This is a genomic window from Rhizobium sp. YS-1r (assembly GCF_000757525.1).
GTDB classification, from domain to species: Bacteria; Pseudomonadota; Alphaproteobacteria; order Rhizobiales; family Rhizobiaceae; genus Neorhizobium; species Neorhizobium petrolearium.
Window position 1 is genome coordinate 657,275 of sequence record NZ_JPYQ01000056.1, and the last position, 97,009, is coordinate 754,283.

Genomic DNA, 97,009 nt, shown 5'->3' on the forward strand with positions numbered 1-97,009 from the left:
TTATTGGAAAAACGGGAATGATGAAGGATACCCTCAATCGCTGCCGCTGCGCACCTGCTCCACCGCAAGCGAACCTTCAGGCAACGGCCGCAACAGTTCGCTTTCCGGCTTCGTCAGATGCAGCCAGTGGCGCCAGTTTTCCGGCCGCAGCACCACGATCTGCCGGTTGTGGATGGGTGCCACATCCGGACCCGGCGTGGTGGTCAGCATGGTGAAGGCGGGCGGCTGGTTGCCCTGCCCCTCCCTCCAGAGGCCGGCGATGGCCATGAACGACGCGTCGTTCAGCGTGAAGCGGTGCTTCGCCTTCGGATACTTCGTGCCGGTGAATTCGAAGAAGGCGGAGGCCGGGATGAGGCAGCGGCGGCTTTCCGCAAAGCTGCGGCCCTCGGAACGGAAATTGAAGACCGGCCCGCCCTTTCTCTTTCCCCCTTTGGCCTCCGGCGGCGGAAAACCGAAGGTCATCGGGAAAAGCTCGACCGCCTCGCCCTCCGCCACCCGCATCACCGGGCCGGTATCGCCGATGCGGATGTCGTCGGCCTGAAGCAGCGCGAGTTCGGTTTCATGCGGCGGGACGCGGAGATCGATCGCCTCCATGGCCTTGCGGTATTCTGCGTAAGTGACGCGTTGTTCGTAGTCGTTGCACATGGGGGGAAGGTAGGGCGGAGAGAGGCAAGGGCCACCTTCACCTACTCTCTGTATATCGGCAAGCTACGTAGCTCCTTGTAGGACGGCTTCTCAGTCTTCTGGTTGAACAACTCAACGCTTTGAGCGGCACGAATGCCAGTGTAAAGTCCGTAATCAAGTATAAGAGCCGTGAACTTCCTGCCCGCATCACCGGGGGTTATCCCCTCACTTATTACATGAAGCAAACGCATCTGAACAAGTTCAATTATATTCCCATATAGCTCAGACCCCGCAGATATTTCTACGAGGAACGCATTTTTCCTTTTCTCCGCGACACAGAAATCTCTTATTCTGTAAAGTAAATCTTTCAGCTCTGCTGCCTGATCAGAGGCATCAACTTCAAGATCTCTTAATTTCACCGTCAGTGTTTCAGATGAAGCCATGTTGACATTGGATACAGTCACTCTCTTTTTGCCTTCCGATGAAGCTCGCAAGATCGCCTGTGAGAACAGGTTCATCGCATCTCGCGGCACGCCGGCGGAGACCCAAGTCAATCTGGGGAGAACGTCGGCGCTACTGCAAAGACGCCGTATATTTGGGAGCCCCGCATATCTTGCATGAGAATCCAAGATCGCTTCCAGATGTTGCGCGGCCTTATCGGGCGAAGTCAGGTTATGATCCAGCCGGAGAACTTGCACGTCCTGCGGCACCTCAAGCCCTATCTTTCCGACAGAGTCATATGTCTTTGTGAGCGTCTCTATTGCTGAAATTTTGATGTATACTTGGTTGCCCCTGGAGAATGCATATATTAGATCCAACAAAATCGGCTGCATCTTCTTATCAATGACATGGAAGTCATCAAGGTAAAGATAAACGGGAACCTTAGTCGATATGCTCGCAACAACGCGCTTAATGCGAGGAAGCAGCCGCCTCACCTGTGCGACCGGCAAGTCGGTTTCGAGCTGTCTCAGAATGTCGGCAGACTCAGCGCTCTGCTCTGGTGGGAATGGTAGCATCCTTACGATCTCGGCTACAACGTCTGCGTATACGCCTTCGTCATTTCGGCCGTTGTATAACTGCATGTCCACCCATGCTGAGGCGACGCTAGATCTCGCCAGCCTATTCAGGCCGTATAAAAGGAGCATAGATTTTCCAGCTCCGCGGCGGCCGAAGACGATGTGATTCGCCTTGGACACGATCTGTTCTTCAGCTCCAGTGACCGACTTGGTATATCTCTCAAAAAAATCTTCGCTAAAGCTATGCCTGCTGACGTTTTGGCTCTCGCTTAGCGTCTTTACAAGAAGGCGCGCTTCAGGTCCGTCAACAAGGTTAGATTGGGGGAGCCGCTTGAGAGCAGCCACGGCACCCGACGACTGTTCATCGCCGATGATGTCTTTGATTGCATTCGTCAGAATGCTATAAAACCTGTCAGAGATGTAGGAGACATAAATTACAAGGACTGGGCCGTCGACTGTCTTCTTGATCTCCGACTGCAGCCCTCGGAGTTCGGAGAGTTCCTCAAACCTGCCCTTTATCTCTCTAAGTGTCTTTTCCTGCAGCATTAAACCTCTCCCAGAGTGAGACCTCTAGCGAGGCAATAGTCTCTCACGGCGGTCAAAAAATCTCGTGTGGTGGTAGCGATTTCCGGTGGGGTAGCCAGTAGGTCAGCCGCCACAGCTATGTGGTCATAATCGCTGGTATTGCGATCTGTTCGCATATTCTCCAGGTTCAGTTTAAATTTATCCTTATCGTTGAAATCATCCGGCAGCTCACCGATCTTTTTATGGTCCGCAACCTCTGCTGAGAAATGGCCCTCCGAGAAGAAACGTAGTGCTTTAGACGCGTTGTAGCAGGCATAGTAATAGCGCGATACTTGCTGGCGCCAGTCCGCAGCACGGAGGCGCTCTGCAAATGCGAAATGGGTTAGGGCAAGGGAGAATAACCCCGCAACATGCTCCCGCAACTCGCCCTCGATACTGTTTCGAGAATCGGAGCTCAGGACCGTTGCATACAAATTGACGATTTTTCTTGGATTACCTGCTTTTAAAAAATCGCGCTCCACGGTCACCCTTGCCCCTGATGTAATCCCCGTTCAAACTATAACCGCACGCTCCCTTCGCGCAAGTATCAGGAATGACGGCTATAGTTACCAAGCGGCAGCCCTCTGACCGAATCTTCTTGGGTACGACAGGAGCCGTATTATCTAAATGGAAAAGGCGGCTCACGCCGCTTCCCTCACCTTCCCATACGGATCAAACCTTCCGTAAAACGTCTCGCCCTTCGCCGCCATGTCCTTCAACAGCTCCGTCGGCTTGAAATGCGGGCCGTAGGTGGCGGCCAGCTTCTCGCAGAGCGCGACAAAAGTCTTCACGCCCATGCCGTCGATGTAGGAGAGCGTGCCGCCGGTATAGGGGGCGAAGCCGAAGCCGAGGATGGAGCCGACGTCCGCCTCGCGCGGGTCGGTGACGATGCCTTCTTCCATGGTGCGGGCGGCTTCCAGCGCGATCGTCACCAGCAGGCGCTGCTTGAGGGTGTCGACATCAACCTCTTCGGCCTTTTTCTGCGGGTAGAGCATCTTCAGCTCCGGCCAGAGATATTTCCTGGCGGGCTTGGCCGGGTATTCGTAGAAACCCTTGGCATTCTTGCGGCCGCGACGGTCGAAGACGTCGACCATCTGGTCGATGAGCGCCATATGCTCCGGCTTGACGGCGTTGGGGCCGAGATCGGCGATCGAGGCCTTCATGATCTTCTGGGAAAGATCGACGGCGACCTCGTCGTTGAGCGATAGCGGGCCGACCGGCATGCCGGCCATTTTCGCGGCGTTCTCGATCATCGCCGCCGGCACGCCCTCGATCAGCATGTCATAGGCTTCGTTGATGTAACGGAAGACGCAGCGGTTGACATAGAAGCCGCGGGTGTCGTTGACGACGATCGGCGTTTTCCTGATCGCCGCGACGTAATCCAGCGCCACGGCGAGCGCCCTGTCGCCCGACTGTTCGCCGAGGATCACCTCGGTCAGCATCATCTTTTCCACCGGCGAGAAGAAATGCACGCCGATGAACTGGTCGGGGCGCTTCGAATTTTCCGCCAGGCCGGTGATCGGCAGGGTCGAGGTGTTGGAGGCGAAAATGGTGGTCTCCGGTATCACCGCTTCCACCTGCTCGATGACCGCCTTCTTGACGGCGCGATCCTCGAAGACCGCCTCGACGACGAGCGAAGCATCGGAAAGTGCAGCATAATCCGGCGTGGGTGTGATCAGCGAGAGGAGCTTTTCACCCTCTTCCTTCGTCATCCTTCCCTTACCGATGCTGTCCGCCACCAGCTTTTCGGAGACGGCCTTGCCCTTGTCCGCTGCTTCCTGGTCGCGGTCGATCAGGGTGACGGGAATGCCGGCGGCGGCCGTGACATAGGCGATCGAGGCGCCCATGAAGCCCGCGCCGACGACGCCGATCTTCTTGAACTCCGTCTTCGGCTGGCCGGCCGGACGGCGGGCGCCCTTGCCGAGTTCCTGCATGGAGACGAAAAGCGAGCGGATCATCGAAAACGCTTCGGTGGTCTGCAGAATCTCGGTGAAATAACGCTGCTCGACCTTCAGGCCCAGATCGAAGGGAAGCTGCAGGCCCTCGTAGACGCATTTGAGGATCGCCAGCGCCGCCGGATAATTGCCGGCCGTCTCGCGGCGCAGGATGGCCGGGGCAGCCGGCCAGAGCTGGGCCGATGCCGGCGTCCAGATGCCGCCGCCCGGCACCTTGAAACCCTTCTCGTCCCACGGGGCGACGGGCTTCAGCCCGTCCCTGATCATCTGTTTTGCCGCTTTGATCAGCTCGCCCGGCTCGACCACCTGGTGGACGAGGCCCATGGCCTTGGCGCGCTGGGGGGTGAGCGTCTGGCCGGTCGTCATCATCTGCAGGGCATCCTGCGTGTTGGCGAGGCGGGAGACGCGCTGGGTGCCGCCCGCACCGGGGAAGATGCCGACCTTGACTTCCGGCAGCGCGAGCTTGACCGATTTCGAACTGGCGGCGACGCGGCCATGGCAGGACAGCGCAAGCTCGAAGGCGCCGCCCATGCAGGTGCCGTTGATGGCCGAGACCCAGGGCTTGCCGCAGGTCTCGACCTTGCGCCACAGCCAGGACATGCGGCCGGCGGCATCGAAGAGCTTTTGCGCGGCGGCTTGCGGGTCTCTCGCCTTTTCCTCGGCGAGCATCGAGAACATCGACTTGATCATGGTGAGATCGGCGCCGCCGGAGAAGGACGATTTTCCGGACGTGAAGACCACGCCCTTGACGGCGCTATCCGCGACCGTGGCGTCGACGATCTGTTCGATCTCGTCCATCACCTCCTGGGTGAAGACGTTCATCGACTTTTCCGGCATGTCCCAGGTGACGAGTGCAATGCCGTCGGCGTCGGTTTCGACGGTGAAGTTGTTGTAGGTGCTCATGGCGGGATTTCCTCTTCCCTTGAAATCTATCGGCCGTTCCGCTTCCTTCGTCATCCTCGGGCTTGTCCCGAGGATCTACCACCGTGGTTAGATGCTCGGGACAAGCCCGAGCATGACGGAGGGGCTGTTGCGGCTCAAACCCGTTCGATAATCGTCGCCGTGCCCATGCCGGCGCCGATGCAGAGTGTCACGAGCGCGGTGTTCAGGTCGCGCCGTTCCAGCTCGTCCAGCACTGTGCCCAATATCATCGCGCCGGTGGCGCCGAGCGGATGGCCCATGGCGATCGCGCCGCCGTTGACGTTGATCCGGTCATGGCTGATCCCGAAAGCCTGCATGTAGCGCAGCACGACGGCGGCGAAGGCTTCGTTGAGTTCGAAGAGGTCGATATCGGAAAGCTGCATGCCGGAACGCTTCAGAAGCTTTTCCGTGACATCGACCGGGCCGGTCAGCATCAGCGCCGGTTCGGAGCCGATATTGGCGAAGGCGCGGATGCGGGCACGGGGCTTGATGCCCATCGATTCGCCGCCGGCCCTGGAGCCGAGGAGGACCGCACCGGCGCCATCGACGATGCCCGACGAATTGCCGGCGTGGTGGACGTAATTGATGCGCTCGACTTCCGGATGGGCCTGGATGCCGACGGCTTCGAAACCGCCCATCTCACCCGGCATCTGGAAGGAGGGATTGAGGGAAGCCAACGCCTGCATGTCGGTTTCCGGGCGCATGTGCTCGTCGCGGTCGAGGATCGTGAGCCCGTTCTGGTCCTTCACCGGGATGACCGACCTGGAGAAATAGCCGCTCTTCCAGGCATTTGCGGCGCGCTTCTGGCTTTCGACCGCATAGGCATCCACATCGTCGCGGGTAAAGCCGTATTTCGTCGCGATCAGATCGGCCGAGACGCCTTGCGGCATGAAATAGGCGGGGAAGTTGACGGAAGGGTCCATGTACCAGGACCCGCCGGACATGCCCATGCCGACGCGCGACATGCTCTCCACCCCGCCGGCGATCACGATGTCGTCGGAACCGGCGATGATCTTCCCGGCGGCGAGGTTCACCGCATCGAGCGCTGAGGCGCAGAAGCGGGAGATCTGCATGCCGGGCGCCCTGAAGGAGTAGCCGGCCTCGAAGGCGGCGGCCTTGGGGATGACGGCGCCGGCATCCATGACCGGATCGACGCAGCCCATGATGATGTCGTCGACCTCAGTCGTGTCGAGGCCGTTACGGTCGCGCAGTGCTTCCAGCGTCTTGGCGGCGAGGCGGACGGAGGGCACTTCGTGAAGGCTGCCATCCTTCTTGCCACGCCCGCGCGGCGTGCGCACGTGGTCGTAGATAAAGGCTTCGGTCATGGTGTCATCTCCCTGGGTGGCAAGGTATTCAAACACTTGCCTTCATTTGAACCTTAGTGATCCCCTCACCAACAAAATCTAAGACTTAGCTGAAGCTAAGATCTTGATTTTGTAACCTCTCCCACAGAGGGGAGAGGTAGGGCGCCGCAGATGCCTCCCCGGCATCTCTCCCCTTGCAGGAGAGAAAGCAATTTCGAAATCTTAGCGTTAGCTAAGTTTCAGAAATTGCAAGTGAGGGGATCGTCCTTGCACCCTCAAAACGCTTCCGCCGCCAGTTCCATCAGGCTGTCGGCACCCGCCTCGATCCGGGCCTTGCGCAGCGCCGTTTCCGGCATGACTTTCTCCATGAAGAATTTCGCCGTGACCAGCTTGTTCTTCAGATAGTCGCCGCGGGCGTCGCCGGCGGCAAGCCTTTCCTGCGCGGTCTTCGCCATCTTCGCCCACATGTAGCCGAGCGTCACGAGGCCGAAAAGATGCATGTAATCGGTCGCGCCGGCGCCGGCATTGTCAGGTTTGGCCATGGCGTTCTGCATGAACCACATGGTCGCCGCCTGCAGGTCGTTCAGGCCCTTCTTGAGAGCCTTGGTGAACAGGACCATGTTCTCGTCGGCGCGGTTCTCCTCGCAGAAATCGCCGATTTCCTTGAACATCGCCATGGCGGCGCGGCCGCCGTTCAGCGCCAGCTTGCGGCCGACCAGATCGAGCGCCTGGATGCCGTTGGCCCCCTCATAGATCATGGTGATGCGGGCATCGCGCACATACTGGCTCATGCCGTGCTCTTCGATATAGCCGTGGCCGCCGAAGACCTGCTGGGCCATGACGGCGTGTTCGAAGCCCTTGTCGGTCAGGACGCCCTTGAGGATGGGGGTCGCGAGGCCGAGCAGGTCGTCGGCGTTCTGGCGTTCCTTCTCATCTTCCGAGCGGTGAGCGATGTCGGATTTCAGCGCGGTCCACAATAGGAAGGCGCGGCCGGCCTCGTTGAAGGCGCGGATGGTCATCAGCGAACGGCGGATATCGGCATGCACGATGATCGGGTCGGCCTTGCCGGCGGGGTTCTTCGGGCCTGAGAGCGAGCGGCCCTGAAGACGCTCGTTGGCATAGGCGACAGCGTTCTGGTAGGCCGTCTCGGCGACCGCCAACCCCTGCAGGCCGACACCGAGGCGCGCCTCGTTCATCATCACGAACATGGCGGCGAGGCCCTTGTTTTCCGCGCCGATCAGGTAGCCCACCGCATCGTCGTAGTTCATGACGCAGGTGGCATTGCCGTGAATGCCCATCTTGTGCTCGATCGCGCCGCAGGCAACCCCGTTGCGATCACCAAGAGAACCGTCCCCCTTGACCAGGAATTTCGGCACGATGAAGAGCGAAATGCCCTTGGTGCCCTCCGGCGCACCCTCGATGCGGGCAAGCACCAGATGCACGATATTGTCGGTCATGCCGTGCTCGCCGGCGGAGATGAAGATTTTCTGACCGGAGATCTTGTAAGTGCCATCACCTTGAGGCACCGCCCTGGTGCGCAGCAGGCCAAGATCGGTGCCGCAATGGGGCTCGGTCAGGTTCATGGTGCCGGACCAGGTACCTTCCACCATCTTCGGCAGATAAGTCTGCTTCTGCTCATCGGAACCGTGCACGAGGATCGCGGCGATGGCGCCCTGGGTCAGGCCCGGATACATCATCAGCGACATGTTGGCCGACGACATGTATTCGCCGACCGCGGCATGCAGCGTGTAGGGAAGTCCCTGTCCGCCGAATTCCGGCGGTACGGCAAGGCCGATCCAGCCGGACTGGCAATACTGGTCATAGGCTTCCTTGAAGCCCCCGGGCACGGAAACGGTGCCATCGTCGTGGCGGGTACAGCCCTCCTGATCTCCGGAGAGATTGAGCGGAAAAAGCACGTCTTCCGCGACCTTGGCGGCCTCTCCGACGATTGCTTCCAGCATGTCCGGCGAAGCATCGGCAAAGCCCGGCAGGTTGCCGTAGCGTTCCAGCCCCAGCACATCGTTCAAGATGAAAAGCGTGTCGTTTACCGGCGCCTTGTACACTGGCATGGTCGAGCTTCCTCCTATCCTCGTCTGAATCCTCGCTCCGGCGCCTTCGGCTCCGCGGCAAGATCCGTATCCTGCTCCCATGAATAATTGACGTTTGCGTAAACGTCAAATGTGCTGGAAACGAAATTTTCCATCCACCGGCCGCCTCTTCTTCCCCGTTCAAGCCGACGCATCAACACGCGGAACAGATCCAGGCTCAAGACAAGCGGGAAGACTGCGCTCGCCAATCGAACGTCATGCCACATAAGAGCCCGAACCTGCCGGAAAAGGTTAAAATTTTCACTCCGGTTAACGACTTGTTTACCACGTTTCGGGAAATAGTGGGGCCTGGAGCGACGCAGAGCATTTACTTCAGAAATGCCGCGCCCGCCGGAAATGGCAAGTCTTGTGTAGGGGTATCCCAATAAACGGCCGATTTTGCGGGAGAAGCAGGCTCTCTCAACCTGGCCTTGGACGAGAGCCTACCGGACCAACGTCGAAACGAGCGAGCAAATGAACGGATCACGATCGACCCCTTACCGTCATGGCGACCGCTCTTCCCTGGATGCGCTGAACCGCACCATCGAAGGTCTCGAGGCGCGGATCGAGGGACTGATGTCGGGCGCCAGCCGCGAAGCTCGTCCGAGCGATCAGCGTCACGAACGCCGCGCCGTGCCGGCGGCAGGCGCTCATCGCGTCACCGATTTCTCCAGCGATCCGCTTGCCGAGATTCGGGAGCGCCAACGCGTGCTGGACTCCGACCGCGACCGCAGCACGCGAACCGAACCTTCGCGCATATCCGAGATGCGTCGCGGAGAGCCGCGTTACGGGGAAGCCCGCCGCAACGACGTGCGCCCGCCGGAAGCCTTGAGGCCGGAGGAACGCCCGGCCCCGTCTCACCTTGAAATGCCCCGTTATGCAGAAGCCCGCCGCACGGCTCCGCCGCACCGCGAAGACCTTCGCCGTCCGGTGGTGCAGGCACCTCAGCCTCCGCAGCCCGACGGCGGTGTGCAGGACATAGCCATGGCGCTGGTAAACCTGCGCCAGGAGCTGAAGCAGGACATTTCCGAAGGTGTGGCGAGAGAAATGAACGCGCTGCGCGCGGAAATCCGTTCGATCAAGTCGATTGCCGAGGACCAGCGCTTCACCGACGACCTGCGCAGCGATCTTGCCCGCCTCGCCGAAGGCATCGACCAGCTCGGCCATCAATCGACGCCGGAAGCGGCCGGCCTGCGCGCCGACTTCGAGGAATTGCGCACCGCCATGGACGGCCTTGCGCGGGAAGATTCCGTGCAGCGCATGGAAAGCCGGTGGCAGGGCCTGGCAGAACGGATGGGTGACCTCGATTCGGCGGCGCTGCGCGAGGAACTCGTCTCGCTCGCCTACCGCATCGACGAGATCAAGAGCCAGCTCGGCGAGATGAGCGACAGCCCCGTCATCCGGGCGCTCGAACAGAAGCTGATCGCCGTCGCCAGCGCCATGGAACAGCTCGGTTCTCGCATGCAGCCGAACGACGCAGCGATCGCCGAGCAGTTTGCGACCCTCGACCACCGGCTGGATGAAATCAGCCGGGCGATCGCCGCCGGCAGCCGCGCCGCCGCCTCGGCCTCGCTCGACCAGTCGTTCCTGCAAAGGCTGGAAGGCCGGATCGGCGTGCTTGCCGACCAGATCGACGCCATGAGCCAGGCAGCCCATCGACAAATCGATCCGACAGAGGCGCTATCGGCCCGCATCGAAGCCCTGACAGGCCGTATCGAGGAGCTGACCGACGAACAGGCAGCCATGCGCCTGGAAGAGCGACTGGAACAGCTCTCGCTCATCCTCGAACAGGCTCAGAAGCCTGTTCCGCAATCCGACCTCTCCGACCATCTCGCCGACATTTCCCGCAAGATCGACGGGCTTGAACATGGTGCGGTCAATGACCTGCTCGCCGAGCGCCTCGACTATCTTGCCCGGCGGATCGACGAGATGGATTTCCAGCCGCCGATCCAGCCGGTCATCGACCAGAACGCCTTCGGCCGCATCGAGGACCGCCTGGGCGATATCGCCACCCGCCTGGACGAGGCAGCGGCAGCACCGCGCAGCGACGAAAGCGCATTGCGCAACCTGGAAGACCAGATCGCGCATCTTTCGACCCTGATCAGCCAGCCGCAGCCAGCGGCCAGCGCGCTTCCCGCCGAATTCGAAAGCCGCATGACGGCGATCGAGAACTATATGGCGACCAATGACGAATACATCATCGAGGCCGCCCGCCAGGCGGCTGAAGCAGTGGTCGAGGCCTATTCCCGCGACACAGCCGCCGGCACTCCGGTCGCCGCTGCCGACATGGCGGTACTTTCCGCGCTTGCCGACGATCTCCGTCATCTCGAAGACCTGACGCGCAGTTCCGAAGAACGGACGCACCAGACCTTCGAGGCCTTGCACGGCACGCTGGTGAAGATCGCCGATCGTCTCGACGGAATGGAGGGGCGGATCACCGCCTCCGCCCATATCGAGCGCCACTACAGCGAGCCGGAGCGGCAAGAGTTGCATCGTCCGGCCCCTGCCATGCCGGTTGCCGCGCAGCTTTCCGCCTCTTCGCTTGAAGAGGCAATGCATGAGGAGAGCGCTGCCCTGGAAGCACCGGTCGCGACGTTCGGCACCCGCAACGAGCCGGCCAATGCCATGCAGGATACCGGCGAACTGTTTTCGGCAGCCCCTGCCGACACCCAGGCCCTTTCCAGGGCGAAGGTCGCCAAACCCAGCCTTCTCACCGAGCTGTCGCGCCGCTTCCTGCCGGGCGGCAAGGGAGACACGACCGCCGGCCGCACAATCGTGGAGCCGGCGCCGTCGATCGACCCGTCCGACGTCCTGCCGCCCGACCATGAGAACGACCTTCTGGAGCCCGGTTCCGGTGCGCCCGATGTAAAGAAGATCCTGGAACGCGTCCGTGCCAGCCAGGCGGCCGGCGAATTCGATAGCGACCGGACAGCGGGAGCGACGAAAGCGGACTATATCGCAGCCGCACGCCGTGCCGCCAAGGCGGCCGCCCAGGAAACCGATCCGTCGCAGACCACCTCGTCGGCGAGGGGCATGCGGAAAGCCGCCGCCACCGGCAAGGGCCTCGGCGCCATGCTCTCGAGCCATCGCCGGCCGATCCTGATGGCCGTCGGCGCCGTGCTTCTGGCTCTGATGGCCATGCCGCTTGCCAAGACGCTCATCAGTGGCGACAAGGCTCCGTCTGTGCCCCCTGCCGCGATCGAAGCACCGGCCGAGCCTGCCGCCCCCCCGGCCGGTGAGACCGGCGAGCGCGAAACTCCGGCAATCGACAACCAGGCCGCGACCGACGGGGTCGACAGCAATGCGGACGTGGCAGGCACGCAGGCTGCTCCGCCCGCAGAGCCGCCGAGACAGATCAGCCCCGGCGATCACCTGACCGATCCGACACCGGGCGCCGGCGAGATTTCCGCCATGGAGCCGGCCGGAAGCGCCGCCCAGGCTCAGGACGATTTCGTGCCCGCGCAGCAGGTGGATGCCCCTGCCCAGATCACCGTTCCGGCCGGCATCGAGCCAAAATCGCTCGCCGATGCTGCCGCGGCCGGCGATCCAAACGCGCTTTTCGAGATCGGCGCCCGCTTCACCGAGGGGCGCGGTGTGGCACCGGACCTGTCGGAAGCCGCAAACTGGTACAAGCTTGCCGCCGATCGCGGCTTGCCCCCGGCGCAATACCGGCTCGCCAACCTCTTCGAGAAGGGTTCAGGCATCACGCGTGACCTCAGCAAGGCCATGACCTACTATAAACAGGCCGCCGAAGCGGGCAATGCGAGCGCCATGCACAATCTCGCCGTGCTCTACGCTTCGGGCGCCGCCGGCCAGCCGGATTACACCGCCGCCGTCGAATGGTTCGGAAAGGCCGCCGATTTCGGCGTTGCCGACAGCCAGTTCAACCTTGCGATCCTCTATGCCCGCGGCAATGGGGTGAAGCAGGATCTGGAGGAGTCCTACAAGTGGTTTGCGATCGCGGCCAAGAGCGGCGACAAGGACGCTGCGCAGAAACGGGACGAAGTGGCGAACGCCATGCGCAAGGAACAGCTCGAAAGCGCCCGCGCCAAGGTGGATCTCTGGAAAGTGAGGCCGCTCGACCCGAAGGCCAATTCCATTAACCTGCCGGACGAATGGGCTTCGGGCAAGCCGCTGACCACGGCCTCCGTCGACATGGAAAAGGCGATCCGCAACATCCAGGCGATCCTCAACAGGAACGGTTTCGACGCCGGCCAGCCGGACGGCAGGATGGGCGCCAAGACGGTCGGCGCGATCAAGGCCTTCCAGACTTCCGTCGGCCAGGAGCCGACCGGCAAGATCAACGATGCGCTGGTGAAAGAACTGCTCGCCCGCAACAAGTAAGTAAGGCGACTTACCCGACCGATATTAGGGAGAAGCGGCATATTAATCACGCCGTCACAAAAAGGGTAAAATCGTCGCTTTATCTGACACTTGCGATTTGACTCGGCAGATGCCCGGGCGCATGACGGTATAACCCTTCATGCCCTGTTCAGGCGGCATGTGAGAATCATTTCCCATCACCGCAGTGGGCGGATCAGAGACATCGCGAACCGCCCGCGACGGTGTCGCTTTTTGCCTTTTTCGGGGTTCGATCGTGACTGTCTACCTGCCGATCGCAGAGCTTTCGGTGAACATCTTCATCATTCTCGGCATGGGTGCGGCCGTCGGCTTCCTGTCCGGCATGTTCGGGGTGGGCGGCGGCTTCCTCATCACGCCTCTGCTGATCTTCTACAACATCCCTCCGGTCGTGGCGGTGGCGACCGGCGCCAACCAGGTCGTCGCCTCCTCGATTTCCGGCGCGATCACCCATTTCCGGCGTGGCACGCTGGATATGAAACTCGGCACCGTGCTGCTGGTCGGCGGTCTGGCGGGCGCCTCGGTCGGCATATGGATCTTCTCCTGGCTGCGCCGTCTCGGACAACTCGACCTCCTCATCTCGATCCTCTACGTCGTGCTGCTCAGCACCATCGGCGCCCTCATGCTGCAGGAAAGCCTGCGCGCCATGCGCCGTGCGAAACAGAACCAGCCGGTGGCGCTGAAGCGCCCGGGACAACACATCTGGGTGCACCGGCTGCCGCTGAAGATGCGGTTCAAGAAATCGAAGATCTACCTCTCCGCCATTCCTGTCGTGGCGCTCGGCTTCGCCATCGGCGTGCTCACCTCGATCATGGGTGTCGGCGGCGGCTTCATCATGGTGCCTGCGATGATCTATCTCCTGCGCATCCCGACGAATGTCGTTGTCGGGACCTCGCTCTTCCAGATCATCTTCGTGACCGCCTATACGACCATGGTGCAGGCGGCGACGAACTATTCCGTCGATATCGTGCTGGCAACGATCCTGATGGTGGCCGGCGTCATCGGCGCGCAATACGGGGTACGCGTCGGGCAGAAGCTGCGCGGCGAGCAGCTCCGCGCACTCCTGGCGCTCCTCGTGCTTGCGGTCGGCATCCGCCTCGCGATCGGGCTCGTGGTGACGCCCGACGACATCTATTCCGTTGCGGTGGGAGGCCTGTCCTACTGATGCGCCTGCTCCTCTACACCGCCTTCCTCGCTTTTCTCCTCGGCCTTTGCCAGCCGGCCCTGGCGCAGGTGCCGCTCGGGCAGGCATCGACGGTGAAGGAGGGGCTGGAAATCGGCGCCTCGACCAGTGAAATCGCCATCACCTCGGATTTCCGCGGTGCCGATCTGACGATCTTCGGGGCGCTCAACAACGCCGACGAGCTGTTCTTGGCGATCGGGCAATACGACGTGGTCGTCACGCTCGAAGGCCCGAAGGATTATGCGACGGTTCGCAAGAAGGAGCGGGTCCTCGGCATCTGGATGAACACACAGTCGATGACCTTCGAACAGGTGCCGGAAAGCTATTCGCTGGCCAGCACCCGCCAGATCGACAACATCGACCAGCCCACAAGCCTCAACAATATCGGCGTCGGCATCGATCACCTGGCGCTCAATCCGGTCGGCTACATTCCGAATTCCGGCCTGATCGGCGAATTCCGCGAGGCTTACCGGCGCCTCAAGCTGTCGAACGGGCTTTATCAGCGCGACACGGACGGCGTGCGCTTCGTCTCCACCAGCCTGTTCCGTGCCTCGCTGAGATTGCCCGCCAACATTCCGGACGGCATACACATGGTGCGCGCCTATCTCTTCAAGAGCGGCCAGCTCATCGTGCAGCGGGAGCTGCCGCTTCGGGTCGTCAAGACCGGCATCGAGCAGGCGATTACCGATGCGGCACATGAACGACCGATCGCTTACGGTTTCTTCTGCGTGCTGATCGCGGTCATCACCGGCTGGGGGGCCAGCCTGATCTTCCGCAAGGATTGATCACCGGAAACCGAGTATCAGGGCTGATCATTCGGCGGCTGCCTTTCGCGCTACCACTTCAAGGTAGGCGGCGTGCAGCCGATCGAAGACCGAAGGTTTCGAGGGATCGCGCGGGACGTGCAGATGCAGGACGCGCAGTTCCTGCATGAAATCCTCCCAGAGCGGCCGCCCGCCCTCCTCCAGCAGCTCGGCGCGGATCGAAAGCTCCTCCGAAACGGGAAGGAAACGGCGTCCCCAGGCCCCCATTTCCGCGAAGATCGGCACCAGCCTGATCGACATTTCCGTCAGGCTGTAGATCGCTTTCTGCTTGTGGCTCGGGTCGTCCTCACGGGTGAGCAGGCCCCTTTCCAGAAGCCGCTTCAGGCGGTCGGCAAGGATGTTGGAAGCAATGCCCTCCTCCGAATTCTGCAGGAGTTCGCGAAAGTGGCGGCGGTTGCCGAACATGATGTCGCGGATGACGATCAGGCTCCAGCGGTCACCCAGGACTTCCAGCGTGAGATTGATCGGGCAACCCGACCGATGCGCGTCTTCCATTTTTTTCTCCAAAAACCGCTTGCATTATAAAATCAGTTTCGCTAGCTTTCAACTGCTTGTTTATTGCAACTGGTTTCGACGTGATGGAGGATGACATGAGAAAGCTGGTAGCCTGGAACCTGATGACGCTGGACGGCTATTTCGAAGGCGAGAAGCCGTGGGACCTCGCCTTCCACAACTATGCCTGGGGACCGGAGCTCAAGAAGCTATCCGAGCAGTTCGGCGAGGAGAGTGATCTTCTCGTCTTCGGCCGCAAGACCTACGAGGGCATGGCCGCCTATTGGCCAACCGCCGAAGGAGAGGGCAAGGTCAAGGATTACATGAACAGCTTCGCCAAGATCGCCGTCTCGAAGACGATGAAGGAGGCAGCATGGAACAATACGCGCGTCGTCAGCGATCCGGTCGCGGAACTCAACAAGCTGAAGGCGGAGGATGGCAAGACGATCCTCGTCTTCGGCAGTGCCGAGCTGATAGCATCGCTGATGCAGGAAGGCCTGGTCGACGAATACCGAATCTGCATCGCTCCGGTGCTGCTCGGCTCCGGCAATCCGCTTTTCAAGAAGGCGGCGCAGCAGACGACGCTGAAGCTCGTAAATTCCACCATCGCTGCGAATGGTGCGGTGATCCTCACCTATGAGGTGGGCAAGGCGGTCTGAGACCGCTTGCCGAAGACCAGAAAAACACCGCTGACGGTTGGACTGACAGGACATTTGCGCTAGACACGCGCTACCCCTCATTTCCGCAAGATGTCCATGTTCCGCCGGTTGCTTTCCCATCTGCCCTCCGCCCGTATTCTCCTCGATCCGGGTGGGCTGCGGGTGCTCATCCGGCGCACGGAGTTCGGCCTCATCATCGCCGCCGCGATGGTCGGCATCCTGGCCGGCTTCGCCGTTGCGCTCATGAGCTGGATCTCCCAGCAACTGCACCGGTCCATTTTCCGGCTCGATGCCGGCGAAAGACTGAGTTCGGCCGCCGAGATCGACCGCATCCTGATTCTCACCGCACCGATTGCCGGCGGCATTCTCATGGGCGCGGTCTTCCTCATCCTGCGGAAATGGCGCAAGAAGCCGATGGTCGACCCGATCGAGGCCAATGCGCTGCACGGCGGCCGGCTTTCGCTGACCGACAGCATCATCGTCGCCATCCAGAACCTCATCTCCAACGGCTTCGGCGCCTCCGTCGGGCTGGAGGCCGGCTACACCCAGCTCTCCTCCGGTCTTGCCTCGAAAATCGGCCTCCTGCTGCAGTTACGCCGTTCCGATCTCAGGATCCTCGTCGGCTGCGGCGCAGCGGCGGCGATCGCCGCCGCCTTCAATGCTCCGCTGACCGGCGCGTTCTACGCATTCGAACTGATCATCGGCACCTACACGATCCTCAGCCTGGCGCCGGTCGTGGTCTCGGCATTGATCGCCACGATCATCACCCGCCTGTTCGGCGACGCGCCCATGATCGACGTCAGCCAGTTCGGCGCGGTCGTCCCGGCCGACTACGTGCCCGCGATCGTGCTCGGCATATTCTGCGCTTTCGCAGGCATACTTCTCATGCAGGGCGTAACCTTCGTGGAGGAACTGGCGCGCAGGAGTTCGATCTCGCCGGTCTTCAGGCCGGCACTCGGCGGCATCGTTGTCGGCCTGCTCGCGCTGGCGGATGCGCAGGTGCTGGGGGCCGGCCACGGCGCACTGCATCTCAATCTCGACCTCAACCTGACCATCCCGGCACTGCTGACGATCCTCGCCCTGAAATTCCTCGCCTGCGCGGTGTCGATCGGCTCCGGCTTTCGCGGCGGGCTCTTCTTCGCATCGCTGTTCATGGGCGCATTGCTCGGCAAGCTGTTTGCCTTCAGCACGCCCTATATTTTCGCCCACGCCACCGTAACACCCGTCATCTACGCCGTGGTCGGCATGAGCGCACTTGCGGTCGCCGTCATCGGCGGCCCGCTCACCATGACGTTCCTGGCGCTGGAAGTCACCGGCGACTTTCCCATCACCGTTCTTGCGCTGGCTGCCGTCATCACCTCGTCGGTGACGGTGCGCACCACCTTCGGCTATTCGTTTGCGACCTGGCGTTTTCATCTGCGCGGCGAAAGCATCCGCAGCGCCCACGATATCGGCTGGATCCGCAACCTCACCGTCGAGCGGATGATGCGCGCAGACGTGCGGACGGCATCCGCCAGCGTGAGCCTCAGCGAATTCCGTAAGGATTTCCCACTCGGCTCCACCCAGCGGGTCATCCTCACCGACGAGGCAGGAAGGTATGCCGGCATCATTCTTCTTCCGGATATCTATGCGGCGCCTCTGGAGGATTCCGCCGAGCCGCGTACCCTCGCCTCCTTCGCGAAATACCACAACGATGTTTTGCTCGGCACGATGAACGCCAAGCAGGCCGCAGCGATCTTCGACAAGCTGGAGGCGGAAGCACTCGCCGTCGTCAACAACCAGATCGAACGCAAGGTCGTCGGGCTCCTAACGGAGAGCCACACGCTCAGGCGCTACAGCGAGGAACTCGACCGGCGGCGGCGCGAAATGTCCGGTGAAATCTGAGCGTTTCATCTCGCAGTCTTGACGCATGTCAATGACCGCTTGCGCTACACGGCAAAGATGGTTGTCAGATATTGGAGGTACCCATGTACAAGCATATCCTGATCCCGACGGACGGATCGCCCATTTCCACCGAGGCGCTCAAGAAAGCCCTGGACTTTGCTCGTGAAATTGGCGCGAAAGCCACGATATTGGTGGTCATGGAGCCTCTGCAGGTCATGACGCTCAATCCGACCGGCATGGAAGTCGCCTACGCGGAATACGATCGTTTCAACAACGAAGCGGCCGACCGGATTCTTGCCGATGCCAAGGAAGCGGCAAAGCAGCGCATGGTCGCCTGCGAGGCGGTGAAACTCGACAGCGGCGACGTAGCGAAGACGATCGTCGAGACTGCAGAGAAGAACAATTGCGACCTGATCGCCATGGCCTCGCACGGCCGCTCCGGCTTCAAGGCCTTCATGCTCGGAAGCGTGACAATGAAGGCGCTGGCGAACTCCAAGACGCCGGTGCTGGTCTATCGCTGATCAGCCGATAAGATTGTTATAGCGAACGGAATAGATGCGGTCGCGGCCAAGCAGGTGCGCGACCAGCTTTTCATGGTCGAAGAGGCCGCGCATCGCCTTGTGGCGGAGATCGAGGCCACCTGCCAGCACACCGAAAGCCGGCATGAGAAGACGCGAGCCGTCACTCGCGAAGCACGGGCGGCGGACAGATTTCTCCCGCCGGCGGACGGTGGCTGCCGGATGCAGGTGCCCGGCGATCTCGCCCTTTCCGGAAATCAGGCTCGGCTCATGGCGGAAGGCAAGGCCTCCGTAAAACAGTTCATCGGCGCAGGTGCCCGGCAGATCGACGGTGCCATCCGGATCGTGGTTGCCGTTGATCCAGATCCAGTCGCGGCCACGCGCCATGGCGGTGATCAGCGAGCGTAGTTCTTCCGGCAGATGTTCCGAGCCCTTCCGGTCATGAAAATTGTCGCCGAGCGAGACGACGATCTTCGGATCGTAGCGGTTGACCACGGCAGCCAAGATATTGAGGGTGGCGATCGTGTCATAGGGCGGCAGCAGCATGCCGCGCCGGGCGAAAGCCGCCCCTTTCTCCAGATGCAGGTCGGAGACGACAAGCATGCCGGTTTCCGGCAGATAGAGGCTGCCGAGCGGATCGCAGACGGCGACGACGCCGTTCACGACGATTTCTTCCGCCCCGCTGGCGGCTCCGGTCATCGATGTCGAGCGGGCGGCAAGCCCGAGGCGGTGCATCAAGTTCGTTTCGTCTTTCCGTTCGGGCAAAAGCCCGGCATGATGTCTGTTGTATGTGGTCAGATCCTCGGGACAAGCCCGAGGATGACGACAGATGACGAAGAGCAGGTGCCCAAAAACGCTGCAGCAAGCCGCAACAGTTCTTTTGGCAGATCTTAAACCCCAGGTTCGTCATCCTCGGGCTTGTCCCGAGGATCTGACTACGCATCTGATAGTCCGGCCTCCGCGATCAGTTCCTCGGCGGCTTCCTTCAGCACCGCATCCTGCGCCTCGCCCGGCACCGGCTCCTTGCCGATCTCCAGCATGATCGGAATGGCAAGCGGCGAGACGCGGTCGAGATCGCGGTGGGTGATGTGCCCCCTGATTCGCTTCAGCATATCGCCTAACCGGCCGAGATCCAAAAGCCCCGATGCCGCATCCCGCCTCGTCGCCTCCAGAAGCACATGGTCCGGCTCGTGGGTTCTGAGAACATCGTAGATAAGGTCGGTCGAGACCGTCACCTGCCTTCCGGTCTTTTCCTTGCCCGGATGGCGGCGCTCGATCAAACCGGAAATCACGGCGCAATTGCGGAACGTGCGCTTCAGCATGTAACTTTCGTTCAGCCAGGCCTCCAGGTCATCGCCGAGCATGTCCTCGTCGAAAAGATCGGAAAGGCTCAGACGGCCGGAGCGGATCATCATGCCCATGTCATCGAGCCCCCAGACGGCAAGCGAATAATCCGTCGCGACGAAGCCGAGCGGATGAGCGCCGATGCGATCCAGCCTGCGGGTGAGCAGCATGCCGAGCGTCTGGTGCGCCAGCCTGCCCTCGAAGCAATAGGCGATCAGGAAAAAGCGCTTTCCCCTGGGGAATGTCTCGATCAGAAGTTCGTCCTGCTTCGGCACGATGGAGCGCTCCCGCTGGATGCTCAGCCAGTCGCGCACCTGATCCGGCAGGCCCCGCCAGCGGTCGGGATCGGCAAGCATGGAGCGGACCTGCGCGGCCAGATAGGTGGTCAGCGGAAACTTGCCGCCGGCATAGGCCGGGATCTTCGGATCGAGCGAAAAGGCGTTGGAGACCAGGCATTCGTTTTCCCGGATGCCCTCGAAGCGCAGCACCTTGCCGGCGAACAGGAACGTATCGCCCTGCACAAGCTGTTCGAGGAAATATTCCTCGACCTTGCCGAGCGACAGCCCTCCCCGGCCGAGCGAACCGTTGTTGTTGCGCCGGACGAGCCGGACGTTGAGCTCGGTCGCTTCGACGATCGTGCCGAGGTTCAGGCGGTATTGCTGGGCGACCTGCGGATTGGAGATACGCCAGCGGCCATCCTTGGTTTTCCTGATTTTCGCATAGCGCTCATAGGAGCGCAGCACATAGCCGCCGGTTGCGACGAAATCGACGATCCGCTCGAACATCTCCCAGGAGAGACCGGCATAGGGCGAAGCGGTGCGGATTTCCTCGTAGAGTTCGACCGGATCGAAGGGTTCGGCGCAGGCCATGCCGAGAACGTGCTGGGCGAGCACGTCGAGCGCGCCTTCGCCGACCGGCGGCGTATCCTGCGCGCCGAGATAGTTCGCGTCGAGGGCTGCCTGGCACTCCAGGACCTCGAAACGGTTGGCGGGCACGAGGATCGCCTTCGAAGGCTCGTCCATGCGGTGGTTCGACCGGCCGATGCGCTGGGCAAGCCTGGAGGCCCCTTTCGGCGCACCCACGTGAACCACCAGATCGACGTCTCCCCAGTCGATGCCCATGTCGAGCGTCGATGTGGCGACGACGGCGCGCAGTTTGTTGGCGGCCATGGCGGCCTCCACCTTGCGGCGCTGGCCGGCATCGAGCGAGCCGTGATGCAGCGCGATGGCCAAGTTGTCCTCGTTGATCGTCCAGAGCGTCTGGAACAGAAGCTCCGCCTGGAAGCGGGTGTTGACGAAGATCAGCGTCGTCCTGTGGCGCCTGATCTCATCGTAGACTTCCGGCATCGCATAGGTCGAAACGTGACCCGACCAGGGAATGCGGTCATCGGTCTTCATGATGGTGATGTTCGGCGCCGCACCGCCCGTGACATGCACGAGGCCGGCGGGCGGCGCCGGGTGCTCGCCTTGGGGCACCAGCCAGCGCTGCAGGTCCATCGGATCGGCGACGGTGGCCGACAGACCAATGGTCTGCACCCGTGGAGCGTGCCTTCGGATGCGGGCGAGATCGAGAGACAGAAGATGGCCGCGTTTCGAGGTCACCAGCGAATGCAATTCGTCGAAGACGACGTATTTCAGGTCCTTGAAGAAGCGCTCCGCCTCCTTGTTGGCGAGCAGCAGCGCTACCTGTTCCGGCGTCGTCAGCAGGATATCCGGCGGATTGAGCTTCTGGCGCTGGCGCTTGGCCTGCGGCGTGTCGCCGGTGCGATTCTCGACGGTGACGGACAGCCCCATTTCCGTCACCGGCTTCATCAGGTTGCGCTCGATATCGACCGTCAGCGCCTTCAACGGCGAGACGTAGAGCGTATGGATGCCCACAAAAGCCGAGCCCGGGGGGATCTTTCCGCGACGCGTGAGATCGGTGAGCGACGGCAGGAAGCCGGCAAGCGTCTTGCCGGCGCCGGTCGGCGCGATCAGGAGCATGTTCTCGCCGGCCGTGGCGCGGGAAAGCAGCTCCAGCTGATGGGCGCGCGGCTGCCAGCCCTTTTCGGCGAACCATTTCAGGAACGGCCGGGGCAGGAGCGCGGCATCTCGGCCGGAAGACTGGGTTTCGATCACATCCACGCCGCTCAAGATAAGCGGAAACAGCCGAAAAAGAAGAGCACTTGACGGCCGGATATAATCATGGATAAATATTATCCGCGATTAGGAGATGATTGATGAAACTCGGCGACGGCGTCGAACAGGCGATCCACTGTGTGACCATGCTTTCGCGCGTTTCGGAAGACGGCGTACTCTCGGCTGCGGCACTGGCGGAGTTTCACGGCGTCTCAACGAGCTATCTCCTGAAGCACCTGCAGGCGCTTTCGGGCGCCGGTCTGCTCGACACCGTGCCGGGGCCGAAGGGCGGCTATCGGCTGGCGAAGCAGCCGGAAGAGATCTCGCTGCTCGATATCGTGCTCGCCGTCGAAGGACCGGCTCCCGCCTTCCGCTGCGCGGAAATCCGCCAGCGCGGGCCGAACCCCTTGCCCGGACGCTATTTCGCAAAACCCTGCGGTATCAATGCCGCGATGCTGAAGGCCGAAAGGGCCTATCGCGCCGAACTCGCCAAGGTGTCGATCGCCGACATTCTGGCGGACCTGGAGGCCACCGACGACGGCGGGATTGCCGCCCGCGGCTGCGCCTTCCTCGACATCCATGAACGCAAGACGGCCCGCTGAAGGTTGAAAGCTCAACCTATAGGCCACACCCCAAGGAGAAGATCGATGCAGCCACGCCTGAATTTCTACAAGGCCTCGCAGGAAGCCTACAATGCCGTCAAGAATCTCGAAGACTACGTCCAGGGGTGCGGTCTCGAGCGCCGCCATATCCACCTCATCAAGCTGCGCGCCTCGATCATCAACCACTGCGCCTACTGCATCGACATGCATGCAAAGGAAAGCCGGCATGACGGTCTTTCCGAGCAGTGGATCAACCTGATGAGCGCGTGGGAAGAATCGCCGATCTATGATGACAAGGAACGCGCGCTCTTAACCTGGGTCGATGCGGTCACCCGCGTTGCCGATACCCATGTTCCCGATAGCGCATACGAGACGCTGAAAGCGCATTTCACCGAAGAGGACATGGTCAAGATTACGGTGGCGATCGGCGTGATCAACATCTGGAACCGGCTCTGCGTCGGCTTCCGCGCCATGCATCCGATCGATCAGCCGGCAAAGGCTGCGTGAAGAGGCCGACTGATCTTTTGTTTGGTGCAATTCCGGACGGAAAACCGCCACGCACTTTTCCTGGACCTGCTTACCGGACGATGTAGCGGTCCGTGCGGTGGTTGATGGCGAGCGTCAGGTTCAAGGTCACTGCCGCAAGGATCGAGCAGAGAATGACATAGGGGCTGGCGACGAAGAAGGAGAGCGCCAGCACCACGCCGTCGAGGCCGAGCTGGACGAAGCCGGCCCGCCAGCCGAACCGATCCTGCAGGTAGAGAGCCAATATGCCGAAGCCGCCGAGGCTTGCCCGGTGGCGGAAGAGGGCCAGCATGCCGGTGCCGATCAGCAGGCCGCCGAACAGGGCCGCCACGACCGGATGAATATGATCGAAGGCGATCAGGCCGGGCAGGAATTCCGTCAGTACCGAGGTGAATGCCACGGCCGCGAAGGTCTTGATCGTGAAGGCAAGGCCGAGCCGCTTGTAGGCAATCCAATAGAACGGCAGGTTGAGGGCGAAAAAGATAAGACCGAAGCTCAAGCCCGTCGAATAGCGGATCAGGAAGCCGAGGCCTGCCGTGCCGCCGATCAGGAGATGCGCCGACGAGAGCATGGTGACGCCGAGTGCCGCGAGCATGCTGCCGGCGGCGATCCCCTGCATGTCCTCCAGCGGGGAATGGCGGTCCGAACTGGAGGACCAGAAGCCGACCGGGCTTTTCTTCGCAGCAGCATCCGCCATCAGCGCACCACGATATAGCGGTCCGAGCGATGGTTGATCGCCAGGAACAGGTTGAGGACGAAAGCACCGACCACCGACCACGCCACCGTCACGGGACTGACCACCGCGAAGGCGCAGAGCATGACGCAGAGATCGAAGGCAAGCTGGATCAATCCGGCCTGGATGCCGAAACGGTCCTGGATATAGATCGCCAGGATGCCTACACCGCCGAGGCTCGCCCGGTGACGGTAGAGCGCCAGCAATCCGTAACCGAGCAAGAGGCCGCCGAGCAATGCTGCCCAGAATGGATGAAGATAATCGATCAGGAAAAAACGGCTCTCGATTTCCGAGATCACCGAAACGAGGCCGATGGCGATGAAGGTCTTCAGCGAGAAGGCCAGGCCGAGGCGGCGGAAGGAAAGATAATAGAACGGCAGGTTGACGATGAAGAACAGCAGGCCGAAGGAAATGCCGAAGGCGTAATGCAGCAGGAAGGCGACGCCCGCCGTGCCGCCGGTCAAAAGCCCGACCTTGTTCAGGAAGTAGAAGCCGAGAGCCGCAACCATCGCGCCGGTGACCAACCCCTGCGCGTCTTCAAGCAATGTGTGCTTCGACGGATCGATGCTGTAGAAGCCAAGGCTTCTTTTCTGAACCTGCTTCGGCTGTCCAGCCAACGTTTGCCCCTTTATTTTCGATAATATTGCACTGCAATAAAACCGTCATCAAGAGGGTTCAAGCCGCGATGAGCCGGCAAGGAAAAAAGCAAGAAATGGTCAATCAGGCGGGCTTGCGCGACAGAAACAGAATGCCGTGGACGGGTTTTCCAGCATCCAGACGAATGACGGTCTTCCGCATGTCCAGAAGCGCCAGGCCGTAACGGGCAAGCAGCGATCGGATATAGGCCTCGGAATGAGCGTAGCGGAGGGTTTCCCGCAAAAGGTAAGCTTCACCGTCGCCCGCGTCCTCGACGGAGAAAGCGAAGAAGCCGCCGGGCGCCAGAAGCTCCAGCACAAGCGGAAAGACGGTCTCCAGTGAGCCGAGATACATCAGCACGTCGGCGGCGGAAACGAGATCGGCGCGATGTTTGGGAAGAGCATCGGAGAAGAGACCGGTTTCTTCGGAGGGCCGGCTGAGATCGGATTGGCCGAGATGGTCGTAAAGACCTTTCGCCTCGGCTCTCGCCAGCATGTTCAGGGAAAGATCGAAGCCTTCCAGATAGCCTGCCTGCCCGCGGATTTCCGCGCCGAACAGGCCGGTGCCGCAGCCGAGATCGACCACGTTGCGGAACGGCGCATGAGGCGCAACCAAGGCGGCGAGCTTGCCGGGCACGGAATAATCCAGCTTTTCGACCAGCGCCGTATCGAACCGGTCGGCATAGTCGTCGAACAGGCCTTCGACATAACGGCTCGGAGGCTGATCCGGTATTGCCTCCACGCCGAGCAGCGCAAGCTTCAAACGAGCACCGAAGACGTCTTCCGGTTCGAGCGCCAGCGCCTGCCGGTAGGCTTCATCGGCGGTTTCGAGGCCTGCCTTTTCCCGGAACTCGCCGAGACGGAACCAGCCGGCCGCCCAAGCGGGCACCAGTTCGAGGGCCTGCTCCATCAGTTCGGCGGCTGCGCCGAAATCCTCCGCCTCCGACAGCATGCGGGCATAGTCGGCGCGGCGGTCGGCGATCACATCGCCGGAAGAAAACTGGCTGGGCAGCATTGGCGCATCTCCAGAGGGTGCGGGTTATTGGCCGAAGTCACAAAAAAACTCAAGTTCTATTTGAGGGAACCCAAAAGACTTGCGGCGGCTGCGGCTGCCGACTATCTCTCAGGGTGCAATTCGGAGAAGGAAAAGGATGGCGGACGGGGTCAACAGGTTCCTGGGCGACACACCAGGCCGCACGATCGTGAAGCTGATCGTCGTGTGCCTGATCGTGGGTTTTGTTCTCGCATTCTTCGGCTTCACGCCGGACAATATCGTGGACAGCATCCGCTATCACGTTCTCGACTTATGGTATAACGGCTTCAGGGCGCTCGGACGGGTGGGAAGCTACCTTCTGCTCGGCGCAATCGTCGTCATCCCGGTCTTCATCATCCTGCGCATCTTCAGTTACCGCCGCTGACATGACCGCCTTCCAGACTTCTTCGCGACGGGGTTTTCTCGTGCTTTCCGGAATGGGCCTGCTGCTCGCCGGCTGTTCCACCACGTCGGTTCTGACACCGACGGCAGGTGCGGAGGACGAGACGGAAGCCGCACTTCCAATGGTCAACACGCTGCGCCAAGGCCGCGGCCTGCCCACCCTGGCGCTCAATTCGCCTGCCCGCAAGGCAGCCGTCCAACAGGCGGTGCGCATGGCGAAAGCAAACGAGATGAAGCACCTGATCGGTTTCGGCGACGATTTCGGCGCGAGGATGAAGAAGAACGACGTGGTACTGCCGGCCGCTGAAAACATCGCCAGCGGCCAGAACACGGTCGAGGCCGCAGTCCGGGCCTGGATCGATTCCCCCAAACATCTTGAAAACATGCTCGGCTCCTACAGGGGTCTCGGCGTCGCCATGGCCCGCACATCAACCGGCGCCCCGCCCTATTGGGCCATGGTCCTGTCAGGCTGACCATGGATAGCCGGGGGCAGGAGGTTCGGCCTTTCGACGTGACGCACCGGCTGGTGCTCGGCATCGCGATCCCCATGACACTCGGGTTCCTGACGACGCCTCTCCTCGGCCTGACCGATACCGCCGTGGTCGGCCGGCTGGGGCAAGCGGAAGCACTGGCCGGGCTGGCGATCGGCGCCATCCTGTTCGACCTGATCTATGGCAGCCTCAGTTTCCTGCGCACCTCGACCACCGGCCTGGTCGCGCAGGCCTTCGGGCGCGGCGACCTTCGCGAGCAGCAGGCCGTGTTCTGGCGGGCGCTGCTCAGCGCGCTCTGTCTCGGGTTCGTCATGCTGGGGCTGTCGCCGCTTATCCTCGCCTTCGCGCCTGAATTGATGACCAACGACCCGGCCGTCGCCGAGGTGACGCGGCAATATTTCGGCATCCGGGTGCTGACGAGCCCGGCGACCTTCGCCAATTTCGCCATTCTCGGCTTCGTGCTCGGACGCGGCCAGGGCGTGCTGGGCCTGACCCTGCAGATCATCCTCAACGGCACCAACATCTGCCTGTCGATCTTTCTCGGCCTTGGTCTCGGCTGGGGGATCGTGGGGGTCGCCTGGGGAACGGCGCTTGCGGAAGTCACGGGCGCGGTGATCGGCTTTCTCGTCGTCAGCCGGCAGTTTTCAGCCGCATACCGGCCGAGCCGTGCGGATATTTTCGATACGGCCAAGCTGAAGCAGCTCTTCCATCTCAATGCGGACATCCTGATCCGCTCGCTCATCCTCAACGGCGCCTTTGCGCTCCTGACCCGCGTCGGATCAAGCTTCGGGGCCGTGACGCTTGCGGCCAATGCCGTGCTGATGAATGTCTTCATGCTGTCGGCCTTCTTTCTGGACGGACTGGCAGGGGCGGCCGAACAACTCGCCGGCAGGGCGGTGGGCGCGCAGTACCGGCCCTCCTTCGACCGGACGCTGAAGCTTACCGGCTTCTGGTCCTTTGCCATGGCCGCCTTGGTCGGACTGTTCTTCATCACCTTCGGCCAGCCGATCATCCATCTTCTCACGACCTCCGAAGAGGTTCGGCAGGAAGCCTATACCTATCTCGCCTGGGCCGCGCTGACGGGGCTTGCCGGGGCGCTCGCCTTCCAGATGGACGGCGTTTTCATCGGAGCCACCTGGTCACGCGAGATGCGCAACATGATGCTCAGGTCGTTCGCGTTCTATTGCGCAAGCCTTGCCGTGTTCGTGCCGATGATCGGCAACCACGGGCTCTGGCTGTCGCTCAATCTGTTCCTGATGATGCGCGGCTTCTTCCTGGCGGCCATGGTGCCGCGCAAGGCGCGTCAGAGCTTCGTGTCAACCCACTGATCAAGCCGCGTGTCACGCAACTCCCGGATCGAGGAGACCTTTTCCCGGTCGAGAAGCGAGGGCAAGCCCCTGACGATCGTCGCGGGCAGGCCCGGACCTTCATAGACCATGCAGGAATAGAGCTGCACGAGATCGGCGCCGGCGCGGATCTTTTCCAGCGCGTCCCCGGCGCTCGACACGCCGCCGACGCCGATGATCGGCAGGTCCGGGCCGACGCGACTGCGCATCTTCGCAAGAACCGCAGTGGAGCGCCTGAAGAGCGGCGCACCGGACAGGCCGCCGGCCTCCTTCGCCTGGACCTGATCCTTCAGCCCGTCGCGGGAAAGCGTGGTGTTGGACACGATCAATCCGTCGAGCGGGTGGGAGGTCGCTTCCGCCGCGATATCGTCGAGCCCCTCCTCCGTCAGGTCCGGCGCGATCTTCAGAAAGACCGGCACGGATTTCCCATGGCGCATCGCCTCCTCCATGCGCGCAGCGAGCACTGCATCGAGCAGCGCCTTCAGGCTGCCGCGCGCCTGGAGGTCCCTGAGGCCCGGGGTATTCGGCGAGGAAATGTTGACGGTGAAATAGGTGGCGAGGCCGTAGAACTTGCGGATGCCGAGGACATAATCGGCGACGCGATCGGCCGTGTCCTTGTTCGCACCGATATTGACGCCCACAATCCCCCGGGCATTGCGCCGCGCGGAAAGCCTGGCAAAGGCGGCCTCGTGACCCTCGTTGTTGAAACCGAGCCGGTTGATGACACCGCGGTCTTCCACCAGCCGGAAGATGCGGGGCTTGTCGTTGCCCGCCTGAGGCTTCGGCGTCACCGTGCCCACCTCGGTGAAACCGAAACCGAGCTTCAGGATCGCATCCGGCACCTCGGCGTTCTTGTCGTAACCGGCAGCCAGACCGATCGGATTCGGGAACGTGATGCCGGCGACCGTTTGCGCAAGCCGCGGGTCGGCAGGCACCCGGCAGGCAGGCACGACGCCGGTCTTCAGCGCGGCGATCGAAAGCCCGTGGGCGGTTTCCGGATCGAAAACGAAGAGGCTGCGGGAGGCAAGCCCGGCAAACGGGCCGATCATGGCATCTTCTCGGGAAAGGCGTGGAGGCCGTCGACACCGATCAAGAGCGGCATTTCCCAAAGGACGGCGGAGAAAGGCAGCGTCGCATAGAGATGCGGGAAGAGATCGCCGCCACGCGAAGGCTCGTATTTCAGCGCTTCGCCGAGCGTCAGTGCGTTGACCGCGACGAGCAGCAGGCCTGCGACGCCTGAAAAATGCAGCCGCGCCGTTTCGCGCGCCTGTGCACTGGTCGAGAAATGGATATAACCGTCCTTGAGGTCGATCTCGGCCCCTTCGAAAACGCCTTTTTCCTTGGCCCGACGCCAGAGCGTTTCCGGCACGATCTTGTACACTATATCCGTCATCATGGACTCTCGATGATCTGTTACTCTTCGAGCGTTTGCCGCAAAGCTCGCCACTTGTCCACCGTGGGAGGACGATAAGATGAAGGTTCTTGCATTAGCGACTTCGGCGCTTTTCCTCGCCGGCCCGGCTCTGGCGCAGCAGGCGCAACCCAATCGTTTCCAGCTCGAGCGCACTGAAAGCGGCATTGTCCGGCTCGATACCCAGACCGGCGCAATGACGCTCTGCCACGACGAGAATGGCACGCTCGCCTGCCGCATGCAGCCCGATGAAAGGGCAGCCTACGAACAGGAACTCGACCGGCTCGAGAAACGCGTGACAGCTCTGGAGGAAAGGCTGAGCCATACGCCGCCGAACGCGCTGCCCAGCGACGAGGAAGTGGACCGATCCCTCTCCATCATGGAGAGATTCATGCGGCGCTTCATGGCAATTGTCGGCGAATTCATAGACGAGCGGGAAGACAATAAGCCGCAACCCAATCGTACGTAAAATCCAGCACTTGTTTCCGCCTCTCGAGAGGTTTACAACTTTCAAAGATTTGAAAGGCACGACTATGCTCTTGGGAGGGAGCGTGGAAATGCAGACACTGACAATCATCATCGCAGACGATCATCCGCTCTTTCGCGGAGCTCTCAGCCAGGCGGTCAAAGGCATTGCGGAAGAGCTCGTCATCATCGAGGCGGGTGATTTCGAAGCCGCACGGCTTGCCGCCGAGAAGACCCCCGATGTCGACTTGATGCTGCTCGATCTTGCCATGCCGGGTGTCAGCGGCTTTTCCGGACTAATGTCGCTCCGCGCGGAGTTCCCCAGCCTGCCAATCGTCATCGTCTCAGCAAGCGACGACGGCGCCACGATCCGCCGGGCACTGGAACTCGGCGCTTCCGGTTTCATTTCAAAATCTTCTGGACTCGACGATATCCGCGCCGGCATCCAGGCGGTGCTGGATGGCGACATCTGGGTGCCTAAGGGCGACTTCACCGCGCCAGAGGAAGATCCGGGACTTGCGGAACTCATCGACCGGCTGAAGACGCTCACTCCGCAGCAGAGCCGGGTGCTGAGCATGCTCGGAGAGGGCCTGCTCAACAAACAGATCGCCTATGAGCTCGGCGTCTCCGAGGCGACCATAAAGGCACATGTCTCGGCGATCCTTTTGAAGCTCAATGTCGACAGCCGCACCCAGGCCGTGATCAAGCTCAGCAAGATCAACATGGCCCTGGTGGCCTGAACGCAGACCTAGAACAGGATTTTATTCCTCTCCTCTCTTTACGTGAGGTCGCGATTCCGTTAAAATTAGGGGGTGTCTGCGCGGGCTTGATGATGCTTGAAAGCTGCGCGAAAGGGGTTTCGATCGAAGGGTGCCGCCGAGCGCCGGGGCTGTCCGGCTTCCGTCTCGCGCGCCGGTCACGGGTACGGGCAAGATGCTGTCACATGAAACGATCTGGAACGCGATCGACACGCTCGCCGAACGCCATCAACTGACGCCCTCCGGGCTTGCGCGTCGCGCCGGTCTTGATCCCACCTCCTTCAACAAGTCGAAGCGGCTGGGGCCGGACGGGCGGCTGCGCTGGCCTTCGACGGAGTCCATCGCCAAGGTGCTGGAGGCGACAGGTGCCACGGTCGACCAGTTCATGAGCTATCTTCCCGCCTCCTCCAGTCGCTCGACGCTTCCGGAAGGCAATTTCCCGCCGCAGGGCGGAACCATCCCGTTGCTTGGTTTCGCACAGGCTGGTGCCGGAGGTTTTTTCGATGATGGAGGCTTTCCGGCCGGACAGGGCTGGGATGTGGTGGAATTTCCGGTCGACCCGTCCCGCAAAGCCGGGGTCTATGCACTGGAGGTCCAGGGCGATTCGATGCTACCGCTCTATCGCGACGGCGACGTGCTGATCGTCGAGCCCGGCGCGCAGGTGCGGCGCGGCGACCGTGTCGTGCTCAAGACCAAGGAGGGCGAGGTGATGGCCAAGGTGCTTGCCCGCCAGAGTGCCCGGACGGTGGAACTGACGTCGCTCAATCCCGACCACCCCAACCGGGCCTTCGACATCGCAGACGTCGAATGGATCGCGCGGATCATCTGGGCGAGCCAGTGAGCGGGAAATAGCGAATAGCGAATAGCGAATAGCGAATAGCGAATAGCGAATAGCGAATAGGAAAGAATTCGTAATCCACGAAGGTCAGTAAAGGCCGTTCGGGAAATAACGCAGGTAGATATCCTGCAGGCGGCCATTGCGTGACAAAGCGCTGAGCGCCTGGTCGAAAGCGGCAACGAGTATCGGATCGCCCTTGCGCAGCATGACGGACAGGCCCTCGCCCAGGAATTTTTCCGAAAGATAAGGGCCGTCGAAGAGCGCGCAGCATTTTGCGGCGTCCTCGCCCGCCACCCAGAAGGGAAGCCGCAATCCATCGGAAAAGACGGCTTCCACCTTGCCCGTCTTCAGCGCCTCCAGCATGGCGTCGTAGCTATCGAGGGGTGTGGCGGATACATTCGGAAAAAAGGCCTTCAGCATCAGCTCATGGGCTGTGCCCTTGACGACGCCAACCGGCCTGCCGGCAAGCGCTGCGGCCGTATCGCCATCGATCTTTGCGGTGAGATTGCGGGCAAAACGGGCCGGGACACCGAGATACGGCCTTGAAAAGGCAAAACGCTGGCGCCGTTCCTGTGTCACCGCAATGCCGGCCATCGCCGCCTCGCCGGCGCCGCTTTCCAACGCCTTTTCCAGTTCATCGAACGGAAGCGCCTGGATCTGGCACTTCGCCTCGATCTCCAGTTCGGCGCAGATCTCGCGGGCGAGGTCGACATTGAAGCCTGAAAGCCGGCCGGTCTGATCGGCAAAATTGAAGGGCGGAAAATCGACCGTCGTCAGAATCCGCACGCGTATGATCGCCGAGAGATCTGGCCGCGACAATCGCTCGCGGGCATCGAATGTCAAAGGGAACGCATTGTCGCTGCCGGCCGCCTGTCCCGGCACAGCGCCAGCAAGCAGCCCGCCTGTCACAAGGCAAAGCTGCAGAAGGTTGAAAAACCCCTTGATTCTCGGGGATGCAATCAGAAGACGCATCGCTATGATCCAAATCGGGACAGGTTGGGGACATCCGCTTGCGGGCGGTGTAGCAGAGTCATGCGTTTAGGGGAATATCCGCCGGCATCGCCGACGGCGCAAGATGATGCGTGGCAAACGCCGGCCCCACCCGGAACCGGGCCGCAAGAACATGTCCGCGATCCCGTCGATGATCCGGAACTGGCCGCCCTTGCCGCGCTTGGTTTCTCCAAACCGTTGCTGTCCATGCTCTCCGACAGGGCGCGGCGAAACGGCACCCGCGCCGAAAGCGAACTGTTGCATAGCGGTCAGGTCAGCGAGGCCGCCTACTACGGTGCAATCGCCCGCTTCCTGCGCCTGCCTTTCGTCGAGACGATCGATCCGACCCTTATCACCGACGCACCCCTACTCGACATGCAGTTGCAACGTCCGAACCAGATCCGCATCAACCACCGGCATCGGGCTCCGCAGGTGGCCGTGGTGCCGGAAGCCGCCAGGCTTGCCGATCTCGGGGCGGCCCTCTCCGCCATGCCGCAGCTTGGCCGGGATCTTGCGATCACGACACCTTCGGCAATCCGCCGGGCGGTCTGGCAGGCTGGAGCCGGACGGCGCGTGCGCGATACGGTCAACGAACTCTTCGACCGCTTCCCTTCCTTCTCGGCGCGCATCGTCCTTTCGGGTCACCAGGGTTTCTATGCCGGGCTCGGGCTCGCAGCGCTCCTCTCCGCACTGATCATCGTGCCTTCGACAACGCTGATTTTCCTTCATGTCCTGCTGTCGCTCATCTATCTGGCATCCCTGCTTCTCAGATTTGCAGCGTTCACCCGACAGCATTTCGGGCAGCCTATGCGGCCGGCCTTGCCGGCACCAGAGGGAACGCTTCCCTGTTATACGGTCATGGTGGCGCTTTACCGCGAGGCGGCGGTGGCCGAGCAACTGATCGCCAGCCTGAAGCGGCTCGACTGGCCGGACGCCCTGCTCGACATCAAGCTTGTCTGCGAAGCTGACGACCACGAGACCATCGCGGCGCTGAAGGCGCTCTCCCCCGGCGCTCATTTCGAAATCATCGAAGTGCCACCTTCGAGCCCGCGCACCAAGCCCAAGGCGCTCACCTATGCGCTCGGCGCTGCGCGCGGAGAATTCCTGGCGATCTACGACGCGGAGGACCGGCCGCATCCGCAACAATTGCGCGAGGCCTATGCACGCTTCAGGGCGATGCCCGCCGAACTCGCCTGCCTGCAGGCGCCGCTGATCATCACCAATGCGAAGGAGTCCTGGATCAGTGCGCTGTTCTCGCTGGAATATTCCGGCCTTTTCCGCGGATTGCTGCCGATGCTGGCAAGAATGCGAATGCCGCTGCCGCTCGGAGGAACTTCCAATCACTTCCGCACCCGATCCCTGCGAGAGGCCGGCGGCTGGGATCCCTTCAATGTCACCGAGGATGCAGACCTCGGGCTGCGCCTCTATCGCCTCGGTTACCGGTCCGATGTCATCGCAAGGCAGACACTGGAGGACGCGCCGACCACCATCCACATCTGGATGGGGCAGCGCAGCCGGTGGTTCAAGGGCTGGCTGCAGACCTGGCTGGTGTTGATGCGCGATCCGCGCCGGCTCATCCGCGAGATGGGCCTGCTGGCCTTCTGTACCTTCCAGCTCATGATCGGCGGCATGCTGATTTCCTCACTCCTGCACCCGCTGATCATCATCTTCATGGGAATCGGCGTCTATTCCATGCTGGAGGCGCCTGCCGATGACGTCCCCGCCGGCGTGCTCTCGCTATTCGTCATCGACAGCATCAACATCCTTGGCAGCTATCTGATCTTCCTGGGACTTGGGATGGGTTCGATGATCCATCACGAAAAGCGGCAGATCGGCTGGCGCTGGACCGGTGTCGCCCTCTACTGGCTGATGACCTCGGCTGCCGCATGGCGGGCGGTGCTGGAGCTGCGCTCGAAGCCCTTTTTCTGGAACAAGACGCCGCATGTCCCCGCCCGCAGAAGGACATGATCCCCTCCGCTCATGCGATTTGCCGCCGTCCGATGTTAGCCCTACGTTAAACTTTCTGCAATTTTATAGTATTGTATGACAAAGGTCGATTAAGACCGGCCACATGATGCGGGCTGTCGCACCTCTCAAGCATTTCCCCCTCTCACTTCCACAAGGCGGCGGTAGACCCGGCGCGGGCAGGACTCCATGTTGCAGAATATGAAAATCCGGACGAAGATCCTTTCGGTCGTCGTTCTTCTCGGGCTCGTTTCGGTGGCGGGCCTGATCTACATCGTGCAGGAATTCAAACACGCCGACGGGAGCTACAGCACGTTCATCGACCATGAAGCGTCGGCCGCCATGCAGGCTTCCCGCGCAAACGCATCTGTGCTGTCGTCGGTCCTTCAGGCGAGCTTCTCGCTGAACATGCCGGCCGGATCGAAGGAGGCGGAGACGGCCGCCAAGGCGGCATCGAAGTTCGGTCAGGCCCGGGAACGCCTGCAGCAGGCGGCCGAGCTCGTGCCGAGCCGGAAAGCGGCGGCGGATGAGCTCATCGCGGATGTCACCGCTCTCGAGCAGGTGACCAAGAAAGCGCTCGACCTGCACAGAGCCGGCGATGAAAAAGGTGCAGCGGACGCAATGGCGCAGATCAGTGCGGGTATCGCCGCCATTACGCCGAAGATGATCGCCAACAACGACGCATTGATGAAGCTTCTGGACGACGGCGGCGATGCGCTCTCCGATACGGTCAACCAGCGCATCAATCTCTGCTTCGCCATCATCGGCATTGCTACCCTCGCGCTGATCGGATTCGGCATCTACGTCGCCCAGGTCGGCCTTGCGGCACCGATCAATAAGCTGAGCGAGCGAATGAAGCTGCTGGCGGAGGGTGATACGGTCAGCGACATCATCGGCCTCGATCGCCGGGACGAAATCGGTTTCATGGCGCAAGCAGTACAGGTCTTCCGCAGCAACGAAATCGAACGCGTCAATCTAGAAGTGCGCGCCACCGCCGATCGCGACCTCAGCGACCGTGAACGCCAGGAGCGCGACGCACAGCGTGCGGCGGAAGCCGGCGAACTGGAACGTGCCATGCGCTCGCTCGGCGAAGGCCTGCGGCGCCTCGCCTCCGGCGACCTCATCTCGCGCCTGGAAACGCCTTTCGCTCCGCATCTCGATTCGCTGCGTGTCGACTTCAACAATTCGGTCGGCACGCTCAACGAGACGATGATCGCGGTCGGCGCGAACGCCACGGCGATCAATGCCGGCGCCAGCGAGATCCGCTCCTCCGCCGATGCGCTTTCCAAACGCACCGAGCAACAGGCCGCTTCGGTCGAGGAGACTGCAGCCGCGCTCGAGGAAATCACAACAACCGTGAAGGACGCGGCAAAGCGGGCCGCGGAAGTGAGCCAGCTTGTGACCCGCACCCGCACCGGCGCCGAGAAATCCAGCGACGTGGTGCGCAAGGCGGTCAATGCGATGCAGGAGATCGAAAAATCGTCCAGTGAGATCTCCAATATCATCGGCGTGATCGACGACATCGCCTTCCAGACCAATCTTCTGGCACTCAATGCCGGTGTGGAGGCGGCCCGCGCGGGTGACGCCGGCAAGGGTTTTGCGGTCGTGGCCCAGGAAGTGCGCGAACTCGCCCAACGTTCGGCCCATGCGGCGAAGGAGATCAAGGCGCTGATCACCACGTCCGGCACGCATGTCCAGACCGGTGTCGCGCTCGTCGATGAAACGGGCAAGGCGCTCGAAACCATCCTTCACGAAGTGCAGGAGATCAACGGTCACGTCCATGCCATCGCGGACGCCTCGCGGGAGCAGTCCATCGGCCTGCAGGAGATCAACACTTCGGTGAACGCGATGGACCAGGGCACGCAGCAGAACGCAGCCATGGTCGAGGAAACGACCGCAGCGAGCCATAGTCTGGCGACCGAAGCGACGGCACTCACCAAGCTGCTCGGCCAGTTCAAGCTGACCGGCACGGGCGGATATGCAACCGCAGCGGCGTCCTTGACCTCGCGGCCGGCTTCGCCGACCACCGCGGCGGCAGCCAAGCCGGCAGTCCGGGCTGCTTCCGATAGCGAGGCCCGTCCGGCTGCATCGCCGGCGCGGGCGCTTGCTCAAACGCTTGCCGGCGCCTTCGGCGGCGGTTCGACAGCAGCAAGCCAGAAAGCCGGATGGACGGAACTCTGAACCGAAGTACGGCAAAGCATCAGTCAGCACGATCAAGGGCGACCCAAGGGCCGCCCTTCCTCCAGAAATACAGGGAACATTTCACACTTCCGCAGGTCAGGTAGAGGTACTGACAATGGAGGGAAAAAATGCACACCTATTATCGTTACCGCAGCGGCGAACCGGCGCCTGGCGCCTTGATCATCAGGTTCTATCATTCCGGAGACCAGATCCGCGGCTATATCAGAAGAGTTGCCGATCCAGCCGAGAACGACACGATCTTCCCCGGCGAAGAGATGGAGCCGGATGACGCCTTTCGGATGGCGGAGAACAAGACCAGGGACCGGACAAGCAACCGATCTTCGTGGAACTTTCAGAGGGAGTAGAATGGAACCCTGCCTGGGGCAAGCTGATGTGATTGTCGGAAAACTGGAGCGGGTGAAGGGAATCGAACCCTCGTATTCAGCTTGGGAAGCTGCTGCTCTACCATTGAGCTACACCCGCTTGCGGGTTGAGACTTTCAACAGATGGGGCTGCGTGTCAAGCGTTCCCGCTTTCGATCATGTACGAAAATGTTTGGAGAGCTTCAGGCCTTGTGCCTGATAGTTCGAACCGACGCCCGTCCCGTAAAGCCCTTCCGGCTTTTCCTGCATATGCTCGTAGACGAGGCGTCCGACGATCTGGCCGTCCTCCAGGATGAAGGGCACTTCATGGCTGCGCACTTCGAGCACCGCCCGGCTGCCGCGGCCGCCTGCGGCTTCATGGCCGAAGCCCGGATCGAAGAAGCCGGCATAATGAACGCGGAATTCGCCGACCAGCGGGTCGAAGGGCGTCATTTCGGCTGCATAGAGAGGTGGAACGTGCACGGCCTCGCGCGAGACAAGGATATAGAATTCATCCGGATCGAGGATCAGTTCGGTGCGGCCGCGGCTATAGAGCGGCTCCCAGAAATCGAAGATGTCGTGCTGGGCTTTCTTGTCGACATCGACCACAGCCGTGTGGTGCTTGCCGCGATAACCGATCAACCCCTCCTCGTCGCCTGTGAGATCGATCGACAACGCGATGCCGCCACCCGAAACGTTCGGCCTGCTGGCGGCGACGAGAATCTGGTCATTGTGGAGTTGCAGTAGCTCCGGCTCGCCGAGCAGGGCATTCCCCACCCGGAAGCGGATCTGCGACAGACGCGAGCCGCGGCGCACGACGATCGGGAAGGTGCGCGGCGAGATTTCGAGATAGAGCGGGCCGGAATAGCCGGCCGGGATCTTGTCGAATTCCTGCGCGTAGTCGGTGATGACGCGGGTAAAAATGTCCAGCCGGCCGGTCGAGCTCTTCGGGTTAGCCGAGGCCGACATGCCGGCCGGCAGGTCGAGCCTTTCCATCAGCGGCACGATATAGACGCAGCCGGTTTCAAGCACCGCACCTTCCGAAAGATCGATCACATGCAGTTTCAGACGGTCGAGCTTGTCGGATACGAGGTGCGTGGGGCCAGGCATGAAGCTCGCGCGGACGCGGAAGGCTTTCGTGCCCAGGCGCAGGTCGAGACTTGCGGGCTGGATCTGATCGAGGTCAAGCTCCCGCTCGGAGGTGAGCCGTCCACTTTTGAAAAGCGCCGCAATCGCGCGGTCCGCCAGAATGCCTGTTTCGCGAGCCATCATGTCTCTTCCGTATTTCAGGTGACAAAACCAAATCGAGACCATTGACGCAAGAAGGCAGCGGGCGTATGGCAGCTTTATCCCGTGGTGATTTGGCCGGTCGGCTTGCAGCCACGTTAAATAAGTGGCTAAAAAGACCGGGTGCCAAACCGGTCTGCTTTTGCGGCCGGTTTTTTTGTTGTTGAAGGTGGGAACTAACATGACCAAGACATGGCGCCCGGCAACCCAGCTCGTTCACGGCGGCACGTTGCGCTCGCAATATGGCGAAACCTCGGAAGCGATCTTCCTGACCCAGGGCTTCGTCTACGATACGTCGGAAGCCGCCGAGGCCCGCTTCAAGGGCGAGACGGACGGCTTCATCTATGCACGCTACGGCAGCCCCACCAACGACATGTTCGAGAAGCGCATGTGCATGCTGGAAGGTGCGGAAGACGCGCGCGCCACCGCCTCCGGCATGGCTGCCGTCACCGCCGCAATCCTCTGCCAGCTGAAGGCCGGCGACCATATCGTCGCCGCACGCGCCCTCTTCGGCTCCTGCCGCTGGGTGGTCGAGACACTCGCTCCGAAATACGGGATCGACTGCACGCTGATCGACGGCCGCTATCTCGAAAACTGGGAAAAGGCGATCACTCCGAAGACCAAGGTCTTCTTCCTGGAAAGTCCGACCAACCCCACACTGGAAGTGGTCGATATCGCCGGCGTCGCCAGGCTTGCCAACCAGATCGGCGCGAAAGTGGTCGTCGACAACGTCTTTGCGACCCCGCTCTTCCAGAAGCCGCTGGAGCTCGGCGCGCATATCGTCGTCTATTCGGCGACCAAGCATATCGACGGCCAGGGCCGCTGCCTCGGCGGCGTGGTGCTGTCCGACAAGGCCTGGATCGACGAGAACCTGCACGACTATTTCCGCCATACCGGCCCGGCCATGTCGCCGTTCAACGCCTGGACGCTTTTGAAGGGGATCGAGACCCTGCCGCTGCGCGTCAAGCAGCAGACGGAGAGCGCCTCGAAGATCGCCGATTTCCTGGCCGAGCAGAGCCAGGTGGCGCAGGTCATCTATCCGGGCCGCAAGGACCATCCGCAGGCCGATATCATCGCCAGGCAGATGACGGGCGGCTCGACGCTCGTCGCCTTCGAGCTGAAGGGCGGCAAGGAAGCCGCCTTCAAACTTCAGAACGCGTTGGAGATCGTCAGAATTTCCAACAATCTGGGCGATTCCAAGAGCCTCATTACCCATCCGGCCACGACGACGCACAAGAACCTGACGGACGAGGCCCGTGCGGAGCTCGGCATTTCGCCCGGCACCGTACGCTTTTCGGCTGGCATCGAAGACACCGAGGACCTGCTCGAGGATTTCGCGAAGGCGCTTTCAGAAGTTACGGCCTAACGATCCGGCGTGGTGAGTCCGGTCTTACCGGATTCACCATATCAGTTATCCCTAATTTCAAGAAACGCTCACACTCCGTTGTTCAAACCGTGAGAATTCTTGACGTTTCAGCAGCCCTGTACAATATCGGCCAGTGTGGTGGATTGAAATTCGCAGTATTGTTCGCGGCAAGCGCTGCGGCGAACTTCCAATCCGAAACCACGCTGGAATTATAAAGCTGCTCATGTTCTTTGGATTCGGAAGTTCGCTCCAAAGTTGCTGCGAAGTATGACGAACTTCGAAATCAGAAACGCAAGTGAGCATTGTTGAGGTGCCGCATGTATCGCGCCCGGACACGAGATATCGAAGTCGCTGTCGAACCCTACTACCTGGAGGAGCAATCCAATCCGGAGGAAAGCCGCTACGTCTGGGGTTACCGCATCGTCATCGAGAATCATTCGCCGATTTCCGTCAGGCTGGTCCATCGCTACTGGCACATCACCGATCAGAACGGTGTGGTGGACGAGGTCGACGGTCCCGGCGTGGTGGGCGAACAGCCACGGCTGAAACCCGGCGATTCCTACGAATATTCCTCGGGCTGCCCGCTCGACACGCCGTCCGGCATGATGTTCGGCCACTACGACATGCAGACAGACGAGGGCGAAACCTTCGAAGTGACCATTCCCGCCTTCTCTCTGGATTCGCCCGGCCTCCTGCGCGTACTCAACTGAACCCGCCGCCCGCGGCGACAACCCCGAGGTTATGGGTTGTGCCGTTTTTTCTATTTGTTGCTCCTTTCCTCCTCCGGCATTCTCAGGCCGTCAAAACGGTCTTTGGGAGGAGCCTTGATGACACGTCCTCTTCTGCTGGCGTCCTGCGCCCTTCTGACGTTGGCGGCCTTCACACCCGCGCTGGCGCAGAACAAAAGCAGCTTCATCGACATGAAGGACAGGCCGGATTTTTCGGCCGCCACTGTCTCGCCGCAGATCGCCTGCGGGATGCTGAACGGCCAATCCCTCGCCGACGTAACCATGCTGAAGGCCACGCATGTGGCAGGCACCGGCACCCTGCCGGGCCATTGCCAGGTGACCGGATATATCCAGCCGCAGATCCGCTTCGAGATCACCCTGCCCGACAACTGGAACCGGCGGCTCTACATGTTCGGCAATGGCGGTTATGCAGGCGAGAAACTCGCCGCGCCATCACGCATCGCCACGCGCGATGCCGCACTTTCGCGAGGTTTCCTGACAGTCCAGCAGAATACCGGACATGACGCAGCCACCTACAAGCTCGGCGATTTCGCCCAGGACCTCGATCTCCTGATCGACTACGGTTCACGTGCCGTGCATGTGACGGTCGAGACGGCGAAGGCAATCGCCGCACGTTATTACGACCGGCACCCTTCCTTCTCCTATTGGGATGGCTGCTCGACAGGCGGGCGCCAGGGACTGATCTCTGCACAGCGTCATCCCGGCGATTTCGACGGCATCCTGGCCGGTGCGCCCGTCCTCGACCTCACCAACACGCAGATATGGGGTGTCTGGAACGCCCGGGCGCTGCTCAAGGCGCCGATCAGCAAGGCGCAGCTTCCCGTGCTGGCCAAGGCCGTGATGGACAAATGCGATGGGATCGACGGCGCCGAGGACGGGCTGATCGCCGACCCGCGTCAATGCAATTTCGATCCTGCCAAGGACCTGAAGACCTGCGAGGCCGGTGGTTCCGACTGCTTCACCAATGCGCAGGTGGAAACGCTGAAGACATTGGCCGGCGGCGTGAGGATCAAGGGCGAGACGATATTTCCCGGCGTGCAACACGGAACCGAGGGCGTCGATGCCTCCGGCACCAGCGGCTGGGACATGTGGATGGTCTCCGAAGAGGGCCCGAGCCGGCAGCTCGCCTATGGAGAAACCTTCGTAAAGAACATGGCCATGCTGCCCGCCTCCGGCAAGGCGATCGACTGGAAGACCTTCGACTTCGACACGGAATATCCGAAGATCGGCATGATCCGGGAGATCGTCGATGCGACCAATCCCGACCTCAGCGAATTCGAAAAGCGCGGCGGGCGGATGATCACCTATTTCGGCTGGTCCGACCCGGCGCTCAACCCGATGATGGGCGTCAATTACTACGAATCCGTCCGCAAGCAGATGGGCGCCGAGCTGACTGCGGAATTCTACCGCCTCTTCATGGTACCCGGCATGTACCACTGTAGCATGGGCTACGGCACGGACGTCTTTGACGCCTTTACGCCGCTGATGGATTGGGTGGAAAACGGCAAGCCGCCGGAGGTGATACAGGCCGCTCAGGTGAAGGACGGCAAGCCTGCCATGACACGGCCGCTCTGCCCCTATCCGCAGGTCGCAAAATATTCCGGCAGCGGCGACCTCAAGGACGGCACCAACTTCCAGTGCAAGATGCCATGAGACGAAAAAGGCGGGAGGAAACTCCCGCCTTCGACTTCAAGCCTCGGCGAATTCGGCCGCTTCGTAGCGATACGTGGTCGAGCAGAACTCGCAGGTGACGGCGATATGGCCATCTTCCTGGCTCGCCTCGATCTCCTCGGCGGTAAAGCCGTTCAGCACGCTCTTGATCTTCTCGCGCGAACAACTGCAGCGGTCATAGACGGTCTGCGGTTCGTAGACCCTCACCCCGCGCTCGTGGAACAGCCGGAACAGCAACCGCTCGATCGGGACCTGCGGGTCCGTCAGCTCGTCCGTGTCGATCGTCTCCACCAAGGTACGCGCTTCCGTCCAGGCATCGTCCTCCGTGAAATCGAGCTCGCGCTCGTCGCCGTCACCGCCATGCAGGTCCGGCTGGCGCATGCGTTCCGGCGCCTGCGGCAGGAACTGGGCGACCAATCCGCCAGCCCGCCAGTTGTGGCGCGGCCTGCCCTCGGCATCACGGTCGAAAAGCTCGGCAACACCCAGACGAACCCTGGTCGGAATCTGCTCCGACTGGCGGAAATAGACGTCGGCAATTTCCTCGAGCGAGGAACCGTCGAGCGGCACGATGCCCTGATAGGGCTGCATGCCCCTGCCCTGATCGATGGTGAAGGCAAGTACGCCGTTGCCCAGGAGATCGGGCGGAGAGGTCCGATCTTCCTCGATGGCCTCGGCAAGCGCCTCTTCGTCATAGCGGGCATAGGCGCGCAGAGCATCGGGCGTGGAAAAGTCAGCGACCAGCAAGTCGACCGGACCGTCGCCTTTGGTCTGGACGGTGAACTTGCCATCGAATTTCAACGAGGTGCCGAGCAGCGCGGTCAGCACGATCGCCTCGGCAAGCAAACGTGCAACCGGCGCCGGATATTCATGGCGGCCGAGAATGGCGTTGAGCAACGGCCCAAGCTGAACTGCCCGTCCACGTACGTCCAAGCCTTCCACCTGGAAGGGAACGACGCGGTCATCTCCGGCAAAATCGAGATCGTTCAGTACCACAGTCGCTTCCGCCATGACTTCACTCCTTCGCGCCAACAGTCTTACACAAGCGCCAGCCCGAGCGGAACCGCTGGCTGGAGGAAAAGACGTGACGATGTATGTTGAAACGCCGCTTCTTAAAAACGCGGCGCGATTGACAGCCGGTAGATGGGACCGGCTTCATTGAAAATCAAGACTGCGCGCAACGAGGCTCAGACAGCGCCAAAGCACCAGGCGAGAATGGACTTCTGGGCATGCAGGCGGTTTTCCGCCTCGTCGAAAACGACCGACTGCGGACCATCGATCACCTCGTCGGTGACTTCCTCGCCGCGATGAGCGGGCAGGCAATGCATGAAGAGTGCGTCCTTGTCCGCCCGTTTCATCAGCGCGCCGTTGACCTGGTAGGGCTGGAAGATGTTGTGGCCACGCGCCTTGTGCTCCTGGTTCATGGAAACCCAGGTGTCCGTGACGACGAGATCGGCGCCGGCGACCGCGCGTTCGGCATCGTGGCAGAGCATGATATCGCCGCCGTTGTCGCGCGCCCAGTTCAGGAACTTGTCATGCGGTTCGGAACCCATCGGCACCGCCATATTCATGCGATAGCCGAAACGAGCAGCGCCTTCCACGAAAGAATGCAGGACGTTGTTGCCGTCGCCCGTCCAGGCGAAGGTCTTGCCCTTCACCGGACCACGATGCTCCTCGAAGGTCATCAGGTCGGCCATGATCTGGCAGGGATGGGTGTCGTCCGTCAGGCCGTTGATGACCGGCACGGTCGCATGTTCGGCCATCTCCATAAGGCGCGAATGATCGGTGGTGCGGATCATGATCGCATCGACATAGCGGGAGAGGACTTTTGCCGTATCACCGATCGTCTCGGCGCGACCGAGCTGCATTTCAGTGCCGGAAAGAAAGAGCGTCTCGCCGCCGAGCTGGCGCATGCCGACATCGAAGGAAACGCGGGTGCGCGTCGAAGGCTTTTCGAAGATCATCGCCAGCATCTTGCCGGCAAGCGGCTTTTCCGCCGTGCCCGCCTTGGTCGCCTGCTTGCGGGTCTTGGCATCGTCGAGGATCGTCCTCAGATCCGCCGAGGACATGGCGGAAAGATCGAGAAAATGTTTCGGTGCGGCCATCTTACGGTTCCCTATAGAGAGGGAACCATCAAATGGCGCCCCCTTCTGCCCCTCAGGCTGATTTCTTCAGTTCGGCGGAGGAAAGCTTTTCCGCCGCCTTTTCAAGACGGGCAAGCCCCTCGCGGGCCTCCTCGACGGTAACGGTCAGCGGCGGCAGGAGGCGCACCACATTGTCGCCGGCCGGAACGCCCAGCATATGTTCGCCGCGCATCGCCGCAACGAGATCGCCCGCCGGCACCTTCGCCTTGATACCGAGGAGCAGACCTTCGCCGCGGATTTCCTCGATGACATCGGGGAAGCGATCCTTGAGGCCGGCAAGCCCCTGGCGGAAGATCAACGATACGTCGCGCACATTTTCCAGGAAACCGTCGGCAAGGATGACATCCAGCACGGCATTGCCGACCGCCATGGCGAGCGGGTTGCCGCCATAGGTCGTACCATGGGTACCAGCCGTCATCCCCGACGCCGCATCCGCGGTCGCGAGGCAGGCGCCGAGCGGGAAGCCGCCGCCGATGCCCTTGGCGAGTGCCATGATATCCGGCGTGACGCCCGACCACTCGTAGGCGAAGAGTTTGCCGGTGCGACCGACGCCCGTCTGCACTTCGTCGAAAACCAGGAGCAGGCCCTTGTCGTCGCAGATCTTGCGCAGCGCAGCCAAGAATTCCTTCGGAACCGGACGGATGCCGCCCTCGCCCTGGATGGGCTCGATCAGGATCGCAGCCGTCTTTTCCGTGATGACCGCGTTCAACGCGTCCAGATCGCCGAAAGGCACCTGGTCGAACCCTTCGACCTTGGGCCCGAAGCCTTCCAGATATTTCGCCTGACCACCTGCGGCGATGGTCGCAAGCGTGCGGCCGTGGAAGGCGCCTTCGAAGGTCACGATATGGAACCGCTCCGGATGACCCTTCACATACTGATAACGGCGGGCTGTCTTGATGGCGCATTCCAGCGCCTCCGCACCGGAATTCGTGAAGAACACCTTATCCGCGAAGGATTTCCCGACGAGGCGGCGCGACAGTGTCTCCTGCCCGGGCACTTCATAAAGATTGGAGGTATGCCAGACCTTCTCGGCCTGCGCCTTCAGCGCTTCGACGAGATGCGGATGGGCATGACCAAGCGAGTTGACCGCGACACCCGATCCGAAGTCGAGATATCGCTCCCCGCCTTCCGTCACGAGCCATACACCCTCGCCACGCTCGAAACGCAACGGGGCCCGGGCAAAGGTGTCGAAAAGCGCGGCTTCAGCCATGGCGACATCACTCCTCTAGGCAATCCAAAAAGCCGTGGAACCGGCCAAAAAATCAAAAATGCCGCCCACTGGGCGGCGGTCGCACTATCGATGTTTAGGCTATGAATGTCAACAAACCGCGGTATTTTGCGTGACCTTGGCTAAGAAACAGGCAGGCGCCTTCAGATGTGACAAAAATGACTCTCCCGAACAGCAAGTTGGGGAAAACCACGAAATCGATTCCTGCAGATTCCTCCGACTCTTGCCACGGAGTCAGCCTCACACTAGGTTAATCGTCAATTACTAGACTGCATGCGGCGGAACTAGTCACCTCAAGCATAGATGTAGTGGGTGCTGCGGAATGATGTCCTCAGCAAAGGTGGAAGGATTCTGCATGCCTGCAACGTTCAACGGCGGAGAACGGGCATGAACTGGACAGACGAGCGTGTCGAGAAACTCAAGAGATTGTGGTCGGAAGGCCTTAGCGCCAGCCAGATCGCTGCGCAATTGGGGGGCGTGAGCCGCAATGCCGTGATCGGCAAAGTGCATCGCCTCAGCCTGCCGGGCCGGGCGAAGGCCGGCGGCACCGTGGCAACCGGTCGCAGCACCACCAAGCGCACGACGTCTGCCCCAAGGGCTCCGAACTACGCCTCCCGGGTTACGACCCGGACCGTCGCCCGTGCTGTCGGCGCGACCGTCATGAAGGAGGAGATCGAGGTCGACTCCTTCCAGGAAATGGAATACGTGCCGGCCGGCAATGTCGTGGTGCCGATTTCCCGCCGCCTGGCACTGACGGAACTCACCGAGCGCACCTGCAAATGGCCCGTCGGCGATCCGCTCAAGGAAGACTTCCACTTCTGCGGCTGCGACTCCCCGGATTCCTCACCTTATTGCAATTACCATGCCCGGCTCGCCTATCAGCCGGTGCACGACCGCCGCAGAGCCGCCGCCCGAGCCTGAAGAACCGGCACGAAGATGAATTGAAAGCGGGCTTCGAGGCCCGCTTTTTTTGCGCATGACAGCCATGCCCTCCAACACTTGCCGATTGCTTCGAAAGCACCTATCTCAACGGAGCGAGGACGGCCTCCCCCATATTGGGCCAAGACTTCGGGACGACCCGGAACCAACCCATTCGGGGAGTATCATGCGCTCGACCAGCGACCGTATCCGCCACGCCATCAGCTTCGAAATTATCGCGCTGCTCATCGTCACGCCGCTCGGTGCGCTTGCCTTCGGCAAGCCGGTCTCCGACATCGGCGTTATCGCGATCGGCGGTGCGACGATCGCCACCGGCTGGAACTACCTCTACAATCTCGGTTTCGACCACCTGATGCGGCGGCTGACCGGAGGCACCCACAAGACGCCGGCAATTCGCGCAGGGCATGCCATCCTTTTCGAGGTGGGCCTGCTCGTCGTGCTTCTGCCGTTCGTTGCCTGGTATCTCGATATCAGCCTGTGGGAAGCGCTGATCATGGATCTCGCCTTTGCCGCCTTCTACGTCGTCTATGCCTTCGTCTTCAACTGGGCCTATGACCGGCTTTTCCCGCTGCCGGAATGGCAGAAGGCAGAGGCGCGTTAATGCGCGCCTCTTTTTCAGCCGTCAGGATTCCATAAGACAGGCTGTGAGTGCGAAAAGGACCATCCGCTGCCTTGCAGGCATCCGGTTTAGATCAGAACCTCACGGTGAATTCGCTTCCCTTGCCGACTTCCGACTTCACAATCAGGCGCGCCCGGTGACGAGTAAGGATATGCTTGACGATCGCAAGCCCGAGACCGGTGCCCTTCTTTGAGCGGCTGTCGGCAACGCTGACCCGGTAGAAACGCTCCGTCAGCCGCGGAACGTGCTCGGCGGGTATGCCTGGCCCCTGATCCACGACGCTCACCTCAACCGGCTTCGACGGTCCCTTCTTAAGATAAACATCGACGAACTTGCCTTCCTGACCATATTTGCAAGCATTCTCGATCAGGTTCTCGAAAACCTGGACGAGCTCGTCGCGATCACCCAGAACCTCGACCTTGCCCTCCGGCAGGTGCGTGCGGATTTCCACCCCGAGGTCTTCGGCAAGCGGCAGAAGCGCATCCCGCACGTGACCGATCAGGGGCCTCAGATCGACGGTCTGGTCAGGGGCGATATGGGATTTGAGCTCCAGGCGCGAAAGCGACATCAGGTCGTCGACGAGGCGGCTCATCCGCGTCGCCTGATCGAACATGATGGCAAGGAACCGCTCCTGGGCTGCCGGGTCGGACCGCGCCGGTCCTTGCAGCGTCTCGATGAAACCCCTCAGCGACGCAAGCGGCGTGCGTAATTCATGGCTTGCATTGGCGACGAAATCCGAACGCATCCGATCGATGCGGCGCAGTTCCGAAATGTCCTTGAACGACAGAAGGTAGAATTTCTGCACCTCGTCGTCCGGGGTCTCGGGCGCCCGCTGGCCGAGATCGATCGGCGCGACGCGCAGCATATAGACGCGTTCGGAAGGCAGGCGTTCGGAATGCTCGATCTGGTTCGGCTCGTCCGTGGCGATGGTCTCGCGCACCATGTCGAGAATGCCGGGCGAGCGTAACTTCGCGGAAAGATGCGAACCGGTGGGCAACGCACCGAAAGCCTTTTCCGCCGCCTTGTTCTGAAAAAGTACGGAGGCATCCTGCCCTAACACGAAAGCCGGAATATCCAGCGCTCCGAGGGTTGCAGCCACCTGCGGCAAAGGATCGAAAACCGGTTCCTCCTCTTCGACAACCTCCGGCTCCTCGACCGGCAAGACGGCCGGCTTGCGGGCCACCACGACGAGGATCAGGAGCAGCCAGCCGGCAAGCACACCCGGCCATGCCATACCGGCCAGAAGAGCGAGGGAGGCGACGAGCGTCAGGAGCAATAGCAAAGGCCGTTCCTGGCGAGCCCGGACAACCATCTCGCCCACACTCCGCCACCATTTTTCCAATACCGACTCCACGATCCGACTCGCCGTTCTCACAAGTTGAACACGCGCACATATATGCCTTGCGTGACAGATATACATCGCCTCCAATGGACCGATAAAAAAAACCGCGCTCACATGACAGTAGCCGGATTTCGAACCTGCGTTACATTTGAAAGTCGCTCTGTCTGCAACATTGAAGGAAGGGAATCATGGTGGATGTGACAGGAAGCCGGGCAGTCGACCTCAGGATCGGTGACAAGATCAGGCGGTTCGACATCGATGATCCGAAGCTGCCGGATTGGGTCGAAGACAATGCACTTGGCTCCGGCCGCTATCCCTATGACGACAAGATGGATGAGGACAAATACGAGAAGCAGCTCGAAAAGCTGCAGATCGAGCTCGTGAAGGTGCAGTTCTGGCTGAAGTCGACCGGCAAGCGGCTGATGGCGCTCTTCGAGGGCCGTGACGCCGCCGGCAAAGGCGGCACGATCTTCTCCATCCACGCCTATCTCAATCCGCGTTCAGCCCGGGTCGTGGCGCTCAGCAAACCGACCGAGACCGAAGCGGGGCAGTGGTATTTCCAGCGCTATATCGCGCATTTCCCGACTTCCGGCGAGATCGTGCTCTTCGACCGCTCCTGGTATAACCGCGCCGGCGTCGAACCGGTCATGGGTTTTTGCACGCCGGAACAATATAAAGACTTCATGAAGGCGGTACCGCGCTTCGAAGACACCATCTTCGATGAAGGCATCATCTTCTTCAAATTCTATCTGGATATCGGCCGCGAGATGCAGCTCAAGCGTTTCCATGAGCGCAGGCATGACCCGCTGAAGATCTGGAAGCTCTCGCCGATGGATATCGCCGCGCTCAACAAGTGGGACGACTATACCGAAAAGCGCGACGCGATGCTCGAAAAGACGCACGAGAAGGAAACGCCCTGGACGATCGTGCGGGCGAACGACAAGCGCCGCGCCCGCATCAATGTCATCCGCCATATGCTGCAGTCACTCGACTACGACGGCAAGGACAAGAGCGCCATCGACGAGGTCGATGACAAGATCCTGGGCTTCGGGCCGAAATTCCTGAAATAGGACTATTGGCCCGGCAGGATGCGCACCGAATAAAGCAGCACCGGCCGGTCGGCGCCGTCGAGGCCGCTGTTGACGATCAGGCGGCCGGGGCTGTTGGGCGCCAGCGACCGTTCGAAGGTGACGCGGAAGAGCGCATCCTGCTTCTCCTGCGTTGCCGTGAACCGATGGCGGCTGCAATTGCCGAGACTGCCGAAATCACAGCGCACCGACAGTTGCACGGAATTGTCCTGGGCCGATTGCAGCGTCAGCGCCACCGTCGAGCTCTTGCCGGCCATCTCACGCAACACTTCCGGCGGTACATCGATTGCCACGTCGCCGCCTTCGCCGGGCGTGGCGGATACGATGCGGACGGCCTGTCCCTCGGCCCCCGCCACGGCCTCCACCTGCGCCCGGTCCCCAGGCTTCAGCTCCGCAACCCGGGAGGGAACGAAGATTTCCGCCCAGTCATCGGAAAACCCGCTGCGCGGATCAAAGGCTATCGGTCCCTCTCCCGATCCTGTGGCGGTGGCCCGGTCGGCCGCCTTCATCGCCTCCTCGATAAACGACTGCACCATGCCGGACTGATAAAACCACCAGCAGGCGCCACCGACGACGGCGAGCGTGATCAGCCATGTCATGAGATGCGAGAGGAAACCGCGGCGCCGGCGCGGCTTCGCAGCGCGCTCCGGCGGAACGTCCAGGGTCGTGCCGGAAGGTGGTGCCGGCGTCTTCTTTGTCTTTGCAGCCTTGGCGGGCTTCGCTTCCGGCACGGCCTCGAGGCGCTCTGCACGGGCAGCACCGAGACCGCCGAGATCGCCGGAAGACCCCATCGGCGCGGCTGCGGCCGCCTCAACCGGGGGAGCGGTGGAAGCAGCAGGCGCGGTCGCCGCCGATCGCGTTTCGCCATCGAGCATGACCTCCGGCTCCCGCCTTGCCGGCTCGGAAGCGGCGGTCGTCTGGACAGGCGGATCCACACGCTGTGGTTCCGGATCATAGGGAAGTTCGGTATCGAGTTCGAGGACAGGCATCGGCGCCGGTTGCTCCAGGCGCCGAAGTTCCTCCGCCTCGATCTCCTGAATTTTCCGCTCCAGCAGTTCCTGCTGCTGCATGATGGTCAGCCGGTCGGAGACGCCCTGCTTGCGAAGACCGGCATCCAGCGCCTGTCGTGCCGACTGATAAATACGGGCCCTGACATCCCGGTTCAACCGGTCCGAGCGTTCCAGTGCGTTCCTGATGGCCGTTTCCAAACCGCTCACTGCCGGTCCTTCTTCCTTCTTGTTCCCGACACACGGGTATTCACGTTTCGGTAACCTCTCCGCAGAAGAACTGCAAGCGCCGCCTGCCCGCTGCACCATGGCGAAAAATAAGGTGAGCTTATGTTCCGGCCTGCCCCTGGCGATTTCAGGATCGCCACGGTTGAAAAATTTTACACCGACTTTTCGCGCCCCGCAGCATCTGCTAGGGAGATTTACGTTTGCGTAAAAGTAAATCGGGAGGGACTTACCGCATGCTTCCAGCAATCCTCAAGGACAGGCTGCGCCTGCCCGTGGTCGCGTCGCCGCTTTTCATCATCTCCCATCCGGAACTGACCCTGGCGCAGTGCAAGGCCGGCGTGGTCGGCGCCTTTCCGGCCCTCAACGCCCGGCCGGAAAGCCAGCTCGACGAATGGCTGGCGATGATCACCGAGGATCTGGCCGCCTACAATGCCGCGAACCCGGAAAGGCCCGCAGCTCCCTTTGCAGTCAACCAGATCGTGCACACCTCCAACAAGCGGCTGGAGCACGATCTCATGATGTGCGTGAAATACAAGGTTCCGATCGTCATCTCCTCGCTCGGTGCAGTGCCGGAGGTCAACGCTGCAGTGCATTCCTATGGTGGCATCGTACTTCATGACGTCATCAACAACCGCCACGCCAATTCAGCAATCCGCAAGGGCGCGGACGGGCTGATCGCGGTCGCAGCCGGCGCCGGAGGCCATGCCGGCACGCTATCGCCTTTCGCCTTGGTGCAGGAAATCCGCGAATGGTTCGACGGTCCTCTGCTGCTTGCGGGCGCAATCGCCACCGGCGGGGGGGTTCTGGCCGCCGAAGCCATGGGAGCGGACATGGCCTATATCGGCTCGCCCTTCATCGCCACCCATGAAGCGCGCGCTTCCGAAAGCTACAAGCAGATGATGGTCGATTCGAACGCCGCCGACATCGTCTATTCGAATTATTTCACCGGGGTTCACGGCAATTATCTCAAAGGCTCCATACGGGCCATGGGCATGGATCCGGATGCCTTGCCCGCCGCCGACCCGTCGAAGATGGATTTCGACAAGGCGGTGAGCGGGCCGAAGGCCTGGAAGGAAATCTGGGGTGCGGGACAGGGCGTCGGCGCAGTCAAAGCGGTGGTTCCCGTGGCCGAACTCATCGATCGGCTGGAGAGCGAGTACCGAACGGCACGGAAGCGCCTCGCGCTTTGAGCCCGGCCCTCGACGAGGAAGGCGCATTTCAGGAAAATCGCAGAGCGGATCAAATCCCGGCTTGAAATCGCAAGTTTTTGCCTGTATCAGCCGCATCACTTGCAGCCGGCCAAGCCGCCCGCTGCCCGTGCCGCTTTAGCTCAGTCGGTAGAGCACATCATTCGTAATGATGGGGTCACGTGTTCGAGTCACGTAAGCGGCACCATTTTTCTTCAAGCACGTGGAAATTTCCATTCCCAGGCCGGCCGGCATCGGGCTGCCGAGCATGGCGTCTCATCCCGCTGCGGCGTCCGAATCCGCCTCCGCAAAGAGCGCCTGCAGTTCCATCTGAACCGCATGCATGAACAAACCTGCCTGCCGCGATATCTCTTCCTCCGCCATTCCCTGCCCCCTGAGCGCTGCGGCAAAGCCTGTGATCTCCGATCGCCAGAAATGGTTTGCGGCCTCCCCATGGAGCCGCCGGAGGGCTTCTGCGCATCGTCTTACATCGCCGGTGCGCCGATCGGCCGGGAACTGCAGAACCGTCATTTCATCTCCATCACTGTTACGCGAATCGCCTGAGAATGCCGGCACCATCGCCGCCGATCCTTCACAAAGGGTGAACCGGTCCACCGGGCGTATTTCCCGCAGCCTCTCGCCGGAACCACCCCGCAAGGCCATTGAAGCACGCCTCACCAGGCCGGGGAGCGTTTTTTTCCACGAAATTCGCAAAATACGCCTTTTTGTCAGGTCGGGCGTCCGATCAGGCGAATAGCCGAGATCGAGTGAAAATGGTCACTTTCCGGCATTCACCAACCAGACGCTCGATCCATACGTCGGAACATCCAGATGAAATACAGACCGGAGATAGATGGTCTTCGCGCAATAGCCGTGGTCTCGGTCATTCTGGCGCATGCCGGTCTTCGCCTGACGACTGGCGGGTTCATCGGCGTGGACGTCTTCTTCGTCATCTCCGGATATCTGATCACAAAGATCATCCATGACGACCTGACGAACGGGAAATTTTCGCTCTGGAAATTCTACGAGCGGCGAGCGCGACGAATTCTTCCGGCCCTGCTTGTCGTTCTCGCTGCATCCTCCGTTTTTGCGTGGATGTGGATGCTTCCCGACTATCTGGAGAATTTTGGCCAAAGCGTCGTCGCTACCCTGCTGTTCTCCAATAATATCCTGCTCGCCCTGACGAGCGGTTACTGGGAACTGGAAAGTTACTTCAAGCCTCTCCTTCACACCTGGAGCCTCGGGGTCGAGGAGCAATTCTACATAGCGTTTCCGCTTCTGATGTTCCTGCTCAGGAAGCAGACGAAACAAGTGATCCTGGGTTTCTTCTGCATTCTCGCGCTCGCCAGCATCGCGTTCGCACAGGTTGGCTCTGTCCAATTTCCGTCCGGAAACTTCTACCTTCCATTCGGAAGGGCGTGGGAACTGCTGCTGGGAAGCATCTGCGCCTTAACGCCACTTCGACCAAGACGCCACGACGGCTTGCTGGCACTCCTGGGACTGGCGTTGGTGCTGGGGTCCGTGGTGTTTTTCGATGAGAGACTTCCAACGCCATCGGTTTTCCTCTTGCCGCCCGTCGTTGGCGCTGTGCTGATCATTCTTTTCGCCAACGGGCAAAACCGCGTAGGGCAGCTTCTCTCGACCAAGGCATTCGTCATGATCGGGCTGATCAGCTACAGCGCCTATCTGTGGCACCAGCCGATATTCGCATTTGCCCGCATCCGAAGCCTGGATCCGCCTTCGCCCGCCCTGATGGCGGCTTTGACACTGTCGATTTTTCCGGTCGCCTGGCTTTCCTGGCGCTTCATCGAGCTGCCTTTCAGGAAACCGGCCTTGAAGGTGAGGCCCTTCACAGCGATCTGTACCGCTGCTGCGGCCCTTATGGTGACTTTCGGACTCTATCTTCACTCAACCCAGGGACGGCCGGACAGGGTATTCCCAAACGCCAAGCAGGGCGATCTTTACATAGCCTACAATGAGCGGATCAGGACTTATACCGCAGATACTTTCCCCGCCAATGCGCAGGAAAATGTTCTGGTGGTTGGCGACAGCTTCGCGCGTGATGTGGCAAACGCGCTGTTCGAAGGCGGCTTTCTTGCCAGCCGAAATCTCGTTTACAGAGAAGACCTTCCCGCCTATTGCCGGCAGGGCGAAATGCAGTCCCAGGTCCACGACGCCCTTTTCCAACAGGCCGACTACATCGTTCTCACCGGCATTGACGATTGCGCTTCGCGGCTGGTCTCCCGCGCGAAGCAGCTCGAAAGGAGAGCCCTGGTGATTGGCCCGAAGCATTTCGGCTACAACCTCAACCCGTTCATCGGGATGCCGATCGAAAAAAGAGCCTATGCCCTGACCACTCCGATTGAAAGCGTCCGCGTACAGAACGAGACTTTGAGAAGACAGCTTCCTCCCGAAAACTATTTCGACCTTCTGGCCTCTCTCGAAGGCAATAGAGGCGGACTGCCGGTTTTCGATGATCGCGGCCAGATGATCTCGCAGGACAGAATGCACTTCACGAAGTTCGGCGCGATCTATGCGGCTCCGATGATTGTCTCCGCGGTCAGATCGATCAGCCCGTGAAGACGGGATTTGCCGGACCATCCTAAGCGGATCTGTGCCGCCCCGGCACAGGAGCTGTGGAAAATAAAGGTCCGTTTAGCTCGATTCTTAACGGCACTGGAACCAAGAGCAGGACTCGAAAAACGTCAGGCCCGTCGCGCCGGGCGGAGTCCTCCCCGCCTGGGCAGCGGCCGGAGGCTCGGTGCGGCGGATCACGCATCAGGCGGGCGCCGGGCCTCCAGAAGGTTGATATCACGATCGCCGGAAAACGATCCGCTTAATCAGAACATTTGTTCGATCGGGCCGCTTCGCAAATTTGCGGCGCATGATCCTGGCTCCTTCGACATTGGCACTAAAGCGCGGCGGATGGTCGACGACCACCCTCCGGTGTCTCGACGCTCATATCTGAAAAATCAATGACAGCGGGCATCAGGGCCCTGCCGGCGACGGGATCGCTCTCATGTCAATAAAGGAAGCCATCAGTTTCCTTGACGAACGGGAGTACGCGAAGGAATATCGCGCCCGTCGCCAGCCCTGGCGGCTCAAGAAATTTCCCGAGGAGAATTCATGTCGCTGGACCAGGAGATCATCGAGACACTCAAAGGCGTTTCCACCGCCACGCTAACCACGGTGCTTTTGAAGAAGGGCCTGCGAAACGTCTGGATGCGCGGCACCAAGCCGATCAGGCCCGGCCAGGACCGTGTCGTCGGCAGGGCCTTCACGCTGCGCTTCGTGCCTGCCCGCGAGGACCTGGCGACGCCGGAAAGCTGGTCTTCGCCGATCTCGACCCGCGCTGCGATCGAGGCGATGCCGGAAGGCTGCGTGGCGGTCGCGGATGCCATGGGCGTCACCGATGCCGGCATTTTCGGTGACATTCTTTGCGCCCGCATGGCCAAGCGCAATGTAGCGGCTCTCGTTACTGACGGCGTCATGCGCGACGCCGAAGGCGTGCTCGGCAGCGGCATGAAGGTCTGGTGCAACGGGGTCGCAGCCCCGCCGTCCGTTGCCGGGCTTACTTTTGTCGGCTGGCAGGAGCCAATCGCCTGCGGCGGCGTCGCCGTCTTCCCCGATGACATCGTCGTGGTGGACGAAGACGGTGCCGTGCTGATCCCCGCGAAACTCCTCGAGGCGGTTCTTGCGGAAGCTCCCGAGCAGGAACGGATGGAAGCCTGGATCATGACCGAGGTCGACCGCGGCGTGCCGCTGCCCGGCCTCTATCCGATGAACGCAGAAACGAAAGCCCGCTACCAGGCCTGGAAGGACAGCCAGAAATGACATTCGGAGCCGATTCCAACGGCGTCTATGCCATCGCCACCACGCCCTTTCTTGAAGACGGCTCGATCGACTTTGTCTCGATCGACCGGCTGACGGATTTCTACGAGGAAAGCGGCTGCACAGGCATCACTATCCTCGGCATCATGGGCGAGGCACCGAAAATGGAGCCTGAAGAGAGCCGCGCGATCGTCAAACGCGTTCTCGCGCGCGCCAAGGTGCCGGTGATCGTCGGCGTTTCGGCGCCCGGCTTTGCCGGCATGCGGTCGCTGGCACGCGACGCGATGGAGATGGGTGCGGCCGGGGTCATGATCGCCCCGCCTCCTTCGCTGAGGACCGATGACCAGATCGTCAACTATTTCGGCGGCGCCGTCGAGGCGGTCGGCGAGGATGTGCCATGGGTGCTGCAGGATTATCCGCTGACGCTCACCGTCGTCATGTCGCCCGGCGTCATTGCGAAGATCATGACCAATCATCCGTCCTGCCTGATGCTGAAGCATGAAGATTGGCCGGGACTCGAGAAGATTTCAAAGCTGCGCGCCATGCAGAAGGCGGGCGAACTGCGTCCCTTCTCGATCCTGTGCGGCAATGGCGGACTGTTCCTTGATTTCGAACCGGAACGCGGCGCCGACGGCGCGATGACCGGCTATGGTTTCCCGGACATGCTGACCGAACTGATCAGCCTTTTTGCAGCCGGTAAGCGGGACGAGGCGCATGATCTCTTCGATGCGCATCTGCCACTCATCCGCTACGAGCAACAGGTCGGCGTCGGCCTTGCGATCAGGAAGCACGTGCTGAAACGGCGCGGGGTTATCGCCACGGATGTGCAGCGCAAGCCGGCGCAGATGCTTTCGGCGACTGCGAAGGCGGAAGTCGACTACCTGCTTGCCCGCCTCGCCAAGCACGACAAGCGGGCGGCGCTCTGAATCCGGTAGCGCCTCCCTTCACAAAGCGAGGCGCGCCACCCTCTCGGCAATCGCCATGGAGGCCGTGAGGCCGGGGCTTTCGATACCGTAAAGCGCAGCGTAAGCGGGATGGCCGGTCGCCTCAGGTCCCTGAATGACGAAGTCGCCGCCACCACCCCCGTTAGGCCCAACCACCTTGGGACGCATGCCGGAATAGGCAGGCTGCAATGCTCTATCAGCCAGGTCCGGCCAATAGCGGCGGATGGCTGCATAGAACCTGTCCGCCCGGCGCGGATCGACATCGTAATCGATCGTCTCGACCCATTCGACATCCGGTCCGAAACGCGCCTGACCAGAGAGATCGAGCGTCAGGTGGACGCCGAGGCCGCCCGGTTCCGGCACTGGATAGATGAGCCGCTCCGCCGGTGCACGGCCGGCGAGCGAGAAATAGCAGCCCTTCGCATAGTGGCGTTCCGGTATCGTCTTTGGGTCAAGGCCGGTCAAGCCCTCCGAGACCGCCCAGGCATTCAGGCCCGCGGCATTTACCACCAACTTCGCCTCGATCTCCACCGGATCGCGGCCGCCGACCAAAAGCCGGACGACGTCGTCCAGCAGCTCTCCGCTCAGGACGGGCGAGTTCAGCACGATCGCGCCGCCATGCGCCTCGATATCGGCGACGTAAGCCTCCATCAGCCGGTGGCTGTCGATGATGCCGGTCGAGGGCGAAACGAGTGCGGTGAAGCCTTTGATCCGCGGCTCCATGCCCGCAAGCTCGGCGCCGCCGATCAGGTAACAATCCTCGACCCCGTTGGCTTCGGCCTGTTTCAGGAGCTTTTCGAGATAGCCGACCTCCGCCTCGTTGGAGGCGACGACCAGCTTGCCGCATCGCCTGAGCGGGATATCTCTTTCACGGCAATAGTCGTAGAGCCGGGACCTGCCGGCGACGCAGAGTTCGGCCTTCAGGCTGCCGGTTGTATAATAGAGACCGGCGTGGATGACTTCGCTGTTACGGGCGGATGTGACGCTGCCGGTCATCGGCTCCGCTTCCAGGAGTACGACCTCGCGGCCGGCAAGCGCCAGCTCACGCGCCACCGCGAGCCCCACCACGCCGCCGCCGATGACGACACAATCGAGCTCCGGCACCTCGTTCATTCCGTTCTCCGCGCTCTTCCGATTAGCAGGCAGAATGATATACGAGAAATCGGCTGCGGCCAGACTTCGGCTGCGAGGGAGGATTTATCATGCAGGATTTTTCTCAATGAAGGTGGTGTTTCTCGACCGCGACACGATCGGCCCCTCGGTGACGATCACAAGACCCTCTTTTGCGCATGAGTGGGTGGAATACGGCAAGACAGCGCCGGAGGACGTCGCCGCGCGTATTGCCGACGCCGATATCGTCATCACCAACAAAGCGCCGGTTCGCGAGCAGGCAATAGCCGCTGCATCGAAGCTGAAGATGATCGCCGTCGCCGCCACCGGCTATGACGTGATCGACCTCGCTTTCGCCAAGGAGCGCGGCATCACCGTGTCTAACGTGCGCGGCTATGCGGTCAACACGGTGCCTGAGCATACATTCGCGCTCATTTTCGCGCTGCGTCGCTCGATCGTCGGTTTTCGGCAGGACGTGATCGCCGGCGAATGGCAGCGCGCCAACCAGTTCTGCTTCTTCAACCACCCGATCCGCGACCTTGCCGGTTCGACACTCGGCATTTTCGGCCGCGGGGCACTCGGCAAGTCAGTGGCGAAGATTGCCGAGGCCTTCGGCATGAAAGTCATCTTTGCGGCCCGCAAGGGTACCGAGACGATCGAGCCGGGTTACACAGCTTTCGATGACGTGCTGAAAACTGCCGACATCATCACCTTCCATATGCCGCTGACGCCGACGACGCGAAACCTGATCGGGATCGAGGAATTCCGCAGGATGAAGAAGCGCCCGCTGATCATCAACACGGCACGCGGCGGGCTGGTGAACGAGGCGGACCTGGTCACCGCTCTCAACGAGGGGCTGATCGCCGGTGCCGGCTTCGACGTTCTGACGAAGGAACCGCCGGCGCCGGACAATCCGCTGCTCGCCGTTCTCGAACGGCCGAACGTCATCGTGACACCGCATGTCGCCTGGGCGAGCGACGAGGCGATGCAGACGCTCTGGGCGCAGGTGATCAGCCATATCGAGAATTTCAAAAAGGGCACGCCCACCAACGTTCTTTAACGTCATCGCGGCCTCAAGGAGCGCAATCGATGGACCTCAGCACCCCCACCATCCGCCGCCCGCTTTCGGCCTGCCCGCTGGAGGTGGCGGCGCAGGCCTATACCGAAGGCTTTGCGGGTTATGTCGTTCCGGTTAACGTCACATCGCAGGCCTTGGCGCTGCGCATCCAGCGGGAGGACGTCGATCCCGACATCAGCCAAGTCTTCTTCGACGGTGAAAAACCCGCGGGCATCCTGCTCGTTGCAAGACGAGGCGACCGGTCGCGCATCAGCGCACTCGGCATCGGCCCGACGATCCGCGCCAAGGGGCTTGGACGCAACATCATGCGCGAAGCCATCGAGGCGGCCAGGGCGCGCGGCGAGGCGAAACTCATCCTCGAGGTGATCAATTCCAATGTCCGGGCGCGCGACCTCTATCTCTCGCTCGGCTTCGAAATCACCCGAAAGCTGGTCGGCTTCAGCCGCAGCCACGAGCTCGCCGCCCCGGACGTGATGCCGGCAACGGAATGCGATCTCGCGACCGCCGTCGAGATGCTGTCAAAATTCTCGGATGCCGACCCGACCTGGCAGACGGACCCGATCTGCTTCCGGCAGGCCGGGCCGCCGCTCAAGGGCTTTGCGCTCGACGGAAAGGCGGCCGCATTGGTGGATGACAGCGGCCGCGACGTGCGGCTTTACGGCCTTGCCGTCGATCCGGACTATCGCCGCCGGGGATTGGGCCGGTCGCTGACGGATGCACTGGCGGCGCGCTATTCCGGGCGCAAGCTCTACGTCGTCGAAAATGTACCGGAGGGCGTGCTCGATCGTTTCATGCGGCGCGTCGCCTGGCGCAAGAGCAGGCTGACGCAGTCGGAAATGTCGCTGGAGCTCAAGTAAATTCGTCCATTACGACACATAGATACAAAAGTATTTCCGACTTTAGCGAAACATTTAGGGGTGATGCTGAAGATGGACGCTTGACTTCCGCGCCTTATCTGCGCTGGGATTTCAGGACAAAGAGGGGTTGGGCGATGGCAAATGCATTCGAAAATGCGGTGCGCGAATTTATTGCGGAAAATTTCCTTTTCCGCGCCGATGCCGACGTGACGAACAGCCAGTCGCTGCTCGATACCGGCGTGATCGACTCGACCGGTGTGCTCGAACTCATCGCCTTTCTGGAGCAGACTTACGGCATCACGATCGCCGACGAAGAGATCGTGCCGGAAAACCTCGACAGCATCGACAACATGACCCGATATCTCGCCTCCAAGCTTCCCGCGGCGGCGTGAGCGCCGGAAAGATCATGCGATGCGCCTAGAGGCACGGCTCCGCGACAGCGCCCGACGGTTCGGCAACAAGATCGCGCTTGTTGCGGGTGACGTCCGGCTGACCTATGCGGGCCTCGATGCGCAATCCGACCGGTTGGCGGCGAGCCTCGCCCGCGCCGGCGTCAAGCCCGGAGACCGGGTACTGATGCTGCTGGATAACGGCCACGAGGCCGTCACCAGCTTCTTTGGCGCCTGGAAGGCCGGTGCGGTGCCCTGCCCGCTCCATCCTTCGATCAAAGCGGACAAGCTCGCCATCATCCTGGAAAGCACCGAGGCGGCTGCGATCCTCACGCAGGCGCGCCAGCAGATGGTTGTCAATGCCGCGGTCGCCGGCGCGAAGAGCCGGCCTATAATGATCGTCGCACAGGCGGATGCGGGAAGAGATACCGGCGAGGCCTTGCGGTTCGAGGAGGCCGTGGCGCGCGAGCCGAAGGCGCCGCCGCAGGAATTCCGAAACGAGGAAGCGCTTGCCCTGTTGATCCATACCTCGGGATCGACCGGGCGACCGAAGGGCGTCATGCTCACGCATGTCAATGTCCAGGCCGCCTGCGACGCAATCGCCTCCTATCTCGACAATACGGCGGACGACATCGTGCTGAGCGTGCTGCCTCTCTCATTCGGCTATGGCATTACGCAGATGGTCACGATGGTGACGGTCGGCGGCACGCTGGTTCTGGAAAAGAGCTTCGCGTTTCCGCGCAAGATCCTGGAGCGGCTGGCGGAGGTAAAGGCTACCGGCTTCCCACTGGTGCCGCCGATGGCGGCACTCATTGCCGGCATGAAGGATCTCGAGCCCGGCTTTCTGCCGCAGCTGCGCTATATAACCAGTGCGGCCGCCGCCATGCCGCCTGCTTTCACCGAACGACTGCAACGTCTTTTCCCGGCAACACGGCTTTTCCTGATGTACGGTCAGACCGAATGCCTGCGCGCCACCTACCTGCCGCCGGATGAAATTGCCCGCCGGCCTCTTTCGGTCGGCAAGGCCATTCCCGGCACCAGGGCCTTCGTCATCGACGAGGACGGGTTCCCGGCGCCGCCCGACGTGGTCGGAGAGCTCGTCGTCGAAGGGCCGCACGTGATGTCCGGCTATTGGGGCGACAGCCTGACGTCGCTGCGCGCGCTTTCTCCCGTGGCTGATGGCCGGCGGCTGCATACCGGCGATCTGTTCCGCACCGATGCGGACGGGTTTCTCTACTTTGTCAGCCGGCGCGACGATATCATCAAGACGCGCGGCGAAAAGGTGAGCCCGCAGGAGGTCGAGCGGGTTCTCTATGCGCTGCCGGGCATACGCGAAGCGGTCGTCGGCGGCATTGACGACCCGGTCTTCGGTCAGGCGATCCGCGCCTATGTGGTGATCGAGGATGGCGCGGTGCTGACGGAACGCGAGATCATCCGCCACTGCGCGGGCCAGCTTGAAGATTACATGGTGCCGAAAAGCGTCGAATTCCGCGATGCATTGCCGCGCACGACGACCGGCAAGATCCGGCTCGGAGCCGGTGAGACCAACGAAATCATACGGGAGAATGTGGCATGATCCAGAGTTTGAAGCGTGCCCGGGTTGCGGAGAAATTCTCGGCCGAAACACTGAGGCTCGACGCGGAAGCGGAAATCGAACGCATCTGCGGCTGGATCCGCGAAACGGTGCTCAAGGACCTGCGCAAACGCGGCGCCGTGCTGGGGCTTTCCGGCGGTATCGATTCCAGCGTGACGGCTGCACTCTGCGCCCGCGCGCTCGGGCCCGCCAAGGTTACCGGCATCTTCATGCCGGAGCACGATTCCGATCCGGAAAGCCTGCGCCTCGGCAAGGCACTGGCCGAAGCCGTCGGCATCGAAACAGTGCTGGAGGATATCGGCCCGGCGCTCGCCGCCGCGGGCTGCTACACCCGCCGCGACGGTTTCATCCGCCAGATCGTGCCGGAATTCGGTGACGGCTGGGGCTGCAAGGTTGTGCTGGAAAATGCGCTCTCGAACCGAGGCTACAACATTTCCTGGCTGGTCGTCGCCAGTCCGGCCGGCGAACAGAGCCGCCACCGCATGCCGCTCGATGTCTATCTCGGCATGATCGCTGCCGCCAACATGAAGCAGCGCACCCGCAAGCAGATCGAATATTACCACGCCGACCGGCTGAATTTCGCGGTTGCCGGCACGCCGAACCGGCTGGAATACGACCAGGGCTTTTTCGTCAAGAACGGCGATGGCGCGGCCGACTTCAAGCCGATCGCGCATCTCTACAAGAGCCAGGTCTACCAGCTCGCCGAAGCGCTCGGCGTGCCCGCCGACATTCGCCGCCGCCCGCCGACAACCGATACCTGGTCGCTGCCGCAGGGCCAGGACGAATATTACTTCTCGCTGCCCTATGACCGGATGGACCTTTGCCTCTACGGGCTCGAAAACGGCATTTCGCGGGAAGACGTGGGGGAGGCCGTGGGAATCACCCCGGATCAGGTCGAGGCCGTCTGGCGCAATATCGCCTCCAAACGCAAGGTTGCGGAATACCTGCACGCCGAGCCGTTGACGATGATCGGCTGACGAAAGTCAGTCGAAGCGGTCGCCGATCAGGCGCGTCCAGCCTTCGCCGGCCAGCCCGCTGATCAGCGCCTGGCCGGACCTGACCGGCTCCAGCAGCGCCTTGTCCCGCGCATGTGCGACATAGAAAGAGCGGCTGTAGAAGAAGGTGCGGCGGGTCATCAGCGCCGGAATCAGCCAAGGATGTGCAGCACCGCGCAGCCCGGCGCAGCCGAGCCCGTAGGCGTGGGTGAAGAGATCGTCGACGAGATCGCCCGCCATGGCCGGTGCGGCAAGCGCCTGAAGCACCCAGCCGATGCCTCCCGGCTCCGTGAAATAGGCGTAGGCGGCAATCGGCCTGTTGTCGGCAGCATAACCGACCCGCCATTCCGGATAGCCGAAATTCAGCTTCTGCTCCGCCTGACGGATGAACCAGCCGAGGCTGTCCGCGTCCCAGCGCGGCCTCAGGGGATAGAAATCCTTGAGCGTCAACAGCGCATCGCCGAACACGTCCGGCGTCACATCGCGAAAGGTGAGCTTGCCATTGTAGGCCGGATGGAAGGGCGATTTGCTGACCAGCGAGACCATTCGGTCGGTAAGCCGGCCGAACGGACGCAAGAGCCGGGCCGGGCCAAAGCGGCGTTCCAGCAGTTGCACGCCGATCGCGGCCGGTCGCAACACGCGCAGCCAGTTCAGGCTGTATCCCGGGTCGAGTGGGTGACCGGCCTTCTGCCACATACCGAGCGCTGTCTGGTTGGCCGTCTCCGTCAGAGAGATATCCTGCGGGCCCGACAGAAAAGCGCGAACGAGGCGCGCGCCGGCGAGCGGATTTTCCTTCGGATTTTCCACCATCAGCGAACTTGCAAAAGCCGCACGCAGCAGACGGCCATCCAATTCCAGGCGCGAGGGAAGAACGCCGACGAAACCCGATATCCGGCCATTCCCCTCGACGAAAACCTTCGAGCGGATATCCGGCTCCGTCCAGGGATGATCGAAAAAGGCCTGTTTCAGATAGGTGACGAGCGAAGGCGATGGCGTCTTCGTATCACGGAACGTCCTTTGAAAAAGCTGTGCGACGGCATCTACGTCGCCACGTTCAAAGTCGCGGACCGTACCCGCTTCCGTCCTGCCCGTCATGATCATCCCCTTGTTGGGGAGAGAACTTGCATGATGAGGATTAAATAAACGAAAAGAGGCTCGCTGATCGCGAGCCTCCCAAAAACAAACACTCTACCGGTTACATCCAATAGGGCGGAACGCCGTAATAGTCGTGGATCGTCCGGCCGTTGTTGTACCAGGTTTCGTCGTCCAGATCGCGATACCGAGGGGCGCCGACGATCTGGTCCTTCGTCAAGTCGATACGATAGCCATCGAGCTCTTCATCGTAGCGCAGCTTTTCCCAAGGCAGCGGATAATAGTCGTCGCCGATCCCCAGGAAGCCACCGAAACTCAGCACCGCATAAGCAACTCGCCCGCCGCGCTTTTCAAGCAACACGCGCTCGATAGATCCAATACGCTTGCCATCGGCGCCGTAGACGCGCGTGCCTTCCACCTTGTCGCTGGCGATCAGCGACGGCGTATCCTTGACATAGGGGTCCTGTCCAGCTCGCGGTTCGTGATGCAACATGACGCACCTCCTTGTTTTCCTGGTGTATTGTTACGTCTGAAAAACTCCGGCCCTGGCGCTTTGTTCCCCGACCTGCGGACGTCAGAGAGAGCGCATCACGGCTCAATTGACGTTTACGTTAAAGTTATATAGCTCTTTTAAACTCCCTATGGCTCAAGGTCATGGTGGCGTGGCATAATCTGTTTTCTCGCGGCGAGGTGGAGGACCTTGCCGTTATGCGTCACGGAAAGACGTGGGGCAGCGGAAACACAACGGAGGAGGCTTTCATGAACGAACTGTCCGCACGAATGGGCGCAAACCCGGACAAAATCTGGCTGGCCTCCTATCCTCCGACCGTACCGGAAGAGATTCCTCCCCTCGCCCATCATTCGCTCGGAGAGCTTTTCGAGGAAAGTTGCGCGCGCTACGCGGACCGGCTCGCATTTTCGAGCATGGGCAAATCGCTGACATTCAGGCAGCTCGAAGCGGAAAGCCGCAAGATCGCCGCATGGCTGCAGGCGCAGGGGCTTGAAAAAGGCGACCGCGTCGCCGTCATGCTGCCGAACATCCTGCAGAACCCGGTGATCGTCTACGGCATCCTTCGCATCGGCCTGGTCGTGGTCAACGTCAACCCGCTCTATACGCCGCGCGAACTGGAGCATCAGCTCAAGGACGCCGGTGCAAAGGCCATTTTCGTTCTCGAGAATTTCGCCCATACGGTCGAGCAGGCGCTGCCTCATACCGATCTCAGGCATGTGGTCGTCGCCACGATGGGGGATATGCTCGGCCTCAAGGGCCATATCGTCAACCTGGTCGTGCGGCGAGCCAAGAAACTCGTACCGAAATGGTCGCTGCCTTCGGCCAAAAGCTTCAAGCAGGTCATCGCCGAAGGCGCACGGCTGACGATGAACCCGGTCGAAGTGCATGGCCGGGACATCGCCTTCCTGCAATATACCGGAGGCACGACGGGCGTCTCCAAGGGCGCGATCCTCACCCATTCGAACCTGCTCGCCAACAAGGAGCAGATGGGGATCTGGCTGGAAACGGCCTTCCTCACCAAACCCCGGCCGGAGAATCTGCAATTCCTCTGCGCGCTGCCGCTCTATCACATCTTTGCATTAACGGTGAATTCGCTGATGGGCATTGCGACCGGCAGCCACAACATCCTGATCGCCAACCCGCGCGATATTTCGGCGCTGGTGAAGGAGCTGCATAAATACAAGATCCACGTCTTTCCGGGCCTCAACACGCTGTTCAACGCGCTGATGAACAACAAGGATTTCCAGAAGCTCGACTTCTCCTCGCTGCTTCTCGTCTTCGGCGGCGGCATGGCGGTTCAGCGACCGGTGGCGGAACGCTGGCTGAAGATGACCGGATGCCCGATCACCGAGGGATACGGACTTTCCGAGACCTCGCCGGTCGCCACCGCCAACCGGCTCGACACGACCGAGTTCACCGGCATGATCGGCCTGCCTCTCTCTTCGACGGAAATTTCCATTCGGGACGATGACGGTGACGAGGTCGAGCCCGGCGATGTGGGTGAGATCTGCATCCGCGGGCCGCAGGTCATGGCCGGTTACTGGAACCGTCCGGACGAGACCGCCAGGGCGATGACACCCGACGGCTTCTTCCGCACCGGCGACATGGGCTATATGGACCGCCAAGGCTACACGAAGATCGTCGACCGCAAGAAGGACATGATCCTGGTCTCCGGCTTCAACGTCTATCCGAACGAAGTCGAAGAGGTAGTCACCATGCATCCCGGCGTGCTGGAATGCGCGGCGATCGGCGTGCCGGACGAGCATTCCGGCGAGGCGGTGAAACTCTTCGTCGTGAAGAAAGACCCGAACCTGACGGACGTGGACATCAGGACCCATTGCGCCGCCAACCTGACCAATTACAAACGTCCGCGCTTCATCGAATTCCGCACCGAGCTGCCGAAATCGAATGTCGGCAAGATCCTGCGGCGCGAGCTACGCGGCTGACCGATCGTTGCATTGCCGTGACAGGCCGTCTCCAAGCGCCGGCCCTATTTGCGGAATCCCGGCATTCATGGTGGACGCTCGGGCATTCCTTGATTAGTGCTTTGCAATAATAGGCTGGACAAAGAGCATGTTGGAGTTCGCTTGCAGAGCCGCACCGGGTTTTCGTTTCACCTGATCATTGTCGTCACGGTCTTGGCCGTTCTTTCCGGCTGCGCCGGACGGCCCGAAGGCGTGCTCGTTCCAACTGAAGCGCGGGCAGCCCAGACATCGAATGTCGATGTGCTCGTCGCGACCACGCGGCGTCCCTCCGAAACGCCGGGCATGCTTTTTTCCGGTGAACGCGGCAAGGATCTGCAGGTCACCGAGATCGCCGTCTCCGTTCCGCCGGACAGCGCCCGCGAGATCGGTCAAGTGCAATGGCCGAAGAAACTGCCCGCCAATCCGGCCAAGGAATTTGCAACCATCTCCGTCACGCCGATGGCACCGCAAAGCGCCCAGGGCTGGCTGAAGCAGCATCTGCCGAAAAGCCGGCGCGTGCTGGTCTTCGTGCATGGCTTCAACAACCGCTACGAGGATGCAGTCTATCGCTTCGCCCAGATCGTTCACGATTCGAAGGCGGATGTGGCGCCGGTGCTTTTCACATGGCCGTCGCGCGGCAGCATTTTCGCCTACAACTACGACAAGGAAAGCACGAACTATTCCCGCGAGGCGCTTGAGGAGATGTTGCGCCGGTTGTCCCAGGAGCCAACCGTCGGCGAAGTCACCATCATGGCCCATTCCATGGGGTCCTGGCTGACCGTCGAGGCGCTCCGGCAGATGGCAATCCGCGACGGCCGCGTGGCACCGAAGATCCAGAACGTCATCCTCGCCTCCCCGGATCTCGACGTCGATGTCTTCAGCCATCAGCTTGCCGAGATCGGCGAGAAGCGGCCGCATTTCACCCTGTTCGTTTCCCGCGATGACCGGGCGCTCAGCCTGTCACGCCGTATTTCCGGCAATATCGACCGGCTCGGCCAGGTGGACCCGACCGTCGAGCCCTATCGCAGCGAGTTCGAAAAGGCCGGCATCGTCGTGCTCGATCTGACGGCGCTCAAGACTGGCGATCGCCTGAATCACGGGAAATTCGCCGAAAGCCCGGAAGTCGTAAAACTGCTCGGAAACCGGCTGATCGCCGGACAGACGGTGACCGATTCCAATGTGGGTCTCGGAGAGCGGCTCGGCGCGGTCGCGGTCGGCACGGCCCAGACGGTCGGAAGCGCCGCAAGCGTTGCGGTCAGCGCCCCGATCGCGATCTTCGATCCGGCAACACGCCGCACCTACAACGAACAGGTCGACCGCTTCGGCAATGCCGTGGGCAACACGGTTACCACGGCTGTCGGGCAATAAAACACATCGTCTCCTGAGCCGCGCTTGATTTGACATGCTTGATTTGATGGGGAAAGCGAATAGGTTCCCGTGCATCCCTTTCCGAGCGTGAGGACATATCCATGCGGGCCATCATCCAAGACCTGAAATCCGCCGTCGCGAGAGCCAATGCCACGAATATCCGTGCTGCATTCGCGGCCGATCCCGATCGTTTCGAAAGGTTCAGCGCCAGCTTCGGCGACCTGCTGATGGACTATTCGAAGACGGCGGTGAACGAGGAGATCCTGCTGCTTCTCGAAAGGCTCGCCGAAGTCGGCGGCGTCGCGAAGAAGCGCGAGGAAATGTTCTCGGGCGTTCCGATCAATTTCACCGAGGGCCGCGCGGTGCTGCATACCGCGCTCCGCAACCGGTCCAACACACCGGTCCTTGTCGAGGGCAAGGACGTTATGCCGGATGTCAACGCCGTACTTGCCGCGATGGGTGCGTTTGCCGACGGCATCCGCTCCGGCGCCCTGAAGGGCGCCACCGGCAAGCCGATCACCGATGTCGTCAATATCGGCATCGGCGGCTCCGACCTTGGCCCCGTCATGGCGACGCTGGCGCTGGCGCCCTACCATGACGGCCCGCGCGCGCATTTCGTCTCCAATGTCGACGGCGCGCATATCGCCGATACGCTGAAACTGCTTGACGCTGAAACGACGCTGTTCATCGTCGCGTCGAAGACCTTCACGACCATCGAGACGATGACGAATGCCGCCTCGGCCCGCGCCTTCATCGCCGACAAGCTCGGGGAAGCGGCCGTGAAACATCATTTCGCCGCGGTCTCCACGGCGCTCGACAAGGTCGCCGCCTTCGGCATCGAAAGCGGCCGCATCTTCGGCTTCTGGGACTGGGTCGGTGGGCGTTACTCCATCTGGTCGGCGATCGGCCTGCCGCTGATGATCGCCATCGGTCCGGAAAATTTCGGAAAGTTTCTCGATGGCGCACATGCGATGGACAAGCACTTCCGCACCGCACCGGCGCGCCAGAACCTGCCGATGCTGCTCGGCCTGATCGGCTACTATCACCGCAACGTGCTGGGTTACCCGTCTCGCGCCATCCTGCCCTATGACCAGCGTCTCCTGCGCTTCCCTGCCTACCTCCAGCAGCTCGACATGGAATCGAACGGCAAAGGCGTGACGATCGACGGCTCGCCGGTCGAGGGCAATTCAGGCCCGGTCGTCTGGGGCGAGCCTGGCACCAACGGTCAGCACGCCTTCTATCAGCTCATTCACCAGGGCACGAGCATCATTCCGGCGGAGTTCATGATCGCGGCCAATGGTTTCGAGCCGCACTTGCGCCACCAGCACGAGCTCCTGATCGCCAATTGCCTGGCGCAATCGGAAGCCCTGATGAAGGGCCGTACCCTAGACGAGGCGAAGGAACAGCTCACCACCAAGAGCATGGACGAAGCGAAGGCGGATTTCATCGCGCCGCACCGCGTCTTCACCGGCAACCGGCCATCGATCACCTTCGTCTACGACAAGCTGACACCCTTCGCGCTCGGCCGGCTGATTGCGCTCTACGAGCACCGCGTCTTCGTCGAAGGCGTACTCTTCCGCATCAATTCTTTCGACCAGTGGGGCGTTGAGCTCGGCAAGGAACTGGCGACCGGCCTGCTCCCCATCGTGCAGGGCAAGGAGAGCGCCGCGGAGCACGACAGCTCGACGCAGGGACTTGTCACGGCGCTTGCGGGTCTAAAGGCATAACGCCCGCGACACGATAAGTCCTCCCCGCGAGAGCGCCGGGAGGGCTCCGTTCATTGCGTTGAAGTTACAAACCGATCTCGTGGGCGAAAGGCGGATTGGCGCCGGCGCGCGAGACGGTGACGGCGGCAGCCTTGGCGCCCAGCGCCAGCGCCTTGCGAACCTGATCCTCAGTCAGCACCGCGACCTTTTCCTTGGTCAGAAGGCCCTGCTTCTTGAACGAAGCCAGAATACCGGCATCGAACGTGTCGCCCGCACCGACCGTATCGACCACCGCCACGCGCTCGCTCGGCACCGAAACCTTGAAGCTCTTCGTATAACCGGTCGCGCCCTCCGCGCCGCGGGTCAGCACGACGAGCCTTGCTCCCTCATTCAGCCAGTGGGCGGCGAGCGCGTCGTGATCACCCTCCATGCCGAACCAGTCGAGATCCTCGTCCGAAAACTTCACAATGTCCGACATGCCGGCCATGCGGCGGACACGATCCATATGCTTCTGCTTGTCCTTGATGAAACCCGGACGGATGTTCGGATCGAAGGAGATGACGCGCGTCCTGTATTCGCGGGCCATCAGCGCTTCATAGGTGCTGCCGCAAGGCTCCGGAATGAGGCTGATCGCGCCGAAATGCATCGCTTCGCAATCGTCGCCCAACACCGGCAGGTCGGCCTCGGTGATCATCCGGCCAGCCGTGCCCTCGTCATAGAAGGCATAGCTCGCCTGGCCGTTGACGAGCTTCACGAAAGCGATCGTCGTCGGGCGGGAGGAGACGGCCGCGAGACTGTGGTCGACGCCGCTGTTTGCCAGCGTTTCGCGCAGGATGTCGCCCATCATGTCGTCGGAAATGCCGGTAAAAAAGGCCGTCGGCTGGCCGAGCCGACCGAGCGCAATCGCCGTATTGAAGACCGCGCCGCCCGCATAGGGCGCAAAACCCCTCTCTCCAAGCGTCGTCTCGCGCGGCAGCATGTCGATCAGGGCTTCGCCGCAGCACAAAATCATAAGAGTCCTCCCGCTCGCTCCAGCAACTTTCAATCGATTAAGCGAGCTTTTGTCAAAAGGCCAGAGCAAAAAATCAAGGCGCCAGTTCGCTCACGCCGCCATTGCGGCCCGACCAGGCGAGCGGCGCGTCGAGAAACGCCTCGACTTCAGATAGCGTCTTGTCGTCAAACAGCTTGCCTTCGCGCGCGACCGCCAGGACATTACGCCACGTGGCGATGTGATGGAGCTGGACCTTGCCGTCTGCAAAACGCTGTCCGGCTTCCGGAAAGATATCATAGAAGAAAAGCGCGATGCCATGATCCACCACGCCGCCGGCGGCACGGATGGCATCAATGAACGTGAACATGCTGCCGCCTGCAGTCATCAGGTCCTCGATGACAAGCACGCGCGCGCCTTCCGGCATGTGTCCCTCGATCTGCGCGTTACGGCCGTGACCCTTGGGTTTCTTGCGGACATAGATCATCGGCAGGCCGAGACGTTCGGAGAGGAAAGCCGCGAAGGGAATGCCAGCAGTCTCGCCGCCCGCGACGCAATCGAACTTCTCGAAGCCGGCGTCGCGCATGACGGTCGCGGCAGCGAAATCCATGATCGACGAGCGGATGCGGGGATAGGAGATCAGCTTGCGGCAGTCGATATAGACGGGGCTCATCATGCCGGACGAAAGCTTGTAGGGCTTGTCGGCGCTGAAATGAACCGCCCCGATCTCCCAGAGCATCTTCGCCATCAGTTCGGCCATTACGCCCCGGTCTGGAAATGTGGTCTGGATCATGCGCCCGCTCCTGTTTGATCACCACGCGCCGCAATAGCAGCATGCGGCGGCAGGCGCCAGACGATGCCGGGAAATGATGTCAGAAATAACGTGCGATCAGGCGCTGCTGCGCGTGTCGCCCACGTCCACCGATCGCAGGTAGCCGGCAACCTCGACACGGTTGCGACCTGCGCGCTTGGCCTCATAGAGCGCGTTATCAGCCAGACCGAGCACGGTTTCGAATGGCTGACCGCCTGTCGCCCCCACGGCAACACCCGCGCTGACGGTGCAGCGGAGCACCGTTTCGCCCATCGGGATTTCGCGGGCAGCAAAGCGACGGGAAATCTCGTTGGCAATCCGCTCGGCCCGACCGGGCAGGACGTTGTGAAGGATCATCGCGAATTCCTCGCCGCCAAGACGGGCTACGGTATTCGGCGCCGGCGTACCGTTTGCCAGTTCCTCTGCAAAAATCTTCAGCATCATGTCACCCGCTGCGTGGCCATGCTGGTCGTTGATCGACTTGAAGCGGTCGATGTCGAAAACGATCACGGCGGTCGACGAATTCAGGATGCGGCTGCCGTGCTGCTCGAAAAGCGCCCGGCGGTTGAGAAGCCCGGTCAATGCGTCGGTCATTGCCTCCCGACGGTGATGGGCGGCCATGCGCCACTGGTGAAGAGCAAGCGACAGCGAACCGATGCCGGTCATACCGGCAATACAGACACCGATATTGAGATTCTCCGCCCAGTTGTCGGGTGCGCGTCCGAGCACCCATTGGCCCCCGTCGATCAAGACGACGGCACATAGGGCGAAGGATAAACCGCTCAGATTATAGAGAATCGCCATTCCGCACAGCGGTCCGGGAGCTTCCTGACGCGCCAGCCAGTATTGCCAGGCGGTGCCTATCAGCAGCATCGCCGCGCCAATATTCATCGCAATCAGCCCGAGCCCGTCAACCCCGACGGCAAAGAGCGGCAGCCCCAGTATGGCGCTTACGACAGAGAGCGTTACAGCAAGCCTCCAAGGCTTGTTGCCGATCCGGAACTGCACGGATGCGGCATAGGTGGTGCTGAAGCCTGCCATGAGGAACGTGTAGGCGACCGATACCCGCAGCAGGCCTGTTTCCATAGTGTAGGAACTATAGGAAAATATCCCCGATACGATCAGGCAGAGCGCAACGACCAGCGTGAGCAGAAAGGAATCCGTACGACGGGAAAACCATGTTCCGAACAGCGTTACCATAAGGCACGCCGCCGAGACACCCAGCGCCAGCAGAAGAGAATGGTAGTCGAGCATCATGCCAAGCTTTCTCTTCGGGGCACCCCCAGCGGGAAATCTTGGCGCCTACGCTAATTCCGGATTCTATCCAAAAGGTTACCGCATTGCACCAAATGCTACCCATCCGCGTGCATTAGGCATCACTTTTCAACCACTTGCCAGTGGAGCGGGAACATCGGATCGAAAACCGTGATCGGTCCGGCACCTGTTTCCCGCTTTGGGGGGAAATTGGCCGGTTCATCCCGCTTCTCAAGCGTGATCGTCTCCTCGTTCGGCTTCAGGCCATACCAGGCAGGGCCGTTGAGTGACGTGAAGGCCTCCAGCTTGTCGAGCGCATTCTCTTCTTCGAACACATGCGCCAGACAGCTCATCGTGTTGACCGAAGTATAAATGCCGGCACAACCGCAGGCGCATTCCTTCAACGGATCGACATGCGGGGCGGAATCCGTACCCAGGAAGAAGCGCGCATCGCCGGAGGTCGCGGCAGCGCGGAGCGCCAGCCGGTGGTTCTCACGCTTGGCGACCGGCAGGCAATAATAGTGCGGGCGGATACCGCCGACGAGGATGGCATTGCGGTTGATGATCAGGTGATGGGTGGTGATCGAGCCGGCGAGATTGCCCTTCGACGACTTGATGTAGTCGATACCATCCGCCGTCGTCACATGTTCCATGGTGATCTTCAGTTCCGGCAAGCGCTTGCGCAGCGGATCGAGTACCGTCTCGATGAAAACCGCCTCGCGATCGAAGATGTCCACCTCCGGCGTCGTCACCTCCCCATGCACGCAGAGCGGCAGGCCGATCTTCGCCATGCGCTCCAGAACTGGCATCGCGTTGTCGAGATGGCGCACGCCGCCATGGGAATTGGTCGTCGCGCCCGCAGGATAAAGCTTCACCGCGGTGATGAGGCCACTCTTCTTGCCCTCCTCCACATCGTCCGGGTCCGTATGCTCAGTCAGGTAAAGGGTCATCAGCGGCTCGAAGCGATCGCCGTTCGGAAGCGCGGCGATGATACGGTCCCGATAAGCCCTGGCATCCGTGGTCGTCACAACCGGCGGCACCAGATTGGGCATGATGATGGCGCGAGCGAAATGCCGGCTCGTATCGCCGATCACCCCTTGCAGGATCGCGCCGTCGCGCAGATGCAGGTGCCAGTCATCGGGGCGGCGAAGCGTGAGCGTTTTCATGAAAAGCTTCCGAATTGATCTATCTCAACCGCATACCACCAACGGCTCATCCAAAACAATCCGATGGGATGAGTGAAACCGTCCAGGACATCTCATCTGCCAAATATCAGGCTTCACGGAAATGTGCAGGATAAGAGGACCGATCGTGGAACGAAAGCTCAGGACAAGCGGAACCTGCGCCCGCCAACAGCGTTCGTTAACCAATCTGAGGAATCTCTGAGTCGGAGTACATACGATGAAATCCCAGGCATCCAAAGTCAACAGGGGATTTGCAATTGCCACAGGTACCGCCATCGCACTTTGCGCATTGGCGGTTTCCCCGGGTGCCGAGGAACAAGCCAGCCTGCAGCTCGCGGCGGCCGTGCAGACGGAATGCGACCGGCTCGCCGGCAGCCCTTACGACCAGCAGCGCAACAGCGAATTCGCGCCGGTCGGCATCGATGATATCGACGGTTCTGCCGTCAATGCCTGTCGGATGGCCTATGACGCAACCGGCAATCCACGTTTTGCCTATCAGCTCGGCCGTGCGCTCAACAAAATCCAGCAGCCTGACCACGCGATGAGCGCGTATAATGCCGCCGTCCAAGCGGGCTATCCGGCCGCCAAGGTGAATTTCGGCATGCTGATGGGGCGGCTCGGCGACGAACAGGCAGAATTTCAGCTTTACCAGGAAGCCGCTCTCAGCGGCAACGTACTTGGTGCTTACAATCTCGGCGTCGCTTATCGCGACGGCCTCGGCACCAAGCCGGATGTGAGCAAAGCGCTGCAGTGGTTCGAGAAGGCTGCAGCCGAAGGCGATGATACCGCCGCGTTCAATGTCGGCGCGATCTACGATGAAGGCCAACTGGTTCCGCAGGACGACCAGATGGCGATCGCCTGGTATGATCTTGCCGCCCAGCGCGGCAATACCGATGCGATGGTCAATCTCGGCCTGATGTATGAGGCCGGCGAAGGCATCGCGGCCGATGCCAAGAAGGCTGCCGAAATGTATCGCCAGGCCGGCGAAGCCGGCGACCTCTTCGGCGCCTACAAGTTCCTGCAGATGCAGGAACTTGGCATCGTTCCGGCACCGAGCGATCCGTCCATGCCGGAAGGCGTGAACTCGCTTGTCCTGAAGCCGGGCGATGTGGAAACGCCCACGACCGTGGCCAAGGAAATCTAAAGTTCAGATTTCCGACCTTAGATTTCTCCGGCCGACGGTCCCCAAACGTCGGTCATGGCAAAACCATCCGCGAGTGGATCGAACGGGTCAAGCGCCACCTGATGCAGGCCAAACGTAAAACCACGACCGGCGATTGTCGGAATGATCGCCGGTTTTCCCGCAACCGTCGTTTCCGCCGCCAGCCCCACCTCGAATTCCGAGCCGATGATGGAGCGCGACTTGAAGACGTCGCCGAGCCTCACCTTGCCACGGGCATGCAAGGCGGCCAAGTTGGCGGAATTGCCCGTTCCGCAGGGCGAGCGATCCGCCCGGCCCGGCCACATCGTGGTGCAGGTGCGTACCGTGCCATCGGCTTCAGTATCGCGGAACATCACATAAGCAACGCCGGAGATCGCCGGGATTTCAGGGTGAACGACGGGTATCTGCCTGTTGATCAGGTCCTTGAGCACCATGCCCGCCTTGACGAGCGCCGCGGCGTTGCCCTTCTCGATCGCCAAATTGATCTGAGCGACATCCACCAGCGCATAAAAAATTCCGCCATAACAGAGATCGAGCCTGATCCCGCCCCATTCCGGCGTATCGAGCCGAACGTCGAGTTCGTGCACGAAGGAGGGCACCATCGTAAGCTTGACCTTTTCGCAGCGTCCGTCCCGGCAAGAGGCTGTCGCCTTGACCAAGCCGGCCGCCGTTTCCAACGTCACGACGGTTTCCGGCTCCTTCATCTCGACAATACCGGATTCCAGAAGCGCCGTCGTGACGCAGATGGAGTTCGAGCCGGAGCTCGCATGCGCCTGGTCGGGCTGCAGGATGATAAAGGCGGCGTCCGCATCCGGATGTTTTGCCGGCAGCAGCAGGTTGACGGAGCCAATCGGCGCGCCGCGCGGTTCGAGGCAGAGGAAACGGCGAAGCTCCTGCCCCTTGGGATCGGTGTTCAGCCAGTGAAGCTGGGCGGCGATCGTCTCGCCGGGTATCTTCGGCACGCCGCCGATCGCGACCTTGCCGATCTCGCCTTCGCAATGAACGTCCAGAAGCTGGATCGTGCGCTTCCATCTCATTCCGGGATGCTCCAATCAAACGTGGCGGGTAATGCCGCCATCGACGCGAATGTTCTGGCCGGTGATGTAGCCGGCGCCGTCCGACAGGAGGAAGGCAGCCGTCTTGGCGATCTCCTCCACATGGCCGATACGCTTCATCGGGACCTTATCGGCGGTCTCGGGTTTGTGGTTCAGGCTGTCGATATAGCCGGGTAGAATGCAGTTCATGCGGATGTTGTCCGCCGCATAGCGGTCTGCATAGAGCTTGGTGAAAGCTCCGGCTGCCGCACGGTAGGTACAGGAAACCGGGAAAACCAGCGAAGGCTCATAGGCAGCAAACGTGGTGATGTTGACGAAGGCGCCCTTGCCCTGCTTCAGCATCACCGGTGTCACGAGGCGGGCCATACGCACCAGCGACAGGATCATCATGTCGGAGCCGAGCGTCCAGGCTTCATCGGTGATGTCGAGCAGATCACCCTTCGGCGGATGGCCGGTATGGTTCACGACGGCGTCGATGCGGCCGTAGGTCTTCATCGCAAGGTCGAAAATTGCCTGAATGTCTTCGGCCTTTTCCGCCACACCGCGGGATGCTACGCCTCCGAGCTCGGCTGCCAGGATCTCGCAGCTTTCCGATGGTGACATCAGAGCCAGCCTGTAACCTTGAGCATTGAGTTCCCGCGCTATCGCTTCGCCCATGCCGCGTCCGCCGCCGGTGATCAGCGCCACCTTTTCCGTCTCAGCCATCGGAACCTCCCTGAAGATTTTGCCGGCGATCAGCCAGCCTCCGCGAACAGGTATATCAGCGCGTCGGTTTTGCCTACTGTCTTCAGCGAAGCCAGAGATAACCGAGGCTCAGCTTCGTGTTGCCGTCACTATAATAATAGGGAAGCGAAAGGGATTGGGGGGGCGACGGCGTCAGCCCCAGGACGTTCACGGACGAAAGGTCGATCGGCGGTGTGCCTGCGGTCTTCCCGCCATCAACCCATATGGCCAAGACCGGTGCCCTCATAGCATCCGGTGGCGGAAAGCCCTCGATCGGCTGCTCGGAATTGATGACGGGCACGTCGGGAAACTGCAGCCGCATATTGCCGGCAAGATGCATACCGCCAGCGACGATCAATGCGGGTCGTTGTTCAGCATTCAGCACTTCCGCGACGGATGCGAAGGGATAGTTTATCCGTGAATAAGAGCCCGTCAGCCCGCTGGTCAGTGTCTTGCCCGCCAGCGGAACCAGGGTGACGGCCATGATGACAACGAAGACAGGCACGAAGCGTCCGAGGTTCGCTCCGGTATCCACACCCGACCGCTCCAGCTTCAGAAGCAGATAAAGCGGCAGGGCAAACAAATAAGGATCGAGCCAGCGCTCGGTGATCTTGGTCGTTCCCGTGACCAGGATCACGCAGACAACGCCCAGGAGTGCGACCAGCATCATCCGTCCGAGCAGACGCGTCCACCGATCCCCAGCCCTCAAGGCAGGGCGAAAATCCTTCTTGAAGGCGACCGCGAAGATGACAACCGTCAGAGCTCCGAAGGCGATACAGGCGAGGACGAGGGAACTGAACGCCCTGGCAGCGCGGGCGGCTCCATGGGGAGCGTTGGCTTCCACCATCTTGCCGATCGTACCGTTCGTTGCGAGATCGATATTGCCGACAAGCCAGAGCGCATGCGGGAGAATGATGGCCAGGCCAACAACGGCGGTCAGAAGCACGCGCTGATCGAACAGGCGACCGCGCCACTCGCGATCACAGAATACCGCAACGACCGTCGCCGCCGGCAGCAGAACGAAATTGTATTTCGAGATCATACCGATGCCGATTGCAATTCCGAGGATCACGTAGCCAATCCAGTCCGGGTGCCTGAGCGTGCGGAAAAGACCATAGAGGAACAGCGAGGTCGCCATCAGCACCGCGACCGTATGGGTGAGATCCTGCTGCGGCATGTAGGAGACCTGCGGCAGAGTAACCAGGCTCAGCATCGCCATCGCCACGACGGCGGGACGCCGATCGAGCTCGCGCGCCGCCAGGCCGAAGAACACGTAGCATAGGAACAGCATGAGGAATTTCGGGAGCATCAGGGAAAACAGCGAAATCCCCATGACGCGAACGAAGGCATTCTGAACCCAGTTGTAGAAAGGCGGCTGCGGTCCGTAACCGGCAAGCCAGTATTGCGAGAACAGCGACTGTTCGGCCTCGTCGAGGGTCAGCGAATTCGGCAGTATCAACCGGACGGCAATGCTCAGGGCAAAATAGATGCCGAGAAACAGCGCGTTCGCCCACAGGCCCCGCGAGAGAAATCGCGTCAGGCGGCCGGGCTCTTCCAAATCTTCGCGCGCGAATATCGCGCCGCTCTCACGATCCATTTCCGTTCCTCGTGGAAGACGACATCCTTCAGCACGTGACACGGCGCACGGCACGGATCAATAACAAACTGGCGACGGCCGGACCTTGGATATAGATCACCAACTGTCGAGAAAAATGGCGCACCGGAGCTCAAGAAGGATAATTTCTGCTACGCACTTCCCCAGCCTGGTGTTCGCCGATGTGCAAAATCACGTGGGGCTCGATGCTGTTCGAATACCGGGGCTTCGATCGTCCTACGTCTTCAGCGCCACCCCGATGCGGCAGAAGGCCGCGATCCCATCAGAACAGGCTTGGCATCTTGCCTCTCGACACATTGTTTGATCTATCGCAGGGAGCGGACGATGAGACGCTCCTAGAAATGGAAGCGGTTCGCGGCATGGGTATACGATGGAATCTCGCCTGACCTTCATCGAGCGATTGCTGGTGCGCATTGTCTGCGTGCTTGCACTTGTTATGGTCGGTTTCGGGCACAAGGCCCCAAGCCTGGATTCCACATGGGCCGCCGCAGAGGTTGCCCAATACACCTTGCCGGATGGCAACTTGCCCACCCTTTGCGTGACTGTCACCGATGATGAGGGCGGTGGCAGCGGCAAACACGAATCATTCAAACCCACGGGCTGCGAAGCCTGCCGCCTCTCGGCATCGGTGCTTTTGCCGAATCCGACCGACATGGTCGGGACCATCACGCGCTTCATTCCGGCGGCACGACAGCCCCAGCGCGACGAGACGTCCCCTCCCCGCCTCTTTCCGCCCAATACCGGCCCGCGGGCCCCTCCTTCCATGATGAGCATCGCCTAGCAGCTCCGAGCTTTTTGCTCAAAGCTGTCGGCGTGGTTCGCGTCCTGCGCTCCATCACAAGGGCCTTTGCCCGGGCGTGCCGGACTTCATCACCGTCTTCTGGAAGAAACCAATGTTCAATCTCGTTCGCCGTGCCATGCGCATGGCCAAGCCCGCTGCCCTGTCCGGCATTCTTTGCCTCGGAGCCATCCCGGCAGCGCATGCAGACATCCAAATCACAGACGTGCTCGGACGGCGCGTCATGCTCGAAAAGCCCGCGCAGCATGTGATGCTCGGCTTCTATTTCGAGGACTATATCGCCATCACCGGTCCGACCGCGATCGGCCGGCTCAAGGCAATCTCACTCAACTACTGGAAAGGCTATCGCCCTCTGCAATACGAAGCCTATCTGAAGACTACGCCGAAAATCGCTGAGCTGATCGATGTCGGAGACGCGGACGCCGGAACCATGTCGGCAGAAAAGATCATCGCCTCGCGGCCGGACGTCGTGATCCTGTCGGCTGGACAGTACAAGTACCTCGGTGCAGCCGCTCAGACGATCGAGCAGGTGGGCATCCCGCTTGTCGTGGTCGACTACAATGCCCAGACGGTCGAGAAACATGTCGCCAGCACGCTTATCATCGGGAAGGTGATGGGGGCCGAGGAGCGCGCCGAAGAACTGGCCGAACAGTACAAGGCAAAAGTTGCCGACACCCTTGCCCGGGTAGAACGAGCATCCAAAAACGCGAAGCCGAAGGTCTATGTTGAATTGGGCCAGAAGGGCGCGGCCGAGTTCGGCAATTCCTATGGCCAAGGCATGTGGGCGGGTGTCGTGGATGCCGCCGGCGGGCGCAACATCGCTGCCGGACAGATTGCAAGCTGGGGTCCGCTGAACCCGGAATACGTTCTTTCGTCGAAGCCGGATGCAATCTTCATCACGGGTTCTGAATGGACCAGCCTTTCGAACGCGGTTTTGATGGGCTTCAACATCCCGCCGGACGTCACCCGCACGCGCGCCGAGCCATATATCGGACGCGCCGGATGGCTGGACCTTCCGGCAGTGAAGAATGGCGAGGTCTATGCCATCTATCACGGCGGCACCCGCACACTCTATGACTATGCATTTCTGCGCTACATGGCCAAAGCGCTTTATCCGGAAGCTTTTCGGGACGTCGATCCTGCGGCAGAACTCTCTGCCTATTACCGGGCTTATCTGCCGGTGAAGCCCGACGGGACCTTCATGCTGAAGCTCGGGCAAGACAAATGACCATCGTTCCTGCACTACAAGGGCAGAACCTGCACGCTCTTTACCGAAAGAGCCTGCAGAGGCGGCTCTGCCTCCTCACCGGCTGCGTCGTCACCCTGGCCTGTCTGATAGCGGTCGATCTGGTGACGGGACCGTCTCCCCTCTCTGCCAAAGAGGCATTCGCCGCGCTGTTTGCCGGCCCCGCCGGTGACGACCGCACAGCGGCGGCCATCGTCTGGTCGATCCGACTTCCCATGACCATCATGGGAGCGCTGGTTGGGATGGGCCTTGGTATCGCAGGCCTTCAGATGCAGACGATCCTCGACAACCCGCTTGCCAGCCCCTTCACTCTCGGATTTTCGGCGGCTGCGGGATTTGGGGCCGCGCTCGCCATCATGTTCGGCGCGGCAGTGCCGATCGTCTCCTGGATCATCGCGCCGCTATCCGCCTTCGCCATGACGCTCGTTGCATGTGCGCTTGTTTACTTCATCGCGCGGCTGCGCGGAGCCAATGCCGAAATACTCGTGCTGGCCGGCATTGCCGTGATGTTCATGTTCCAGGCATGCCAGTCGCTGCTGCAATATCTCGCCGAGCCGGAAGTGCTGCAGCAGATCGTATTCTGGCTGTTCGGCAGCCTGCTCAAATCCACTTGGACAAGCGTCGCCGTCATCGTCGTCATTCTTCTCGGCAGTATTCCGTTTCTGGCGCGCGACGCCTGGCGGTTGACGGCAATGAGGCTTGGCGATGCCCATGCGACCAGCCTGGGCACCGATATCCATGCGCTACGCCGCCGGACATTCCTTGTGATCGCCATGCTGACGGCGGCCTCCGTAGCCTTCGTGGGAACGATCGGCTTTATCGGCCTCGTCGCCCCGCATGCCGCACGCGCCATGGTCGGTGAAGATCAGCGCGTGCTGCTGCCGGCCTCTGGGCTGATGGGGGCAATGCTGCTGGCCGGCGCGTCGATCGTCTCCAAAATCCTCGCGCAGGGCGCAGTAATCCCCGTCGGCATCGTCACGGCCGTGGTCAGCGTTCCAGTGCTCTTCGCATTGATCATGCGGCGCAATGCAGGAGGCTTGCGATGAGCCATGCTCTGGTTCTCGAAAATGTCCGCGTATCGCGAGGCGGTGCCGAGATCATCAAGGGTGTCTCTGCCGAGTTTCCGGCAGCGGGCATTACCGCTATCTGCGGGCCTAACGGTGCCGGCAAGTCCACCTTGATGGCTGCGGCCGCCAACCTGCTTCCGCATGATGGCAAGACTACGTTCAATGGCCGCCGACCGAATGCGACCGAACTTTCCTTCATGCCGCAGGCCCTTGGCCTTCGCGCCCAGCTTTCGGTTCTCGAAGTCGTGCTGCTGGGACGGCTCGACAAGCTGGGTTGGTCGCTTCGTCCCGCAGACATAGACGCCGCGGATGCGGCAATGGCTGCGGTCGGCATAACAGAGTTTGCGGCACGAAGGGTAGACACCCTGTCAGGCGGACAGCAGCAGCTCGTCCTCCTCGCGCAGCGGCTCATTCGACGGCCGGAAATTCTTCTTCTGGATGAACCGACCAGCGCACTCGATCTGCGCCGACAACTGCTTGTTCTGGATATTTTGAAGACCTACGCGGAGGAAAATGGAGCTGTCGTCGCGGTGGTATTGCACGATCTCTCTTTGGCCGCACGCTACAGCAGCAATCTTCTGATTCTTCATGAGGGCCGGAGCGCCTGCCTTGGCCACCCGTCGCATGTGCTGGATGAACCCCTCATCCGCTCGGTCTACGGAGTCGATGCGGAAATCCTGTTCACATCCGGCGGAACGCCGGTCATCGCCCCGCTCAGCCCGTCCGAGACCCCGAGGACGAAGAGTCTCGATAAGTTCCCATATCGACAAGAGACGAACGGGTTGCGCTCAACTTAAGATTTAAAGCGGCAACCTTGGGGATGGCCCGGCCAGTGGGCCATCTCATGTGTCATCATGTTATGGGTCATCTTCCCCGGGCCGAAGCCCTAGAAAAGCGTGACACCAGCGGTGAGCGACGCCACAATGCCGATCAGGACAAATTCCATGTCCTGTCTTCCTTTCACAATCGACCTTCGCTATCGTGAACCGATATCATGTACCGATCGCTCCGCGAATCAGGAAGGCAGATGGCATGACAGAGAGCCAGTCGAAAAACGCCTTGCCCGAGAAACGGCATTCGCTGAAAATGGAGCACCACGATCTCCTCTCCGGCCTTGTGCGCCTGCATGTGCTCCATCATGCAGCCGAGCATGAGATTTACGGCCAGTGGATGATCGATGAACTGGCGAGCCACGGCTACCGCCTGTCTGCCGGCACGCTCTATCCGCTGCTGCACAAGATGACACACGATGGCTACCTCACCGCACGCGAAGAGCGCGCCGGACGCACCGTGCGCAAGCTCTATTCCATTACCGACAAAGGGCGCGATGGCCTTGCTGTGGCCAAGCAGCGCATCCGTGAATTTACGGGGGAGGCGATGAAAAGATGACGGATACGACGACGAGCCAAGATGAAAACCAGAGCACCCGAGGCTCGGCCGGCGAGGTTTTCGCAGCTTTCCTCAAGCTCGGCCTCACCTCCTTTGGCGGGCCAATCGCGCATCTCGGATACTTTCGCGACGAACTGGTTCTGCGGCGCAAGTGGATCGATGACAAGGGCTATGCCGACCTCGTGGCGCTCAGCCAGTTCCTGCCCGGTCCGGCATCGAGCCAGGTCGGTTTCGCCCTGGGGCTTTTGCGCGGCGGGCCGCTCGGCGCGCTTGCCGCCTGGACGGCCTTTACCTTGCCGTCGGCCATTCTGCTCGTCCTCTTCGCCTACGGCGCAGCGGCATTCGGCGGACCGATCGGCGGTGGCATCATCACCGGCCTCAAGATCGTCGCTGTCGCCATTGTCGCCCAGGCCGTCTGGGGCATGGCGAGGAACCTCTGCCCGGACCGCGAGCGGGCCACCATCGCCCTCGGTGCGGTGCTGATCATCGTTCTCGTGGCGGGTGCGCTCGGGCAGGTGGCGGCGATCGCTGCCGGTGCCGTGGGGGGCCTTGTCTTCTGCCGCAACCATCAGGCGGAGATCACCCGGCACATCGAATTCCCCGTTTCGCGATTGTTCGGGGCGATTTCGCTCTCGCTCTTCATCGCTTTGCTCGTCGGACTGCCCATCGTCACCTCCGCCACGTCTTCGCAAGGTTTCTCCGTCTTCGACTCGTTCTACCGCGCGGGCTCGCTGGTCTTCGGCGGCGGACATGTCGTATTGCCGCTTCTCGAAACGGAGGTCGTTCAACGCGGCTGGGTCAGCCACGACCAGTTTCTTGCCGGCTACGGAGCGGCGCAGGCCGTGCCTGGGCCGCTCTTTACCTTTGCTGCCTATCTGGGAACTGTTTTGGAGCAGGCCCCCAACGGTTTCGCCGGAGCGGGCATTGCGCTGATTGCCATCTTCCTGCCGGGCTTTCTGATCGTGCTTGGCGTTATTCCGTTCTGGGACAGCTTCCGCAAACGCGAAAGCGCGCAAGCCCTCATGCGCGGCGCCAATGCCGCCGTTGTAGGCATTCTCGGCGCGGCACTTTACGATCCCGTTTTCACCAGTGCGATTGTCGGTCCGCGCCAATTTGCGCTGGCGCTGACCTGCTTCGTGCTGCTGATGGCGTGGAAGGCCGCACCCTGGATCGTCGTGCTCGTCGCTGCGGCGGGTGGCGTGCTGATCGGTATGGGCTGACATCAACCCGCTGCCGGAAAGCGTTCGGAAGCCCTTCGCGCACTGCGCCGCGACGGCCTCGAACGATAGAACGCAGTACGGCCCGCAGCAGTAGGCCACGATCCCTTGGCCGGGAGGAGCCTGTCGGGTTTCGGAGGCGAAACTGTAAAAGCAGTCATACCCACATTCAGTGAACAAAACCGAATTTCAGCTTCCGAAAATACCTCTTGGAAACCTGTCGCAAAAGTCAGTCGCATAACGCTGACTTTTGCGAGAGATTCTTGCGACGGAGATTGCAGCGATTTCTCAGTCCCGCCGATTTCGTCGCCAGTGTCAGGAATTACGCAACACGACAGCTACAGGCTCGCCTTGTGGGAAGCTGACAACCCGCTTTGGTAGAGGCCAGTCCGCTACAGCTTCCAGCTCGCCGTTCCCGTCAACATCGGCGTTCTTGAGCCGTGAAGCGAGTTGGTCGAACGTTGTCCGCGCCTGCTGCGACAACTCGGTTGAACCGGGGGAAAGGTTCTTTGATAGACCCCAGTAATCCCACGGTTTCAGTTCCAGCTTACGCAGGGCTGCGATTTCTCGAAGCAGGCTTCCCGCGACGAACCACTCTCCCCCAAGGTTGAGGCTTGACACGCCAAATCGTGAGGCAATCGCAGGCTCGTCTTTGATCCTGAACCATGCCTCGCTTGCTGTTAGGAACCGCTCGCGCGGCACGTCCAAGGTATCGAAAGAAACTCCCCCGATAGCCGCAAACTCCACATCAAGCCGTTTCCAACGCCCGCCGTCATGCCATTCGCAAAGCCAATGATCTTCCCAATGGCCAGGCACCAGATAATCGGCAAACCCGACACGGAGGCGAGCCGGGATGCCGCGCTCACGAAATCGACTAACCGCCAGTATAGCGAAATCCCGGCATACGCCGCCGACCTTGTGCTGTGCGGAATCGCCTTCCAGCAAATTGCGTTTTACGGCGACAGACAGAATCTCTGTCACCGAACGAAGCTCCAGATCGGCGGCCTGTTCAGGTGTGAAGCCACGTTCTTCGGACTCAGCCCCGCGAGGATGCTGCATGAATGAGCTAATCCACCGGGCAATTGACTTAGGCTCGACGCCACCGCGCATCAATGTTTCGCGATACGGCCCAGGTTCCGAGTAGATGCTTTGGGAAGCATAGAAGGATTTGCGCATTGCTGTCTCTTTCCAGTTGAGATTGAGACACGACAAGGAGGGCAAATTTTCAAAAATTGTCAATCGGGCGCTTGTCACAAAAGTCCCGGGTTTTTGAACCGGTCTTCCGCCTGGATTTTGCGATGTCGCAAAATAGGGAGGTTTGCAACTACGGAATAGGCCATTCGAAATGGAGTCGTTCGTTCGCGCTACAAAGAACGCCGCCGCTCTCCGCCGTTGCAAAGAATTCGGCCCTGTTGGGGCGAACGGTGGCTTACGGACGCTAGAATGTCCGAAACGGGGCGCTTAGTTGCAGTTCAAAAATCTCGGCGCAACTTTTGCGCGTAAATCGCCAATCTACCGGACGCAATTCAAACTTTTTCACCGCCACGCCGCCGTTTCTACGCTTTTCTGCGCACAGGCTATGCTCCACCTGATGCAAGGCGTAAGTTCGGCAGTTATCGCGTGCTGTGGAGGGCAATCGGCGGTAGTTGGCGCACCCGAAGAGATTCGAACTCCTGACCCCCAGATTCGTAGTCTGGTGCTCTATCCAGCTGAGCTACGGGTGCGTAAGCAAGCAGTGCGTCACCGCTTGCGTGGCGATCCTCTAATGGGTGCTGCGAAGGATTGCAAGCGATTTTACCGCGGGCCACGTCATTTTACTGTCACTTCTCGCTCAAACCGTTGAGAAGCAACATTTATTTGCGTCAGGCCCGAGCCCGGTAGTCTTCCAGCGAGACCGGGCGGTCGGGAATTTCGATCCTGAACTGCGTGCCAGGACCGGGTTTTTCCACAAGCGCGATCGTGCCGCCATGCGCCAGAACCAGTTCGCGGGCGATTACCAGGCCGAGGCCGGTGCCTCCTGAACGGGCGGAGCCGCGGAAGGCCGCGAACAGATTCTCGCGCGCCTTGCGCGGCATGCCGGGGCCGGTATCGTCGATCATAATGCTGACCACGCTGCCCACCCGATGCGCCGAAACGGAGATCCGGCGGACCATGGACGCATCCTGAGGGTCAAAGGTCGTAAGCGCCTGCACGGCATTGCGGCAGAGATTGTGGATGACCCGGAAAAGCTGCTCACTGTCGCAATCCACCTCCAGGTCGGCCGCCACCTGCTCCTGGAATTCGATACCCGCATCCGGATCGATAGCCAGGATATCGCGTACTTCCTGGCAAAGATCGGCGAGCCGGATGCGCCGGCGGCGCGGCGCGGCTTCGGAAGCCTGACCGTAGGCAAGCACCTCACTCGTATAGCCCACGGCACGATCGATCGTGCGCAAAAGCTTCGGGGCGAAACTCCGCACCATCGGATCCTCGACGTCCGTCAGCCGGTCGGACATCAGTTGCGCAGACGCAAGGATGTTGCGCATGTCATGGTTGATCTTCGAAACGGCAAGGCCGAGATCGGCAAGATTCTTCTGCTGCTTCAGTGTGCGTTGCAGTTGCACCTGCATCGCGGTCAGATGCCGGCCTGCCACCGCAAGTTCGCCGCGCGAGCGGTCGGGGGCGAAGACACGGGCAGGATCCTCCGGCTGCTCGGAAAAGCGCTGCATGCTATGGGTGAGCCGCCGGATCGGCAGGATCATCATGCGGTTGATGGCGAGGAAGATCAGAACCGCTGTGAAGAGCGAGATCAGCAAGGAAATCAGAAACATCATCTTTGAATATTTCAGCATGTCCTTGCGCAGCGCGCCATCCGTCATCACCAGCTCGATGACCATGTCGCTCTCGCCGATCGGACCATAGAAACGCATTACGCGGCCGCCGCCGAACAGGAGCGTGTCGAGCGCATCGCGCATGGACGCAAGCATCGGCGTATCGGAGAGATCAAAGACCTCATCCACCTGCGGCGGCACATCGGTTGCAGCAAGCAGCCGCGAGGTGCCGTCCTTGCGAAGCGCGATCACCTTGGTGCCGGTAGCAAGCAGCGTATCGTCCTGAACGGCGCGGGGAAGCTCGGCCGACTGCAGGCCGTCGATGACGATGCCGGCGGCCGCAGCCGTATCCAGTTTATCGCGCAGCCAGTTCATCCGCATATTGGCGACGGAGGGCACGAAGATCAGCACTTCGGCGAGCATGACGAAGATGACGGTAAGCCAGAGAAGCCGGCCGGACAGGCCGCGGAAAAGGCGCGGCATCGGCTCCAGGCCCGCGCCCTCCGGCGAGGACCCCGAGCGTCCCGAGGTGTGAACCTCGCCGTCCATGCGGGTCTCCATTTCCGAATTTCGATCCCGACCGGCACCAATATCAGCCGATTTCGGTAATTCTCTATTTTAAGCCTTCGATGCCAATTTACCAGCCCCTTCACCGCAGCGCAAAAAGAAAGCGGAGACGTTTCCGTTTCCGCTTCCTGATCTGGTTGATTTACGCAGCGTGGATCAGAATTCCTCCCAATCTCCCGCCGCCGGGGCCGCTGCGGCACTGCCGCCGAAAGCGCGTTTCAGCGCACCCGCCATTGCCTTGACAGGGGAAACGCGCGGACTGTGGGTCGAGGCAACTGCAACCGGCCGCGGCGCTCCGGCACTTGCACCGGTCCTTTCGGCACCGTCGCCGATGTTGAACTGGGACAGGAGAGCAAAGAGGCTATCGGCTTCCGAAGAGAGCTTCTGGGTCGCCGCCGAAGTCTCTTCCACCATGGCGGCGTTCTGCTGTGTTACCTGATCCATCTGGTTGACGGCGGTATTGACCTCCGCAAGGCCGGTTGCCTGCTCACCGGAAGCGACCGCGATCGAATGGATATGATCGTTGATCTGCAGCACACGCGTTTCGATTTCGGAGAGGGCGTCACCGGTCTTCTGCACCAGATCCACGCCCACCGCCACCTCGCCGCCGGACTTGCTGATCAGCGCCTTGATGTCCTTCGCGGCACTTGCCGAGCGTTGTGCGAGTTCACGAACTTCCTGGGCCACGACCGCAAAGCCCTTGCCGGCCTCGCCGGCACGTGCTGCCTCAACGCCGGCATTCAGCGCCAGAAGATTGGTCTGGAACGCGATTTCGTCGATGACGTTGGTGATCTGGGCGATCTCGCGGGACGCCTGCTCTATGCGGCCCATCGCCTCGACGGCGCTGCGGACAACTTCGCCGGACTGCGCCGCACTCTGCTTTGCCTCGCCCACCATGACGGTAGCTTCCTGCGCGCGTTGCGTGGACGTGCGCACCACCGCGGTAATCTGATCGAGCGCTGCGGACGTCTGTTCCAACGCAGCCGCCTGCCGCTCCGTGCGTTTGGAGAGGTCGTTGGTCGCATTGCTCAGCTCTGAAGCGCTGCCGTTCATCGAGCCGGTCGCGACGCGGACATTGCTCATGGTGACGCGCAACGTTTCCATCGTGCCGTTGACGTCGCGCTGCAGCTCTGCGAACGCACCCTTGAAGTTGCCGTTCATGCTGTCTGTGAAATCGCCGGCGGCGAGGCTCTTCACAACCCGGCACGTCTCTGAAATGCCTGTATCGACGCTCGCCAGCAAATGGTCGACAGTGCGGGCAAAATGATCGAGGCTTTCCTCGCCCCATTGCTTGTCGATGCGGTGGGTGAAGTCGCCTTCGGCGGCGGCGGCCACCACAGTCGACATGCGAGCCTGCAGATCGTCGCTCTTGGCCCGCATGGTCGCCTCCGAGGCATTCATACGCGCGACCTCGATACCGTTCTTGCGGAAGATCTCGATTGCTGCCGCCATATCGCCGATTTCGTCAGCGCGGCCCGCTCCGGAAACCTGCGCATTGAAATCGCCGGCAGCAATCTGCTTCATCGCTTTCGTCAAGTTCATGATCGGATGGCTGAGCTGACGCCGGCCAAGATAGAGTCCGAAACCCGCACCGGCCGCGACGCCGGCAACGGTAATGGCAGATACTAGGATGAAGAGCGTGCGGGTGAAATCATTGAGTTTCTGATCCACCTCGTCGAGCAGCGCCTGGTCTGTCTTGACGACTTCGTCGATCTCCACCTGATAGGCCTTGCGGTTGTTGCGATTGGCCTCGTTGTTGCCCTGCTCGTTTGCCGCCGCGGGACTGACTTCGCGCCCAAGGCGCGCAGTCTCGGTCCTGAAGGCGGTGAATTCTTTCGACCGGGCAAGCAGCTTGTCGAATACGGCCCGCTCGTCCGCGGGAACGATCTTGTCCCAATCCGTAAGGAGTTGTTCCATCTCCTTGAGATAACCGAGGATGCCGTCACCGAATTTCTTGGCTTCCTTGGTATCCTTCGACATGTAGACGCCGCGGGAATCCATGACGACAGCCGTTACGAGACGGTTCAAATGCTCGCCCTTTTGCGCGCGATCAGCCGCCAGCTCATATTCGTCCATCATGGTACGATATTCCGTCATGGCAAATAGCGACATGCCGCCGATAAAGCAGGCCACGAGGCTCATGAACCCGACGAGGAGATTGATTTTCCCGCGAATTTTCATTGCTTTCCTTCCAGACCCGGGTGGATTCCAGGGAAATGCAACTGTTCAGCAGTTCCTCCCCTATCCCGATATGCTAAAATTAGCTCTCATCAATTAAGAAATACTTGAAACTCCTCTTGAAACGAAAACAATCGCGACGGGTATAATTTTCCAAAATCACTCCTGATTGCAAAACAGCTTGCCATTCCTCGCCTTGGTCTTCTCCGCTCCTGAAATTATTGCATTTCAATTCGGAAAAGCTTGAATAACCGGAGAAATTCGGAATGGTTAACAGGATGCCTTGCAATTTTATCCTTTGAATCCGCAGCAAAAAGGGATGCCTCTCCCCAGGCTGCGATCAAAAAGCCCGCCGTGATTGACTTTTCCGGCAAAGTCCTCTTATAAGCCGCGCACGTTCAGCTCCGGCGGGCTTGCACGCATGCAGCCGGCTATGCGGAACGTTTTTTCCGAAGCGCTCTTGCTCTCTTTCACGGGGGCAAAATCCAAGAAGGGCCGCACACCGCGGTATTAAAATAAATGAAGCGTACCTACCAACCGTCCAAGCTTGTTCGCAAGCGTCGTCACGGATTCCGTGCCCGCATGGCCACCAAAGGCGGCCGTAAGGTTCTTTCCGCACGCCGCGCCCGTGGCCGCAAGCGTCTCTCGGCCTAAGGCCGAGCTGCCCGAGGCAACCGGGCGATGATGACGGAGACCAAGATCAAGAAAACTGTCGGGCGACTGAAAAGTCGGCCGCAGTTTCTTGCTGTCCGGGAGGGCGAAAGTCGTCGTGGCCGAACCTTCCTTCTGGAAGTGCTCGATCGCCATGTGCCGGACGAGCAGCCGCGCGTCGGCTTCACCGTCACCAAGAAACAAGGCAACGCCGTCGAACGCAACCGCATGCGCCGACGCCTCAAGGAGGCGGTGAGGCAATCTGCCGGATTTGCAATGAAGAACGGACACGACTATGTGATTGTCGCGCGGAGGGAGGTGCTGGCGGTTCCCTTCGCTGATATGACGGCTCAGCTCATCGAGCGTATTGAAGGCAGGCCGAAACCGAAGCGGTCCGAGGAGACCCGTTCCAGGAAAGCATGATGGAAAAGAACCGCAATTACTTCATCGCGATCGCGCTCTCGGTGCTGATCGTCCTTGCCTGGCAGTTCCTCTACATGAATCCGAGGATGGAAGCTCAGCAGCGCGCCGAAGAGGCCCGCCGTGCGCTGCAGGGCGAAACCGCCCAGACCACCTCCCCGGAAAGCCCCGGCGCCCAAAGCGGATCGAGTGCGCCCACGGGTACCTTGCCAGGAGCCGCCCCAGGGCAGACGACCGTCACTCGCGAACAGGCGCTTGCCAAATCGCAGCGCGTCCAGATCGAGACGCCAGCCCTCACCGGTTCCATCAACCTGACCGGCGCCCGTTTCGATGATCTGAAGCTGCGCGAATACCACGAGACCGTGGACGACAAGAGCCCGATCATCACGCTGTTCTCGCCCTCCGATACGAAGGATGGCTACTTCGCCGAAGTCGGCTACGTCCCCAATGAATCGATAGGAACAGTGCCCGGTACGAGCACCCAGTGGACGCTCGCAAGCGGCGACAAGCTGACCCAGCAGACGCCTCTGACGCTCTCCTTCACCAACGACAAGGGCATCACCTTCACCCGCACGATCTCGGTCGACGACCACTACATGCTGACGGTCGTGGATAGGGTTGACAACAAGACCAGTGCGCCGGTGACATTGACGCCCTATGGACGCGTCATCCGCAACAACAAGCCGGCAACGCCTTCCGTCTGGGTCATTCACGAGGGCTTCATCGGCGTGATGGGCGAAAGCGGCTCGCTCAGCGAGCACACTTATTCCAATATCGAAGAAGAACAGTATACCAACGAGAAAGCGACCACCGGCTGGTTCGGCATCACCGACAAGTATTGGGCCGCGACCATCGCTCCCCCTCAGACGCTGCCCTACGTTACGCGCTTCTCGCATTTCACCGGCGGACAGGCGAGCTACCAGGCGGATTACAAAGGCGACGACCTGACGGTGCAACCCGGCCAGTCGACCGAGCTCAAGAACCTCGTGTTTGCCGGCGCCAAGGAAGTGCCGCTGATCTCGCGCTACGAAACGGAATACGCCGTTCCGCAGTTCAATCGCCTGATCGACTGGGGCTGGTTCTACTTCATCACCAAGCCGATGTTCCAGCTGATGGACTTTTTCTTCCGTCACGTGGGCAATTTCGGCGTCGCGATCCTGCTCACCACCATCGTCGTCAAGGCGCTGTTCTTCCCGCTCGCCAGCAAGCAATACGCCTCCATGGCCAACATGAAACGCATGCAGCCGAAGATGGAGGAGCTCAAGGCCAAGTTCGGCGACGACCGCATGGGCCTGCAGCAGGCGATGATGGCCCTCTACAAGGAGGAGAAGATCAATCCGATTGCCGGCTGCTGGCCGGTGCTCCTGCAGATCCCGGTCTTCTTCGCGCTCTACAAGGTCATCTACGTAACGATCGAGATGCGTCACGCGCCCTTCTTCGGCTGGATCCAGGACCTTTCCGCGCCCGACCCGACCTCGCTCTTCAACCTGTTCGGCCTGTTGCCCTACGACGTGCCACACTTCCTGTTGATCGGCGTCTGGCCGCTCGTCATGGGGGTCACCATGTTCCTGCAGATGCGCATGAACCCGACGCCACCGGACCCGACCCAGGCGATGATCTTCACCTGGATGCCGGTCGTCTTCACCTTCATGCTGGCATCCTTCCCGGCCGGCCTCGTCATCTACTGGGCCTGGAACAACACGCTGTCAGTCACGCAGCAGGCGATCATTATGAAGCGCCACGGTGCCAAGGTCGAGCTCTTCGACAACCTGAAGGGTCTCTTCCGACGAAAACCGGCGGCTTCGAAGTAACATCAGAAAACCCCGGTTCGCCGGGGTTTTCTTTTTCGGCAATAGGCAAATATCCTCCATAGCTTGACATTGGCCGGCAAAACCCGGAAGCCGTGTCGCTTCGATCAAGACAGGACCGACAGAACCGATGCCCGCAGACAGGAACATGGACGACAAGCCGCTTTTCGGCCGCCCCTGGATCTTCATCCGCGGTGTGCCGTCGATGAAATTCCTTCCCCCGGAGGGCCCGCTGGAAGTGGCTTTCGCCGGACGCTCCAATGTCGGCAAGTCGTCGCTCATCAACGCGCTCGTAGGCCATAAAGGGCTTGCCCGCACCCCCAACACGCCGGGCCGCACCCAGGAACTCAACTATTTCGTTCCGGACGGCTATTCCGGCGAAGGCACGGACCTGCCGCCGATGGCGCTGGTCGACATGCCGGGCTACGGCTATGCGCAGGCGCCGAAGGAACAGGTCGACGCCTGGACCAAGCTCGTCTTCGATTACCTGCGCGGGCGCGCCACGCTGAAGCGCGTCTATGTGCTGATCGACAGCCGCCACGGCATCAAGAAGAACGACGAGGAAGTGCTTTCCCTGCTCGACAAGGCCGCCGTCTCCTACCAGGTCGTGCTGACGAAGACCGACAAGATCAAGGAACCGGCTGTCGCGAAACTGATCGCGGAAACGACGGAAAAGATCCGCAAGCGACCGGCAGCCTACCCGCTCGTTCTTTCGACGTCATCGGAAAAGGGCCGCGGCCTCGATGAACTGCGCCAAGCCATCACCGAAACGGTCAGCATGCCGGCCTGATGGCCTCGAAACTTCGGCCATGATTATTTCCTCTGTCAAAAACATGCGCTAAAAGGCCCCACTCACTTCATGGGGAATCCGATGACCGCTTCCGATAGCGAACTTCAGGCCAAGCTTCTGGCCCAGGCGCTGCCCTATATGCAGCGTTACGAGAACAAGACCATCGTCGTGAAATATGGCGGCCACGCCATGGGCGACCCGGAACTCGGCAAGGCGTTCGCGGCGGATATCGCGCTTCTCAAGCAGTCGGGCGTCAACCCGATCGTCGTCCATGGCGGCGGCCCGCAGATCGGCGCGATGCTGACCAAGATGGGCATCGAATCCAAGTTCGAAGGCGGCCTGCGCGTCACCGACGCCAAGACCGTCGAGATCGTCGAAATGGTGCTCGCCGGCTCGATCAACAAGGAGATCGTCGCGCTGATCAACCAGACCGGCGAATGGGCGATCGGGCTCTGCGGCAAGGACGGCAACATGGTCTTCGCCGAGAAGGCCAAGAAAACCGTCATCGACCCGGACAGCAATATCGAACGCGTTCTCGACCTCGGCTTCGTCGGCGAAGTGGTTGAAGTGGACCGCACGCTGCTCGACCTGCTCGCCAAGTCGGAGATGATCCCGGTCATCGCGCCCGTCGCTCCCGGCCGTGACGGCGCCACCTACAACATCAACGCCGACACGTTTGCAGGCGCCATCGCCGGCGCACTGAACGCGACGCGCCTGCTCTTCCTCACCGATGTTCCGGGCGTGCTGGACAAGGACAAGAACCTCATCAAGGAACTGACCGTCGCGCAGGCACAGGCGCTGATCAAGGACGGCACGATCTCCGGCGGCATGATCCCGAAGGTCGAGACCTGCATCGAAGCGATCAAGGCAGGCGTACAGGGCGTCGTCATCCTGAATGGCAAGACCGCCCATTCCGTGCTGCTCGAAATCTTCACGGAGCGTGGCGCAGGCACGCTGATCGTGCCCTGATCCCGAGGCGCTTCAAGGCTCAGCCCGCGGCGGAAAAGACCGCCGCGGCGTCCTCCTTCAGCTTCGCCATCATCGCGCGATAAGGCCCCGGACCGTAACTCACCCGGCCGACACCGAGTTCGCCAAGCCGTCTCGGTTCCGGAACGCCCGGCATCATCATGATGTTGACAGGCACTGGCGACGCTTCGCAGAGCGTGCGGATCAGCTCTTCATCCGCCAGTCCTGGTGCGAAAAAGCCGCTGGCGCCGGCCCCGGCATAAGCTTTGGCGCGTTCGATTGCCTGATCGAGAAGGCCTGCATGCTTCGTCCGGTCGCCCTCCTGCAGGAAAAGATCGGTGCGGGCATTGATGAAGAAAGGTATATCAAGCGCGTCCGCAAATGCCCTTATGGCGCGGACGCGTTCCGCCTGCACCTCGATGGCGTAGACGCCGCTGCCGCCAACGACCTGATCCTCGAAATTGATGCCGATCGCGCCGGCATCGATGACCTTGCCGACATTCCGCGCAAGCTCGGCCGGTTCTTCCGCGTAACCGCCTTCGAAATCCACCGACAAAGGCACATCGACCGCCGCAGTGATCGATTTCACGGTCGCAAGCAATGCTTCCATCGGCAGGTTCTCGCCGTCGGCATACCCTTGGGCCGCCGCGACCGACCAGCTTCCGGTGCCGAGCGCCCTGGCGCCGGCATCTGCCACAGCCTTGGCCGTGCCGGCGTCCCAGATATTGTAGATGATGACCGGATTGCCCTTTTTGTGAAGTGCGCCGAAAGCGGCCGCCTTGTCCTTCTGAGACATCAAATGATCCTCCCGTTAAGGACACTACCCTAACCGGATTCGATCACTATTGCCGCCTGAAATCGGGCGCCGATTACGAGAAAAGCAACCCGAGGATGCCGCAGACGATCAGCAAACAGCCGATCACCTCCATACGGTTCACCCGCTCGTGGAAGAGGAAATAGGAAGCCATGAAGGTGAAGACGAGTTCGATCTGGCCGAGCGCGCGCACATAGGCAACCTGCTGCAGCGTCATCGCCGTGAACCAGCCGGCCGACCCTACGACACCGGCCAGCCCCACCAGCGAAGACGAGCGCCAGGAGAGAAGCACCTGGACGATCTCGCGCTTGTCCTTCCACACCATCCAGACCAGCATGAAGGCCGTCTGGAAGGTCGTGACGCAGGCGAGCGTTACCGCCGCCTCCATCACCGGCCCCGGCCCGCCGAGGGAGAGCGACGCGCTACGATAGGCCACGGCCGAAATGCCGAAGACGGCGCCCGAGGCGATGCCGATCAGCGCCGTGCGGCCGGTCAGCGCGACCAGTGTATTGCGCCAGGAAAGCAGCATGCGTGCCATGGAAATCATCATCACGCCCAGGACGCCGACGATGATCGCCATGACGGCGCCGGGTGTCAGCTTCTCCCCGAGCAGGATAAAACCGAAGATCGCTGCCTGCACCGGCTCCGTCTTGGAATAGGCCGTGCCGACGGCGAAATTCCGAAGCGAAAAGAGATGCACCAGCATGATCGTCGCGAAGATCTGCGCCAGCCCGCCGATAACGGCCCATGCCGCAAAGGTCCAGTTCGGCGCAGGAAACGGATAGTCGGCAAGATAATGCAGCGCCAGCACATAGAGGATCGCCACCGGAAACCCGTAGCCGAAGCGCACGAAACTTGCCCCGCGCGTGCCCAGCGAACCCTGCAGATGCTTCTGCAAGGCGGAACGCAGGTTCTGCAGGAAGGCGGCGGCAATGGTGATGGGGATCCAGAGTTCCATATCGTGGCGGTATCATGCCCGCTCATCTACCGCCAAGGCCGGATTCGGCTGAAACCGGTCGTCTTTTTCGATTTTCTTTATCGGCCCGGCGGTGCATAAAACCGGCATGGACAAGAAACCCAAAACCTCTCCCGATCCCATCGATTTCGACCGCATCCGCGACTGGGTGTTCGATCTCGACAACACGCTTTATCCGCATCACGTCAATCTGTTCGCGCAGATCGACAGGAACATGACGACCTATGTGCAGGAACTGCTGCAGTTGGAACCGGAAGAGGCCAGGGCGCTGCAGAAGCGCTACTACCACGAGCACGGCACCACGCTGCAGGGCCTGATGCTGCACTACGGCATCGATCCGGACAGCTTCCTTGAACGGGCGCATGCCATCGACTATTCGGCGCTCCTGCCCAATCCGGAGCTCGGCGAGGCGATCAAGGCGCTTCCCGGCCGCAAGTTCATCTTCACCAATGGCAGCGTGCCGCATGCGGAGGCCGCCGCGCGGGCGCTCGGCATCCTCGACCATTTCGATGACATCTTCGACATCGTCGCTGCCGATTACGTGCCGAAGCCGGCAGGCGCTACCTATGACAAGTTCGCGAGCCTGCATCGCGTCGACACGAGGAACGCGGCGATGTTCGAGGACCTGCCGCGCAACCTGCAGGTGCCGAAGACCCTCGGCATGCGCACAGTCCTTCTCGTGCCGCGCAATCTCGATACGGTTCTGATGGAACGTTGGGAGAAGCTGAGCGACGAGGACGATCACATCGATTATGTGACTGACGACCTTGCCGGCTTTCTCGGCGGTCTGCGTACGAGCTAGAGTCTTATTCGCCTTACCAAAAGTTCATCCACCTTACGGATGTTTAAGTAGCTTTAACCGGGGCCGGGACCTACCTTCAAGCTATTGAAGTAACCGGAAAGGACCCCTCGATGACCGCGAAGAAAATCGTTTTGGCGACCCTTAGTGCCGTCTTGGTCGCAGGAGCCGCTATCCCGGCTCTCGCGGCACCAGGGCGCGATGGACCTGGCCGTCCCGGCGGTCCCGGCCGCGCAATGATGCAGGACGTGATGTTCGTCCGCCTGCTCAAGAACGCCGACACCGACAAGGACGGCAAGATCTCCAAGGATGAAGTGACCGCCTTTCAGGACAAGCTGTTCACCCAGATCGACGCCAACAAGGACGGCTCGCTGACACGTGGCGAGATGCTCGACTACCGCCAGGCGAGGATGGAGGAGTTCCGCAAGAACAATCCGCCGCCGGAACAGGCCGATAATGGTGACGACCAGCCGCAGGACCGGCGGGATCGCATGGCCGAGAGGCGCGACGATCGCCGTGACGGGGACCGCCAGGCATGGAACCACCACGGCTGGGGCCATCACGACCGGGATCGCCGTGAAGCCCGCTGGGACGGGCCGCGCCATGGCGGCATGATGCGCGGCGGTTTCTTCCGCATGGTCGATGAAGACAATGACGGGAAGGTCACCAAAGCTGAAGCCACTACGGCAACCGACAAGCTGCTTGTCCGCATGGACACGAACAAGGACGGAATGATCTCCATCGACGACCTGCCGGACCGCCCCCTCTAGTTCTCCGCCCCCTTTAGAACTAGTACCGGCTGTCGTCTCAAAGGACCCGCCTCTTCCGCCAGAGAGGCGGG

Annotated in this window: 86 protein-coding genes, 3 tRNA genes and 1 riboswitch; of the genes, 50 read left to right on the plus strand and 39 right to left on the minus strand. The window is 61.2% G+C overall.

The features are described from left to right. Positions 1-33: 33 nt before the first annotated feature. From JL39_RS28825 to JL39_RS28850, 6 genes are all read right to left on the minus strand, one after another. A complete protein-coding gene (locus tag JL39_RS28825; RefSeq protein ID WP_037158930.1) occupies positions 34-645 on the minus strand; it encodes an SOS response-associated peptidase in 612 nt (203 codons plus the stop codon). A 41-nt stretch (positions 646-686) separates the two neighbouring features. Then, positions 687-2,186, minus strand: a complete 1,500-nt coding sequence (locus JL39_RS28830) for a hypothetical protein (protein ID WP_037158934.1) — start codon at positions 2,184-2,186, stop codon at positions 687-689. After that, entirely contained in the window at positions 2,186-2,692 is a 507-nt protein-coding gene (locus JL39_RS28835) for a hypothetical protein (RefSeq protein WP_152601301.1), read from the minus strand. Before JL39_RS28835 ends, JL39_RS28830 begins: the two co-directional genes overlap by 1 nt. Positions 2,693-2,845: 153 nt before the next feature. Next, positions 2,846-5,062 carry a 3-hydroxyacyl-CoA dehydrogenase NAD-binding domain-containing protein gene (locus tag JL39_RS28840; RefSeq protein ID WP_037159981.1) on the minus strand — a complete coding sequence of 739 codons (2,217 nt, stop codon included), beginning with the start codon at positions 5,060-5,062 and terminating at the stop codon, positions 2,846-2,848. A gap of 134 nt (positions 5,063-5,196) precedes the next feature. Further along, positions 5,197-6,405: an acetyl-CoA C-acetyltransferase gene (locus JL39_RS28845; protein ID WP_037158942.1), complete on the minus strand. Its 1,209-nt coding sequence runs from the start codon at positions 6,403-6,405 to the stop codon at positions 5,197-5,199. Positions 6,406-6,659: 254 nt separating this feature from the next. Continuing rightward, positions 6,660-8,453: an acyl-CoA dehydrogenase C-terminal domain-containing protein gene (locus JL39_RS28850; RefSeq protein WP_037158945.1), complete on the minus strand. Its 1,794-nt coding sequence runs from the start codon at positions 8,451-8,453 to the stop codon at positions 6,660-6,662. Between the two features lie 492 nt (positions 8,454-8,945). On the opposite strand from JL39_RS28850, the gene JL39_RS28855 reads away from it, so the two are divergent. From JL39_RS28855 to JL39_RS28865, 3 genes are all read left to right on the plus strand, one after another. After that, complete coding sequence (locus tag JL39_RS28855) at positions 8,946-12,815, plus strand: SEL1-like repeat protein (protein WP_037158947.1); 3,870 nt, start codon at positions 8,946-8,948, stop codon at positions 12,813-12,815. A 253-nt stretch (positions 12,816-13,068) separates the two neighbouring features. Continuing rightward, positions 13,069-13,995 carry a sulfite exporter TauE/SafE family protein gene (locus JL39_RS28860; protein ID WP_037159984.1) on the plus strand — a complete coding sequence of 309 codons (927 nt, stop codon included), beginning with the start codon at positions 13,069-13,071 and terminating at the stop codon, positions 13,993-13,995. Next, on the plus strand, positions 13,995-14,798 hold the full coding sequence (locus tag JL39_RS28865) for a TIGR02186 family protein (RefSeq protein ID WP_037158950.1): 804 nt from the start codon (positions 13,995-13,997) through the stop codon (positions 14,796-14,798). Before JL39_RS28860 ends, JL39_RS28865 begins: the two co-directional genes overlap by 1 nt. Positions 14,799-14,825: 27 nt before the next feature. Here the strand turns inward: JL39_RS28865 and JL39_RS28870 are convergent, their stop codons facing one another. Next, entirely contained in the window at positions 14,826-15,332 is a 507-nt protein-coding gene (locus tag JL39_RS28870; protein ID WP_037158953.1) for a helix-turn-helix domain-containing protein, read from the minus strand. 95 nt (positions 15,333-15,427) lie between these two features. On the opposite strand from JL39_RS28870, the gene JL39_RS28875 reads away from it, so the two are divergent. The 3 genes from JL39_RS28875 (at position 15,428) to JL39_RS28885 (ending at position 18,393) form a co-directional block, all read left to right on the plus strand. Beyond that, on the plus strand, positions 15,428-15,988 hold the full coding sequence (locus tag JL39_RS28875) for a dihydrofolate reductase family protein (RefSeq protein WP_037158955.1): 561 nt from the start codon (positions 15,428-15,430) through the stop codon (positions 15,986-15,988). 96 nt (positions 15,989-16,084) lie between these two features. Beyond that, positions 16,085-17,872: a chloride channel protein gene (locus tag JL39_RS28880; RefSeq protein ID WP_052183165.1), complete on the plus strand. Its 1,788-nt coding sequence runs from the start codon at positions 16,085-16,087 to the stop codon at positions 17,870-17,872. A gap of 83 nt (positions 17,873-17,955) precedes the next feature. Continuing rightward, complete coding sequence (locus tag JL39_RS28885; protein WP_037158958.1) at positions 17,956-18,393, plus strand: universal stress protein; 438 nt, start codon at positions 17,956-17,958, stop codon at positions 18,391-18,393. Here JL39_RS28885 and pdeM read toward each other — a convergent pair whose 3' ends face one another. Together pdeM and JL39_RS28895 are read right to left on the minus strand one after the other, a co-directional pair. Continuing rightward, the gene (pdeM, locus tag JL39_RS28890) at positions 18,394-19,089 is read right to left on the minus strand and encodes a ligase-associated DNA damage response endonuclease PdeM (protein ID WP_152601317.1); all 696 of its coding nucleotides are present in this window, start codon (positions 19,087-19,089) and stop codon (positions 18,394-18,396) included. Positions 19,090-19,325: 236 nt separating this feature from the next. Then, positions 19,326-21,857, minus strand: coding sequence for a ligase-associated DNA damage response DEXH box helicase (locus JL39_RS28895; RefSeq protein WP_052183166.1), 2,532 nt, complete (start codon positions 21,855-21,857; stop codon positions 19,326-19,328). Positions 21,858-21,952: 95 nt separating this feature from the next. On the opposite strand from JL39_RS28895, the gene JL39_RS28900 reads away from it, so the two are divergent. Continuing rightward, positions 21,953-22,453, plus strand: a complete 501-nt coding sequence (locus JL39_RS28900) for an Rrf2 family transcriptional regulator (protein ID WP_037158964.1) — start codon at positions 21,953-21,955, stop codon at positions 22,451-22,453. Between the two features lie 45 nt (positions 22,454-22,498). Then, positions 22,499-22,960, plus strand: a complete 462-nt coding sequence (locus JL39_RS28905; protein WP_037158967.1) for a carboxymuconolactone decarboxylase family protein — start codon at positions 22,499-22,501, stop codon at positions 22,958-22,960. A gap of 70 nt (positions 22,961-23,030) precedes the next feature. Here JL39_RS28905 and JL39_RS28910 read toward each other — a convergent pair whose 3' ends face one another. The 3 genes from JL39_RS28910 to JL39_RS28920 form a co-directional block, all read right to left on the minus strand. After that, on the minus strand, positions 23,031-23,675 hold the full coding sequence (locus JL39_RS28910) for a YitT family protein (protein WP_037158970.1): 645 nt from the start codon (positions 23,673-23,675) through the stop codon (positions 23,031-23,033). Next, positions 23,675-24,328 (minus strand): YitT family protein, encoded by a 654-nt coding sequence (locus JL39_RS28915; protein WP_037158973.1) that lies wholly within the window; start codon positions 24,326-24,328, stop codon positions 23,675-23,677. The genes JL39_RS28910 and JL39_RS28915 overlap by 1 nt, the downstream gene beginning before the upstream one ends. Before the next feature lie 103 nt (positions 24,329-24,431). Continuing rightward, entirely contained in the window at positions 24,432-25,361 is a 930-nt protein-coding gene (locus tag JL39_RS28920; RefSeq protein WP_037158976.1) for a methyltransferase domain-containing protein, read from the minus strand. Positions 25,362-25,497: 136 nt separating this feature from the next. On the opposite strand from JL39_RS28920, the gene JL39_RS28925 reads away from it, so the two are divergent. From JL39_RS28925 to JL39_RS28935, 3 genes are read left to right on the plus strand one after another with little or no spacing between them, the layout of a single operon-like run. Beyond that, positions 25,498-25,764: a DUF6460 domain-containing protein gene (locus tag JL39_RS28925; protein ID WP_037158979.1), complete on the plus strand. Its 267-nt coding sequence runs from the start codon at positions 25,498-25,500 to the stop codon at positions 25,762-25,764. Between the two features lies 1 nt (position 25,765). Continuing rightward, a complete protein-coding gene (locus JL39_RS28930) occupies positions 25,766-26,254 on the plus strand; it encodes a CAP domain-containing protein (RefSeq protein WP_037158984.1) in 489 nt (162 codons plus the stop codon). 2 nt (positions 26,255-26,256) lie between these two features. After that, on the plus strand, positions 26,257-27,600 hold the full coding sequence (locus tag JL39_RS28935) for an MATE family efflux transporter (protein WP_037158987.1): 1,344 nt from the start codon (positions 26,257-26,259) through the stop codon (positions 27,598-27,600). On the opposite strand, the gene JL39_RS28940 is transcribed toward JL39_RS28935, so the two are convergent. Then, entirely contained in the window at positions 27,576-28,667 is a 1,092-nt protein-coding gene (locus JL39_RS28940; protein WP_037158990.1) for a quinone-dependent dihydroorotate dehydrogenase, read from the minus strand. The two genes, JL39_RS28935 and JL39_RS28940, sit on opposite strands and share 25 nt — an antisense overlap. Next, positions 28,664-29,011 carry a DUF952 domain-containing protein gene (locus JL39_RS28945; RefSeq protein ID WP_200884022.1) on the minus strand — a complete coding sequence of 116 codons (348 nt, stop codon included), beginning with the start codon at positions 29,009-29,011 and terminating at the stop codon, positions 28,664-28,666. Before JL39_RS28945 ends, JL39_RS28940 begins: the two co-directional genes overlap by 4 nt. Before the next feature lie 79 nt (positions 29,012-29,090). Between JL39_RS28945 and JL39_RS28950 the strand changes: the two genes are divergently transcribed. The 3 genes from JL39_RS28950 to JL39_RS28960 all read left to right on the plus strand — a co-directional run bounded on the left by JL39_RS28950 (position 29,091) and on the right by JL39_RS28960 (position 31,093). Beyond that, complete coding sequence (locus JL39_RS28950) at positions 29,091-29,498, plus strand: hypothetical protein (RefSeq protein ID WP_037158996.1); 408 nt, start codon at positions 29,091-29,093, stop codon at positions 29,496-29,498. 88 nt (positions 29,499-29,586) lie between these two features. Beyond that, entirely contained in the window at positions 29,587-30,234 is a 648-nt protein-coding gene (locus JL39_RS28955) for a response regulator transcription factor (RefSeq protein ID WP_037158999.1), read from the plus strand. Positions 30,235-30,427: 193 nt separating this feature from the next. Next, on the plus strand, positions 30,428-31,093 hold the full coding sequence (locus tag JL39_RS28960) for a helix-turn-helix transcriptional regulator (RefSeq protein WP_037159993.1): 666 nt from the start codon (positions 30,428-30,430) through the stop codon (positions 31,091-31,093). Between the two features lie 84 nt (positions 31,094-31,177). Here the strand turns inward: JL39_RS28960 and JL39_RS28965 are convergent, their stop codons facing one another. Further along, entirely contained in the window at positions 31,178-32,062 is an 885-nt protein-coding gene (locus tag JL39_RS28965) for a transporter substrate-binding domain-containing protein (protein ID WP_037159002.1), read from the minus strand. Positions 32,063-32,122: 60 nt separating this feature from the next. Between JL39_RS28965 and JL39_RS28970 the strand changes: the two genes are divergently transcribed. The 3 genes from JL39_RS28970 to JL39_RS28980 all read left to right on the plus strand — a co-directional run bounded on the left by JL39_RS28970 (position 32,123) and on the right by JL39_RS28980 (position 36,591). Further along, entirely contained in the window at positions 32,123-34,048 is a 1,926-nt protein-coding gene (locus JL39_RS28970) for a glycosyltransferase family 2 protein (protein ID WP_037159005.1), read from the plus strand. Between the two features lie 186 nt (positions 34,049-34,234). Next, on the plus strand, positions 34,235-36,226 hold the full coding sequence (locus JL39_RS28975; RefSeq protein WP_037159009.1) for a methyl-accepting chemotaxis protein: 1,992 nt from the start codon (positions 34,235-34,237) through the stop codon (positions 36,224-36,226). A gap of 128 nt (positions 36,227-36,354) precedes the next feature. Continuing rightward, complete coding sequence (locus JL39_RS28980) at positions 36,355-36,591, plus strand: hypothetical protein (protein WP_348270571.1); 237 nt, start codon at positions 36,355-36,357, stop codon at positions 36,589-36,591. 44 nt (positions 36,592-36,635) lie between these two features. Here the strand turns inward: JL39_RS28980 and JL39_RS28985 are convergent. Both JL39_RS28985 and JL39_RS28990 read right to left on the minus strand, forming a co-directional pair. Continuing rightward, a tRNA-Gly gene (locus JL39_RS28985) sits at positions 36,636-36,709 on the minus strand. 56 nt (positions 36,710-36,765) lie between these two features. Beyond that, complete coding sequence (locus tag JL39_RS28990; RefSeq protein WP_037159012.1) at positions 36,766-37,860, minus strand: 2'-deoxycytidine 5'-triphosphate deaminase; 1,095 nt, start codon at positions 37,858-37,860, stop codon at positions 36,766-36,768. Positions 37,861-37,931: 71 nt separating this feature from the next. Continuing rightward, a riboswitch (SAM riboswitch) is annotated at positions 37,932-38,010 on the plus strand. A gap of 46 nt (positions 38,011-38,056) precedes the next feature. On the opposite strand from JL39_RS28990, the gene JL39_RS28995 reads away from it, so the two are divergent. The 3 genes from JL39_RS28995 to JL39_RS29005 all read left to right on the plus strand — a co-directional run bounded on the left by JL39_RS28995 (position 38,057) and on the right by JL39_RS29005 (position 41,643). Then, on the plus strand, positions 38,057-39,241 hold the full coding sequence (locus JL39_RS28995) for an O-succinylhomoserine sulfhydrylase (protein ID WP_037159015.1): 1,185 nt from the start codon (positions 38,057-38,059) through the stop codon (positions 39,239-39,241). A gap of 317 nt (positions 39,242-39,558) precedes the next feature. Beyond that, positions 39,559-39,951: a Co2+/Mg2+ efflux protein ApaG gene (gene apaG / locus JL39_RS29000; protein ID WP_037159018.1), complete on the plus strand. Its 393-nt coding sequence runs from the start codon at positions 39,559-39,561 to the stop codon at positions 39,949-39,951. A 117-nt stretch (positions 39,952-40,068) separates the two neighbouring features. Then, positions 40,069-41,643 (plus strand): tannase/feruloyl esterase family alpha/beta hydrolase, encoded by a 1,575-nt coding sequence (locus JL39_RS29005; RefSeq protein ID WP_037159021.1) that lies wholly within the window; start codon positions 40,069-40,071, stop codon positions 41,641-41,643. Positions 41,644-41,679: 36 nt separating this feature from the next. Here JL39_RS29005 and JL39_RS29010 read toward each other — a convergent pair whose 3' ends face one another. The 3 genes from JL39_RS29010 to JL39_RS29020 form a co-directional block, all read right to left on the minus strand. Beyond that, positions 41,680-42,669, minus strand: a complete 990-nt coding sequence (locus tag JL39_RS29010; protein ID WP_037159024.1) for an Hsp33 family molecular chaperone — start codon at positions 42,667-42,669, stop codon at positions 41,680-41,682. A 176-nt stretch (positions 42,670-42,845) separates the two neighbouring features. Continuing rightward, on the minus strand, positions 42,846-43,763 hold the full coding sequence (gene argF, locus JL39_RS29015) for an ornithine carbamoyltransferase (RefSeq protein WP_037159027.1): 918 nt from the start codon (positions 43,761-43,763) through the stop codon (positions 42,846-42,848). 52 nt (positions 43,764-43,815) lie between these two features. After that, positions 43,816-45,012 (minus strand): aspartate aminotransferase family protein, encoded by a 1,197-nt coding sequence (locus JL39_RS29020; RefSeq protein ID WP_037159028.1) that lies wholly within the window; start codon positions 45,010-45,012, stop codon positions 43,816-43,818. Positions 45,013-45,417: 405 nt separating this feature from the next. Here JL39_RS29020 and JL39_RS29025 point away from each other — a divergent pair, with 405 nt between their 5' ends. Next, on the plus strand, positions 45,418-45,951 hold the full coding sequence (locus tag JL39_RS29025) for a GcrA family cell cycle regulator (RefSeq protein ID WP_037159029.1): 534 nt from the start codon (positions 45,418-45,420) through the stop codon (positions 45,949-45,951). Between the two features lie 184 nt (positions 45,952-46,135). Continuing rightward, positions 46,136-46,570: a PACE efflux transporter gene (locus tag JL39_RS29030; RefSeq protein ID WP_037159030.1), complete on the plus strand. Its 435-nt coding sequence runs from the start codon at positions 46,136-46,138 to the stop codon at positions 46,568-46,570. A gap of 91 nt (positions 46,571-46,661) precedes the next feature. On the opposite strand, the gene phoR is transcribed toward JL39_RS29030, so the two are convergent. Beyond that, the gene (phoR, locus tag JL39_RS29035; protein ID WP_037159031.1) at positions 46,662-47,900 is read right to left on the minus strand and encodes a phosphate regulon sensor histidine kinase PhoR; all 1,239 of its coding nucleotides are present in this window, start codon (positions 47,898-47,900) and stop codon (positions 46,662-46,664) included. 218 nt (positions 47,901-48,118) lie between these two features. On the opposite strand from phoR, the gene ppk2 reads away from it, so the two are divergent. Beyond that, the gene (gene ppk2 / locus JL39_RS29040) at positions 48,119-49,000 is read left to right on the plus strand and encodes a polyphosphate kinase 2 (RefSeq protein ID WP_037159032.1); all 882 of its coding nucleotides are present in this window, start codon (positions 48,119-48,121) and stop codon (positions 48,998-49,000) included. A 2-nt stretch (positions 49,001-49,002) separates the two neighbouring features. Here ppk2 and JL39_RS29045 read toward each other — a convergent pair whose 3' ends face one another. Continuing rightward, complete coding sequence (locus JL39_RS29045) at positions 49,003-50,235, minus strand: hypothetical protein (protein WP_037159034.1); 1,233 nt, start codon at positions 50,233-50,235, stop codon at positions 49,003-49,005. Between the two features lie 251 nt (positions 50,236-50,486). On the opposite strand from JL39_RS29045, the gene JL39_RS29050 reads away from it, so the two are divergent. Continuing rightward, positions 50,487-51,443 (plus strand): nitronate monooxygenase family protein, encoded by a 957-nt coding sequence (locus JL39_RS29050; protein WP_037159035.1) that lies wholly within the window; start codon positions 50,487-50,489, stop codon positions 51,441-51,443. A 129-nt stretch (positions 51,444-51,572) separates the two neighbouring features. After that, a tRNA-Thr gene (locus tag JL39_RS29055) sits at positions 51,573-51,648 on the plus strand. A gap of 68 nt (positions 51,649-51,716) precedes the next feature. Here JL39_RS29055 and JL39_RS29060 read toward each other — a convergent pair. Further along, positions 51,717-51,971 carry a DUF6074 family protein gene (locus tag JL39_RS29060; protein ID WP_037159996.1) on the minus strand — a complete coding sequence of 85 codons (255 nt, stop codon included), beginning with the start codon at positions 51,969-51,971 and terminating at the stop codon, positions 51,717-51,719. 300 nt (positions 51,972-52,271) lie between these two features. Between JL39_RS29060 and JL39_RS29065 the strand changes: the two genes are divergently transcribed. The 3 genes from JL39_RS29065 (at position 52,272) to JL39_RS29075 (ending at position 56,197) form a co-directional block, all read left to right on the plus strand. Continuing rightward, positions 52,272-54,020: an acyltransferase gene (locus JL39_RS29065; protein WP_052183169.1), complete on the plus strand. Its 1,749-nt coding sequence runs from the start codon at positions 52,272-52,274 to the stop codon at positions 54,018-54,020. 546 nt (positions 54,021-54,566) lie between these two features. Beyond that, positions 54,567-55,274: a ribonuclease activity regulator RraA gene (locus JL39_RS29070; RefSeq protein ID WP_037159036.1), complete on the plus strand. Its 708-nt coding sequence runs from the start codon at positions 54,567-54,569 to the stop codon at positions 55,272-55,274. Beyond that, positions 55,271-56,197: a dihydrodipicolinate synthase family protein gene (locus tag JL39_RS29075; protein ID WP_037159038.1), complete on the plus strand. Its 927-nt coding sequence runs from the start codon at positions 55,271-55,273 to the stop codon at positions 56,195-56,197. The genes JL39_RS29070 and JL39_RS29075 overlap by 4 nt, the downstream gene beginning before the upstream one ends. Before the next feature lie 18 nt (positions 56,198-56,215). Here JL39_RS29075 and JL39_RS29080 read toward each other — a convergent pair whose 3' ends face one another. Continuing rightward, positions 56,216-57,328, minus strand: a complete 1,113-nt coding sequence (locus tag JL39_RS29080; protein WP_037159041.1) for an NAD(P)/FAD-dependent oxidoreductase — start codon at positions 57,326-57,328, stop codon at positions 56,216-56,218. Positions 57,329-57,434: 106 nt separating this feature from the next. Between JL39_RS29080 and JL39_RS29085 the strand changes: the two genes are divergently transcribed. The 5 genes from JL39_RS29085 (at position 57,435) to nadE (ending at position 62,220) form a co-directional block, all read left to right on the plus strand. Further along, complete coding sequence (locus tag JL39_RS29085) at positions 57,435-58,385, plus strand: D-2-hydroxyacid dehydrogenase (protein WP_037159044.1); 951 nt, start codon at positions 57,435-57,437, stop codon at positions 58,383-58,385. A gap of 29 nt (positions 58,386-58,414) precedes the next feature. Then, positions 58,415-59,260 carry a GNAT family N-acetyltransferase gene (locus tag JL39_RS30690; protein ID WP_052183170.1) on the plus strand — a complete coding sequence of 282 codons (846 nt, stop codon included), beginning with the start codon at positions 58,415-58,417 and terminating at the stop codon, positions 59,258-59,260. A 134-nt stretch (positions 59,261-59,394) separates the two neighbouring features. Beyond that, on the plus strand, positions 59,395-59,652 hold the full coding sequence (locus tag JL39_RS29095) for an acyl carrier protein (protein ID WP_037160005.1): 258 nt from the start codon (positions 59,395-59,397) through the stop codon (positions 59,650-59,652). A 19-nt stretch (positions 59,653-59,671) separates the two neighbouring features. Continuing rightward, positions 59,672-61,225: a class I adenylate-forming enzyme family protein gene (locus JL39_RS29100; protein WP_037159046.1), complete on the plus strand. Its 1,554-nt coding sequence runs from the start codon at positions 59,672-59,674 to the stop codon at positions 61,223-61,225. Continuing rightward, positions 61,222-62,220, plus strand: coding sequence for an NAD(+) synthase (gene nadE / locus JL39_RS29105; RefSeq protein WP_037159049.1), 999 nt, complete (start codon positions 61,222-61,224; stop codon positions 62,218-62,220). Before JL39_RS29100 ends, nadE begins: the two co-directional genes overlap by 4 nt. A 6-nt stretch (positions 62,221-62,226) precedes the next feature. Here the strand turns inward: nadE and JL39_RS29110 are convergent, their stop codons facing one another. Together JL39_RS29110 and JL39_RS29115 are read right to left on the minus strand one after the other, a co-directional pair. Next, positions 62,227-63,333 carry a hypothetical protein gene (locus JL39_RS29110; protein WP_037160008.1) on the minus strand — a complete coding sequence of 369 codons (1,107 nt, stop codon included), beginning with the start codon at positions 63,331-63,333 and terminating at the stop codon, positions 62,227-62,229. A 100-nt stretch (positions 63,334-63,433) separates the two neighbouring features. Then, on the minus strand, positions 63,434-63,823 hold the full coding sequence (locus tag JL39_RS29115) for a PRC-barrel domain-containing protein (protein ID WP_037159051.1): 390 nt from the start codon (positions 63,821-63,823) through the stop codon (positions 63,434-63,436). A gap of 266 nt (positions 63,824-64,089) precedes the next feature. Between JL39_RS29115 and JL39_RS29120 the strand changes: the two genes are divergently transcribed. From JL39_RS29120 to pgi, 3 genes are all read left to right on the plus strand, one after another. Then, a complete protein-coding gene (locus tag JL39_RS29120; protein ID WP_037160011.1) occupies positions 64,090-65,787 on the plus strand; it encodes a long-chain fatty acid--CoA ligase in 1,698 nt (565 codons plus the stop codon). Between the two features lie 141 nt (positions 65,788-65,928). Further along, entirely contained in the window at positions 65,929-67,173 is a 1,245-nt protein-coding gene (locus JL39_RS29125; RefSeq protein WP_037159055.1) for an alpha/beta hydrolase, read from the plus strand. A gap of 101 nt (positions 67,174-67,274) precedes the next feature. After that, positions 67,275-68,900, plus strand: a complete 1,626-nt coding sequence (gene pgi, locus JL39_RS29130; protein WP_037159059.1) for a glucose-6-phosphate isomerase — start codon at positions 67,275-67,277, stop codon at positions 68,898-68,900. 64 nt (positions 68,901-68,964) lie between these two features. Here pgi and JL39_RS29135 read toward each other — a convergent pair whose 3' ends face one another. The 4 genes from JL39_RS29135 to pyrC all read right to left on the minus strand — a co-directional run bounded on the left by JL39_RS29135 (position 68,965) and on the right by pyrC (position 73,098). Continuing rightward, complete coding sequence (locus tag JL39_RS29135; RefSeq protein ID WP_037159062.1) at positions 68,965-69,891, minus strand: carbohydrate kinase; 927 nt, start codon at positions 69,889-69,891, stop codon at positions 68,965-68,967. Between the two features lie 73 nt (positions 69,892-69,964). Beyond that, positions 69,965-70,660 (minus strand): orotate phosphoribosyltransferase, encoded by a 696-nt coding sequence (locus JL39_RS29140; protein WP_037159064.1) that lies wholly within the window; start codon positions 70,658-70,660, stop codon positions 69,965-69,967. A 96-nt stretch (positions 70,661-70,756) separates the two neighbouring features. Then, positions 70,757-71,935 (minus strand): GGDEF domain-containing protein, encoded by a 1,179-nt coding sequence (locus JL39_RS29145; protein WP_037159065.1) that lies wholly within the window; start codon positions 71,933-71,935, stop codon positions 70,757-70,759. Positions 71,936-72,054: 119 nt separating this feature from the next. Beyond that, positions 72,055-73,098, minus strand: a complete 1,044-nt coding sequence (pyrC, locus tag JL39_RS29150) for a dihydroorotase (RefSeq protein ID WP_037159068.1) — start codon at positions 73,096-73,098, stop codon at positions 72,055-72,057. A 235-nt stretch (positions 73,099-73,333) separates the two neighbouring features. On the opposite strand from pyrC, the gene JL39_RS30695 reads away from it, so the two are divergent. Further along, positions 73,334-74,260, plus strand: a complete 927-nt coding sequence (locus JL39_RS30695; protein ID WP_052183172.1) for a tetratricopeptide repeat protein — start codon at positions 73,334-73,336, stop codon at positions 74,258-74,260. Positions 74,261-74,277: 17 nt separating this feature from the next. Here JL39_RS30695 and JL39_RS29160 read toward each other — a convergent pair whose 3' ends face one another. From JL39_RS29160 to JL39_RS29170, 3 genes are all read right to left on the minus strand, one after another. Beyond that, on the minus strand, positions 74,278-75,315 hold the full coding sequence (locus tag JL39_RS29160) for a 4-hydroxyproline epimerase (RefSeq protein WP_037159071.1): 1,038 nt from the start codon (positions 75,313-75,315) through the stop codon (positions 74,278-74,280). A gap of 15 nt (positions 75,316-75,330) precedes the next feature. Beyond that, entirely contained in the window at positions 75,331-76,038 is a 708-nt protein-coding gene (locus tag JL39_RS29165; protein WP_037159073.1) for an SDR family oxidoreductase, read from the minus strand. Positions 76,039-76,120: 82 nt separating this feature from the next. Continuing rightward, positions 76,121-77,653: a glycosyltransferase family 39 protein gene (locus JL39_RS29170; protein ID WP_081953028.1), complete on the minus strand. Its 1,533-nt coding sequence runs from the start codon at positions 77,651-77,653 to the stop codon at positions 76,121-76,123. Positions 77,654-78,041: 388 nt separating this feature from the next. On the opposite strand from JL39_RS29170, the gene JL39_RS29175 reads away from it, so the two are divergent. The 6 genes from JL39_RS29175 (at position 78,042) to chrA (ending at position 83,392) form a co-directional block, all read left to right on the plus strand. Next, positions 78,042-78,452 (plus strand): hypothetical protein, encoded by a 411-nt coding sequence (locus tag JL39_RS29175; protein ID WP_037159074.1) that lies wholly within the window; start codon positions 78,042-78,044, stop codon positions 78,450-78,452. 112 nt (positions 78,453-78,564) lie between these two features. Beyond that, positions 78,565-79,698, plus strand: coding sequence for an ABC transporter substrate-binding protein (locus JL39_RS29180; RefSeq protein ID WP_200884023.1), 1,134 nt, complete (start codon positions 78,565-78,567; stop codon positions 79,696-79,698). Continuing rightward, on the plus strand, positions 79,695-80,762 hold the full coding sequence (locus JL39_RS29185; RefSeq protein WP_037159076.1) for an iron ABC transporter permease: 1,068 nt from the start codon (positions 79,695-79,697) through the stop codon (positions 80,760-80,762). Before JL39_RS29180 ends, JL39_RS29185 begins: the two co-directional genes overlap by 4 nt. Then, positions 80,759-81,580: an ABC transporter ATP-binding protein gene (locus JL39_RS29190; RefSeq protein ID WP_052183173.1), complete on the plus strand. Its 822-nt coding sequence runs from the start codon at positions 80,759-80,761 to the stop codon at positions 81,578-81,580. The genes JL39_RS29185 and JL39_RS29190 overlap by 4 nt, the downstream gene beginning before the upstream one ends. Before the next feature lie 289 nt (positions 81,581-81,869). Then, entirely contained in the window at positions 81,870-82,172 is a 303-nt protein-coding gene (locus JL39_RS29195) for a PadR family transcriptional regulator (protein WP_037160027.1), read from the plus strand. Continuing rightward, a complete protein-coding gene (gene chrA / locus JL39_RS29200) occupies positions 82,169-83,392 on the plus strand; it encodes a chromate efflux transporter (protein ID WP_037159078.1) in 1,224 nt (407 codons plus the stop codon). Before JL39_RS29195 ends, chrA begins: the two co-directional genes overlap by 4 nt. 312 nt (positions 83,393-83,704) lie before the next feature. Here the strand turns inward: chrA and JL39_RS29205 are convergent, their stop codons facing one another. The 4 genes from JL39_RS29205 to JL39_RS29220 form a co-directional block, all read right to left on the minus strand. Next, a complete protein-coding gene (locus JL39_RS29205) occupies positions 83,705-84,565 on the minus strand; it encodes a transglutaminase-like domain-containing protein (protein WP_037159081.1) in 861 nt (286 codons plus the stop codon). Positions 84,566-85,036: 471 nt separating this feature from the next. Beyond that, positions 85,037-85,113 (minus strand) — tRNA-Arg (locus JL39_RS29210). A gap of 138 nt (positions 85,114-85,251) precedes the next feature. Beyond that, on the minus strand, positions 85,252-86,682 hold the full coding sequence (locus tag JL39_RS29215; RefSeq protein ID WP_227705061.1) for a HAMP domain-containing sensor histidine kinase: 1,431 nt from the start codon (positions 86,680-86,682) through the stop codon (positions 85,252-85,254). 240 nt (positions 86,683-86,922) lie between these two features. Continuing rightward, positions 86,923-88,947 carry a methyl-accepting chemotaxis protein gene (locus tag JL39_RS29220; RefSeq protein WP_037159087.1) on the minus strand — a complete coding sequence of 675 codons (2,025 nt, stop codon included), beginning with the start codon at positions 88,945-88,947 and terminating at the stop codon, positions 86,923-86,925. Between the two features lie 516 nt (positions 88,948-89,463). Here JL39_RS29220 and rpmH point away from each other — a divergent pair. The 5 genes from rpmH (at position 89,464) to argB (ending at position 93,582) form a co-directional block, all read left to right on the plus strand. Beyond that, the gene (gene rpmH, locus JL39_RS31385) at positions 89,464-89,598 is read left to right on the plus strand and encodes a 50S ribosomal protein L34 (protein WP_081953029.1); all 135 of its coding nucleotides are present in this window, start codon (positions 89,464-89,466) and stop codon (positions 89,596-89,598) included. A 30-nt stretch (positions 89,599-89,628) separates the two neighbouring features. Then, positions 89,629-90,018 (plus strand): ribonuclease P protein component, encoded by a 390-nt coding sequence (gene rnpA, locus JL39_RS29225; protein WP_037160030.1) that lies wholly within the window; start codon positions 89,629-89,631, stop codon positions 90,016-90,018. Beyond that, positions 90,018-91,826 carry a membrane protein insertase YidC gene (yidC, locus tag JL39_RS29230; RefSeq protein WP_037159090.1) on the plus strand — a complete coding sequence of 603 codons (1,809 nt, stop codon included), beginning with the start codon at positions 90,018-90,020 and terminating at the stop codon, positions 91,824-91,826. Before rnpA ends, yidC begins: the two co-directional genes overlap by 1 nt. A gap of 127 nt (positions 91,827-91,953) precedes the next feature. Continuing rightward, positions 91,954-92,613 carry a ribosome biogenesis GTP-binding protein YihA/YsxC gene (gene yihA / locus JL39_RS29235; protein ID WP_037159092.1) on the plus strand — a complete coding sequence of 220 codons (660 nt, stop codon included), beginning with the start codon at positions 91,954-91,956 and terminating at the stop codon, positions 92,611-92,613. Between the two features lie 81 nt (positions 92,614-92,694). Beyond that, on the plus strand, positions 92,695-93,582 hold the full coding sequence (gene argB / locus JL39_RS29240) for an acetylglutamate kinase (protein WP_037159095.1): 888 nt from the start codon (positions 92,695-92,697) through the stop codon (positions 93,580-93,582). A 19-nt stretch (positions 93,583-93,601) separates the two neighbouring features. Here argB and JL39_RS29245 read toward each other — a convergent pair whose 3' ends face one another. Next, positions 93,602-94,375, minus strand: coding sequence for an isocitrate lyase/phosphoenolpyruvate mutase family protein (locus tag JL39_RS29245; RefSeq protein ID WP_037159098.1), 774 nt, complete (start codon positions 94,373-94,375; stop codon positions 93,602-93,604). A gap of 73 nt (positions 94,376-94,448) precedes the next feature. Further along, positions 94,449-95,351 carry a DMT family transporter gene (locus JL39_RS29250; RefSeq protein ID WP_037159101.1) on the minus strand — a complete coding sequence of 301 codons (903 nt, stop codon included), beginning with the start codon at positions 95,349-95,351 and terminating at the stop codon, positions 94,449-94,451. Positions 95,352-95,457: 106 nt separating this feature from the next. Here JL39_RS29250 and JL39_RS29255 point away from each other — a divergent pair, with 106 nt between their 5' ends. Together JL39_RS29255 and JL39_RS29260 are read left to right on the plus strand one after the other, a co-directional pair. Beyond that, on the plus strand, positions 95,458-96,171 hold the full coding sequence (locus tag JL39_RS29255) for a pyrimidine 5'-nucleotidase (protein ID WP_037159103.1): 714 nt from the start codon (positions 95,458-95,460) through the stop codon (positions 96,169-96,171). 110 nt (positions 96,172-96,281) lie between these two features. Next, positions 96,282-96,938, plus strand: a complete 657-nt coding sequence (locus tag JL39_RS29260; protein WP_037159106.1) for an EF-hand domain-containing protein — start codon at positions 96,282-96,284, stop codon at positions 96,936-96,938. Positions 96,939-97,009 lie beyond the last annotated feature (71 nt).

Excerpts from the sequence above, each read along its gene's own strand:
- JL39_RS28825 (WP_037158930.1), bottom strand. The coding sequence starts at position 645 with ATGTGCAACGACTACGAACAACGCGTCACTTACGCAGAATACCGCAAG.
- JL39_RS28830 (WP_037158934.1), bottom strand. The coding sequence starts at position 2,186 with ATGCTGCAGGAAAAGACACTTAGAGAGATAAAGGGCAGGTTTGAGGAA.
- JL39_RS28840 (WP_037159981.1), bottom strand. The coding sequence starts at position 5,062 with ATGAGCACCTACAACAACTTCACCGTCGAAACCGACGCCGACGGCATT.
- JL39_RS28845 (WP_037158942.1), bottom strand. The coding sequence starts at position 6,405 with ATGACCGAAGCCTTTATCTACGACCACGTGCGCACGCCGCGCGGGCGT.
- JL39_RS28850 (WP_037158945.1), bottom strand. The coding sequence starts at position 8,453 with ATGCCAGTGTACAAGGCGCCGGTAAACGACACGCTTTTCATCTTGAAC.
- JL39_RS28855 (WP_037158947.1), top strand. The coding sequence starts at position 8,946 with ATGAACGGATCACGATCGACCCCTTACCGTCATGGCGACCGCTCTTCC.
- JL39_RS28865 (WP_037158950.1), top strand. The coding sequence starts at position 13,995 with ATGCGCCTGCTCCTCTACACCGCCTTCCTCGCTTTTCTCCTCGGCCTT.
- JL39_RS28870 (WP_037158953.1), bottom strand. The coding sequence starts at position 15,332 with ATGGAAGACGCGCATCGGTCGGGTTGCCCGATCAATCTCACGCTGGAA.
- JL39_RS28875 (WP_037158955.1), top strand. The coding sequence starts at position 15,428 with ATGAGAAAGCTGGTAGCCTGGAACCTGATGACGCTGGACGGCTATTTC.
- JL39_RS28880 (WP_052183165.1), top strand. The coding sequence starts at position 16,085 with ATGTTCCGCCGGTTGCTTTCCCATCTGCCCTCCGCCCGTATTCTCCTC.
- JL39_RS28885 (WP_037158958.1), top strand. The coding sequence starts at position 17,956 with ATGTACAAGCATATCCTGATCCCGACGGACGGATCGCCCATTTCCACC.
- pdeM (WP_152601317.1), bottom strand. The coding sequence starts at position 19,089 with ATGACCGGAGCCGCCAGCGGGGCGGAAGAAATCGTCGTGAACGGCGTC.
- JL39_RS28900 (WP_037158964.1), top strand. The coding sequence starts at position 21,953 with ATGAAACTCGGCGACGGCGTCGAACAGGCGATCCACTGTGTGACCATG.
- JL39_RS28905 (WP_037158967.1), top strand. The coding sequence starts at position 22,499 with ATGCAGCCACGCCTGAATTTCTACAAGGCCTCGCAGGAAGCCTACAAT.
- JL39_RS28910 (WP_037158970.1), bottom strand. The coding sequence starts at position 23,675 with ATGGCGGATGCTGCTGCGAAGAAAAGCCCGGTCGGCTTCTGGTCCTCC.
- JL39_RS28920 (WP_037158976.1), bottom strand. The coding sequence starts at position 25,361 with ATGCTGCCCAGCCAGTTTTCTTCCGGCGATGTGATCGCCGACCGCCGC.
- JL39_RS28925 (WP_037158979.1), top strand. The coding sequence starts at position 25,498 with ATGGCGGACGGGGTCAACAGGTTCCTGGGCGACACACCAGGCCGCACG.
- JL39_RS28930 (WP_037158984.1), top strand. The coding sequence starts at position 25,766 with ATGACCGCCTTCCAGACTTCTTCGCGACGGGGTTTTCTCGTGCTTTCC.
- JL39_RS28935 (WP_037158987.1), top strand. The coding sequence starts at position 26,257 with ATGGATAGCCGGGGGCAGGAGGTTCGGCCTTTCGACGTGACGCACCGG.
- JL39_RS28940 (WP_037158990.1), bottom strand. The coding sequence starts at position 28,667 with ATGATCGGCCCGTTTGCCGGGCTTGCCTCCCGCAGCCTCTTCGTTTTC.
- JL39_RS28945 (WP_200884022.1), bottom strand. The coding sequence starts at position 29,011 with ATGACGGATATAGTGTACAAGATCGTGCCGGAAACGCTCTGGCGTCGG.
- JL39_RS28950 (WP_037158996.1), top strand. The coding sequence starts at position 29,091 with ATGAAGGTTCTTGCATTAGCGACTTCGGCGCTTTTCCTCGCCGGCCCG.
- JL39_RS28955 (WP_037158999.1), top strand. The coding sequence starts at position 29,587 with ATGCAGACACTGACAATCATCATCGCAGACGATCATCCGCTCTTTCGC.
- JL39_RS28960 (WP_037159993.1), top strand. The coding sequence starts at position 30,428 with ATGCTGTCACATGAAACGATCTGGAACGCGATCGACACGCTCGCCGAA.
- JL39_RS28965 (WP_037159002.1), bottom strand. The coding sequence starts at position 32,062 with ATGCGTCTTCTGATTGCATCCCCGAGAATCAAGGGGTTTTTCAACCTT.
- JL39_RS28970 (WP_037159005.1), top strand. The coding sequence starts at position 32,123 with ATGCGTTTAGGGGAATATCCGCCGGCATCGCCGACGGCGCAAGATGAT.
- JL39_RS28975 (WP_037159009.1), top strand. The coding sequence starts at position 34,235 with ATGTTGCAGAATATGAAAATCCGGACGAAGATCCTTTCGGTCGTCGTT.
- JL39_RS28980 (WP_348270571.1), top strand. The coding sequence starts at position 36,355 with ATGCACACCTATTATCGTTACCGCAGCGGCGAACCGGCGCCTGGCGCC.
- JL39_RS28990 (WP_037159012.1), bottom strand. The coding sequence starts at position 37,860 with ATGATGGCTCGCGAAACAGGCATTCTGGCGGACCGCGCGATTGCGGCG.
- JL39_RS28995 (WP_037159015.1), top strand. The coding sequence starts at position 38,057 with ATGACCAAGACATGGCGCCCGGCAACCCAGCTCGTTCACGGCGGCACG.
- apaG (WP_037159018.1), top strand. The coding sequence starts at position 39,559 with ATGTATCGCGCCCGGACACGAGATATCGAAGTCGCTGTCGAACCCTAC.
- JL39_RS29005 (WP_037159021.1), top strand. The coding sequence starts at position 40,069 with ATGACACGTCCTCTTCTGCTGGCGTCCTGCGCCCTTCTGACGTTGGCG.
- JL39_RS29010 (WP_037159024.1), bottom strand. The coding sequence starts at position 42,669 with ATGGCGGAAGCGACTGTGGTACTGAACGATCTCGATTTTGCCGGAGAT.
- argF (WP_037159027.1), bottom strand. The coding sequence starts at position 43,763 with ATGGCCGCACCGAAACATTTTCTCGATCTTTCCGCCATGTCCTCGGCG.
- JL39_RS29020 (WP_037159028.1), bottom strand. The coding sequence starts at position 45,012 with ATGGCTGAAGCCGCGCTTTTCGACACCTTTGCCCGGGCCCCGTTGCGT.
- JL39_RS29025 (WP_037159029.1), top strand. The coding sequence starts at position 45,418 with ATGAACTGGACAGACGAGCGTGTCGAGAAACTCAAGAGATTGTGGTCG.
- JL39_RS29030 (WP_037159030.1), top strand. The coding sequence starts at position 46,136 with ATGCGCTCGACCAGCGACCGTATCCGCCACGCCATCAGCTTCGAAATT.
- phoR (WP_037159031.1), bottom strand. The coding sequence starts at position 47,900 with ATGGTTGTCCGGGCTCGCCAGGAACGGCCTTTGCTATTGCTCCTGACG.
- ppk2 (WP_037159032.1), top strand. The coding sequence starts at position 48,119 with ATGGTGGATGTGACAGGAAGCCGGGCAGTCGACCTCAGGATCGGTGAC.
- JL39_RS29050 (WP_037159035.1), top strand. The coding sequence starts at position 50,487 with ATGCTTCCAGCAATCCTCAAGGACAGGCTGCGCCTGCCCGTGGTCGCG.
- JL39_RS29060 (WP_037159996.1), bottom strand. The coding sequence starts at position 51,971 with ATGACGGTTCTGCAGTTCCCGGCCGATCGGCGCACCGGCGATGTAAGA.
- JL39_RS29065 (WP_052183169.1), top strand. The coding sequence starts at position 52,272 with ATGAAATACAGACCGGAGATAGATGGTCTTCGCGCAATAGCCGTGGTC.
- JL39_RS29070 (WP_037159036.1), top strand. The coding sequence starts at position 54,567 with ATGTCGCTGGACCAGGAGATCATCGAGACACTCAAAGGCGTTTCCACC.
- JL39_RS29075 (WP_037159038.1), top strand. The coding sequence starts at position 55,271 with ATGACATTCGGAGCCGATTCCAACGGCGTCTATGCCATCGCCACCACG.
- JL39_RS29080 (WP_037159041.1), bottom strand. The coding sequence starts at position 57,328 with ATGAACGAGGTGCCGGAGCTCGATTGTGTCGTCATCGGCGGCGGCGTG.
- JL39_RS29085 (WP_037159044.1), top strand. The coding sequence starts at position 57,435 with ATGAAGGTGGTGTTTCTCGACCGCGACACGATCGGCCCCTCGGTGACG.
- JL39_RS30690 (WP_052183170.1), top strand. The coding sequence starts at position 58,415 with ATGGACCTCAGCACCCCCACCATCCGCCGCCCGCTTTCGGCCTGCCCG.
- JL39_RS29095 (WP_037160005.1), top strand. The coding sequence starts at position 59,395 with ATGGCAAATGCATTCGAAAATGCGGTGCGCGAATTTATTGCGGAAAAT.
- JL39_RS29100 (WP_037159046.1), top strand. The coding sequence starts at position 59,672 with ATGCGCCTAGAGGCACGGCTCCGCGACAGCGCCCGACGGTTCGGCAAC.
- nadE (WP_037159049.1), top strand. The coding sequence starts at position 61,222 with ATGATCCAGAGTTTGAAGCGTGCCCGGGTTGCGGAGAAATTCTCGGCC.
- JL39_RS29110 (WP_037160008.1), bottom strand. The coding sequence starts at position 63,333 with ATGACGGGCAGGACGGAAGCGGGTACGGTCCGCGACTTTGAACGTGGC.
- JL39_RS29115 (WP_037159051.1), bottom strand. The coding sequence starts at position 63,823 with ATGTTGCATCACGAACCGCGAGCTGGACAGGACCCCTATGTCAAGGAT.
- JL39_RS29120 (WP_037160011.1), top strand. The coding sequence starts at position 64,090 with ATGAACGAACTGTCCGCACGAATGGGCGCAAACCCGGACAAAATCTGG.
- pgi (WP_037159059.1), top strand. The coding sequence starts at position 67,275 with ATGCGGGCCATCATCCAAGACCTGAAATCCGCCGTCGCGAGAGCCAAT.
- JL39_RS29135 (WP_037159062.1), bottom strand. The coding sequence starts at position 69,891 with ATGATTTTGTGCTGCGGCGAAGCCCTGATCGACATGCTGCCGCGCGAG.
- JL39_RS29140 (WP_037159064.1), bottom strand. The coding sequence starts at position 70,660 with ATGATCCAGACCACATTTCCAGACCGGGGCGTAATGGCCGAACTGATG.
- JL39_RS29145 (WP_037159065.1), bottom strand. The coding sequence starts at position 71,935 with ATGATGCTCGACTACCATTCTCTTCTGCTGGCGCTGGGTGTCTCGGCG.
- pyrC (WP_037159068.1), bottom strand. The coding sequence starts at position 73,098 with ATGAAAACGCTCACGCTTCGCCGCCCCGATGACTGGCACCTGCATCTG.
- JL39_RS30695 (WP_052183172.1), top strand. The coding sequence starts at position 73,334 with ATGAAATCCCAGGCATCCAAAGTCAACAGGGGATTTGCAATTGCCACA.
- JL39_RS29160 (WP_037159071.1), bottom strand. The coding sequence starts at position 75,315 with ATGAGATGGAAGCGCACGATCCAGCTTCTGGACGTTCATTGCGAAGGC.
- JL39_RS29165 (WP_037159073.1), bottom strand. The coding sequence starts at position 76,038 with ATGGCTGAGACGGAAAAGGTGGCGCTGATCACCGGCGGCGGACGCGGC.
- JL39_RS29170 (WP_081953028.1), bottom strand. The coding sequence starts at position 77,653 with ATGGATCGTGAGAGCGGCGCGATATTCGCGCGCGAAGATTTGGAAGAG.
- JL39_RS29175 (WP_037159074.1), top strand. The coding sequence starts at position 78,042 with ATGGAATCTCGCCTGACCTTCATCGAGCGATTGCTGGTGCGCATTGTC.
- JL39_RS29180 (WP_200884023.1), top strand. The coding sequence starts at position 78,565 with ATGTTCAATCTCGTTCGCCGTGCCATGCGCATGGCCAAGCCCGCTGCC.
- JL39_RS29185 (WP_037159076.1), top strand. The coding sequence starts at position 79,695 with ATGACCATCGTTCCTGCACTACAAGGGCAGAACCTGCACGCTCTTTAC.
- JL39_RS29190 (WP_052183173.1), top strand. The coding sequence starts at position 80,759 with ATGAGCCATGCTCTGGTTCTCGAAAATGTCCGCGTATCGCGAGGCGGT.
- JL39_RS29195 (WP_037160027.1), top strand. The coding sequence starts at position 81,870 with ATGGAGCACCACGATCTCCTCTCCGGCCTTGTGCGCCTGCATGTGCTC.
- chrA (WP_037159078.1), top strand. The coding sequence starts at position 82,169 with ATGACGGATACGACGACGAGCCAAGATGAAAACCAGAGCACCCGAGGC.
- JL39_RS29205 (WP_037159081.1), bottom strand. The coding sequence starts at position 84,565 with ATGCGCAAATCCTTCTATGCTTCCCAAAGCATCTACTCGGAACCTGGG.
- JL39_RS29215 (WP_227705061.1), bottom strand. The coding sequence starts at position 86,682 with ATGCCGCGCCTTTTCCGCGGCCTGTCCGGCCGGCTTCTCTGGCTTACC.
- JL39_RS29220 (WP_037159087.1), bottom strand. The coding sequence starts at position 88,947 with ATGAAAATTCGCGGGAAAATCAATCTCCTCGTCGGGTTCATGAGCCTC.
- rpmH (WP_081953029.1), top strand. The coding sequence starts at position 89,464 with ATGAAGCGTACCTACCAACCGTCCAAGCTTGTTCGCAAGCGTCGTCAC.
- rnpA (WP_037160030.1), top strand. The coding sequence starts at position 89,629 with ATGACGGAGACCAAGATCAAGAAAACTGTCGGGCGACTGAAAAGTCGG.
- yidC (WP_037159090.1), top strand. The coding sequence starts at position 90,018 with ATGGAAAAGAACCGCAATTACTTCATCGCGATCGCGCTCTCGGTGCTG.
- yihA (WP_037159092.1), top strand. The coding sequence starts at position 91,954 with ATGCCCGCAGACAGGAACATGGACGACAAGCCGCTTTTCGGCCGCCCC.
- argB (WP_037159095.1), top strand. The coding sequence starts at position 92,695 with ATGACCGCTTCCGATAGCGAACTTCAGGCCAAGCTTCTGGCCCAGGCG.
- JL39_RS29245 (WP_037159098.1), bottom strand. The coding sequence starts at position 94,375 with ATGTCTCAGAAGGACAAGGCGGCCGCTTTCGGCGCACTTCACAAAAAG.
- JL39_RS29250 (WP_037159101.1), bottom strand. The coding sequence starts at position 95,351 with ATGGAACTCTGGATCCCCATCACCATTGCCGCCGCCTTCCTGCAGAAC.
- JL39_RS29255 (WP_037159103.1), top strand. The coding sequence starts at position 95,458 with ATGGACAAGAAACCCAAAACCTCTCCCGATCCCATCGATTTCGACCGC.
- JL39_RS29260 (WP_037159106.1), top strand. The coding sequence starts at position 96,282 with ATGACCGCGAAGAAAATCGTTTTGGCGACCCTTAGTGCCGTCTTGGTC.